Source organism: Lactiplantibacillus garii (genome assembly GCF_003885105.1).
GTDB classification, from domain to species: domain Bacteria; phylum Bacillota; class Bacilli; order Lactobacillales; family Lactobacillaceae; genus Lactiplantibacillus; species Lactiplantibacillus garii.
In genome coordinates, this window is record NZ_QWZQ01000003.1 from 1 (window position 1) to 98637 (window position 98637).

89 protein-coding genes and 1 other annotated feature are annotated in these 98637 nt (G+C 49.6%); of the genes, 75 read left to right on the forward strand and 14 right to left on the reverse strand.

The features are described 5' to 3' along the window. Positions 1 to 18 precede the first annotated feature (18 nt). From spxA to pepF, 4 genes are all read left to right on the forward strand, one after another. The gene (gene spxA / locus D1831_RS01385) at positions 19 to 417 is read left to right on the forward strand and encodes a transcriptional regulator SpxA (RefSeq protein WP_125070915.1); all 399 of its coding nucleotides are present in this window, start codon (positions 19 to 21) and stop codon (positions 415 to 417) included. Positions 418 to 554: 137 nt separating this feature from the next. Further along, positions 555 to 1286, forward strand: a complete 732-nt coding sequence (locus tag D1831_RS01390; protein ID WP_125070917.1) for an adaptor protein MecA — start codon at positions 555 to 557, stop codon at positions 1284 to 1286. Between the two features lie 92 nt (positions 1287 to 1378). Next, positions 1379 to 2464, forward strand: coding sequence for a competence protein CoiA (locus tag D1831_RS01395; RefSeq protein WP_125070919.1), 1086 nt, complete (start codon positions 1379 to 1381; stop codon positions 2462 to 2464). Positions 2465 to 2539: 75 nt separating this feature from the next. Further along, positions 2540 to 4351, forward strand: a complete 1812-nt coding sequence (gene pepF, locus D1831_RS01400) for an oligoendopeptidase F (RefSeq protein WP_125070921.1) — start codon at positions 2540 to 2542, stop codon at positions 4349 to 4351. Positions 4352 to 4420: 69 nt separating this feature from the next. Here pepF and D1831_RS01405 read toward each other — a convergent pair whose 3' ends face one another. Continuing rightward, entirely contained in the window at positions 4421 to 5053 is a 633-nt protein-coding gene (locus tag D1831_RS01405) for a DsbA family protein (protein WP_125070923.1), read from the reverse strand. A 298-nt stretch (positions 5054 to 5351) separates the two neighbouring features. Between D1831_RS01405 and D1831_RS01410 the strand changes: the two genes are divergently transcribed. From D1831_RS01410 to D1831_RS01420, 3 genes are read left to right on the forward strand one after another with little or no spacing between them, the layout of a single operon-like run. Next, positions 5352 to 6014 carry a GTP pyrophosphokinase gene (locus tag D1831_RS01410; protein ID WP_125070925.1) on the forward strand — a complete coding sequence of 221 codons (663 nt, stop codon included), beginning with the start codon at positions 5352 to 5354 and terminating at the stop codon, positions 6012 to 6014. Next, positions 6011 to 6817 carry an NAD kinase gene (locus D1831_RS01415; RefSeq protein ID WP_125070926.1) on the forward strand — a complete coding sequence of 269 codons (807 nt, stop codon included), beginning with the start codon at positions 6011 to 6013 and terminating at the stop codon, positions 6815 to 6817. The genes D1831_RS01410 and D1831_RS01415 overlap by 4 nt, the downstream gene beginning before the upstream one ends. Continuing rightward, positions 6814 to 7716: an RluA family pseudouridine synthase gene (locus tag D1831_RS01420; protein WP_125070928.1), complete on the forward strand. Its 903-nt coding sequence runs from the start codon at positions 6814 to 6816 to the stop codon at positions 7714 to 7716. Before D1831_RS01415 ends, D1831_RS01420 begins: the two co-directional genes overlap by 4 nt. Before the next feature lie 126 nt (positions 7717 to 7842). On the opposite strand, the gene D1831_RS01425 is transcribed toward D1831_RS01420, so the two are convergent. Together D1831_RS01425 and D1831_RS01430 are read right to left on the reverse strand one after the other, a co-directional pair. After that, positions 7843 to 8481 (reverse strand): copper homeostasis protein CutC, encoded by a 639-nt coding sequence (locus D1831_RS01425; RefSeq protein WP_125070930.1) that lies wholly within the window; start codon positions 8479 to 8481, stop codon positions 7843 to 7845. Between the two features lie 19 nt (positions 8482 to 8500). Next, positions 8501 to 9520 carry a lactonase family protein gene (locus D1831_RS01430; RefSeq protein WP_125070932.1) on the reverse strand — a complete coding sequence of 340 codons (1020 nt, stop codon included), beginning with the start codon at positions 9518 to 9520 and terminating at the stop codon, positions 8501 to 8503. Positions 9521 to 9652: 132 nt separating this feature from the next. Here D1831_RS01430 and D1831_RS01435 point away from each other — a divergent pair, with 132 nt between their 5' ends. Next, positions 9653 to 10012, forward strand: a complete 360-nt coding sequence (locus D1831_RS01435) for a PTS glucitol/sorbitol transporter subunit IIA (protein WP_125070934.1) — start codon at positions 9653 to 9655, stop codon at positions 10010 to 10012. A 38-nt stretch (positions 10013 to 10050) separates the two neighbouring features. Further along, entirely contained in the window at positions 10051 to 11172 is a 1122-nt protein-coding gene (locus D1831_RS01440; RefSeq protein WP_404819876.1) for an AI-2E family transporter, read from the forward strand. Positions 11173 to 11287: 115 nt separating this feature from the next. Here the strand turns inward: D1831_RS01440 and rpsN are convergent, their stop codons facing one another. Next, positions 11288 to 11557, reverse strand: coding sequence for a 30S ribosomal protein S14 (gene rpsN, locus D1831_RS01445; RefSeq protein WP_125070938.1), 270 nt, complete (start codon positions 11555 to 11557; stop codon positions 11288 to 11290). Between the two features lie 175 nt (positions 11558 to 11732). Here rpsN and D1831_RS01450 point away from each other — a divergent pair, with 175 nt between their 5' ends. Then, positions 11733 to 12587: a methyltransferase domain-containing protein gene (locus tag D1831_RS01450; protein WP_125070940.1), complete on the forward strand. Its 855-nt coding sequence runs from the start codon at positions 11733 to 11735 to the stop codon at positions 12585 to 12587. A gap of 374 nt (positions 12588 to 12961) precedes the next feature. Here D1831_RS01450 and D1831_RS01460 read toward each other — a convergent pair whose 3' ends face one another. Then, positions 12962 to 14320: an FAD-dependent oxidoreductase gene (locus tag D1831_RS01460; protein WP_125070942.1), complete on the reverse strand. Its 1359-nt coding sequence runs from the start codon at positions 14318 to 14320 to the stop codon at positions 12962 to 12964. Positions 14321 to 14468: 148 nt separating this feature from the next. Between D1831_RS01460 and D1831_RS01465 the strand changes: the two genes are divergently transcribed. Continuing rightward, the gene (locus D1831_RS01465) at positions 14469 to 15170 is read left to right on the forward strand and encodes an EAL domain-containing protein (RefSeq protein WP_125070944.1); all 702 of its coding nucleotides are present in this window, start codon (positions 14469 to 14471) and stop codon (positions 15168 to 15170) included. A 98-nt stretch (positions 15171 to 15268) separates the two neighbouring features. On the opposite strand, the gene brnQ is transcribed toward D1831_RS01465, so the two are convergent. Together brnQ and D1831_RS01475 are read right to left on the reverse strand one after the other, a co-directional pair. After that, complete coding sequence (gene brnQ / locus D1831_RS01470) at positions 15269 to 16612, reverse strand: branched-chain amino acid transport system II carrier protein (RefSeq protein WP_125070946.1); 1344 nt, start codon at positions 16610 to 16612, stop codon at positions 15269 to 15271. A 212-nt stretch (positions 16613 to 16824) separates the two neighbouring features. Beyond that, entirely contained in the window at positions 16825 to 17472 is a 648-nt protein-coding gene (locus D1831_RS01475; protein ID WP_125070948.1) for an NAD(P)-dependent oxidoreductase, read from the reverse strand. A gap of 152 nt (positions 17473 to 17624) precedes the next feature. Here D1831_RS01475 and D1831_RS01480 point away from each other — a divergent pair, with 152 nt between their 5' ends. Together D1831_RS01480 and D1831_RS01485 are read left to right on the forward strand one after the other, a co-directional pair. Continuing rightward, entirely contained in the window at positions 17625 to 18137 is a 513-nt protein-coding gene (locus D1831_RS01480; RefSeq protein WP_125070950.1) for a tRNA (cytidine(34)-2'-O)-methyltransferase, read from the forward strand. A gap of 137 nt (positions 18138 to 18274) precedes the next feature. Beyond that, the gene (locus D1831_RS01485; RefSeq protein ID WP_125070952.1) at positions 18275 to 20632 is read left to right on the forward strand and encodes a DNA translocase FtsK; all 2358 of its coding nucleotides are present in this window, start codon (positions 18275 to 18277) and stop codon (positions 20630 to 20632) included. Positions 20633 to 20763: 131 nt separating this feature from the next. On the opposite strand, the gene D1831_RS01490 is transcribed toward D1831_RS01485, so the two are convergent. Further along, positions 20764 to 20883 (reverse strand): DUF4044 domain-containing protein, encoded by a 120-nt coding sequence (locus D1831_RS01490; protein ID WP_125070954.1) that lies wholly within the window; start codon positions 20881 to 20883, stop codon positions 20764 to 20766. Between the two features lie 75 nt (positions 20884 to 20958). Continuing rightward, on the reverse strand, positions 20959 to 21915 hold the full coding sequence (locus D1831_RS01495) for a magnesium transporter CorA family protein (protein WP_125070956.1): 957 nt from the start codon (positions 21913 to 21915) through the stop codon (positions 20959 to 20961). A 107-nt stretch (positions 21916 to 22022) separates the two neighbouring features. Between D1831_RS01495 and D1831_RS01500 the strand changes: the two genes are divergently transcribed. The 33 genes from D1831_RS01500 to D1831_RS01660 all read left to right on the forward strand — a co-directional run bounded on the left by D1831_RS01500 (position 22023) and on the right by D1831_RS01660 (position 61334). After that, entirely contained in the window at positions 22023 to 22388 is a 366-nt protein-coding gene (locus D1831_RS01500; protein ID WP_125070958.1) for a DUF3397 domain-containing protein, read from the forward strand. 182 nt (positions 22389 to 22570) lie between these two features. After that, positions 22571 to 22996, forward strand: coding sequence for a division/cell wall cluster transcriptional repressor MraZ (gene mraZ, locus D1831_RS01505; RefSeq protein ID WP_125071083.1), 426 nt, complete (start codon positions 22571 to 22573; stop codon positions 22994 to 22996). A gap of 33 nt (positions 22997 to 23029) precedes the next feature. Continuing rightward, complete coding sequence (rsmH, locus tag D1831_RS01510; protein ID WP_125070959.1) at positions 23030 to 23986, forward strand: 16S rRNA (cytosine(1402)-N(4))-methyltransferase RsmH; 957 nt, start codon at positions 23030 to 23032, stop codon at positions 23984 to 23986. Between the two features lie 32 nt (positions 23987 to 24018). After that, positions 24019 to 24402, forward strand: a complete 384-nt coding sequence (gene ftsL, locus D1831_RS01515; RefSeq protein WP_125070961.1) for a cell division protein FtsL — start codon at positions 24019 to 24021, stop codon at positions 24400 to 24402. Next, a complete protein-coding gene (locus D1831_RS01520) occupies positions 24399 to 26540 on the forward strand; it encodes a penicillin-binding transpeptidase domain-containing protein (protein WP_125070963.1) in 2142 nt (713 codons plus the stop codon). Before ftsL ends, D1831_RS01520 begins: the two co-directional genes overlap by 4 nt. 29 nt (positions 26541 to 26569) lie before the next feature. Beyond that, the gene (gene mraY, locus D1831_RS01525) at positions 26570 to 27535 is read left to right on the forward strand and encodes a phospho-N-acetylmuramoyl-pentapeptide-transferase (protein ID WP_125070965.1); all 966 of its coding nucleotides are present in this window, start codon (positions 26570 to 26572) and stop codon (positions 27533 to 27535) included. Between the two features lie 126 nt (positions 27536 to 27661). Beyond that, on the forward strand, positions 27662 to 29041 hold the full coding sequence (gene murD / locus D1831_RS01530) for a UDP-N-acetylmuramoyl-L-alanine--D-glutamate ligase (RefSeq protein WP_125070967.1): 1380 nt from the start codon (positions 27662 to 27664) through the stop codon (positions 29039 to 29041). Continuing rightward, positions 29041 to 30132, forward strand: a complete 1092-nt coding sequence (gene murG, locus D1831_RS01535; RefSeq protein WP_125070969.1) for an undecaprenyldiphospho-muramoylpentapeptide beta-N-acetylglucosaminyltransferase — start codon at positions 29041 to 29043, stop codon at positions 30130 to 30132. The genes murD and murG overlap by 1 nt, the downstream gene beginning before the upstream one ends. Before the next feature lie 33 nt (positions 30133 to 30165). Then, on the forward strand, positions 30166 to 31032 hold the full coding sequence (locus tag D1831_RS01540; protein WP_125070971.1) for a cell division protein FtsQ/DivIB: 867 nt from the start codon (positions 30166 to 30168) through the stop codon (positions 31030 to 31032). A 132-nt stretch (positions 31033 to 31164) separates the two neighbouring features. Further along, entirely contained in the window at positions 31165 to 32511 is a 1347-nt protein-coding gene (gene ftsA / locus D1831_RS01545) for a cell division protein FtsA (protein ID WP_125070973.1), read from the forward strand. Positions 32512 to 32539: 28 nt separating this feature from the next. Continuing rightward, positions 32540 to 33841, forward strand: coding sequence for a cell division protein FtsZ (gene ftsZ / locus D1831_RS01550; RefSeq protein ID WP_125070974.1), 1302 nt, complete (start codon positions 32540 to 32542; stop codon positions 33839 to 33841). A 24-nt stretch (positions 33842 to 33865) separates the two neighbouring features. Then, positions 33866 to 34297, forward strand: coding sequence for a cell division protein SepF (locus D1831_RS01555; RefSeq protein WP_125070976.1), 432 nt, complete (start codon positions 33866 to 33868; stop codon positions 34295 to 34297). Between the two features lie 12 nt (positions 34298 to 34309). Beyond that, positions 34310 to 34573, forward strand: a complete 264-nt coding sequence (locus D1831_RS01560; RefSeq protein ID WP_125071085.1) for a YggT family protein — start codon at positions 34310 to 34312, stop codon at positions 34571 to 34573. A gap of 22 nt (positions 34574 to 34595) precedes the next feature. Continuing rightward, on the forward strand, positions 34596 to 35381 hold the full coding sequence (locus D1831_RS01565) for a YlmH family RNA-binding protein (RefSeq protein ID WP_125070978.1): 786 nt from the start codon (positions 34596 to 34598) through the stop codon (positions 35379 to 35381). Positions 35382 to 35400: 19 nt separating this feature from the next. After that, entirely contained in the window at positions 35401 to 36102 is a 702-nt protein-coding gene (locus D1831_RS01570; protein WP_125070980.1) for a DivIVA domain-containing protein, read from the forward strand. Positions 36103 to 36117: 15 nt separating this feature from the next. After that, positions 36118 to 36330 (forward strand) — a binding site (T-box leader). 67 nt (positions 36331 to 36397) lie between these two features. Then, complete coding sequence (ileS, locus tag D1831_RS01575; RefSeq protein ID WP_125070982.1) at positions 36398 to 39196, forward strand: isoleucine--tRNA ligase; 2799 nt, start codon at positions 36398 to 36400, stop codon at positions 39194 to 39196. A gap of 244 nt (positions 39197 to 39440) precedes the next feature. After that, positions 39441 to 40442: a diaminopimelate epimerase gene (gene dapF / locus D1831_RS01580; protein ID WP_125070984.1), complete on the forward strand. Its 1002-nt coding sequence runs from the start codon at positions 39441 to 39443 to the stop codon at positions 40440 to 40442. A 159-nt stretch (positions 40443 to 40601) separates the two neighbouring features. Continuing rightward, positions 40602 to 41156: an NUDIX hydrolase gene (locus D1831_RS01585; RefSeq protein WP_125070986.1), complete on the forward strand. Its 555-nt coding sequence runs from the start codon at positions 40602 to 40604 to the stop codon at positions 41154 to 41156. Beyond that, entirely contained in the window at positions 41156 to 41395 is a 240-nt protein-coding gene (locus tag D1831_RS01590; RefSeq protein ID WP_125070987.1) for a hypothetical protein, read from the forward strand. The genes D1831_RS01585 and D1831_RS01590 overlap by 1 nt, the downstream gene beginning before the upstream one ends. A 17-nt stretch (positions 41396 to 41412) precedes the next feature. Next, positions 41413 to 42108 (forward strand): 5'-methylthioadenosine/adenosylhomocysteine nucleosidase, encoded by a 696-nt coding sequence (locus D1831_RS01595; protein ID WP_125070989.1) that lies wholly within the window; start codon positions 41413 to 41415, stop codon positions 42106 to 42108. Positions 42109 to 42282: 174 nt separating this feature from the next. Continuing rightward, positions 42283 to 43434, forward strand: a complete 1152-nt coding sequence (locus tag D1831_RS01600; protein ID WP_125070991.1) for a cysteine desulfurase family protein — start codon at positions 42283 to 42285, stop codon at positions 43432 to 43434. A gap of 19 nt (positions 43435 to 43453) precedes the next feature. After that, the gene (locus D1831_RS01605; protein ID WP_125070993.1) at positions 43454 to 43795 is read left to right on the forward strand and encodes a DUF1831 domain-containing protein; all 342 of its coding nucleotides are present in this window, start codon (positions 43454 to 43456) and stop codon (positions 43793 to 43795) included. Between the two features lie 3 nt (positions 43796 to 43798). Continuing rightward, positions 43799 to 45037 carry a tRNA 2-thiouridine(34) synthase MnmA gene (gene mnmA / locus D1831_RS01610; RefSeq protein WP_318531877.1) on the forward strand — a complete coding sequence of 413 codons (1239 nt, stop codon included), beginning with the start codon at positions 43799 to 43801 and terminating at the stop codon, positions 45035 to 45037. A gap of 153 nt (positions 45038 to 45190) precedes the next feature. After that, entirely contained in the window at positions 45191 to 46543 is a 1353-nt protein-coding gene (locus tag D1831_RS01615; RefSeq protein ID WP_179950278.1) for a TrkH family potassium uptake protein, read from the forward strand. A gap of 12 nt (positions 46544 to 46555) precedes the next feature. After that, the gene (locus D1831_RS01620; RefSeq protein WP_125070999.1) at positions 46556 to 47218 is read left to right on the forward strand and encodes a potassium channel family protein; all 663 of its coding nucleotides are present in this window, start codon (positions 46556 to 46558) and stop codon (positions 47216 to 47218) included. 329 nt (positions 47219 to 47547) lie between these two features. After that, positions 47548 to 50556 (forward strand): mucin-binding protein, encoded by a 3009-nt coding sequence (locus tag D1831_RS01625; protein ID WP_125071001.1) that lies wholly within the window; start codon positions 47548 to 47550, stop codon positions 50554 to 50556. A gap of 298 nt (positions 50557 to 50854) precedes the next feature. Continuing rightward, a complete protein-coding gene (locus D1831_RS01630) occupies positions 50855 to 53998 on the forward strand; it encodes a mucin-binding protein (RefSeq protein WP_125071004.1) in 3144 nt (1047 codons plus the stop codon). Between the two features lie 186 nt (positions 53999 to 54184). Beyond that, on the forward strand, positions 54185 to 54850 hold the full coding sequence (locus tag D1831_RS01635; protein WP_125071006.1) for a histidine phosphatase family protein: 666 nt from the start codon (positions 54185 to 54187) through the stop codon (positions 54848 to 54850). Between the two features lie 16 nt (positions 54851 to 54866). Continuing rightward, positions 54867 to 55562, forward strand: coding sequence for a tetratricopeptide repeat protein (locus D1831_RS01640; protein WP_125071008.1), 696 nt, complete (start codon positions 54867 to 54869; stop codon positions 55560 to 55562). Between the two features lie 12 nt (positions 55563 to 55574). Beyond that, the gene (recD2, locus tag D1831_RS01645) at positions 55575 to 58088 is read left to right on the forward strand and encodes an SF1B family DNA helicase RecD2 (RefSeq protein ID WP_125071010.1); all 2514 of its coding nucleotides are present in this window, start codon (positions 55575 to 55577) and stop codon (positions 58086 to 58088) included. Between the two features lie 136 nt (positions 58089 to 58224). Beyond that, positions 58225 to 59190 carry a ribose-phosphate diphosphokinase gene (locus D1831_RS01650; RefSeq protein WP_125071013.1) on the forward strand — a complete coding sequence of 322 codons (966 nt, stop codon included), beginning with the start codon at positions 58225 to 58227 and terminating at the stop codon, positions 59188 to 59190. A gap of 366 nt (positions 59191 to 59556) precedes the next feature. Beyond that, positions 59557 to 60963, forward strand: coding sequence for a C40 family peptidase (locus D1831_RS01655; RefSeq protein WP_125071015.1), 1407 nt, complete (start codon positions 59557 to 59559; stop codon positions 60961 to 60963). 167 nt (positions 60964 to 61130) lie between these two features. Further along, positions 61131 to 61334 carry a hypothetical protein gene (locus D1831_RS01660; protein ID WP_125071017.1) on the forward strand — a complete coding sequence of 68 codons (204 nt, stop codon included), beginning with the start codon at positions 61131 to 61133 and terminating at the stop codon, positions 61332 to 61334. A gap of 262 nt (positions 61335 to 61596) precedes the next feature. Here the strand turns inward: D1831_RS01660 and D1831_RS01665 are convergent, their stop codons facing one another. The 3 genes from D1831_RS01665 to D1831_RS01675 form a co-directional block, all read right to left on the reverse strand. After that, positions 61597 to 62556: a diacylglycerol/lipid kinase family protein gene (locus D1831_RS01665; protein ID WP_125071019.1), complete on the reverse strand. Its 960-nt coding sequence runs from the start codon at positions 62554 to 62556 to the stop codon at positions 61597 to 61599. Between the two features lie 83 nt (positions 62557 to 62639). Continuing rightward, positions 62640 to 64316, reverse strand: coding sequence for a ribonuclease J1 (gene rnjA / locus D1831_RS01670; RefSeq protein ID WP_125071021.1), 1677 nt, complete (start codon positions 64314 to 64316; stop codon positions 62640 to 62642). Continuing rightward, complete coding sequence (locus tag D1831_RS01675; protein WP_125071023.1) at positions 64313 to 64531, reverse strand: DNA-directed RNA polymerase subunit epsilon; 219 nt, start codon at positions 64529 to 64531, stop codon at positions 64313 to 64315. The genes rnjA and D1831_RS01675 overlap by 4 nt, the downstream gene beginning before the upstream one ends. Before the next feature lie 287 nt (positions 64532 to 64818). On the opposite strand from D1831_RS01675, the gene D1831_RS01680 reads away from it, so the two are divergent. After that, on the forward strand, positions 64819 to 65319 hold the full coding sequence (locus tag D1831_RS01680) for a hypothetical protein (protein WP_125071025.1): 501 nt from the start codon (positions 64819 to 64821) through the stop codon (positions 65317 to 65319). A 52-nt stretch (positions 65320 to 65371) separates the two neighbouring features. Here the strand turns inward: D1831_RS01680 and def are convergent, their stop codons facing one another. Then, a complete protein-coding gene (gene def, locus D1831_RS01685; RefSeq protein WP_125071026.1) occupies positions 65372 to 65932 on the reverse strand; it encodes a peptide deformylase in 561 nt (186 codons plus the stop codon). 303 nt (positions 65933 to 66235) lie between these two features. On the opposite strand from def, the gene pdhA reads away from it, so the two are divergent. From pdhA to holA, 18 genes are all read left to right on the forward strand, one after another. Beyond that, positions 66236 to 67348, forward strand: coding sequence for a pyruvate dehydrogenase (acetyl-transferring) E1 component subunit alpha (gene pdhA, locus D1831_RS01690; protein ID WP_125071028.1), 1113 nt, complete (start codon positions 66236 to 66238; stop codon positions 67346 to 67348). 1 nt (position 67349) lies between these two features. Further along, positions 67350 to 68327 carry an alpha-ketoacid dehydrogenase subunit beta gene (locus D1831_RS01695; protein ID WP_125071030.1) on the forward strand — a complete coding sequence of 326 codons (978 nt, stop codon included), beginning with the start codon at positions 67350 to 67352 and terminating at the stop codon, positions 68325 to 68327. Between the two features lie 63 nt (positions 68328 to 68390). Then, a complete protein-coding gene (locus D1831_RS01700; protein ID WP_125071086.1) occupies positions 68391 to 69707 on the forward strand; it encodes a 2-oxo acid dehydrogenase subunit E2 in 1317 nt (438 codons plus the stop codon). A 7-nt stretch (positions 69708 to 69714) separates the two neighbouring features. After that, complete coding sequence (gene lpdA / locus D1831_RS01705) at positions 69715 to 71127, forward strand: dihydrolipoyl dehydrogenase (RefSeq protein WP_125071031.1); 1413 nt, start codon at positions 69715 to 69717, stop codon at positions 71125 to 71127. A 247-nt stretch (positions 71128 to 71374) separates the two neighbouring features. Next, positions 71375 to 72313, forward strand: coding sequence for a Rossmann-fold NAD(P)-binding domain-containing protein (locus D1831_RS01710; protein ID WP_125071033.1), 939 nt, complete (start codon positions 71375 to 71377; stop codon positions 72311 to 72313). Continuing rightward, positions 72297 to 72584 carry a UPF0223 family protein gene (locus D1831_RS01715; protein WP_125071035.1) on the forward strand — a complete coding sequence of 96 codons (288 nt, stop codon included), beginning with the start codon at positions 72297 to 72299 and terminating at the stop codon, positions 72582 to 72584. The genes D1831_RS01710 and D1831_RS01715 overlap by 17 nt, the downstream gene beginning before the upstream one ends. Before the next feature lie 45 nt (positions 72585 to 72629). Continuing rightward, complete coding sequence (locus D1831_RS01720) at positions 72630 to 73370, forward strand: inositol monophosphatase family protein (protein ID WP_404819877.1); 741 nt, start codon at positions 72630 to 72632, stop codon at positions 73368 to 73370. A gap of 188 nt (positions 73371 to 73558) precedes the next feature. After that, positions 73559 to 75397, forward strand: a complete 1839-nt coding sequence (gene typA / locus D1831_RS01725; RefSeq protein WP_125071039.1) for a translational GTPase TypA — start codon at positions 73559 to 73561, stop codon at positions 75395 to 75397. A 279-nt stretch (positions 75398 to 75676) separates the two neighbouring features. Further along, complete coding sequence (locus D1831_RS01730) at positions 75677 to 76843, forward strand: FtsW/RodA/SpoVE family cell cycle protein (protein ID WP_125071041.1); 1167 nt, start codon at positions 75677 to 75679, stop codon at positions 76841 to 76843. Between the two features lie 31 nt (positions 76844 to 76874). After that, complete coding sequence (locus D1831_RS01735; protein ID WP_125071042.1) at positions 76875 to 80306, forward strand: pyruvate carboxylase; 3432 nt, start codon at positions 76875 to 76877, stop codon at positions 80304 to 80306. A gap of 157 nt (positions 80307 to 80463) precedes the next feature. Further along, a complete protein-coding gene (locus tag D1831_RS01740; protein ID WP_125071044.1) occupies positions 80464 to 80763 on the forward strand; it encodes a YlbG family protein in 300 nt (99 codons plus the stop codon). A 15-nt stretch (positions 80764 to 80778) separates the two neighbouring features. Continuing rightward, positions 80779 to 81348 (forward strand): 16S rRNA (guanine(966)-N(2))-methyltransferase RsmD, encoded by a 570-nt coding sequence (gene rsmD, locus D1831_RS01745; RefSeq protein ID WP_125071046.1) that lies wholly within the window; start codon positions 80779 to 80781, stop codon positions 81346 to 81348. Beyond that, positions 81345 to 81836, forward strand: coding sequence for a pantetheine-phosphate adenylyltransferase (gene coaD / locus D1831_RS01750; RefSeq protein WP_125071049.1), 492 nt, complete (start codon positions 81345 to 81347; stop codon positions 81834 to 81836). The genes rsmD and coaD overlap by 4 nt, the downstream gene beginning before the upstream one ends. Continuing rightward, positions 81829 to 82863: a SepM family pheromone-processing serine protease gene (locus tag D1831_RS01755; protein ID WP_125071052.1), complete on the forward strand. Its 1035-nt coding sequence runs from the start codon at positions 81829 to 81831 to the stop codon at positions 82861 to 82863. The genes coaD and D1831_RS01755 overlap by 8 nt, the downstream gene beginning before the upstream one ends. Before the next feature lie 129 nt (positions 82864 to 82992). Beyond that, positions 82993 to 83691, forward strand: coding sequence for a ComEA family DNA-binding protein (locus tag D1831_RS01760; RefSeq protein ID WP_125071054.1), 699 nt, complete (start codon positions 82993 to 82995; stop codon positions 83689 to 83691). 53 nt (positions 83692 to 83744) lie between these two features. Further along, positions 83745 to 84230: a ComE operon protein 2 gene (locus D1831_RS01765; RefSeq protein ID WP_125071056.1), complete on the forward strand. Its 486-nt coding sequence runs from the start codon at positions 83745 to 83747 to the stop codon at positions 84228 to 84230. A 5-nt stretch (positions 84231 to 84235) separates the two neighbouring features. Continuing rightward, entirely contained in the window at positions 84236 to 86530 is a 2295-nt protein-coding gene (locus D1831_RS01770; RefSeq protein ID WP_125071058.1) for a DNA internalization-related competence protein ComEC/Rec2, read from the forward strand. Next, on the forward strand, positions 86490 to 87533 hold the full coding sequence (gene holA, locus D1831_RS01775) for a DNA polymerase III subunit delta (protein WP_179950280.1): 1044 nt from the start codon (positions 86490 to 86492) through the stop codon (positions 87531 to 87533). Before D1831_RS01770 ends, holA begins: the two co-directional genes overlap by 41 nt. Positions 87534 to 87630: 97 nt before the next feature. On the opposite strand, the gene rpsT is transcribed toward holA, so the two are convergent. Then, positions 87631 to 87885: a 30S ribosomal protein S20 gene (gene rpsT, locus D1831_RS01780; RefSeq protein WP_125071062.1), complete on the reverse strand. Its 255-nt coding sequence runs from the start codon at positions 87883 to 87885 to the stop codon at positions 87631 to 87633. Between the two features lie 227 nt (positions 87886 to 88112). Here rpsT and rpsO point away from each other — a divergent pair, with 227 nt between their 5' ends. The 10 genes from rpsO (at position 88113) to D1831_RS01830 (ending at position 98273) form a co-directional block, all read left to right on the forward strand. Next, on the forward strand, positions 88113 to 88382 hold the full coding sequence (gene rpsO / locus D1831_RS01785) for a 30S ribosomal protein S15 (RefSeq protein WP_003639022.1): 270 nt from the start codon (positions 88113 to 88115) through the stop codon (positions 88380 to 88382). Positions 88383 to 88584: 202 nt separating this feature from the next. Further along, on the forward strand, positions 88585 to 89457 hold the full coding sequence (gene dapA / locus D1831_RS01790) for a 4-hydroxy-tetrahydrodipicolinate synthase (protein ID WP_125071064.1): 873 nt from the start codon (positions 88585 to 88587) through the stop codon (positions 89455 to 89457). A gap of 18 nt (positions 89458 to 89475) precedes the next feature. Then, entirely contained in the window at positions 89476 to 91197 is a 1722-nt protein-coding gene (locus tag D1831_RS01795; protein WP_125071067.1) for a ribonuclease J, read from the forward strand. A 62-nt stretch (positions 91198 to 91259) separates the two neighbouring features. Next, positions 91260 to 92171: a hypothetical protein gene (locus D1831_RS01800; protein ID WP_125071069.1), complete on the forward strand. Its 912-nt coding sequence runs from the start codon at positions 91260 to 91262 to the stop codon at positions 92169 to 92171. 214 nt (positions 92172 to 92385) lie between these two features. Continuing rightward, entirely contained in the window at positions 92386 to 93573 is a 1188-nt protein-coding gene (tuf, locus tag D1831_RS01805) for an elongation factor Tu (protein ID WP_125071071.1), read from the forward strand. Positions 93574 to 93776: 203 nt separating this feature from the next. Continuing rightward, positions 93777 to 95093: a trigger factor gene (tig, locus tag D1831_RS01810; RefSeq protein ID WP_125071073.1), complete on the forward strand. Its 1317-nt coding sequence runs from the start codon at positions 93777 to 93779 to the stop codon at positions 95091 to 95093. 221 nt (positions 95094 to 95314) lie between these two features. Further along, complete coding sequence (gene clpX, locus D1831_RS01815; protein ID WP_125071075.1) at positions 95315 to 96580, forward strand: ATP-dependent Clp protease ATP-binding subunit ClpX; 1266 nt, start codon at positions 95315 to 95317, stop codon at positions 96578 to 96580. Between the two features lie 181 nt (positions 96581 to 96761). Next, a complete protein-coding gene (gene yihA / locus D1831_RS01820; RefSeq protein WP_125071077.1) occupies positions 96762 to 97355 on the forward strand; it encodes a ribosome biogenesis GTP-binding protein YihA/YsxC in 594 nt (197 codons plus the stop codon). A 1-nt stretch (position 97356) separates the two neighbouring features. Continuing rightward, positions 97357 to 97653, forward strand: a complete 297-nt coding sequence (locus D1831_RS01825; RefSeq protein ID WP_125071079.1) for a nucleoside triphosphate pyrophosphohydrolase family protein — start codon at positions 97357 to 97359, stop codon at positions 97651 to 97653. A 212-nt stretch (positions 97654 to 97865) separates the two neighbouring features. Next, positions 97866 to 98273, forward strand: coding sequence for an iron-sulfur cluster biosynthesis family protein (locus D1831_RS01830; protein ID WP_125071081.1), 408 nt, complete (start codon positions 97866 to 97868; stop codon positions 98271 to 98273). Positions 98274 to 98637: the final 364 nt, after the last annotated feature.

The window sequence follows — 98637 nt, forward strand, 5'->3', positions numbered from 1 at the left end:
GCTCAAGGAGGAACCCGTATGGTTATTTTATATACCGCACCAAGTTGTACCTCATGTCGCAAAGCCAAGGTTTGGTTACAAACCCACGACATTGATTTCCGTGAACGGAATTTGTTCACCGAACCACTTTCCATTAACGAAATTAAGAGTATTTTACAATTGACTGAAGCTGGCACCGAAGAAATTATTTCGACCCGTTCGAAAGCTTTTCAGCAACTAGACGTTGATATCGATGATTTATCATTAACGCAACTCTATGACTTGATCAGTCGGGACCCAAGTTTGTTGCGACGCCCAATCATGTTAGATGAAAAACGGTTGCAGGTTGGTTATAACGAAGATGAGATTCGCCGCTTTTTACCCCGCAAAATTCGAACAATCGAGTTACTGCGTGCCCAGCAATTAGCAAACAGTTAATGTCGGTATTGGCTAGTTAGGTTAACTAATTAGCCAATTTTTTTATTTTCAGATAGATTACTTTACAATGCGCTGAAATAAGTTAGAATTGTGATAGTGATTATGGCCCTTGACACTTAGAAAGGGGTGGATCTGCAATGGAGATGGAACGAATCAATGAAGATACGATTCGTGTTTTAATCGGCAACGATGATCTCAATGAACGCGGTATTCGCGTGTTAGATTTACTAGGGAATCATAAGCAAATTGAAAGTTTCTTTTATAGCATCTTGGAGGAAGTTGATGTTGATCACCAATTTCAAGATAACGATGCCGTAACTTTCCAAGTATTACCGAACCGCAACGGATTAGAGTTATTTATTAGTAAAAATAGTGAAAACTTGCAGGACACGATTGCCAAGGCGACCCAGTCACCTAACCAATCGGACGAGCAAAGTGCACCGGACGACGTTTCGGATTATTTGAAACGGAAATTGATGCAAACTGATACGAACAATGGTGATCAAGCACAGGGTGTACAACATAATCCGACTAAGGATACCAATGATTTGGATCCGTATATCGATGATCCTGATACACCAACTAAGGAATACGTCTTACAATTTGATAGTTTTGAAGACGTGATCGCTTTAGCACAAATGTTCCGGCCGGAGGGCTTAGCTTCTAACTTGTTTAAGTACCGTGACAAGTACTATTTGGAGCTGGTATTCTTCGTGGACCAGTCATCGACTGGGACGATTAAGGACGACGTCGCTGTCGCGTTAGAATACGCGCACCTTTCCAAGGTGACCGCGGACGTACTTTTAGAACACGGCGAAAAAGTGATGTCGAACGCCGCGCTTGAAACGGTACGGCACTATTTTAAATAAACCAAAAAAACCGCAATCGCAGAGGATTGCGGTTTTTTTGACGGCTTTTACCACCGTTTCCGCAAATATGTAGTAGGAGGGAGGTGGCAAAAGTGTTGATTGCAGTGGATCAGCATCAAACTTTGGTTCCGGCGGCCCAAGCATCCCGGCACGGGCAGTATTTTTGCCCGGGTTGTACGGCACCGGTGATTTTAAAACGGGGAGCCGTGATGGTCCCACACTTTGCACATCAGCCTGGTAGTGATTGCCAGGCGTTTTCGGAGGGGGAAACGTCCGAACACCTCCGTGGTAAGGCCCAACTTGCAGGGTGGTTTGAGCGGAGCGGCTATCAGGTTCGACTTGAGGCGCCGTTACCGCAATTAAAGCAACGACCAGACGTTTTAGTTCACCGGGCTGGGACCGCCCCCCTCGCAATTGAATTTCAATGTTCACCCTTATCAACACAACGTCTATGGGAACGAACGGTCGGCTACCGGCAACACGGGTACCGGGTTTTATGGTTGTTAGGCCGACCGTATTCTCACGGCATTCGGGTTCACGGAAAAGCCCTCAAATTCCTGCAAAATAGTCCGGCTTGGGGGTATTTTGTTCCGCTGTGGGACGTTCAAACGGCCAGCCTGACGCTGCATTATCAGTTGTTAAGCTTGGATTGTGAGCCTTTGATCCAGCAGTCGGTGACTTTTAAAGCAAGTGAAATGACGGTTGAGCAGGTATTGACGACGCACCCCCAATTACATGCGGTACCAGTGGTTGCGCGGCACCTGTGCCACTACCAGCAAACCGTGGTCCTAGCCCGTTTACACCAGTCCGGCGTGTGGCGCGACTTACAAACTTTTTGTTATCAACACGGCGGGACGCTGCAACAGTTACCCACCTGGGTCGTACCGCTAACGGCTAAGCCACCGTTATTAACGGTCCCGTACTTAGTTTGGTCCGTCCACTTAATGGTGGCATTACGGTCCCAACCCGCGCAGTTGGCTGATCAACGCTTGCGGCAACTATGTTGGCAAACGCTGCAACCGTTATTGGCCCGTAACGCCTGTGTGCGGCACCGCGGTCTGATTCGTACCCGGCTCATTACGCAACGGGTGGCCGAATTAAAGTGTGCGCGGGTCCTTGACCAGGGCGGGGCGGGCTGGATTTTAAACCGTACCCAACTCGAATGGAAAAAGCGGTAAACGGAACAACGGGACGGAGCAAGTCGTGATAATGTGGTAATCTTATCTATATCAACTTAAATTGGAGGGAATTACATGGTAGCAACAAAACAACTCCCAACACGTGCAGCCGTGCCCGAAGCATTAACTTGGGATTTAACTAAAATCTATGCGGATCAAGCGGCGTACGTCGCCGACGTGGACCGAATCAAAACCGACTTGCCAACCGTTGCCGCGTTAAAACATGATTTTACGACTTCGGCGGATCACGTTTTAGCGGGGATTCAGGGGGTCTTAGGGCTTTATCGGCGGTTGGAAAAAGTGGCCGTTTACGCAAGTTTAAAAAGTGACCAGGATACGGGGAATAGCACTAACGCGGCCCTTGATGATCAAGCGGGCAGTTTAACTGCTAAAGTTTCCGCCGCCACTGCTTGGTTTGAACCGGCGCTACTGACGTTAAGCCCGGCCCAGTTGGACAGTTATTTAGATGAGAACGTCGCGCTCCGCGATTACCGCCACTTGCTAGATACGGTGCGGTTACAAAAGGGCCACGTTTTATCCGAAGCTGAAGAGGCCCTATTGGCGGGCGCAGGGGACATTTTTGACGCCTCTGCCAAAACGTTTGGGGTTTTAAATAACGCTGACTTTGACTTTCCCACGGTTCAAGATGAAAATGGCAACGCGGTTAAACTGTCCCAGGGTCTCTACGGGGTATTATTGGAGTCCGTTCAACCCGCAGTACGCCGTCAAGCGTTTGAAGCTCTGTATAAGGTGTACGGCCAGTTTCGCCGGACGTTAGCTTCGACACTGGCCAGCCAAGTTAAAGTGCATAACTTTGTTGCTCAGTCGCACCACTATCCGGATGCCAGAACGGCGGCCCTAGCAGCCAATCAAATTCCGACCACGGTTTACGACGCGCTCGTCAGCTCGGTCGACGATCATTTGGATTTATTACACCGTTACGTGGCGCTGCGCAAACAAATTCTCGGAGTCGACGAACTGCACATGTATGATTTGTATACGCCCCTGGCACCAAAACCCGCCGTTAACTACACTTACGAACGGGCTCAGGGGACCGCGTTGAAGGCGTTAAAGGTGTTGGGACCCGACTACTTGAAGCACGTTAAAACGGCCTTTAATTCCCGCTGGATCGACGTGGTTGAAAACCAGGGTAAGCGCAGTGGGGCGTATTCATCAGGGATGTATGATACCGCACCGTATATTTTGCTGAACTGGCAAGATAACATTGATAATCTGTACACGTTAGTTCACGAGATGGGGCACAGTATGCACTCCTACTTTACGACTCATAATCAGCCGTACCAGTACGGGGATTACTCGATTTTCGTGGCCGAAATCGCTTCGACGACGAACGAAAACCTATTGACCAACTATTTTCTCGATCACGAGACGGATCCGCAAATGCGGGCCTACGTTTTAAATTACTACCTCGACGGGTTTAAGGGGACGGTTTTCCGGCAGACCCAGTTTGCTGAATTTGAACAGTGGTTGCATGAACAGGATGCCGCCGGCCAAGCGTTGACTGCTGACCGGTTATCTAAGCACTACTTGCAACTCAATCAGCGGTATTATGGTGACGCGGTCGTTAGTGACCCGCAGATTGCTGACGAGTGGGCCCGTATCCCGCACTTTTACTATAATTACTACGTTTATCAGTACGCGACGGGCTTTGCCGCGGCCGCGACGCTAGCTGACCGGATCTCAACGCACCAACCAGACGCGGTCAAGGACTATTTAGGGTATTTAAAGGCCGGCTCATCGGCTTTCCCAATCGACGTGATGCACGCGGCCGGGGTCGACATGACTAAGACGGCGTACCTTGATAACGCCTTTAAGGTGTTTGAACAGCGGTTAGATGAATTTGAACAGTTGGTGACCAAGGCGTAGCCTAACGCAAAAGGACCTGACGATAATTTCGTCAGGTCCTTTTAAAATGGAATAATTGCAATACCTAATTTATAAAACGTGCAGTTGCCCGCCGGCTAAGCTGGCACAATTGGAAGTGTGGTGCGCCAGATTCTGAAAAGGATCCAAGCGTCCGTTAACTAGGTCGGCAAGCGTGTCATAGTTGAAGTGTTCCAGTAAAACACCGTAATCATACTGGTCACAATCAAAAACAACTGCGGAGGAGGCTTCGGTGATGTTCATTTCAGAGGCTAAGCGCTGATCGGCTTTAAAGGCCTGCTTGGCCAGGTGGCCGTTACGATCTTCCATGAACATGTCCAGGTCAATTTTACAATCACGGGCGACCTGCCGGACCAAGTCTTCCGAGTAGTGCTGCTTCGCCTTGAGCATGGCCGACTGTAACGCAATTAAAAAGTTGCGACCACGTTTCTTACCTTGAAATAGGGCGGCCTTGTAGTCCAGGATAACGCGGTATAACGTCTGGGATTGCTGATTTTGTGCTTGCCAATCTGCAGTTGCGATTCCCTGACTCTTAAGCGCCCGTTGAATGACATTGATATTTAACAACGGTACGAATTGAAATTGAATTTGCTTGTCTGAATCGTTGGCTAACCGTAAAACGTTTTGTTCATCACGGACACACTGGGTAGCCAACGGATTCACAAATAAATACACTTCTAACACGTCATGATTCCTCCACTTTCTCTATTCGCATCATAGTGCAGAATACCAAATGACCTTGGGTATTTGCAAGTTTTTAATTTCATAAATTTACTAATTCTAACCAGGACTTAATCGTTACTTGAATTAAACCTTCGAGTGTCATGATGCACCGATTTAGCTTATTCGTAAAGTAATTTGTTCCTAGGCCCCGTTTTGGCCCGGTTGTTAATGTAAATTGTTAAACCGAGTAACGTTCGTTTTGTATTCCGCCAAATTATGGTAAAATTTTAGAAGTATGGATTGAAACGGAGGTGCCCCGATGGAAGATTGGAACCATTTTTTATTACCTTATCAACAAGCTGTTGACGAGCTGAAGGTTAAGCTACGGGGGATGCGTAAGCAATTTCGTGATTTAAATCAACACGAACCAATTGAATTTGTCACCGGTCGGGTCAAACCGGTCGATAGTATTAAAGAAAAAATGGTTCGACGCAAGGTTCAAGAGGACCGCTTAGAACAAGATATGCAAGACATTGCGGGATTACGAATCATGTGTCAATTTGTCGAGGACATTTACCAGGTCGTGGATCTCTTACGGAAACGTACGGACATGACGATTCTGGAAGAACGGGATTACATTAGTAACGAAAAACCATCTGGTTACCGTTCGTACCACATTGTGATTGAATATCCGGTCCAAATGGTCGGCGGTGAAAAGAAAATTTTGGCCGAAATTCAGGTGCGCACGTTGGCGATGAATTTTTGGGCAACGATTGAACACTCTTTAAATTATAAGTATCAGGGGGATTTCCCCGAGAATTTAAGCCAACGGTTGCAACGTGCGGCCGAGGCGGCGTTCAGCTTAGATAAAGAGATGTCGGAAATTCGTGAGGAGATTCAAGAAGCTCAGAGCCTGTTCTCGTATGGCAAGGGCTCGCAAAGTGATGATTCCACGTCAACAAAGGAAGATAATAATCAATGAAAGTCACAATTTTTGCCAATTCAAGCCCGAAAACCAAAAAAGTGGCCGCTGAATTACACCAAAAATTAGTTCGGGCCGGGTTTGAAATTGACGACCAGCAACCGGACGTCGTCTTATCGGTCGGGGGTGACGGGACGCTTTTAGCCGCCTTTCACCACTACAGTCACATGGTTGATCAAGTGCGCTTTGTCGGGGTGCATACGGGTCACTTGGGCTTTTATACTGACTGGCGGGACTACGAGATCGACCAGTTAGTCGAAGGACTTAAACAGGATAATGGTCAGAGTGTCACGTACCCGCTGTTGTCGGTTAAGATCACGTACGCGGATACCGATGAAACGAACCACTACTTAGCACTGAATGAATCGACCCTCAAAAAATTAGGAAGCACGATGGTCGCCGACGTTTACATTCAAGACGAACTGTTCGAACGTTTTCGGGGTGACGGGTTATGTATCTCCACGCCAACTGGTTCTACGGCGTATAACAAGTCGGTTGGTGGGGCGGTGATCCATCCCCGCTTAGACGCGTTACAGATGGCGGAAATTGCGTCAATCAATAACCGGGTCTTCCGAACACTGGGTTCGCCCGTAATCGTGGCCCCCTACGAAACGATTACGATCAAGCCCCAACAGCAGTCACAGTCACACTTTATTTTTACGGCGGATCAGACTGACACCCAGCCCCGACCGATTGAAAAAATCTGTTACTCAATCGCTAACCGGCGGATCGCCTTTGCGCAGCACCGGCACAACCGTTTTTGGAAACGGGTCGGCACGTCCTTCATTGGGTTAGACGAATGAAGTTTAGTTGGGTGAACCACAGCACGACGCCGATGAAAGTCCGGACCTTACTGAGTGAACACGGGGTGACCCGGACCCTGCTCAAAAAAGTTAAGTTTCACGGTGGGGCCATTTTAGTTAACGATCAACCAGTGCTTGCAATCCACATGTTATACGGTGGGGAACGGGTCACCATGGTCACGCCCGCGGAAGTGGCGAACGAACACTTGGCCGTTTCGCCGCTCCCGATTCATATTTTGTATGAAGACCGCGACTTCTTAATCCTGAATAAACCGGCGGGGGTCGCGTCAGTTCCCGCCCACGCGCTACCCGATAACACGTTGGCTAACCGCGTTAAGGGCTACTACCGTGAACGGGGGTACGCTAACGAAGTCGTCCACATTGCGACCCGTCTGGACAAGGATACGAGTGGAATTGTGTTATTTGCCAAGCACCGCTTTGCCCACGGAATCATTGATCACCAGTTGAAAGCCCACACCATGCGTAAAATGTACTTAGCAGTCGTTGACGGCGTTTTAACCACCGACCACGGGTGGTTTGACCAGCCAATTGGTCGGGCGGCGGATTCGTTCGTTAAACGGGCCGTTACGCCCGATGGTAAACCGTCACTGACTGAATATTGGGTGGTTAAACGTCTGGGCAACAAAACGGTTGTCCGGGTTCGTCTGCACAGTGGCCGCACCCACCAGATTCGGGTCCACTTTGCGGCGGCGGGGCACCCGTTGCTTGGTGACGATCTATACGGGGGCCCGCTGGACCAAGGGATTCAGCGACAGGCGCTACACTGCATGCAACTACAGTTTGACGACCCGTTTTTATCCCGGACGTTAACAATTTTCGCACCGTTACCGGCGGACATCGCGCACTTAATTGAAACGACCGGTTCGAAAGTGGATTGAGGTGCGTTGGCGCCAGTGCGGTTTGCGTCATTGTAAAGTTGTTGCGACCGGTTTTTATTGAAAATCACTAAAAAACAGTTCTCCCACCGATTGGCGGGGGAACTGTTTTCATTTGAGGTGCAATGTTTAATAGTTAATGATCTTAGTGCCGTGAGCCTGGGGAACGCCCAGCGTGGTGGTGATGGCGTCAACGTTGTCGGCAGTGACCCCGCCACCGGGTAAGATTTGGATGCGCCCCGCTGCTAGCTTGATCGTTGCTTGGAGTTGGGGAAGACAATCCGTGATGGGTTGGCTGAGGGGACCACCATGGGTCAAAATCCGATCCACGTCGTGTTCAACCAACCAATCAATTGCCGGGGCCTGTTGATCGGGTGCCAACGCATCAAACGCCATGTGGAAGGTAACGCTCATTCCGCCGGCAGCGCCTACTAGCAGGGCCATGGCCTCGGTATCGAGTTGACCATCCTGCGTTAAAGCACCGAGGGCGACCCCGTCAACCCCAAGGGACTGAGCTTGTAAGAGGTCGGCTTCCATGATCTTTAGTTCGGTATCGTTATAAACAAAGTTACCACTGCGGGGGCGAATCATGGTGACGAGCGTTACCCCGTGTTCCTGAGTGTACTTAGCCGCTTCAGCCATGACACCGCGGCTAACGGTCGTCCCGCCAACTGCCAAATTATCGTTAAGTTCGATTCGGTTGGCACCGGCCGCGATGGCAGCCGGAATGTTGGTGAAGTTTTCAAGGGCTACTTCTTTTAATAACATGCCATTCATCCTTTACGTTTTAGAATCGGACACAAACGCCTTCGGGCACGTTAATGTCTTTTTGTAACAAGCTTAGTTTACCACTGGTTACGTTGCGGGCGTATAAAGTAGCGTTATCGGTATTTTGGTTAACGGCCACGACGAATTCTTCCGTGGGATCCAGGTCGAAGTCTCTAGGAAAGTCGCCCTCAGTACTAATCTGTTGGATCAGTGTTAGGGTCGCATCTGCGGCCACGGCGAAGACGGCCAAACTGTTGTAGCCCCGGTTTGAAACGTAGAGGAAGTGGTCATCGTGACTCAAGCGGATCGCCGCCGCGCCGTTATGTTGATCGTAATCAGCGGGGATGGTCTTCACGATACCGCGTTGTTGGAAGCTTCCCGTCTTCGCGTCGTAGCTGAGACTAGCAACCTGACTTGAAAGTTCCCCGGCTAAGAAAGCAAACTTGCCGTCGGGGCTGAAAACGAGGTGCCGGGGACCGAACCCGGCTGGCATGGTTAAAACGGACTGTTGTGATAGCTTGCCGGCGGCACTGACGTTGTAAACGTAGACTTTGTCGGCACCGAGATCCACAACGGCTAGCCGGTTGTCCGGGGTAAGGTCGGTATAGTGAATGTGGGATTCGGTTTGTTCCGGCCGGGGACCACTACCGGTGTGCTGAACTTGATCAACGAGTTCGAGCTCACCGTTCGCGGTAATTTTCATTACTTCGGCCGTTCCCTTATGGTAGTTGGCACTGTAAACGAGTTGGCGCGCTTCGTCGACTGCCACGTAAGCTGGTGGTGTTCCGGGAGCAATCACGGCGTTAAGCTTGTTGGCGGTCTTACCGTCGAGTTGCCAAGCAGCAATCCCACCATCATCGGCTTCCTTGTCCACACTGTAGAGGCGGTCCTTAGCGGAAAGGGCGAGGTAGGTCGGGTTTTGAGTGGCGGCTAATAAACCGTCGTTCGTTAAAGTTTTGGCCGTAGTATCCAGGGTTCCTTGGTAGATTCCCTGACTGGTCTTTTTTGTATAAGTTCCAAATAAAACGCGTTCTTGCATAGCAAAAAGCCTCCTTGATAGATAATTTCAGTATAGCATAATTCTTAAAGCTGTAAGCGATGACAAATTAGCACGAAAGTTTCCGGCTATGCTACAATTAAAGCAATAAAAAAGAATGGGAGTCCGATAATTATGGCAACAACGGCAACTGTTTCGGCGATCGGTGCAAACGCCATCGACCCGAAGGAACCAATTTTAGTTTTCTTTGACGAAACCGCAACGGAATCAATTCAACAGATTGCGGTCATCCAAAAGTTTGACGCCCCCGTCAAGGGGTTTTCCCTAGAAAAGGGGAGCAAGGTCAAGATTGACGACCAAACGTACACCGTTGCTTTTGCGGGCGGTTTAGTGGCGGCCAACCTGACGTCCATCGGTCACGCGACGCTCTACTTTAGCGCGGTTCCCGCAAAACCGATGGAAAACGGGGTTTATTTGACCCCGACGACGATGCCGACCATTCACGTCGGTAGCGTGATAACGTACTTACCATAGGAGTTGATCGATTGAAATCAAACGTGACCAAGTCCCGCATGAGTAGTGGGCGGGTGATTCGCGGTTTGTTAATTATTCTGCTCGTCCTAGCAATCCTGTTTTTGGGCCAGCAGGTCGACTGGATCTGGACACCGATCCGTCAGTTTTTTAGCATCGTCGGTTTTCCCTTGATCTTAGCCGGCGTGTTGTACTACTTAATGAACCCGCTGGTGGACCGGCTGGAACGCAAGTACCACGTACGCCGGACTTGGACGATTATCGGACTGTTTGTCGTAATTACCGCTTTGATCGTGTTAGGACTGGTAGCCATCATTCCGACCATTCGCAACCAGACGTTGACGATCATTAACGATTGGCCCACTTACTGGCAAAATGCCAGTAACGAGCTTAATAAGTGGATTAACGATCCTCAACTCAGCGGGTTGCGGAACCAGTTGGAACAGTGGAACACCGATGCCAGTCAACTTTTAAGCAGCCGCTTTTCGAAATACCTGACCGGCACGGTCTCCTCGTTGACGAGTGTGTTTAGTACCGTGACCACGATTATCATTGGGTTGATTACGGCTCCGTTTATTTTGTTTTACTTACTTAAGGACGGGCACCAGTTACCCGGTTACTTGGCAAAGTTCGTGCCCACCCGCGTACGCCAAAGCTTTTTGACCATGTTAACGGAAATTAATACTCAAGTTAGTAATTACATCCGCGGACAGTTAACGGTCGCGTTTTTTGTGGCCGTGATGTTCGCCATCGGCTACAGCCTGATTGGGTTGAAGTTTGCGTTGACGTTGGGGATTGCGGCAGGGATTTTAAACCTGATTCCGTACTTGGGGTCGTTTTTAGCCATGGTACCGTCGGTCGTGATCGCGTTGGTGACGTCACCGTGGATGCTCGTGCAAGTTTTAATTGTATTTGTGATTGAGCAGACGATTGAAGGGCGAATTATTTCACCGTTAGTGCTTGGCAGCAGTTTAGCCATCCATCCGGTGACCATTCTGATCGTGCTGCTGGCAGCCGGCAAGATCTTCGGGCTGATGGGTGTCATTTTTGGGATTCCGGGGTACGCCATCGTTAAGGTGCTGTGGAGTCACCTCTTTGGCTGGTACCGTGCCAATTCGCCACTGTACGCTCCCACCGACACTGGAACTAAGAAAAATCAATAGAAATTGAACCAACGCCACCAGTTGTGCGGTCCCGTTGGCTAGCCTAAAAAAACGAGTCGCTTACTCAATTTTGAGTAAACGACTCGTTTTGTGACTTCAACTGGTCGTCACGGTATTACCAACTTGCTTTTTTGACGCCCGGAATCTGCCCGGCGTGGGCAAGCCGCCGAAAGTTGAGTCGGGACATCCCGAACTTACGTAGGTAAGCGTGCGGACGACCATCCAACGTATCACGGCGGTGAATCCGGACTGGGGACGCGTTGCGCGGCAACTTCGCTAAACCGGCATAGTCTCCCGCGGCCTTTAACGCGGCCCGCCGCTCAGCGTAACGGGCCACGGTTGCTTCAATTTTACGCTCTTTGGCAATTTTTGATTTTTTAGCCATCTGAATCGTGCTCCTTTATGATTGGTGTGTGCAATCCGGTAACAAATTCATTTGGACAAATTAAGTCAGTTTTTAGAACGTTGTTTAGAATACCACGCTTAAATCGTAATCGCTACTATTTTGTTCGTAACGGTGTGGTATCATTAAGAAAATTAATCGAGGTAGGGTGGATAACGTGAAAAAAATTGAACGCGGGATGCAGTTCGTTCAAGCGAACCTGAGCCGCTTTCGCTGTTTAGTCTGTGACCAGGCGTATGTTGAAATTAAAGATCACAGCTTGTGGTGTCCCAACGGTCATCAAGTTGATTTTTCAAAGAAGGGGAGCCTGTACTTTTTAACCCATCAGGTTCAAAGCGAGTATGACGCTGCCATGTTAGCGGCCCGCCGGCGGGTTTTAGAAGCCGGGTTCTTCATGCCAATCGTGACGACAATCAACCAGCAGCTTTCCGCCGCCCCCCAACGTATTTTGGACGTTGGGAGTGGTGAGGGGACGCCGTTAGCCGACTTACTTAAACAACACGCCCAGCCACAAGACGTTGGTATTGGGTTTGATATTAGTAAAGCCGGCATCAACTTGGCGACACAATTAGCAACGCCCGCGTACTACTGCGTAGCGGACCTTGCGCAGTTACCGTTTACTGATGGGGCCTTTACGGCAATTATGGACGTTTTTTCACCGTCGGCTTACGCGGAGTTTGAACGGGTTCTGGCACCCGGTGGTCAGTTGCTAAAGATCATTCCTAATCCGGAATACCTGATTGAACTACGTCACTTACTCTTTAAGCCGACTGACCGGCAGTACCAGTACGATAATCAACGGGTCTTGGACTTGTTTAAGCAGCACTACCCGGACGCAACCGTTCAGCGGATTCGTTACGAGTTTGATCTGAGCGCCGTTGCGTTTGAAGATTTACTCGTGATGACGCCGTTACACTGGGGTGCCGACGCGGCAAGTTTAGCCGCTGCCAAGGCGCAGGGATTAACGACGATTACCGTGGATGTTAGTTTATTGACTACCCGAAAAAGCTAACTGACGGGGCTTGCATCATTAATTTGTGGGTGTTAAGATAACCTTTGAGAAATCGTTTGGTAGTTAACATCGATCAACGTCGTTGGTGACTACCGAGTTGTACTTCATTAACGTAGCGTTTCGCCGTGCCCACACCGAAATACTACGTTTTTTTGTGGCTAAAATCCAAAAAGCAGAGTGTGCCAAAAGTCGGTTAGCTGGTGAGCATTAATGGCGGATAGCGAATAATTCTGAACTTGGATTGTTCGCCGTACGGGTCTAAGCGGGTTATGCTGACTTTTGACGCACGTTTTGATAGTAATTATTCGGAGATACAAAAGAGGCTGTGACTTTTGTCACAGCCTCTTTGAAAAAACGCACGGGTAAGTCCGCAACTAGTTGGTACGCCAATAACCGTTCTCTTGTTCAACCGCCGTTTGGGCAACGAGGTTGAGATAATTGAAGGGTTCGTCAAAGTTTGGTGAGAATAACATGTCAATAAATGCCAGCTCATCAATCGTATTACCGTTTTGAATAATGACCGATAACGTGTTGGCCGACTGTGCGATTTCGTGTGCGCTCATTAGTTGGGCCCCGAGTACTTTGCGACTGTTCCGGTCATAAACCAGCTCAATTTGGATCTCCGTCGTGGTAGGCATGAATTCCGGACGGTAGTTGCCCCGGTAGTAAGCACTACCAGCGTCAAAATGGGCTGCTTTGGCTCGAGCCAGGGTCATCCCGGTACAGGCAATCGTTTGACCAAAGAGTAACATCCCGGTAGTTGCCTGGGTGCCGATGGATTTGAGCCGGCGGTCCAAGACGTTGATCCCCGCTAAGGTTCCCTGTCGGATCGCGTGCGAAGCTAGGGGAATGTACGTGGTGCTCAGTGTTGGGTTGTAGTGGACTTCGGTCACATCACCAGCCGCAAAGATGTCCGGGTCCGACGTACCCATGTACGGGTCGGTGATGATGGCCCCGTTTTTGGCTAAGGTCACTTGACCGGCCAGTAAGTCGGACTGGGGAATGACCCCGGGACAAATGGCGACCATATCGACGACGTAGTCTGCATCGCGGGTCGTTACTTTCAGCTGGCCGGTACTGGTGTCGCTAAAGCGTTCCACGGTCGTGCCGGTAATGACGTGAACCCCGTTAGTGGTGAGGAGTTGTTCGACTCGTTTGGCCATCACGGGATCGGTATATTCGTCCAGTAACTGTTGGTTGCGTTGAAAGAGGGTCACGGTGTGGCCGGACTTGACGTAGCCCTCCGCCAGTTCGACGCCGGCGTATCCGCCACCAACGATGGCAACGTTGTGGCAATTTTGAGCCGCCTGGTAAAGCTCGTGGGCTTGATCACAGGTCTTACATAGCATGACTTTCGGGTTCTCAATCCCCGTAATGGCGGGAATGGCCGTCATTGAACCGGTTGCCATGATCAGCTTGTCATAGTGGTCGTGGACCATTTCCTTTGTTTGCAGGTCCTGGGCCATGATCGTATGGGCGTGCGCGTCAATACGGATCACGTCGAATTGCATGCGCATGTGGACGCCCTGCTTAGCGAAATCGTCCGGGTCAGCGTAAAAGACGTCGTTTAGATTCTTGACCGCGCCACCAAGGTGCAGGTAAGTGCCACAAGAGAGGTAAGAAATGTCCGCGTGCCGTTCGTAAACGGTGATTTCGGTCGTGGGGTAGTATTTTAAAATTTGTTTGATGGCTGCGATGCCCGCGTGGGTACAGCCAATAATGGCTACTTTCATTTATTTACCACAGCTTTCGAAAACCAAATAATTAATTTTATGTTCGTAATATCGCTATCCTTCCGGTTTGAAGTATACTATGAGTATACAGCGACCGTGGTAAATGTAAAACAATATACAAATATATTCATAAAAGGTGATGGGTTACATGCAACCAATTTATCGGTATTTTGTTCAGCCGCAATTAGACGTTCGGCGACGAACAGTTTTTGGCTATGAACTACTGATCAAACAATTAACGCCGGAAGGGTGGCGCTTACCGGCGTCGTTTGCGAGCATCGACACGCAAGTTATGTCGAAGCTGCTCGTTGCAACCACTAAAATATTGGGACTTAAGGTTCAGTATTGTTCCGTTAACGTTAGTCGGGAACAGTTGATGGACACCACCGTGGAGAACGCCATTATTCAAAGTCAGACCCAGTTGTATCCTGCTAAGTTAGTCGTGGAACTGACCGAGGAGAAGGGGCCCCAGCGATACGTCGATACTGATTTTATTCCCTACCTGCGCCACTTTATCGAACACGGAATGCAGATTTCGTTAGATGACGTTGGTACCGGCATCAACGATTTTAAGAGTATCCAGGAGCTTTTACCGTTGGCGTCCGAATTAAAGTTTGCGTTACAAAATTTTCGCACCGGGATCAAGGATCCTAAAATTCAGCAGAAACTGCATTTTTGGCACGCTATTAGTCACGAGTATGGATTGCGCCTGATTTTAGAGGGAATTGAAGACCAGGAAGACGCGGAACTAAGCAGTAGCTTTGACATCTTTCGGCGACAGGGTTATTACTACGGTAAGCCACAATTGCTGCGGTTACCTGGTGATCCGGTCGATTTTGACCGTTCATAAGGGTTACTGCGTTTGTAAATGAAGACTTAAAGCCACCAATTATTTCGTAATTTTTCGAAATAATTGGTGGCTTTAAGTTTGATAACGTTCGGGTGCGCTTAGGCCTCATTTGCGGGGTGGCGCCGGTGTCCGATTAAACCGCACCCGAGCCCAATCACAGCGGGAACGGTCCAGCCTAAACCAATGTTGGCAAGCGGCAGCCACTGGTTAAGTGTGACTAGGGCGTGTCCCCAACCATGAGCCGTAAAACCAGCTGGTAACGCGGTGACGCCGGCTAAAATGGCTGGGATCAATGTCCACGCGGTGGTCATGCCGAAGAGCCAGCGGGAGGTCCCCAACCAGGGCGCAAGTACGGCCAGGAGGATCAAGACAATGGCGAGTGGGTATAGAAACATCAGTAACGGGGTCGAATACGCAATTAACTGGGTCAGTCCCGCGTTGGCCAGGATTGCTGGAATACCGCACGCTAACGTGATCAGCCAGCGGTAAGACAGCTTAGGAAATAGACCGTGCAGGGTGTCCCCGAACGCGCTGGTCAAACCAATTGAAGTTTTGAGGCAGGCGATAATGACGATTAGCGCGAGCAAACCGTTACCTAGCGGACCAAAGTAGTAGGAAGCGATTTGGGCCAGGGTCACCCCGCCGTTAGCAGCGGGCGCAAAGTGTCCTAAACTCATCGTTCCAATGATTGCCAATAGGGCGTAAATCAATCCCATGAGCGTCATGCTGATTAGTCCCGCTTTAATGGTACCGGTCGCGATTTGCCGCGGGCTAGTGATTCCGAGGTCGCGAATGGCGTCAATGACGACAATTCCAAATGCCAGGGAGGCTAACGCGTCCATGGTATTGTAGCCTTCGGTAAAACCCGTCAGTAAAGGCTGAGTTGCGTAAGCACCGCGCGCGACTTCGTTAAAGCTACCCATGGGTTTTAACAGGGCCACGAGCATCAGGGCGCCTAATAAAATCAGGAAAAGGGGGGTCAGCCACTTACCGACGACGACCATGATCCGGCCGGGATTAAGTGCGAGTAACCAGGTGAGGCCAAAAAATAAAATTGAAAAGATCAGCAGGACGACTGATTGGTGGTTTGGGGCCACAAACGGGACCAACCCAATTTGAAAAGCAGTCGTGGCTAAGCGGGGCATCGCGAAGAGGGGCCCCAGAGTAAAGTATAGCAAGATGGTAAAGGTATAGGCGTAGGGCCGGCTGACCCGACTTGCTAAGTCAAACACCCCGCGACTGCGGGTCAGTCCCATCCCGATGACGCCGAGGAGTGGTAAGCCAATCCCGGTAATCAATAAACCAACGATTGCGCTTCCCACGTGCCGGCCCGCCTGTTGGCCTAAATAAATCGGAAATATTAAGTTACCGGCTCCAAAGAACAGGCCGAACAACATGGTCCCAATAAAACCTAAGTTGCGTCCTGATAAACGGTTGTGCATCCAATCCCTACTTTCATCCACTTTAAAGTGGTAAGTCATAATAAATTAGCCTAGCATATTTTGCTAAGGAATGAATGAGAGGGCGTTAAAAAATGCACGGTGTAGCGCCTTTCTTTTTAACGCGGCGGGGTCCTACAAAAAACAAGCCCGGGTTTCTAAAATGATTTTTTAGAAACTTGAGCTTGATCAATGTTGGTTAAATTCAGACCGCGTTACTGATTGGCCACGGTAAAACGGGTCTGGTGATGTTGTGGTTGTTCAATTTCATCCAGAACGGCTTCGGCCATGGTACCGCTGGTTGTGACGGAAGCCCCACTGGCGTTGACAAGTAGTTGGTCGTGCCCCAACAGTGCGGGCGCCGCTGCCCCGGCGTGAAAATCGGCCGCGGGTGAAATACCAACCCAGTCAACGTTTTTAACGGTTCGTAAAAAAATCAATTCTGCCAGCTGGTTTTGGGGAATGGCCACGAACGCGGCGTTGGCCGGATCACGCTCAATGTCTTTAACGAAGAGGTGCTCGTCTTCACCGGTGGTTAGGCTACCGGCACCGAGAATGAAAACTAAGCGCGGGTGGTCCTGGTTACGAAGAGCGGCTACGAGCTTGGTAGCGAGATCCACGTGCAAGTAGGCTTGGTCTGGCCGACTTGCCATGGCGTCCACCACTACGTCAACGGCTTGTAAGTCCGCGCTGGTTAAGTTAAACGCGTCGACGGCTTGGGTCGTCAAGTTGGGATGAGCCGGTAGTTGGGCCAATTTTTCAGCTGAGCGGCCAATGGCAAGTACGGTGTGCCCCCGTTTGAGGGCGGCCGTGGTGACGGCAGAACCGGCCATTCCGGTAGCGCCAATAATCATTAGTTTCACGTTTGATCGTCTCCTTACTTTTTGTTCATGGATCAGTATAGGAAAGTTAGCGAATAAACGCCACCAATAAGACTTGCTTGAAAGGGTAGGCGGAGTAGGGCGCAACATGGTATGATAGCAAGGAACATTACACTTATAAAAGGAAGATCACTTTGACAAATCACATTGCACTTTTTGAACCACTAATGCCGGCCAACACCGGTAACATCGCCCGGACGTGTGCGGGAACCGATACCGCCCTGCACTTGATCGAACCGCTGGGTTTTAAAATTGATGACAAACATTTAAAGCGGGCGGGGCTGGATTATTGGGATAGCGTGAACATTACGATGCACGCTGACCTGCAAGAATTTTTAGCCAGCATTCCCGACTTAAACCAGTTATACTTGGTTTCCAAGTTTGCCAATCATGATTATAGCGACGTGGATTACAGTGACACGAGCAAGGACCACTACTTCTTATTTGGAAAAGAAACGACCGGTTTACCAGAGCCGTTTATGCGTAAATACCCGGAGAAGGCCATTCGGATCCCTCAGGACGATTCGCACATTCGCGCGCTGAACTTATCCAATTCAGCCGCAATCGTAATTTACGAAGCGCTCCGGCAACAGAATTTTCCCGGCCTCGAACGGTCCCATCGTTACCAAAATGATAAATTAAAGTAAATGGATGTTAAACGGACGTGCGCTAACTGCGGGGTTAGGGCGCGTTTTTTGACGGAAGCGGCCATTCCGAACGTAGGTTTGGTATAATAAAAACTAACGAGTTTCAGCGTAATTAACAAAGAAAGGATGAAGCGAGCGTGGCGCGCAAACAAGCAGCAACAAAAAAACGGCGGACGACTAGCCGCAAGAAGTCGACCACGGCGGTCAAACATCAGATGACCGGTAACGTGATTGGACTAATTGGGGTGCTAGTTACGGTCCTTGCCTTTCTACAAGTGGGATTAATTGGTAACTTTTTTGCGGAAGGTTTTCGGGCCATTGCCGGTAACGCCTACCAACTCTTAGCTGGCCTAACCTTGTTAGTGGCTGGTTATTTAATGATTTTTGGCAAGTGGCCACGCTTAACGTGGCGGTGGTGGACTGGTGGTAACCTGGTTTTCTTCAGTTATTTGCTTTTACTAGAAATACCAACCTTTAACCACTTAAACCGGCACACTCAGTTCTGGGCCATCACCCGTGATTTAATAAAAAATGATTTTGCCAAGGGCGGGATGTCCAGCGACCTTGGTGGTGGGTTAGTCGGTGCGGCTGGTTACAGTGTTACTTACCCGTTATTGGCCAACGTCGGAACGGTTTTAATTGCCATTATTTTAATTATCACCGGTATCTTCATTGCCTTTAACTTACCGTTTCACGAGACGATGCAGGTTATCCGGACCGTGCTGGTTACCGGCGCGCAAAAGTTACAGACGGGTTACCAGTGGTTGGCCCGCAAATTCCGGGTGCAACTTGCCCGTTGGCGGGCCCGGCAGCAGGTCAAAACGAATCAGCGGGCGTCCGCGCCCCAAGAACCGGCCCCAACCAGTGCGGCACCGGTCACGAGTGCCGCGCCCGAATCGGCGGTTGCTAGTGCGGTGCCAGCCAGTAGTGCGCCGGCCGACGTGCAGATCACCGTGGCAAGTGAACGCCAACCAGCACCAGCCAGTGCAGCCCCAACGCAGGATGACGGCTTGGTGGGAACGGAAGTGGCCGATGATAGCGACTATGAAATGCCATCATCGGAACTGCTGACGAAGATTCCGAAGACCGATCAGAGTGCCGAGTACGCGACGATTGAAAGTAATTCCAAAAAACTGACAACGACCCTGGCCAGCTTTGGGGTCCAAGTGGAAGTTAAAAATGTTAGTTTGGGGCCGTCGGTGACTAAGTACGAATTACACCCAGCGGTCGGGGTTAAGGTCAGTAAAGTGGTTAATTTAGCGGATGATCTGGCACTGGCCCTCGCCGCTAAGGACTTGCGAATTGAAGCCCCGATTCCGGGTAAGTCACTAATTGGGATCGAAGTACCAAATAAGCAGGTTTCAACGGTTTCATTCCGCGACATCGTGGAAGCACAGCCGGCGCACCCGACGAAACCGTTGGCGGTACCGTTAGGCCGGGACGTTTCCGGAAACTTAGTCGTTGCCGACTTAGCTAAGATGCCCCACCTGCTGATTGCCGGGTCAACCGGTAGTGGGAAGTCGGTCGCAATTAACGTCATGATCACCGGCTTATTAATGAATACTAAGCCGAGTCAGGTCAAATTTATGTTGATTGACCCGAAAAAAGTTGAATTGGGAATTTATAACGGAATTCCCCACTTATTGACACCGGTTGTGACCGAGCCCAAGAAAGCGGCCCGGGCTCTGCATAAAGTGGTTGCTGAAATGGAGCGGCGTTACGAGTTGTTTGCCGATTCTAAGCAGCGTAATATGCAGGGGTACAACCAGTACGTTCGGCAACAAAACGCGGCTGACGGTCAAAACCGGCCCGTTTTACCGTACATCGTGGTGGTGGTCGATGAATTAGCCGACTTGATGATGGTGACGTCGAGTGAAGTGGAAGACGCGATCATTCGCTTGGGACAAATGGCCCGGGCGGCCGGCATCCACATGATTTTAGCCACGCAACGGCCGTCCGTCGACGTCATTACCGGGTTGATCAAGGCAAACGTTCCATCCAGAATGGCGTTTGCGGTTTCAAGTGGGACCGATTCACGAACCATTATTGACAGTAACGGTGCTGAAAAACTCCTTGGCCGCGGGGATATGCTCTACCAGCCGATGGGGATGAATAAACCGTTGCGGGTTCAAGGGGCTTACATTTCTGATCACGACGTCGAGGAAGTGGTCAACTTCATTAAGAATCAACAAACTGCCGAGTACGACGATAGTATGATCGTTAAGGATGACGAACCGGAAGGCGGGGAAGACCCGCGTGACGGTGAGGATGAGTACTACGCCGAAGCGGTGGAACTAGTGACGGACCAACAGTCGGCCAGTGTTTCGATGCTCCAACGGCGCTTCCGGATTGGTTATAACCGGGCGGCCCGGATTGTTGACGAGATGGAGGAACGGGGAGTCGTGGGTCCCTCCGAGGGGAGTAAACCGCGGAAAGTCTACCGGCAAAAGTCGGCCGATGATCAAGCCGGCACTTCGGACCAACCACCGGTATAGAGTATCGAACTAACGCCGGTTACAGCGCGTTACTAGGGACGGGTGGTTCCACGTCTACGCTGGTTAAAAGTCAAAATAAAAAGTCGCTTACCCAATTTAACGCGGGTAAGCGACTTTTGGTGTTTAAATGGTTAAAACGTGAGTAATCCGAGTCCGGACAACGCGGTTAAAACTAGTGAGCCAACGGTGGAAATGATCATTAACCACACGATGACCATCGTGATTTTTTGGAAGGTTGATTTTTTCTTCATTGTTTTCGTTTGCACCACACTTTTTGAGTAATTCTTTCATAGTTTAACGTGTAATCAACTATTTTTCAAATACTATTAAAAATAGTCGTGGTTTCGTAAATACTCAATACTGATAATACACAGAATAATCGTTGCCAACATGATCCAGGTGAAGGCGTGAACGACGCTGGCACCGGGCAATTTAACGTTCATACCGTAAATGCCGCCAATGATGGTTGGAATTGTCAGGATCATTGTTAGGGAAGTTAAAAACTTCATGACGTCGTTTAAATTATTAGAGATCACCGCACTGACCATTTGGCTATACTGTTGCAGGATCTGATTGTTGGTACGCGTCATGTCGACGGCTTGCTTGGTCTCTACCAGAATGTCAGTCGTTAAGGCGGCGTGGTGGGGCGCGTTAAAGTGGGTGGCCGATGATTCAACCGCGGTTAAGACCGGCGCGTTTTGGGTGAGGGCCGCGTCAAAGCGAATTAACGATTTTTGGTACGCCATGATCCGGAAGAGTTCTTCGTTGTGGGTGGCCTGGTTTAAGTGCCGTTCTAATAAGTTGGTGCGGCGGTTGATCAGTTCCAGGGCACTGACGTATGCGTGTTCGATGTACCACATAATGGCTAAAACGAAGTCTTCGTGGCTATCCAGACTTAACTTGGAAGACGCCGGATCCATCACAAAGTCCTGAATAAAGCTCGTCGGGTAATTGCTGATGGTCAAAACGACTTGATCCGTTAAAATTAGGGCGAACGGGTAGACTTGGTATTCCAGGTAACCGAGGTCGCTGGTGGTCAGTTTAGGGTACTGCATGACGATCAGTACCGGTTGTTGTGCGGTCGGCTGGTCGAGTTGTTCGGTCCGGGAAACTTCGGCATCGTCTAAAACGGCGGTTAGGTAGTCCCGGGGGAAATTAAACTGTTGCGTCAACTGGTTGATTTCGTTAATACTTGGACGTTCAACGTTGATCCAGTATGGTTGGTGGGGATTCTTGGCAGCCGTTAATAGGCCGTGGGGCCCGCTGGAAAAGTATTGCAGCACACAAAACACCTCCGTAAGTTTACCTACCATTATAGGGCTGGCGGTACCGATTGCAAAGCGGCGCCAGAATCCCTATAATAAAACCGACACTAATTGGAGGAAAGACGATGCAGCAGTTGTGGACTATCTGGCCGGGCCAGCTTAGCTTTTTGGCGGCCGTTTCAGTAATTATTTTAGCCGTGCGCCGGGTCACCCGTCGATTTTGGCCCCGGGGTTTAATGCTAATTGATTTTTGGCCCCCGTTTTTAATCATTTTCACCCATTTTTTAACCCTGCAAGCAACGGAAAGTTCGTTGGTTCCCTACGAAGTCATTTCAATGATGATTTTAGGGATCGGGTTAACCATTATGGAGGTTATTCAACGGGGTGAAATCATCTACCAACGCTTTTTTAAACTGTATTGGCGTTTAATAGACCTACTGGCGATCTGCGTTTATTTGGTTGCCTTAATAACCCACCTATTACTAAAATAACGGGTCCAATGAGTAATTGGCCCCCACTAAGCCCCACCTAGTAAATCAACGCTAGGTGGGGCTTTTTTTGACATTTTGTTAACAATTTGGAAAAGTAACAAAACGGTGTGGTAGGAAGTGGGGGGGTGTGGTAGACTTGAATTATGTTTAATGAAAGGGGTTGACTGACCGTGCCGTCCAAGATGTTTTTTGGTGAATTTAAACACGCCTTGGACGCTAAGGGGCGGTTAATCATCCCCGCCAAGTTTCGGGAACTGCTCGGGGAGCGTTTTGTGATCACGCGCGGGATGGACGGCTGTATTTTTGGCTATCCGGAGGCGCGCTGGTCAACCTTGCAGGACCAACTTGACGACTTGCCGTTGACGAAGAAGGATGCCCGGGCGTTTGTCCGCTTCTTCTACGCGGCGGCGGCCGAATGTGAACTGGATAAGCAGGGTCGGGTCATGATTCCCGCCACCCTGCGGAATTACGCAAAGTTAGAAAAACAATGTGTGATTGTCGGGGTGTCGGACCGGTTTGAAATCTGGAGTGCCGATCAGTGGCAAACCTTTGAAACCGAAACCGCCGAAAACTTTGACGATTTAGCTGAAAATTTGATTGATTTTTGATTCATAAGGATTTAATGGGAAGGGGGCGCAACAGTGGCAGAATTTGAACATACTACCGTCTTACTGCACGAAGCGGTCGCGGCGTTGAAGATTGACCCCGCTGGTATTTACGTGGATTGTACGTTAGGTGGGGGTGGGCATTCCCGCGAGATCTTAAAGCAATTAGGACCAAACGGACACTTGTTTAGTTTTGATCAGGACCAAACGGCCATTGATTATAACCAAACGAACTTGGCAGAGTACCTCGCAAGCGGACAATTAACGTTTGTTAAAAGTAACTTTGCAAACTTAAAAAGCGAATTAGCCGCGCGGGGAATTACTCGCGTTGACGGGGTGGTTTATGACTTAGGGGTGTCATCCCCGCAATTTGATAACGCCGCACGGGGCTTTTCGTATCAACACGATGCACCGCTGGATATGCGCATGGATCAGAGCCAAGTGCTGACCGCCAAAACGGTGGTCAATACTTGGCCGTACGCCGACCTTGTTCGGATCTTCTACCGTTACGGTGAAGAAAAGTTTTCGAAACAAGTCGCACGGGCCATTGAACGGGAACGTGACCGGCAGCCCATCGAAACGACGGGTGAATTAGTTGACCTAATTAAGGAAGCCATTCCGGCCCGCGCACGGCGGACTGGCGGCCACCCGGCTAAGCGGGTTTTTCAGGCCATCCGGATTGCGGTCAATAACGAATTGGGTGTGTTGGAAACGTCACTGGAACAAGCGGTGGATTTGATAAAAATCCACGGCCGGGTCAGCGTAATCACGTTCCAGTCCTTGGAAGACCGGTTAGTTAAAACGATTTTCAAAGAACACAGCGACTTACCCGAATTACCACCGGGTCTGCCCGTAATTCCCGCGGAAATGCAGCCGGATTACCGGTTGGTGAACCGTAAACCGATCGTTCCAAGTGACGCGGAGGTTGCAGCCAACCGCCGTGCCCGCAGCGCTAAATTGCGTGCTATTGAGCGGTTGCGCATTGAAAATTAATAAAATTAATGATTTATAAGGAGTGATTCAAAATGGCCCAGAATGGATTGGCCCGGGAGCTGCCCAAGCAGCATCCTGGTGCAACAACAACCCCGGTACATAAAACCGTCGTAACCCCCAATCCGGCAATCAAAACGCAGCGGGTACCATTTTCTGCGTTTGAAAAATGCCTGTGCGTGACGTTTAGTTTGGTGGTTTTCAGTTTGGCAATTATTCTAGTTTCGACCAACATTGCCATTGGTAATTCGCAGAGTCGCTTACAGACGGTGCAAGCGAAGGTGACCAAGGTGCAGGCTAGCAACACGTCGCACTCGCAAGAGATCAGTGAACTTTCGAGTCGCAGTCGCTTGAACAAGGTCGCCAAGAAGTACGGCTTATCGCTCAACAACGGTAACATAAGGAATGTTTACAAATGAATAATAAGAAACAACGAATGACTTCGAAACGGTCACCGAAACAAAATCGTAGAATCTTTGGCCAATGGCTATTTTTTGGAGCGATCCTCGTATTTGGTGTTTTGAGCATTCGTTTTTCGTATATCGCGATAACCCACCGGGCAAACGGGGTCAACTTAGTCAGTGCCACCAAAAAGCTCTACACGACTGACCAGACGATCACCGCCAAGCGGGGGACGATTTATACGGCCAACGGTGACCCAATCGCCGAAGATACGAGTACGTACACCATCTACGCCATCATGGCGAAAAATCAAAAGGACGCCAACGGTAAAGCCCTGTACGTTAAAAATAACCTGGCGGTGGCCAAGGTCCTGTCTAAATATTTACCAATCAGCTATAAAAAGGCGTTGGCGACCCTTCAAAAGGGAACCGGTAAGTTCCAAATTGAATTTGGGACGGCCGGTAAAAATATTTCACTGACGACTAAGGAGAAAATTCAGGCTCAAAAGGTTTCCGGCCTGCACTTCATTGAATCGGAAGCCCGGCTGTACCCCAACGGAACGTTTGCTTCCCATTTAATCGGGTTAACGAGTTCCAAGGCAGTCAAGGATTCCGAGGCCACCCGCTTAACGGGTTCAATGGGGATCGAATTAGCGTTTAATAAGCAACTGTCCGGGACGGATGGTCGTAAAACGGTGACCAAGAGTGGCTACCAAGGCAGCGTGACTAGCGGTAAAAAGGTCAAAGACGGCGACAACGTCTATACGACTATTGACAGTAAGTTACAAACGCTGTTAGAAACGAAGATGGCGGCGGTCGCGGACAAGGTCAATCCCAAGACGATGACGGCCACCCTGATGAATGCCAAAACTGGGGCCATTTTAGCAACGACGCAACGGCCGACGTTTAACGCGCAGACTAAGAGTGGTTTGAGTAAAATGTGGCGCAACTTACTGGTAGAGGACACTTACGAACCCGGGTCAACGATGAAAGTCTTTACAATGGCGGCGGCAATCAACAGCGGTAATTACAATGCTAACGTTACCGTTCCAACCGGGACTTACAAAATTGATAATAAAGTCGTGCCGGATTGGAACACCAGTGGTTGGGGTAACATCACTTATGCCAAGGGGTTTGCGTTGTCTAGTAACGTTGCCATGGCCCACTTGGAACAAACCATGGGTGCCAAAACCTGGTTAAAGTATATTAAACGGTTCGGCCTCCGTTCGAGTACGAATAGCGGTTTAGCGAATGAACAAACCGGTTCAATCCAGTTTACTTATCCGATTGAACAGGCTGATACTTCATTTGGGCAGGGAATTCAAATCACCGCGATGCAAATGTTACGGGGCTTCACTGCCATCGCCAATCACGGCAAGATGTTGCAACCGTACTTTGTGTCGAAGGTGACGAATCCGAATACCCATAAAACCGTTTATCGGGCTAAACCCAAAGTGGTCGGGCAACCGATTTCGTCTAAAACGGCCTCGCAGGTCCTTAGTCACATGCAGGACGTCGTGTACAAGTCGTACGGGACCGGGACCGCGTATAAGATCAGTGGTTACCGGATTGCGGCTAAGACCGGGACGGCCCAAGTTAGTAACGGGAGTACCTACGAGACTGGGGATGATTCGTACCTCTATTCCGTTGTTGGGATGGCACCAGCTAAGAATCCGAAGTATATTATGTACATTACGATGAAACAGCCCACCTTAAACGGCACTTCCGCGTCCGATGACATGGCAGAGATTTTCAAGACCGTGATGCAACGGGCCTTGGAAGAACAAAAGGCCAGTGAATCGAAGACGGCGACCGTTAAAATGCAAGACCTGACGGGTAAAAGTACCACCGCCGCCGAAAAGGCTGCTAAACAAAGCGGGGTCAAACCGGTCGTGGTCGGTAAAGGGAGTCGCATCGTTAAACAGTCGATTTCCTCCGGCACCGTTCTCTCAAGCGGTCAACGGGTCGTCTTAGTTACCAACGGTCAAATGTACATGCCGAACCTGACCGGCTGGTCGGCCAGTGAAGTCGCGGATTTTGCTGATCTGACCGGATTAAAGCTGGCGACAAACGGTACCGGGTACGTCAAAGCGCAAAGCGTTTCGGCTGGGAACCCAATTGATGCTAAGGAAAGTTTAAGTGTGACACTGAAGTAGTTAACTAAGTTTTAGAATGGAGAATTGTTGTGAGTTTATTATCTTGGGTAGCGACCCTAATTAGCGGGTTTATCATCGTGTTTGCGTTAATGCCGTCTTTAATTCGTTATTTCCGCGCACGTAAAGAGGGTCAAATGATTCGCGAAGAGGGTCCGAAGTGGCACGAAAAAAAGTCGGGGACGCCAACGATGGGGGGGCTATTATTCATTATTGCCATCCTCGTTACCACGTTGTGGGTTGGTTTTTGGCAAGGCCTGATGCAACCAACCACGTGGATCTTAATGTTTATCCTGGTGCTCTACGGGGCGCTTGGCTTTTGGGACGACAGCATTAAATTATGGCGGAAACAAAATGAAGGCTTAAAGGCCTGGCAAAAACTCCTGGGCCAGATTGTAGGGGCGGTTGTTTTCACCCTGGTTTATCAAAATGAACACTTACCGATGGGCCTCCGAATTCCGGGCCTCGGTGACTGGTCACTTGGAATTTGGTACATGGTTTTTGTGATTATTTGGCTAGTTGGGTTTTCCAACGCCGTCAATTTAACCGACGGTTTGGACGGCTTGGTTGCTGGTCAAGCGACGATTGCCTTTGGCGCCTACGCCATCATTGCGTGGTATCAACACCAGTTTAACGTGGCGTTATTCTGTATCGCCGTCGTGGGTTCGCTGTTAGGGTTCTTTGTCTATAACCACAAACCCGCTAAAATCTTCATGGGTGATATGGGGTCGTTAGCCCTCGGGGGTGCCTTAGCGGCGGTTTCGATCCTGGTGCACCACGAATTATCACTACTGATTATTGGAATCATCTTTGTCATTGAAACGGCCTCCGTGATGTTACAAGTGGCGTCGTTCAAACTAACCGGCAAACGGATCTTCTTAATGAGTCCGATTCACCACCACTTCGAAATGAAGGGCTGGAGTGAATGGAAGATTGACATCGTGTTCTGGTCAATCGGATTAGTTGCCGCGATTATCAGTGTCGCAACGATTATTTAATGGTTAATTTTTAGGCGTATCTATGGCGGACTTACAAACCGGTGATACGCCTATTGGCATTTAGTGCATCGCATATTAAAATAACTATATTGTATATTTATCAATAAATTAGGGAGATCTTGGTATATGAAGTCGGTTGAACAGTATCGGAACCAAAAAGTATTGGTCTTAGGACTCGCAAAAAGTGGGGTCAATGCCGCGCGCTTGCTGCATAAGTTGGGCGCGTTCGTCACTGTGAATGACAAGAAGGACTTTGACAATAATCCGGACGCACAGGAATTATTGAGTGAAGGTATCAAGGTAATTACGGGGGGGCACCCGCTCTCCTTGCTCGATGAAGATTTTAAGGTCGTCGTTAAGAACCCGGGAATTCCGTATTCTAACCCAATCGTCAGCGGTGCCATTAAGAAACACATTCCGGTCATCACCGAAGTGGAATTGGCTTCACAGATCCTCGAAGGCGAGCTAATTGGCGTCACCGGGACCAACGGCAAAACGACCACCACAACTTTGATTACCATGATGTTGAACCAGCGTGCAGACGCGGGCAAGGCCTACGTTGCTGGAAACATTGGGGTACCGGCATCCGCCGTTGCCCAAAAGGCCCAGAAGCGCGATACGATGGTGACAGAGCTTTCCAGCTTCATGCTATGCGGAATCGACCAGTTGCACCCGCACATTGCCGTGATCACTAACATTTACTCGACCCACTTGGACTGGCACGGTAACCGGGCCAATTACGTTAAGGCCAAAATGCGGATCACGATGAATCAAACCGCGGACGACTACTTCGTCATTAACTGGGATAGTCAGGAATGGCGGGAACTCAGTCAGCAATCCAAGGCGCAAGTGGTGCCGTTCTCCCGGCAAGGTAATAGCAAGGCCGGTGCCTACGAAGAAGCGGGTAAACTCTACTTCAAGGACGAATACATTATGGATGCTAAGGACATTAAGATCCCCGGCGACCACAACGTTGAAAACGCCCTGGCAGCCATCGTTGTTGCCAAATTACAGGGCGTATCCACTAAGGGCATCGTCCAAGTTCTAAAGACCTTCTCCGGGGTTCGCCACCGGACACAGTACGTGGAAACTTACGAGGGACGCCAATTCTACAACGATTCCAAGGCCACCAACCTCGTCTCAACCGAAATGGCTTTGAAGGGTTTTGATCAACCGGTCGTTTTGTTAGCCGGGGGCTTGGACCGTGGGAACACCTTTGAAAAGATGGCTCCGGCCTTAAAGGACCACGTGAAGACGCTGATCGTCTTTGGTGAAACGGCACAAAAAGTGGCCGATGCCGGTAAACTTGCGGGCATTCAAGACATTGAATTTACCGAAAATTGTGAGACGGCGGTTCCAATCGCTTGGAAACGCAGTGATCCGGGTGACATTATCATTTTGTCACCGGCCTGTGCGAGCTGGGATCAGTACCCGAACTTTGAAGTCCGGGGTGACCGCTACATTAAGGCGATTGAAAAATTAACTGGAAAGGCGGAAGAAAACTAATGCGACTAATGATTTCTGGTGGCGGTACCGGGGGCCATATTTACCCGGCACTTGCCCTGATTGACGCTTTGAAGGCTCACGATAAGCACGCCGAAGTCCTCTACGTTGGGACCCACCGTGGTCTTGAAAGCCGCATCGTTCCCGAACGGGGAATCGATTTTAAGACCATCAAGATCCAGGGCTTCAAGCGTTCGCTGTCGCTACAAAATTTCAAGACGGTTTACCTGTTCTTGAAGAGTGTGGTGACTGCGCGTAAGTACATTAAGGCCTTTAAACCGGACGTCGTGGTTGGGACCGGGGGGTACGTCAGTGGTGCGGTCGTGTTTGCGGCCAGCCAAATGCACATCCCAACGGTGATCCACGAACAAAACTCGGTGGTCGGGGTGACCAACAAGTTTTTGAGTCACTTCGTGGATAAAATTGCAATTTCGTTTGAAAGTGCCCGTTCACAGTTTCCGGAAAAGAAAGTGGTGATGACGGGGAATCCCCGTGCACAACAGGTGGCTAATATTCAAAAGACCGGCGCGTTAAAGGCGTTTGGGTTAAAAGACGACGTGCCCACCGTCTTGATCTTTGGTGGTAGTCGGGGGGCGGCCCGGATCAACGCCGCAACGGCTTCCGCGGTCCCCGAGTTAAATAAGCGGGCGTACCAGACGCTCTTCGTGACCGGTCAGGTGCACTACGACAAAATTATGGATAGTCTTAAAACGACAGCCTTAGCGCCCAATGTTAAGATTGAACCGTACATTAAAAATATGCCGGCCATTTTACCTGAGATTGCCGTTATTTTAGGGCGGGCCGGTGCCACGAGTATTGCCGAAATCACCGCACTGGGAATCCCGTCGATCCTAGTACCAAGTCCGTACGTGACGAACGATCATCAAACTAAGAACGCGCAGAGCCTAGTGAACGCCGGTGCGGCGGAACTAGTTAAGGAAGCGGATCTAACGGCGACGAGTCTACTCAAGGCAGTTGACGGGTTAATGTTAAGTGCTAGTCGGCGTGACGACATGGCGAAAAACGCGAAAAAACTTGGTATGCCAGACGCCGCGGACCAACTGCTCAACGTGTTAGAAACCGTGATTAAGTAGGGCGGTGGACGTCTAAATGAAAGGGTGAGTGCGATGGCCTTCTTTAAAAAATCGCCCCAGGACGGTAAACGGCCGGAACAACTAACCCCTTGGGAGCGCTATCAGCGCCGTGCCGAGGCCAATGATGCGGAATCTAAGCGCCGGCACTTCAGCTGGTTGGGTAAACGGATTCGCATCGGTGACAAGTTGCCCAAGCTAAAGACGCAACGGCGGCGGTTAGTCGCTAAACGAGCGACATTGTTGATCAGTATGTTTCTGATTGGAATCTTGATTGCAGGCTACTTCATTTCCCCGCTGAGTCACGTTCAAAAAGTGACCATTACCGGTACGGACCGTTTGACCCGGAAACAGGTGACCCGGGCCACGCGGATTCAACCGGGGGTCTCGGTTTGGGCCGTTGTTGGTCATGATCAGCGCATTAGTCGCGCGGCCAAGCGGCAAAATCCCCAAATTGGGCGGGTCACGACTAAGTTGGTCGGTTTAAACGCGGTCCATATCAAAGTTCACGAGATTCGCATTGCCGGCTACTTGGTTAACGGTAACCATTACCAGCGGGTACTCGAAAACGGGTTGATCTTAAAAGCCAGTTATTCGCAACCCGGTGGGGGCTCACCAATCTACGCGAACTTTAAAAGTGGTCAGCGGTTGGAAAAAATGATTGCCCAGTACGCCAAGCTACCGTCGGCGGTCAAACACGCCATCTCAGAAATCAAATTTTCACCGACGAAGGGCAACCCTGAACGCGTGCACTTATACATGAACGACGGTAACGAAGTGTACGCAACCATCACCACGTTTGCCAGCAAGATGACGTATTATCCGGGGATCGTGGCGAAGATGAAAACCAAGGGAATTATTAACTTGGAGGTCGGGGCGTATTCAACGCCGTTTAAGAACTAGAAGATTCTCTAAGAATGGCGAATGTGCCCTTTTTAAAAGCGCTTAGGATATGGTAAACTAGGGGTTAACTGGGTATGTAGTTAAAACCTTAAATATTTATATTTATGTAAAGTACTAGGAGGTTCCTCTATTATGGATAATTCAGGAATTTATGTCGGACTTGATATAGGAACCACCTCAATAAAAGTCATTGTTGCTGAACGTGTAAAGGGACAAATGAACGTTATTGGTGTGGGTAGCGAACGTTCTAATGGTTTAAGTCGTGGCGTGATTGTTGATATTGACAAGGCCGCCAGTGCGATTCAATCCGCAGTACGCCAAGCTGAAGAAAAAGCAAGTATCGAAATAAAAAAGGTGATTGCGGGGGTTCCCGCTAACCTGGTAAAAATTGAACGTTGCCGCGGCATGATCGCGGTAGCTGACGAGTCCAAAGAAATTAATAACGAAGATGTTCAAAACGTCGCGGCGGCGGCATTAGTTCAAAGCTTGCCACCGGAGCGTGAGGTGTTGGACGTGATTCCGGACGAATTCGTCGTTGACGGCTTTGACGGGATCAAAGATCCCCGTGGGATGGTCGGCGTGCGCTTGGAAATGCACGGGACCCTCTTCACGGGCCCTAAGACCATCATTCATAACACCCGCAAGGCAATTGAAAAAGCCGGGTTGCAGATCGAACAGATCGTCATTGCACCGTTGGCTTTAAGTTCACTGGTGTTGAACGATGGTGAACAGGACTTTGGTTCCATTATTATTGACATGGGTGGCGGCCAAACAACCGCGGCGGTCATCCACGATCACCAGTTAAAGTATACTTATGTTGATCAAGAGGGCGGCCAGTATATCACTAAGGATATCTCGGTCGTACTGAATACTTCGATTGAAAACGCGGAAAAACTTAAACGGGATTACGGTAATGCCGATGCTCAGCAAGCCGCCGATGATGAAGCCTTTCCAGTCGACGTGGTGGGTCAAAGTACCCCCACCCAGATTAGCGAGCAATACTTAGCAGAAATCATTGAGGCCCGCCTCGACCAGATTTTTGGCAAGGTAAAGCAGCACTTGGACGAGATCCGGGCGCTGGAGTTACCGGGCGGCATTGTTTTAACTGGTGGTGTTGCGGCTATTCCGGGGATCACGGAACTAGCCAGCAAACTGTTTGGAACGCGCGTGCGGGTCTTTACGCCAAACCAGATGGGCTTAAGACATCCGTCGTTTGATGAAGCGTTAGCAGTCATCAAATATCAAGCGGCCTTAAGTGAAGTGGCGTTACTCGTTAAGAGCGCGTTAACTGGTGATACCCGTGCTAGCGTGGCACTCGACTTTTCAGAAACGGTCGATCCAGTTGCCAGTGCACCCCGGACGAGTGCACCTAAAGCGACCCCAACAACCAAACAACAGCCTGAACAAAAACAGGACGATCCAGATCGAAAGGGCGCCTTTGAACGGGTTAAGGGTTTCTTCAACCACTTTTTCGATTAATTAGGATAGGAATGACGGAGGAAAAATTATGGAATTTTCTTTAGATTCAACCCAAAATTCAGGGGCAAATATTAAAGTCATCGGTGTGGGTGGCGGTGGTGGTAACGCCGTTAACCGGATGATTGCCGAAGACGTGAAAGGTGTCGAATTCATCGTCGCCAATACCGACGTTCAAGCCTTACAAACTTCAAACGCCGAAACTAAGATTCAATTAGGACCAAAATTGACCCGGGGCCTCGGTGCCGGGTCCAATCCGGACGTTGGCTCAAAGGCCGCCCAGGAAAGTGAAGAAGCCTTAACGGAAGCTTTACAAGGGGCCGACATGGTCTTTGTCACCGCCGGAATGGGCGGTGGGACCGGTAACGGTGCTGCTCCGGTCGTCGCAAAAATTGCTAAGGATTCTGGCGCATTAACGGTGGGTGTTGTGACCCGGCCGTTTACGTTTGAAGGACCGAAGCGGGCGCGGAACGCAGCGGAAGGCATTGCGCAAATGAAGGACAACGTTGATACGTTGATCGTCATTGCCAATAACCGGTTGCTAGAAATTGTTGATAAGAAGACGCCAATGATGGAGGCTTTCCAAGAAGCCGACAACGTGTTACGTCAAGGGGTCCAAGGGATCTCGGACTTAATTACGTCACCTGGTTACGTTAACTTGGACTTTGCCGACGTTAAAACCGTCATGCAAAACCAAGGTTCCGCGCTGATGGGAATTGGTTCCGCTAGTGGTGAAAACCGGACGGCCGACGCCACTAAGCAGGCCATCTCCTCACCATTACTGGAAGTTTCCATTGACGGTGCCGAACAAGTCTTGCTCAACATTACCGGTGGTCCCGACATGTCGCTTTACGAAGCCCAAGCCGCTTCCGACATTGTTTCGCAAGCCGCGACGACCGACGTTAACATTATCTTTGGGACTTCGATTGACGAAAGCCTGGGTGACGAAGTTCGGGTTACCGTGATTGCAACCGGGATCGACCAGAAGCAAAAAGAATTACAGATGGGCACGACCACGAGTCGGAGTGAAGCCAGCCAACAACGTGGTGGCATGTTTGCCAATAATAACGACCAACAACCCGCCAGTGACGCTGTGAATATGAATCAGAGCCAAGCTTCCGCCAACAATAACGATCCGTTTGGCAACTGGGATATCCGGCGCGAACCAAGCAGCTCACGGCCCGTTAATAATAACAATTCTGAATTTCAAAACGTTGAAAAAACCGACTTTGACGTGTTTAACGACAATGGTCAGGCCGATGACAGCAATAATAGTGACGACAACGGCGATTCATTAGACACGCCACCGTTCTTTAAACGGCGGCGCAAGTAAGGACACTGAAGGGAGCGATTGCAGATGGCCGGAAGATTTAGTTTTAGTAATTTCTTTGGCGTCGGTGACGATCAGTTTGACGATCAGCCGGTTCAGCCTACGCAGGCGGCACCCCAGACGTCAAACCATCAAGCAGCCAACACCCGGACCGCGCCAAAAGTCGTACCCATGCAAGGTGGCAAGTCGGTGAACAGTAAAATTGCGTTGTTTGAACCGAAGATTTATTCGGATGTGAAGGAAATTGCGAGTCAACTATTAAAAAACCAAGCGGTAATCGTGAACTTTGACCACGTTGATGATCAAATGGCACGGCGCATCGTTGATTTTCTAACCGGAACGGTTTTTGCCATTAACGGAGAGATCGAACGAATCGGGGACGAAATTTTTCTATGCATTCCGGAAAACTATGAAGTTTCTGGAAGTACCACTAGTCAATTTAACCCCAACAGTTTATAAGGAGTGAGCGTACTGTTAATCAACATCATTAGCAGGTTGTTTCAGCTTTACCAACTAGCAATCGTGGTCTTTATCCTGATGTCGTGGTTCCCTGGAGCCTATAACACGGGAATCGGGCGCTTCTTGGGCCGAATCTGTGAACCGTTTTTGAGTATTTTTCGGCGGTTCATTCCCGCCATTGCGGGGTTGGACTTTTCACCAATTATTGCGTTATTAGTCCTACAGCTTGCTGAAACTGGCTTGTTTTACCTGTTACAAATGCTCGGATTATATTAAATGAAGTAACGAGGATAGTATCGTGAATGAAAATCTAAAGCAGCATTTTCGCGATAGTGAGGCCCCATTTATTGAACAAGTGACTAGTTGGCTGCGACAAGCGGCTGATCAGTACCGACCAATTTTGACTGCGTTTTTAAATCCACGTCAGGTGTACATTGCTCAGACGATGGTCAACCAGTTAGACGATGTCCGGATGCGGGCGTTTGGTGGATACCCGGGTGCGGAATTGCAACGGCTCTTATTTTACCCCAGCTATTACCAACCCGAAGAAAGTGACTTTCAAATTACGTTGTTCAACGTGGTTTACCCGGTGAAGTTTGCGACTTTGAAACACGGTCAAATTCTGGGTACCTTGGCAAACTCCGGGGTGGAACGTGACGTGTTTGGCGACATCGTTTCGGACGGCAACGAGTGGCAATTCTTCTGCGAAAATGAGATGGCCCAGTATTTTAATGACCAAATTGACCATTTTGGCAAAACGAAGGTCCACCTGACGGCCGTGCCGCTAACCAGTGCCTTGATTCCTGAGGATGATTGGGAATCGGTCACCACGACCGTGAGTTCTTTACGAGCGGATAGTGTGATCAAGGCCGCCTTTAACCTTTCACGGCACCACGCTAAGGAACTGATTGAAGGGGCCAAGGTGCGCTTAAACTGGGCGGATTTACCGAAAGCCGATTACGAGTTAGCGTTGCTGGACATGCTCAGTGTGACCCACTACGGGCGGGTTCGGTTAGCAGAAATCGGTGGCGAAACCAAGAAGGCGCGGTTGCGAATAACGTTAAATATTATTCATAGTAAATAGATATTGGAGGAAATTTAGCATGGTGTTAAGTCCTGATGACATTCATAACAAAGAGTTTTCCACGAAGCTTCGTGGTTACAATATTGACGAGGTAAATGATTTTCTTGAGCAGATCATTAAAGATTACCAAATTACCTTAAAACAGAATAAGGACCTCCAGGAACGTTTAGACGCTAGTGAAGGTAAGCTGAAATACTTCAACGAATTGAAGGATTCTTTGAACCAGTCGATCTTAGTTGCACAGGAAGCTGCGGACAAGGTTAAGACGAATTCAAAGAAGGAAGCCGACATCATTACCCGTGAAGCCCAAAAGCAAGCTTCAGACATTGTAAGTGAAGCAACGGATAAATCGAACCAGATGATCGACGAAGCCTCCCAAAAGGCTAAGCGCTTATCCGTTGAAACTGACGATTTGAAGAAGCAAACCAGGGTCTTCCGGCAACGCCTCCAAGTCATGCTAGAGTCGCAGTTAGAAGTGGTTAAGAGCAAGGATTGGGATCAATTATTAAGCGAAACCAATACGGCGGATTATACCGAAATTCAACACGTTTTAAAGGAAGATAACCTTGACAACGGGAGCAATGCGAGTGTAAACTCAGAAGCAACCGTTGAAATTACCGAAGCAGACAGTGGTGAAACACCGGTTGCCGACGGGGGCGATCAAGCCCAACAACAAACGGTGGTTATTTTCCCAGACGATGATGACAATAATCAAGCCTAATCGTTTGGTAGATTAATTAAATTTTTGAAGAGAACAGCAAACAACTTCGTGATACGTGCAGAGAGTTGCCGGTAATGGAAAGGCGACCGTCCCCCGCTTAGTTGCAGATCATCTCTGAATGTCACCCTGAAACTAGTAGGGGTGGCCGGTTCATGACCGTTAACCATGCTAAGAGAGAATCTAAACAATTCTAAAATTGGGTGGTACCACGATAACTTCGTCCCTTGCCGGACGAAGTTTTTTTGTGTCCTAATTGCTAAAATTGATTGGGTAAAAATATTTAAGGAGTGATCAAATGCGCGTTAAAGATACGCTGAACCTCGGTAAAACCAAGTTTAAGATGCGTGGTAATTTACCAGTTAAAGAAGTCGAACGTCAAGCCGTTTGGGCCGAAAACAAGGTCTACGAACAACGGCAAAAATTGAATGAAGGTAAGCCGAGCTTTATTTTACACGATGGCCCTCCTTACGCAAACGGTGATATTCACATGGGCCACGCCCTGAATAAGATCACCAAGGACTTTATCGTTCGTTACAAGTCCATGAATGGTTTTCGGGCACCGTACGTTCCCGGTTGGGATACGCACGGTTTACCAATTGAACAAAAATTAAAGCAGGCCGGGTACGACCGTAAGAAAATGTCGACCAACGAATTCCGCGAACTTTGCCGCGAATACGCCTTAAAGCAAGTGGACCGTCAACGTGACGAATTCAAACGTTTAGGGGTCGCTGGTGAATGGGATAACCCGTACTTGACTTTAAAACCAGAATTTGAAGCTGCCCAGATCCGGGTCTTTGGTGCCTTTGCCAAACGTCACCTGATCTACCGTGGTAAAAAACCGGTTTACTGGTCATGGTCATCTGAATCCGCTCTGGCCGAAGCCGAAGTTGAATACCACGACGTAACGTCACCTTCCGCTTTTTACGGTGAAAAGGTTATCGACGGTAAGGGCGTCTTAGACGATGATACTTACATGGTTGTTTGGACCACCACGCCGTGGACGATTCCCGCTTCCGAAGGGATCACCGTCGACGCCGGGTTCGACTACGCCGTGGTTCAACCCGCTGGCGACGCGAAGAAGTACGTTCTGGCCGCTGAATTAGTTGATGAGAATGCTGAACGGTTCGGTTGGCAAGACGTTAAGGTCTTGAAGACCGTTAAAGGGGCCGATTTAGACCGCGTCATTTGCCAACACCCGTTCGACGCGGACCGTAAGTTAGTCACGATGCTCGGTGATTTCGTCACCTTGGACTCCGGGACCGGGTTAGTGCATACTGCGCCTGGTTACGGGGAAGATGACTACCGCATCGGGATGAAATACGACTTGCCCGTTTTTGCACCGGTTGATAATAAGGGGTATTTGACGAAAGAAGCCGGCGCTGACTTTGCCGGGGTCTTCTACGATGACGCCAATAAGATTGCCTTAGATAAATTAAAGGCGGCGGGTCTGCTCTTAGACTACATGCCGTACGAACATAGTTATCCGTTTGATTGGCGGACCAAGAAGCCAATCATCTTCCGGGCAACGCCGCAGTGGTTTGCTTCGGTTGGTGACATGCGTGACGAGATCTTGAAGTCCATGGACGACGTGCAGTTCTTCCCGGAATGGGGTAAGAAGCGTCTGTACAACATGATTCGTGACCGGGGTGACTGGGTCATTTCACGGCAACGGGTCTGGGGTGTGCCGCTACCGATCTTCTACGCGGAGGACGGAACGGCCATTATGGATCAGGACACCATCAACCACGTGGCTGAACTGATCGGTAAGTACGGTTCCAACGTTTGGTTTGAACGTGAAGCCAAGGACTTATTGCCCGACGGTTACACCAATGAACATTCGCCTCACGGTAAGTTCACCAAGGAAGAAGACATCATGGACGTTTGGTTTGACTCCGGTTCGTCCCACCAAGGGGTCTTAGCTGAACGGCCGTACCTGGACTATCCGGCCGACCTGTACTTGGAAGGTTCTGACCAGTACCGGGGTTGGTTTAACTCCAGTTTGATCACCAGCGTAGCCGTTTCGGGGCACGCGCCTTACAAACAGGTGCTGTCACAAGGCTTTACCTTGGATAACCAGGGACGTAAGATGAGTAAATCACTCGGCAACACAATTGCCCCAATCGACGTAATCAAACAAATGGGGGCCGAAATCGTTCGCTTATGGGTCGCTTCCGTTGATACCAGCTCCGACGTGCGGGTCTCCATGGAAAGCTTTAAGCAAGTTGCCGACTCCTACAAGAAGTTCCGCAACACCGTGCGCTTTATGTTAGGTAACGTGGCCGACTTTGATCCTAAGGAAAACCGGGTCGCTTACGCTGACTTAGCCGCGGTTGACCAGTACATGGAAGTTCGTTTAAACCAGTTCGTGGCGGAAACGAAGGATCATTACGACCACTACGACTTCTTGGACATCTACAAGAAGTTGATCAACTTCTTAACGGTCGATTTATCCAACTTCTACTTGGACATTGCCAAGGACATTATGTACATTGATGCCGAAGACAGTCATTCCCGGCGTTCGATGCAAACGGTCTTCTACGACGTCTTAGTGGCGTTGACAAAACTGTTTACACCGATGTTGCCACATACGACTGAAGAAATTTGGCCGTTCTTGAAGGAACCGGAAGAATTCGTTCAATTGACCGACATGCCAACCGTTCAAAACTACGCGAACGCCGATGAATTAACCACCCAGTGGACCAAATTCATGGACTTGCGGAGTGACGTTTTGAAGGCGTTGGAAGAAGCCCGGGACGCTAAGTTGATCGGTAAATCCTTGGAAGCTCATTTAGACTTATACGTTGACGATGAAACCCAAGCCTTCCTGGATAGTTTGAACACCAACGTCCGTCAAATGTTAATGGTTTCGGCTTTAGACCTGCACGCGTTAAGCGATGCGCCGAGCGACGCCGAAACGTTTAGCGACAGTGTGGCCATCAAGGTCAGTCACGCGGACGGGGAAGTTTGTGCCCGTTGCCGGATGATCAAGACCGACGTTGGCAGCGACAACGCGTACCCACAACTGTGTGCGCGCTGTGCCCAAATTGTTCGCGATAACTACCCTGAATCAGTGGAAACTGGTTTGGAAGCTTAAAACTACGTATGGGCGGCAAACGTGCTGCGGGTCCGTACTCGCAAATGAATTTTTAGCAGCCGTTGTCATACTGTGACGCAAGTTAAGCGCGTAAATTGCTCTGAAATTTTGGGAGTGATTTACGCGTTTTTGCGTTTGGACCCAATCCTTTTGGGGTTTGGGTTCTTGGTAATTGAATTTTCATGAAAAAATAAGTATGATAATGGAGTAGTAAAATTAGTGAATATATAAAGATAGGATGCTGATGGCAGTGAAAATGATCAAGGTCCACGGTTCCGGTAATGATTTTTATTTATTGGATCAAACTCAATTTCCAGAACCGTTATCTGATGCGGATTTAAAGCAGCTTGCAATTAACATTTGTAAACGGGACGGTGCCGGGTTATACGACGGTGCCGATGGCGTGTTAGTCGTTGACAAATCCGAACATCCCCAAGTACTTGGTCGGATGCGGGTCATCAACGCCGATGGTACCGAAGCGAGCATGTGCGGTAACGGGTTGCGAACGGTCGCCCGTTACCTGGGTACCCAGAATAGTCAGGACGCGTTCAAAGTTCAAACGATGTACGCCGACTTGAAAGTCCAAGCCGTTGACGACTTTGCTAAGCACGTGCCAGCGTTTAGCGTTGAAATTTCGCCGGTATCGTTTGACGCCCAAACGATTGGTATGCACGCCAATAACGAAGCGGCAACGATTATTAACGAAAAAATTCCAGCGCTGTCTGCCGACTTGAAGTTTTCCGCAGTCGCCGTACCGAATCCGCACCTCATTGCGTTTGTTGACCACGAAACGCTAGTGGGTCCCGAGCTTGGGCGAATTGGAAAGTGGATGAACGACGGCAAGAATGCCATTTTCCCAGACGGGGTGAACGTTAGTTTTGTCGAAGTTTTAGAAAAAAATTCGATTTTTGTCCGCACCTTTGAACGGGGCGTAGGCTTTACTAACGCCTGTGGGACGGCCATGTCCGCTTCTTCTTTGATGTACGTGTTGTTACACCAAGAAAGTACCGACTTCAACCAAGAAATTCACGTTACGAACCCCGGTGGGATGGTTAAAACCGTTGTCCACCAAGGAGCCGACGAAGAATACTGGATGGAATTAATTGGCAATGCCACCTTTGTTCGCATCGTGACGCTGCCCGTTGAATCCGCCTTAACGGCTGATTACAGCGCGGCCACCGCGACGGAAACCGGTGAACAGACGGCTTATGAAAATTTTGTAAAGTCCTTAACAACCGCTAAATAGTTTTGAACTGAGGGATGGGGCGTGAGTTCCATCCCTTTTTTGCGGACTTGTTCGTTAAAATTGCCATAATTTGTCCTGGTAACCGGACTGAAAATTGCAATCGGTGGAAAAAATCGGTATCCTTATTGAGAAAGCACACTTCGGAAAGGGGTTCTGGGCATGAATTTTGAAGAACGGGTCCAAAGTCGCCAAACGGTTTTTCAGGGAGGCTTAGTCCAGGTCGAAAAGCAGGAAGTCACGTTACCGGACCAAACCACGGCCACGCGTGAAATCGTGCGCCATCAGCCGGCCATTGCGGTGCTGATGGTGACGGCTGATCAACAAATGATCCTTGAAAAACAGTGGCGGACGGCGACAAACGGGCTGACGCTGGAGATTCCGGCGGGAAAAGTCGAAGCTGGTGAAACCATGGACGCCGCCGCGGTGCGTGAATTAAACGAGGAGACCCGGCTACAAGCAACCAAGCTGACTAGCGTGGCCCAGTTTTACACGTCACCCGGTTTTACCGATGAATTCATGAAACTTTACGTTGCGACGGGGTTAAGTGCCGTCCAAACGGCCCTGCCCCAGGACGCCGATGAGCAGATTCAACTAGAATATCTAGACTTGCCAACGGCGTTACGGCGGGTGACGGCCGGAACGATTCAGGACGCTAAAACGGTCATGGCAATTTGGTACTGGCAAAGTCATCCCGAGTTAGGAGTTGAAGCTTAGTGGCAGATGAAGATCGAATGACCCGCCAACAATATCATCAACGCCGGGCAGCGACTGATCCGGACGTGGATGAACAACCGGGTGATTCGGCGGCGTCGCGCCAAGCGTACGCGGCCGAAAATAACCGGGCACTGGAAGAAGCGAAGACCAAACGTCTAGCTCGGAAACTGAACTGGGTTATTTTAGGTTTGGTGCTGGCCATCATCGTGGTCTTTTTAATATTATTTTTTACCCCATAGGAAAGTAGGATGTAGACATGAAATTTGGCATTATTTGTGCAATGGAAGAAGAACTGAAAACGTTACGGGAGGCCTTACAAGGTGAAAAGGTCGTCGCGATTAAAGACATCACCTTTTACGATGGGACCATCGACGATCAGGAAGTCGTGCTGGTTCAATCCGGGATTGGTAAGGTCCAGGCGGGGATGACGACCGCGTTAATGATCACCAACTTTGACGTCGACGTCGTGATCAACTCCGGTTCCGCTGGTGGGATTGGGGCCGGCTTATCGGTTGGCGACGTGGTCGTTGCCACGAAAACGGCCTACCACGACGTTGACGCCACCGCGTTTGATTACGAATATGGCCAGTTACCACAGCAACCGTTGTACTATGATACCGACGCCCACTGGGTCAAGGAAATCATGGCAGCGGCCCGAGCCACTGGTCTAAATGCCAAAACCGGCTTGATTGTTTCCGGTGACCAGTTCATCGCCGGTAAGGCCGCCACGGACAAAATTTTGGCCCACTTCCCGGACGCACTTTCGAGTGAAATGGAAGGGGCCGGCATCGGCCAAGCCGCGCACCAATTCAATACGCCGTACGTGGTGATTCGGGCGATGTCCGACGTTGGTGACGAAGACGCTGGGGTAACCTTTGACGAATTCATTCTTCAAGCGGGAAAACAATCCGCCGCCATGTTATTAGCACTGTTTAAGGCCCAAAATAAATAGTAGTGAATTTTACAGCCGTTTATGCTACTGACGTTGATGAATAATACTGAGGGTTTACTACCATTGAAGTGGTGGTAGTCCTTGCAAATTAATTAGCGGATAAGGCTTTTTGATGTTATTTGTGAGTTAAATGTAAAATAAGTAAAGTTTATTTTTTTAGAAGGAAGTATTGTAATGAAGCGAGTGTACCTGGATAACGCCGCAACGACTCCGATGGCGGCGTCCGTCATTCAGACGATGACCGATCAGATGACCAATAACTTTGGGAACGCGTCGAGTACCCACGCGTTCGGGCGCGCAGCCCGGGAAGTGTTGGACGATAGTCGGCACGTGATTGCGCAAAGCATTAATGCGCCGGATGACGATATTATTTTCACCAGTGGTGGGACCGAGAGTGATAACACCGCCGTCATGCAGACGGCCCTAGCGCGTCAAAGCCTGGGTAAACACATTATCACCACCGCCATTGAACACCAAGCAATTCTAAAATCAACCGCCTTTTTGGCAAAGCAGGGCTTTGAAATCACCTACTTGCCGGTTGATCAAAACGGGTTGATCAGTATGGCGGACCTAAAAGCCGCACTGCGGCCCGATACCATTTTAGTTTCCGTTATGACTGGTAATAATGAAGTTGGCTCCCACATGCCGATTCACGAAATCGGAGAACTGTTGAAAGACCACCAGGCGTGGTTCCATACCGACGCCGTTCAGGCTTACGGTTTGCTCGACATTGACGTGGAACGGGACCACATCGACATGTTGTCGACTTCCGCGCACAAAATCAACGGCCCAAAATTCCTAGGCTTTTTATACAAGCGTAACGGGATCAACTTCCCAAGTTTTGTTAAGGGCGGCGAACAGGAAGATAAGCGGCGCGCCGGGACCGAAAATATTCCGGCCATCGCCGGTTTTGCGCAAGCAGTTTCGGAACTGACGACCGAAGAAAAGGCGCACCGCCAAGCAAAGTACCACCAGTTTAAACAGTACGTGGTGGATCAGTTGACCAAAAACGGTGTGGACTTTGAAGTTAACGGCTCACTTAGTGAAGATAACTTACAACACGTGCTCAACCTTTGGATCAAGGGAATTTCGACCTACACGTTGCAAACTAATTTGGACTTAGGTGGTGTGGCCGTTTCCGGTGGGTCGGCATGTACCGCGGGAAGCCTGGAACCGTCCCACGTGTTGATTGCGATGTTCGGTAAGGACTCGCCCCGAATTGGGGAGTCGATTCGACTGAGCTTTGGGCGCTACACGACCCAGGAAGATTTGGACCAGTTCGTTGCCGTTTTGACTAAGACGGTCAACCGACTATTGAAGAAATAAGTTAAGGGAGGTGCGGGGTATGGCATACACCGCAACAGTTAAACTTGACGGGGATACGAAAACGTATGAATTGAGTAAAGCCGTTAAAAAATACACTTTAATGGACTTAGGGTTTGTGAAGGGCCGCTCGGGGGCGTTCAGTTTTGAACGGTCACTCGATCCTAACTCACCTTATCAGGCCGCTTTTAAACTAAAAGTGGCGGTCAACGCGGATCTAACGGGTTTTAAAATGAGTACCGTGACCGGTAACGGGATGCAGCGGGCCAATATCTTTAAAAATGACGCCCACCCGGAAACGGTCGAACAGTTACGGTTTACCTTGCAGAACTTTATTGACCGCGACGTCCTAGTTGAAAAGTAACCAATGAAACGCCTGGCTTGCAGCCGGCGTTTTCTTTGTTATAATGGGAAGTACTGGATTTGTACGACCTTCAAATCGTGGATTCTCCAGAATCTTTTGGAAATGATGGTGAAAAGTATGACTGATCACAGTAACACCCGTGTCGTTGTCGGCATGAGTGGTGGTGTTGATTCATCCGTCGTGGCACTGCTTTTAAAGCAGCAGGGTTACGACGTGGTGGGCGTCTTTATGAAGAACTGGGACGATACCGATGAAAACGGTGTTTGTACCGCAACCGAAGATTACAAAGACGTCGCCAAAGTGGCGGACAAGATTGGGATTCCGTACTACTCAATTAACTTTGAGAAGGAGTATTGGGACCGGGTCTTCACGTATTTCTTAGACGAATACAAGAAGGGCCGAACCCCGAACCCCGACGTAATCTGCAATAAAGAAATTAAGTTTAAGGCGTTCTTAGACTACGCCATGGACCTCGGGGCCGATTACATTGCAACCGGGCACTACGCGCGGCTCTCACACGATGAGGACGGCACGATGCACCTGCTTCGCGGTGTCGACAGCAACAAGGACCAAACTTATTTCCTGAGTCAGTTGGATTCCAAGACCTTGGAAAAGGTCATGTTCCCACTGGGTGAGATGGTTAAGCCCGATGTGCGTAAGTTAGCGTTGAACGCCGGGTTAGCCACGGCTAAGAAGAAGGATTCCGTGGGGATCTGCTTCATCGGCGAAAAGAACTTCAAAGAATTCTTAGGTCACTACCTACCCGCAACACCGGGTAAAATGATGACCTTTGACGGCCAAGTTAAAGGTGAGCACGCTGGATTGATGTACTACACGATCGGTCAGCGGCGCGGCCTTGGTATTGGAGGCGACGGTGAGGATAACGAGCCGTGGTTCGTGGTCGGCAAAGATTTGAAGAAGAACATCCTCTACGTCGGTAAGGGGTACCATAACCCGCACCTGTACGCGACTTACCTGGAAGCTTCCGACTTGCACTTTGTGACGAACGAAGACCTTGGCAACGATTTCCACGTCACTGCTAAGTTCCGTTACCGCCAGAAGGACTCCGGGGTAACGGTCCACTTTAACGAGGACCACACCGCCGTTAAAGTAACTTTTGATGATCCGGTGCGGGCGATTACGCCCGGGCAGGCGGTTGTCTTCTACCGTGGTGAAGAGTGCCTCGGTTCCGGGATGATCGACGCGGCGTACAATGACGAGCGCGTGTTACAGTACGTTTAATAACTTAATTTGAAAATGCGGAGTTGTAATCGGGACGTTGGTGCCGGTTACAACTCCTTTTTGATGACGCCGCGACGGTTCGGTGATTTCAACCTTGATTTTCCACGCGGAGTTGCTTAAGCTAGGGGAAGTATAGCAATAGGATGGATAAAAATGAACCGATTAAGACACATTAAATTTTTTGATACGTTGTCCAAAAAGATGGTTGCCGGCTTTCTAGCGTTAATTACGGTGGGAAGTTTGTTACTGAGCCTGCCGTGGGCGACCGCGTCTGGTCATGCGACCAGCTTGATCAACGTTTTATTTACCGCCACGTCAGCCACCTGCATTACGGGACTGACAGTCGTCAACACCGCGGCTCACTGGACCCCGTTTGGTCAGCTGGTCATTTTAGGCTTGTCCGAAATTGGGGCGTTGGGTTACATGACGTTTGCGGTGCTGCTGTTTAACATCATGCGTCGGCAAATTGGGCTTTCAACGCAGTTAATGGTCAAAGCCTCCCTAAATTTAGAAAATCTGAGTGATACGAAGAGTGTCATGAAGTACGTGATCGGTTTGTCGCTCTTATTTCAAGTTGGCGGGATGGGCCTATTAGCGTTGGACTTCATTCCACGCTACGGCTGGATTCGCGGACTGTACACCGCGATGTACCACGCCGTGATGTCGTTTTGTAACGCGGGGTTTGACGTTTTTGGTGATAGTTTGCTCGGTTTCCGAAACGACAGCTACGTGCTAATTGTGACCATGATTTTAATCGTCGCGGGGGGACTGGGCTTTCTCGTTTGGCGGGACTTGCTGTTGTACCACGAACGCAAACGGCTGACACTCAACTCTAAACTGACCCTTTTGACGACCCTCAGTTTATTTGTGATTGGCTTCTTCTTACTGCTAGTCACGGAACGGGACTTAAAACTGTTGCCGACGAACACGTCGTGGTTTACCCGGACGATCAATACCCTGTTTTTGAGCGTGACGCCCCGGACCGCCGGACTAATTACCATGCCGACGGGAGAGCTACAAGCTGGGAGTTTGTTCGTGATCATGATTCTCATGTTCGTTGGGGGGACTCCCGGTTCAACCGCTGGTGGGATCAAGACGACCACTTTTGGTATCCTGATGTTTCAAAGCATTGCGCAGTTACGGGGACGGCAAGACGTTGAGTTTAGTCACCGGCGCTTTAGTCAGGAAAATATCAGCCGGGCACTGTTACTGATCTTTTTGGCCAGTATCGTTATTACCATCGCCACGCTGATTTTGACCCAGACTGAAAAGATTCCGCACGGCTTTGGGTTGGAATACGTCCTGTTTGAAGTGTTGTCGGCCTTTGGAACCGTGGGGTTGAGCCTCGGGTTAACGCCTCACCTGACCGTGATTGGGAAATTGGTCATCATGTTGTTGATGTTTATTGGCCGGGTTGGGATCTTTACTTCACTGTACGCACTAACGAAGCGCCAGGCGAAGGTCAACCAGATTCGGTATCCGGTTGAAAATATTTTGATAGGTTAGGAGAATTTTATCATGAAAAAGAGTTTTGCCGTTTTTGGCCTGGGACGGTTTGGTGAAAGCGTGGTCCGGACCTTAGTTGCTTCCCACCAGGACGTTTTGGCCGTTGACATTAACGAGGGGCCGGTCAACGAACTGATGGACGTGGCTACGCAAACGCTAATTGCCGATACCCGGGACGAAGAAGTTTTGCGTGACTTAAACGTTGATTCTTTTGACTACGTGATCATTGGAATTGGAAACAACATGGAAGCCAGTATCCTAACCACCATGCTGAGTAAGGAGCAGGGGGCCAAAAAAGTGATTGCTAAGGCGGAAACTAGTGACCAGGGGCGGGTGCTGGAACGGGTCGGTGCCGACCAAGTGGTTTTCCCCGAACGGGACATGGGTCACAGTATCGTCCGCAAACTACTTTCAAACCACATCTTAAACTTCATCGACCTGAGTGACGAGTACACGTTGGCAGCAATTGAAATTACCGACCCGAACTTTGTTAACCAGAATTTAATTGATTTAAATTTACGGGAACGGTTTGGGTTGACCGTGATTGCCATTAAACATGGTAAGGCAATCAACGTGGCACCGCAACCTACGGACATGATGGAGACCCACGACATTGTAACCGTGGTGGGCCCCATTAAAGGCGTTAACGCGCTCGATGAAGCCCTTAAAAAATAGGATAAGGAGGCTGTGACAAAAGTCACAGCCTCTTCTTTTATCTTTGAACAATTATTGTCGAAACGGGTTTCAAAAGTCAGTTGGTGAGCATTAACCGACTTTTGGTACACTCTGCTTCTTTTGCGGCCGGACCGATGGCAATGGAAGATTTACGAACGTTTTGTAAGTGGCAAAGGGAAACTAACCGGGGGATTCTGGGATTCAAAATTGAGGTGGGTCGAAAAGCATGGTATACCCGGTTTGGAAGTTGAGATCAGCGTCGTTTGGGCAATACCGTAACGTGGACTTTTGAGTGGCGCTGATTCGGCTTCGGAAAGGTCACTTCACACATGCGATTAACAAAATTACAAAAAATTCAAACCATTACACAACAAAACCGGCACCAACAGTTCAAACGAACCTGGGTAACCACGCTAGTTTTATTGGGCTGCAGCATCGGAATCGGGACGGGATTGTGGACGTTACCAGCCACCGCTGCAACGGTTAATCCCCCGACGACCACACTGCAAACTGCCGCCGCGACTAGTACGGGGGCGTCGGGCCCCCGTTCACCGGTTAGTGGGACGCCGCGCAGCGTCAGTGTGGCCAGTGCACCGGCGTCGTTAGCTGACAGCGTTACCCCAACTAGTACGGTATCCAGTGCCGCGGCCGCGCCAACGAGTAGCAGTTCGGCAACGAGTAGGGCTTCGGTGGGGTTTACTGCGCCGACCATCGTTGTCACGGCCCCGGGGAGTTCGTTTGGCACCACCCCGGTGAGTGCCGCTCCGGATTCGCAGACTAGTTCCGTGGCTTCAACGGCCAGTGCTACGAGTACTACGAGTGCGGCGACAAGCACCGCTAGCCAAGTTCAAGCCGCCGCTAGTATCGCGGCGTTGCCGGATAGTACCGTCGTAACGTTTGGCGATGCCGGTATTCAGGCCGCGGTGGCCGGTGATTTGGGCGTTACCGGTCCGGTTACCCTGGGTGCCATTCGGAATTTTAGTGGCCCGTTTTTAAACATTGGTACTACCAAACCGCTAGCGGTTACGGGAACCTTGGCTGGGATGCAGTATCTACAAGCATTGCCGGCATCCGCCACCATTCAATTTTGGACAACTTATGCTAAACCGAACGTGGACTTAACACCGTTGGAAAATGACGAGTTTAGTCAGTTGTCACTGCAAATGTACGACATGGCGCAGGCGAACTTACAGCCGTTGACGTTGATCGACCCGTCAGCCATTACGTCGTTACAACTAGTTGGGTCCATCACTGGTGATATGCGGGACTATCAAAATAATGCGGACGGTATGACCAACGCACAGCTGGCCGAACTGGGGCCGTGGCTGACCAACATTGATAACACGTCGATTGGGGCTAACCTGAACTTTAACCTATCGAATAACTCGCTGACCGACTTTTCACCGTTGAGCGGGTTTGCCAACGACGCTTTATTTGTCGCGTTAGGCCAGCGGGTGAATGACGCCGCTAAACCCGTTAACTTGGTGGTCGGCCAGCCGGCGGTCTTCACCGCGTTACCCCTAGTCGGGATGAACGGGGAATCGTTAACGAGTCATTATCAGGCGACCCTGAGCGGTAGTCCCACTCAGAGCAGTTTAGCAGTGCACCCCGCCGAACCGGACCTAACGAGTCTGGGCAACGGTCGTTTTCAAATTGCAACGGCTTACCCCACGATTCCCAATGCAAACTGGTTTGCCTACGGTTTACGCGGGTACTATGATTTTACGAGTGCTGACCAGTTTGCCACGAACTTTATTCAGCTGACCTATCCGAGTGGGGTCAATTTCCAATACGACGTCATGGTTTATCAACCGGCGAACTGGTTACCGGCGCCGGAATTAAACGTCCGGTACGTAGACGCGACCACGCAACAAGCCATTCAGCCCGCTAACCTGATTCGGGGTACGACTATCGGGTCAACGTACGACCTAGCGCCACAAACCAAAATTGCCGGGTACGTGTTTGACCCTCAACAGAGTAGTCCGACGACCGGGACCTATACCCAGGATCCGCAAGCGTTGACGTTAACGTTTAGTCGGCAGCCCGCCGGCGGGATTACGGTAAGTTACGAAACGACGGCTGGGCAAAAGTTAGCACCGGACACGGTCCTTAGTGGGACGGTTGGTCAGCCGTATCAAAGTCAACCGTTAACCATTACGGGCTACACTTACCAACGGGTGGCGACCACTAGTTTACCCGCCAGCGGGACGTTACCGTTGGCGGCCGGGACGGTCACGTACCTTTATACGGCCAATCAATTGACACGGATCGTCCGTTACGTTGACGTCACGACAAATCAAGTTTTGACGGTCGACCAAGTGACGGGACCGTACATGGGCACAACGACCCTGGACGTTACACCGACAATTACGAAGTATACGGCCGCGGGTTACCGGGTAGTAACGAACGGGGTTCCCGCAGCTGCGGCCTTTGATGATCCGGCGCCAACCGTCACTTATCAGGTGGCGCTTGCGCACCAGCTAAAAACGCTAACGGCCACCACACCTAACTTACCTGCCAACGTTGTGTTGACGGCACAGGCCACCCGGACGATTCGGTATCAAAGTACCGATGGGACAGCCCTCGTTGCACCAACCGTGCAAACCGTCGCCTTCACGCGGCAAGCGGTGCGGGACCAAGTGACGGGTAACGTGACGTACGGTTCCTGGGTTGTCGGATCTCCAAGCAACTTTATGGCAGTCACCAGTCCTGATATTAGGGGTTACCGTGCTGACCGGGCCGTCGTGCCGGCCAGCGAACCTCTGAATATGCCGACCGTGATGCCGGACGTGACGGTAACGTACACGGTGGTTGTACCAGCGACGTCGGCTGGCAGTGCGGTGGCACCGGAAACGTCAGCCGCAATGTCAGCCGTAAATCCGGCAACGTCGTCTGCGGGGAGTGCGGCACCAGTTTCGACTAGTGCCATATCGACTGCACCGTCCACCGCAGCGACGGGGGTGCCTTCTCCGAACATGAGCACCACGTCCACGTTGAGCGGGACCACACCGCAATCAGTTGCCGCGTCTGCGGGACAAGCGGCAACTAGTGAATCGCAGTCTCAGCGTCAGGTGCAGGCGACCGTGCCCATTAACTACCAGCGGGGCGCTGTCCGGCCGGCGGTTTCACAACACACGAACCAGACTAAGTCCAACACGACCGCGCCCCTTCAACGACGCCCTAAAGTTGGCAAACCAGCCCGGAGAGCACTAACCCGTGCAACCGGGTTGCCCCAAACGGGGGAGCACCCGACCGTAACGGCGCTCATCGGGGTGCTGATGCTCGCACTGATTACGGTGCTTGCGCACGTCAAGCGGTCCTGGAAACGGATATTTTAGTCGTAGTGGGTGTCGTGTTAATTAAAGACTAATGACGGGCTCTCGCGGAAATTGAGCTTCTGCGGGCGCCCGTTTTTTAACGGTAAATCCCGATTATAGGAAAATTTACTAACTACTACGCTTTAAAATATCGGGTGAACGGGCTCCTGTACAAGCCGGTAAATTGTGATGTGTGGCTGATGATGGTATACCGGACGTGAAAGTTGAGGTTGGGTTATTCCGCCGACGTAACGGAGGCGTGGTCACAAGATGACGTCCTGGTAAACCTGACTTAAGTTTCAGAAAGGTCGTTCAGATAATGCGTTTAACAAAGTTACAAGAAATTCAAAAAATTACCAAACAAAACCGTCGGCAACAGTTCAAACGTACTTGGAAAACGACGCTGGTCTTGTTGGGGAGTAGTGTTGGTTTAGGTACGGCACTGTGGACGTTACCCGCGGCTGCCGCGACAACTCCTCCAGCAACAACGCCACAGTCGGCGACGAGTACGGTGACGACCAGTGCGGCTACCAGTGGTGGTTCAATGGCCATGTCGGCCACTAATTCCACTAGCAGCACGGCCAGTGCCGCGACGTCGACGGCGGTCATGTCGGCTACGACCAGTTCTACGTCGGCAACGACGAGTACGGCTAGCACCGCGACTTCCATGCCGGCAACGTCGGCTGCTAATAGTATGACGAGCAGTGCGACAACGTCGACCGCTAGCAACGCCACGTCTACAAGCACGTCGGCCGGTGCTGGTTTTACGTTGCCGCCTTTACCAACTAGCGTTTCGACTAGTTTAGCAACGAGTAGTGCCGCGATGACGTCGACGGCAAGCCAAACGAGCAGTTCGGCAAGTCAGGCAACCACGAGTGTTGCTAGTCCGGCGACCAGTGCCGCGTTACCAGATTCAACCATCGTAACTTTTGCTGATCCTGGGATTGAGGCAAACGTCTTAAGCGACATGAACATCGTTGGACCGATCACGTTGGGCAACATTCGTAACTACAGCGGGACTAGGCTTGATATCGGAACAACGGGCGTGCCGTTGGAAATTACGAGTACCTTAGCCGGGATGCAATACTTGCAATATTTACCAGCGAAAACGTTAATTAACTTTTACACTAGTTATCCCGATGCCAACGTTGACTTAACTCCGCTTGAAAATGACCGCTTTGATCAGTTGTCAATTATGGACCACGACTTAGGAGCGGTGAACTTAGCTCCCCTGACTAAGATTGACCCGACAACGATCTCCACGGTTCAATTAGTGGGTTCGGTTGAACCCGGTATGACCGATTATCAACAAAACGCGTTCGGGATGAATAACGCCCAATTAGCAGAATTAGGGTCATGGTTAACGGCAATCGACAACACGTCGACCGCTCCGGACGGCTTTTTGGACTTTAACTTCTCCGATAACTCGTTAACGGACTTTTCACCCGTGAGCGGTTTTACTAAGGCGGCGTTATTTACTGCCTTGGGCCAACGGGTCAACTACGGTGCAACACCCGTCAACATGGTTATCGGGCAACCCGCAACCTTTACCGCCTTGCCACTGACCGGGATGAACGGGGAGTCGTTGACCAGTCACTACCAAGTCACGTTGAGTGGAAGTCCAACGGTTAGCGCAGCAACGGCCGATACGACTCACCCAGCCGAACCATTCTTGACCAATTTGGGGAATGGTCAGTTTGAAATTGCGACGGCTTACCCGACGATTACGGGTGCCACTTGGTTTGCCTACGGGTTACAAGGGTATTATCAACTCACGCAAGCCTCACAAATGGATACCAACTTTATTCACATAGATTATCCGAACGGTGTTACCTTTGAATACGACGTCATGGTTTATCAACCCGCAAACTGGTTGCCAGCGCCGGAGTTGAACGTTAACTTTGTTGATGGAACCACTAAACAGCCGATTGAACCCGCGGAATTGGTCAAGGGGACCACCATTGGTTCAAGTTATGACCTGACGCCCCAAACGGAAATTACGGGTTATATTTTCCAGCCGGAACAGAGTAGTTCAACAAGCGGAACTTATACCCAAGACCCCCAAGCGTTGACCTTCACGTTTGTTCGGCAGCCATCCGGTGGGATCGTTGTGAACTACGTTGATGAAAATAACGAGCCGATTGCGTCCGGGGTGGCCATTAACGGGTACGTTGGTGATGCTTATCAAACGGCACCCGTTACGGTTCCTGGTTACACGCTCACAACGGAGACGATTCCAGGGAGTGCGCCAACTAGTGGAACGTTACCGGTTGCTGCCGGTACCGTGAACTACGTCTATGCGCCTAACCAGTTAACGAGAACCATTCATTACGTTGACGTCACTACCGGCAAGGATTTACTTGATACGGAACTGGTCAGTCCTTATCAGAGCGACAATAACTATGATCCAACGACGACGATCGATAATTATGAGCATCAGGGGTACCAATTAGTTAGTGATAATTATCCAACGTGGGGTTCCATGCTATTTGACGACCCAACGCCGAGTGCGACTTACGAAATTGAATTGGCTCATCAGATGGTCACCCTGACGCCCGCTTCGTCGGCCTTACCCGCTGACGTTGATTTAACGCAACAAACGTCGCGGACGATTGAGTATCAAAGCACGACGGGGACGACGCTTGCGGCGCCGACCATTCAAACGTTGCACTATACCCGGACGGCAGCTAAAGACATGGTTACTGGTGAGATTACTTACGGGCCGTGGGTTGGAGACGATGCCGATACCTTTAGCGCGGTCATCGTGCCAACGGTTCGGAGCTATCAGCCAGACATGGCTACGGTACCCGCAGTGACGGACGTGGCTGCGGGGACGCCAAACCAAGTGGTAACGGTCACCTACGATGCGGTGGCGCCAGCGACGAGTGCGGCCACTGGCAGTTCATCGCAACCCGCTTCATCGGTACCAGCGAGTGCGACCGCAGCAAGCTCAGCTACGACTAAGCCGACCGCGACGCCTGCTGCGCCAACCAATACGGTGGCGGTAACACCAACGGTAACGTTGTCTAAAACAACGTCGTCAGCTGCAACGCCAGTGACGACACCAACGGTCATGGCAACCATGACTCCCGTCAAGCCAACGACTGAAAAGTCACCGGCACCGACGACGCCAACGGTTGTAACGACAAACACCGTTAGTGGTGTGCGGCCAATCATGACCGGTGTGACGACGGCTAAGTCGTTACGCAATGCGTTAACGACTACAACGTCGGCTCAACCGATTGTAGCGGGAGCGGCCCACGTCGCGATGACGCCACTTACAACCAAAGCCGTTAGTGCAACACCAACTGAATCAGCAACGCCGTTACCAAGTCGCTCAGCGGCTCGCGGGTTACCTCAAACTAGTGAGCGGACTTCGGCAGCTTCGTTACTTGGTTTGTTATTGTTAGGATTAGTTGCTGGTTTCGCACGGATTAAGCGGTTCTTCAAACGCATTTTCTGAGGGCCAGCGATAAAAAACGGTTGGGATCAAGTTCCCAACCGTTTTTTTTATTCACTGGGTGGCAAACTAGTTGACATAATTTTAATTTAACCTAGAAAGGGTCCTTTTGAAAACTGACTTGAAAACTGGCATAATAGTAATTAATACTGAGTGGTCGAGACGGACCAAGATGAGGAAGTAATTGTTGTGACAAAACTACTATTTATTCGCCATGGTAAAACTGAGTGGAACTTGGAAGGCCGCTACCAGGGGTCACAAGGCGACTCACCGTTGTTACCAGCGAGTTACCAAGAAATTCATGAATTGGCGGCCGCATTACAGGACATTCACTTTAGTCACATTTATGTCAGTCCATTAAAACGGGCCCGCAGTACCGCGATGACCCTTAAACACGATTTGACGCAGCCCGACTTACCCGTAACGGTGTTAAGCCGCCTACGAGAATTTAACCTCGGTAAAATGGAGGGGATGGCGTTTACCGACGTGCAGGCGAAGTACCCGGCAGAGTTTGAAGCGTTTCGTAATCATCCCGACCAGTACGATCCGACCGCGATTCAGGGTGAAAGTTTCCAGCAATTGCTAAAGCGGATGCAACCAGCCGTTCAGCAAATTGTGGCGGCCAATCCGAAACGCAGTGACAACGTCCTAATCGTGAGTCACGGCGCCGCGTTAAACGCCCTGGTCAACACCCTTTTAGGGGCGTCGTTAGCGACGTTGCGTCAACGGGGTGGGTTATCCAATACGTCAACGACTATTTTAGAAACTCGTGACCGGGGCAAGCACTATAAACTGCTGGACTGGAACGACACGTCCTACTTGTCCCGCAAACCCGATCCAACGGACACGATTTAGAGGAGGGAACGCATTCATGACAAATAAGGCTGAAGCATCGCGACCAAGTGAGGCGAAACAACGGGCACTGGTTCATCAGCTGGTCCAAACAATCGATGCCCATCCGGACGATTATCACGCTTATTATGATTTGACCGTTCTTTTGACGGCGGGTCAGGATTTTGAACAGGCGGAGGCCCTTGCCATGAAGGCCCTCGGAAAGTTTGAAACTGATCGCCAAGCGGCCGACTTATTCCGTTATGCACTCGGCAACGTTTATTATCAGGCCCAGGAATACGATAAGGCCTTACCGTATTATCAAAAAATTCAGGACACTAAGTTAAAAAATGACGCTTACGTCATGATGGGTCAATCCTTGATGGCTAAACGGGATTACCAACACGCATTGGTGTGGGCACTTACCGCACAAGAGGCGCAACCAACCGCATTAGATACCAATTTGTTAGTAGCAGATATTTTACTTGCATTAGGCAATAACCAGCAGGCGTACACTTATTACCAGTTAGCACGGCAAGTAGATCCTCGTTCGGGCAAGGCGGCCTTTAACGCGGGTTTAACGGCGATGGTGCTTGGGAAACCGTACGCGGCCCTGTTTGAAAGTGCCGAAAAACTTGACCCGGAGTACTTTCAAAAACATCAACAACAGTTAACGGATATTGAAAAAACGTTGGCCGCACAAAAATCAGGTGACGACCAGGCAACTAAATCGTAAGGAGGGTTTTTAGTGGCGGGAGATCAAGTCAATTTATTTCCAAATAATCCGGACGCTGCAACGGTCACACACTTTGTTGTTGGCAAGGTCGCGGCCGTTTTTTTCAGCAGTGCCGATAGTTTTTACAAAGTTTTATTAGTTAAAGTTAGTGAACAAAATATTGATTGGCACGAAGACGAGATCGTCGTTACCGGAAACTTTGCCGATATCCAGGAAGAAACGACTTACCGCTTTACCGGTCGAACGGTCAAGCACCCCAAGTACGGGGTGCAATTTCAGGCGGATAATTACCAGAATCAAACCCCGACGTCTCGTAGCGGCTTAATTGCTTACTTATCCGGGAGTGATTTTGAAGGTTTGGGACGGCGGACGGCCGAACGAATCGTGGATACCCTGGGTGAAGACGCGATTGACAAAATTTTGGCGGACCCGGGAGTCTTGAAACCAATTGGGATGCGGGCGAGTGTTGAGCGGACCCTCCTAGACACACTGAGAGTCAATAACGGTCTGGAACAGACTATCATTGGTTTAAACGCGTACGGATTTGGGAGTCGCCTAGCTGCAGCCATTTACGGTAAGTATCAGGGCGATACCTTAAACGTTATTCAAGAAAATCCGTACCGACTCGTGGAGGATATTAAGGGAGTCGGGTTTAAAAAAGCGGACCAGATTGCCGCACAGTTAAAAATTGATCCCCAGGCCGATAGCCGTTTAAAAGCGGCTTTGTTAACGGAAATCAACGAGGTTTGTGCGCAGAACGGGGACACTTATACAACTGCCAAGCCGTTGCTTAACGCGACGATGCAGTTACTAGAGTCGGCCCGTCACGTCCCAATCGACCCGCAAAAGCTGGCGGATCAGTTGGTCGCGCTGGCCCAGGAAAATAAAATCGTGGGTGACGAAAACCGAATCTATTTGAGCGATTTATACGAATCCGAGTGGAAAATTGCGGAACACTTGAAACGATTAGTGGCAGCGGATAATGACGGTAATCTGACGGATCAGGCGGTTGAACGGGCCATTAAGCACGTGGCGAAAGCGAGCAACTTAACCTACGACGACTCCCAGACCCAGGCGTTAAAGTCGGCGATTACCGCGCACGTCTTCTTACTAACTGGTGGTCCCGGGACCGGGAAAACGACCATTATTCGGGGGTTAGTTGCCCTGTTTGCCGAATTACACGACGTTTCGTTGGACGTTAATCAGTACAAGGATAAGTCGTTTCCAATTCTGTTGGCCGCACCGACCGGCCGGGCTGCCAAGCGGATGGCGGAAACGACCGGGTTACCGGCCAGCACGATTCACCGGCTATTAGGTTTGACGGGGCGTGAAGACGGTCCCGAGGAACCCACCAAAGACCTGGACGGGGGCTTACTGATCATTGACGAAATGTCGATGGTTGATACGAGCCTGTTTCAAACCTTATTACAGGCCGTTCCGAGTCATATGCAAGTTATCCTGGTGGGCGATAAAGATCAGCTGCCTTCGGTGGGGGCCGGTCAGGTTTTTCATGACTTGTTGCAAAGCCCCGATTTACCACAAATTGAATTAACGACCATTTATCGCCAGGACGACGATTCTAGTATTATTCCACTGGCCCACGCCATTAAAAACGGGCAGTTGCCCGCTGATTTTACGGTGAATCAAAAGGACCGTTCGTTTATTAGTTGTAACGCGTTTCAGGTTAATCACATCGTGGAACAAGTGGTGGCTCGCGCGCAGGCGAAGGGGTTCACGGCGGAACAAGTTCAGGTCTTGGCACCGATGTACCGGGGGGCGGCGGGTATTGATCAACTGAATACTACCGTTCAAAAAATCTTTAACCCGCTAAAATCCGCCCGCCAAAAACATTTGGAATATAACGGGCAGGATTTCCGAGTCGGTGACAAGGTGCTGCACCTCGTCAATTCACCCGAAGACAACGTTTTTAACGGGGACATTGGAAAAATTGTTGGTATTGATCTCGCCAACGACCCGCACAATAAATCGAAAAAAGATCAGATCACCATTGCGTTTGACCAAAACGAGGTGACTTACCAACGGGCCGACTGGAACCGACTGACCTTGGCCTACAGTATGTCGATCCATAAATCCCAAGGTAGTCAGTTCAAGATGGTTATTTTACCGTTAGTCCCTCAGTTTTCCCGGATGTTACAGCGGAATCTTTTGTATACGGCGGTGACCCGTGCCGAGCAGATGTTGATTTTACTCGGCGATCAGCAAGCGTTTGAACGGAGTGTGACGAACGAATCCGTTAACCGCCAGACGACCCTCACCAAACGGCTGCAGCAGGTCTTTAACGGCCAGCACACGGCGGCACCCACAACGGCGTCAACAACGGAAACTTCTACGAGTACGCCGGCTGAAAAAACGTCCCGGACAACTACGCCGAGTGCTGACACTCCGGTTGAATCAGCCATCACGGAGCCGCACCAGTTGACCCCGGCGTTAGTCGCAGCCGGTCAAATTGATCCGATGATTGGGATGAACGGCATTACGCCGGCCGATTTCATGCCGCAAGCCTAGGGCACATAATACTTGTAATCACCAATTATTAATCGTGAACTTAATTATCATAAAAAAACGGTGGCGAACAGCTATTTAAACGGAGATACTGTTATAATCAAGTTATATGACATGAAAATATTTTATGGAGGTCGTTATGTCAACAGATGAATCGTATGCCAAGCTGAAATTGTTTGCGTTAAATTCTAACCTGCCGTTAGCAAAGAAGATTTCTGAGCGGGTCGGTATTCCGCTGGGAAAGAGTTCCGTTAAGCGTTTTAGTGACGGGGAAATTCAAATTAATATTGAAGAGAGTATTCGTGGTGCCGAAGTTTTTGTCATTCAATCCATTTCGGAGCCGGTTAACGATACGATCCTAGAATTATTGATCATGATCGATGCTTTGCGCCGGGCCAGTGCGAGTGAAATTAACGTGGTCATTCCGTACTATGGTTATTCACGGCAAGATCGCAAGGCCCGTTCACGGGAACCCATCACTGCAAAGTTGATTGCCACGTTACTAGAAAAGGACCGGGCGACCCGGATTCTAACGATTGACTTGCACGCTGCTCAGATTCAAGGGTTCTTCGATATTCCCGTGGATCACTTGATGGCGGCGCCAATCTTGGCCAGTTACTTCAAGGACCGGGGAATCACTGAAAACTTGGTGGTGGTTTCACCGGACCACGCGGGTGTTTCGCGGGCACGTAAAATGGCGGAGTTGCTCGGGGCCCCCATTGCAATCATTGATAACCGGCATCCGGATGACGACGACGTGGTTCCCGACAGTATTATTGGGGACGTTGCGGGGCGGGTTGCCATTGTGATCGATGATATGATCGATACGGGGACGCGTTTCGACGTGTCGGCCAAGACTTTGCAAAAAGCCGGGGCGGCTAAGATCTACGGTTGTGCAACCCACGCCATCTTTTCACAAGACGCAACCACTAAGTTGGAAGCTTCACCACTGGAAAAAGTGATTGTAACGGACACTATTCAGATTCCAGCAAACAAGCAATTTGATAAATTGGTTCAGTTATCCGTCGGTCCTTTGTTGGGTGATGCAATTAAATTGGTGCACGCGCAACAGCCGGTGGACGGTTTGTTTGATCCCAAAATTTAAGAAAAGCTAAACGGGTACCCGGTCGTAAAACACTGGGTATTTTTTTATTTATATTCCGGCGTTATTAGGTGAAACGTATGGAATCGGACGGACAACGCTTTCATACTGCTAATTAAACTTGGCTTATCGCACCGTTAGTTATTCGTTCATGCTAATAAACGTTGATGTGCCGGGAATTTGTATTGACCGGCAAATATTAATTAATTTTCGTAATAAACGCACCGTTTCACAAAAAAATAAGTAATTCTAGTTTGTATTTTCCTAAATTGTGCTACAATAAAATTATGATTTGTAAAAGACGTTAAGCTTTTCTTAAGATAATAACTTGATTGCCTCGATTTGAATTTCCTAAAAGGAGTGAATTTAATGTCACAAGCACACACAACGGGCAAGGTCCTAGCCGGTACGGTTGGTGCCGTTGGTTTATTGCTTGCTACAGGACAAGCTGCCAATGCGGCTTCAGTCACGGTTAAAGCTAATGATACCGTCTGGAGCCTCGCTCAAGAACACGGTGTTTCCGTCCAAAGTATTGAAAAATTAAACAAGATTCAAGCACTTGATGATAGTACCGATTTGATTTTCGTTGGACAAAAAATTCAGGTTAACGGTTCACAAAAGGCCGCTAAAAAAACAACGACGAAAAAGGCTAAATCGGTATCCGCAAAGGGTACATATGCCGTCAAAGCCGGTGATACGCTCTGGGCGCTTGCAGATCAGTACCACACTTCCGTTCACGCATTACAAACGTTAAACGGTCTATCTGGTGACGTAATCGTCGTTGGTCAGTCCCTTCAAATTCCGGGCGCTACGACGAAGCAGGCGACCCCAACATCGGCGACTGCCCAGACCGCTACTAAGGCTGCTAGTACTAGTAGTGCTGAAAGCACCAGTGCCGCTTCGGTAAGCAGTATGCGGGTTGCTAGCCAGGCCTCAACGACGCACGCAGCAACGACGACTAGCAGTAGTACGGAAAGTTCCGCAACCAGTGCCACGTCCAGCAGCACTAGTTCCGTAGCTAGTGCTAGTTCAACCAGTCAAGCAACTAGTTCGGTTAGCGCGACGACGTCGTCCACGACCAGTGCTAGTTCGACGGCACCGGTTAAAGCGACGGCTTACAAGGCCACGGTCACGAGTAGCAGTTCAACGAAGCCTGCGAGCCAAGCAAGTTCACAGGCGGCGTCCACGGCCAGCTCGCAGGCAGTGTCATCCGCTACTCAGAGTAGTTCAACGGCGACGTCCACGGCCAGCCAGAGTTCCAGTTCGGCTGCAGCTTCATCAACGACTAGCCAAGCGAGCCAAAGTTCCAGCTCAACCGCAACTTCATCAGCAACTAGTCAAGCTAGTCAAAGCACGAGCACCGCTGCTGCTACTAGTAGCAGCAGTACGGCCACGACGAGCAACGCTGACTTAGCTACCGGTTCCGTAACCGGATTAGCATTGAAGTTGGCCAGCGCTAACATTCCGTACGTTTGGGGTGGCGCGAGCCTTTCTGGGATGGATTGTTCCGGGTTAGTTTCGTACGTTTACCAGCACGCTGCGGGAATCTCATTACCACACAGCACGATTGCTCAGGAAGGTTACGTCACGACCCACTCAGTTGCCGACGCACAGCCGGGAGACATCTTGTTCTGGGGTTCACGGGGTGCAACTTACCATGACGCGATTTACTTAGGCAATAACCAGTTCGTAGCCGCACCAACCACTGGTCAAAATGTGAAGGTTCAGACAATTAGTTCTTACTTCATGCCTAGTTTTGCCGGTACGGTTAAATAAGATTAATTATTCAACGGCCAGTTGTCCGTCTTTGCGGACGGTCTGGCTGTTTTTATGTTTAAAAAAAGTTACTTTTTAGGATTTAAAGTTTGTTAGGATTGTGGTATATTAAGTTTGCTGTTTTTCTAACGGAAAAACTAGGACTATTGTTTTAAGGGAGTGTTAAAGTGAGTAACAGATTTGAGATCCTGGAAGAATACCAAGAAGCTAATACGGAGTTGGACCGTTTAAAGGGGTTGGCAGCGCGTCAACAGGATCGCTCACGGGTCGTGACCATTTACCCGCATTTAAAGGAGCGGGTCAGTCACTTATCCCAAAAATGTGAACAGCTTGATATGCTTCTGGAAGCAATTAACGCTTCAGAGGACTAATACAAAGCAAATTAACTTTAGGCCCACGTTGTTTAAGCACCGTGGTCAGAAAGGTAAAGCGCGTAAATGACTCAATTTGTTTTGAGTTATTTACGCGCTTTATTGTTTTTGTTCTTTTTTACGTTGACGGGTTGAGTACCGTCCTCGCGTTACGCTGCGAGCGCAATTACCAGTTTAATATTACGGTAACTGACGACTAGGCTTTGGGAGTTAACTCCTAACCGGTTATCCCGAGGGTCACACGCCCAGAGACTCGTAAGTATTAGTGGTGATCATGGATGCTTGTGTCAATCCAAAACGGGTAGGGCTTAGTCGTCAGATACAGGTCGTAGTTGCGGTTCCCGATGATCTGGCCGTCCATTTGCCCAATTTCGACCGATTTAACTAATAGGTGCAGGTTTTTACTGCGGTAGTGGTGGACAAACCGTGAGTTGAGGTGACGTCCGCCCATCAGAAGTAGGGCAAACAGCCACAGTACGGTCCACCAGTGTGGTTCTTGGACGACAATCAGTTCTAATTGGTTGTCGTGCAGGCTCGCACCCGGCAAAATTTTGACACCCCCGCCAAAGTAGGGGTGGTTAGAAGTCGTACATAAAAACGCGTGCCGGTAATAGTCGCGTTTGCGGCCCACGTGAACGGTCAGGGAAAAGCCTTCCTGTTGGGAATACGCTTTTAACGCGTTACTCAGATAGGCCCACTGTCCCAAACGGCCCTTCTGTTTGCTGCGGTTCGTATCGTCAACGATCTGGGCATCAAAACCTAAGCCGACGTTGTTGACAAAGTAGCGGTGTTCGTTTTTTAACGTTTCGTGGTAGTAACCGACGTTCAGTTCGCGGGCGCGCATATTATTTAAAACTTGGGCGAGGGCGATCTCCGGATCAGTTGCCATCCCGAGTGCCCGGGCGAAGTCATTTCCCGACCCACCGGGAATGTAACCCAGGGGGATCGGATCGGTGCGGGGAACTTGCATCAAGCCGTTTAAGGCCTCGTTAAGTGTGCCATCACCACCGATAACTAAGAGCACCGGTGTGACTTCGGGGCGGTAGCGGGCCGTTTCCGCAAACCTGGCAGCCAGTTTAGTCGTGTGACCGGCGTATTCGGAAACGTGGTAGTCAAACTTAATTTGACGTTGTTCAAGCAGCGGCCTGACCGTTTCCCAAACCGTTTTACCACGGCCGGAGCCGGCTAATTCGTTAATGATAATGTCGTATTCAGCAATCAAATTTACACCTCACAAAGATCGGGGTGGTCGTGACCAACCCCTTACACCACAAAAAGCCGGAACGGGATCGTTCCGGCAAGTGGTTAATTCATGATGAGCATCGGTAAAATCATTGGGTGCCGTTCAGTCTTATCAAATAAGAAACTTTGAAGGTCATCAATGATGGCGTTGCGGATAGTGGCCTCACTAGCTTTATCCGACTTCATCTTACGACGGATCGTGCGGAAGACGTGTCGGCGAGCTTCGTTGATGAGGTCACCAGATTCACGCATGTAGACAAAACCGCGGGAGAGAATGTCTGGACCGGCCTGAATTTCTTTCTTCTTCAAGTTGATCGTCGCAACGACTACGACTAACCCTTCTTCAGAAAGAATTTGGCGATCGCGGAGAACCACGTTACCAATGTCGCCAATTCCGGAGCCGTCAACGTAAACGTCACCAGCGCCGAAGTGACCCGCCACCCGGGCAGAGTCCTTGGTGAAGGCGAGGACGTCACCATTTTCCAGAATAAAGCTGTGGTCAAGTGGAACCCCACACTGTTCGGCTAGTTCGGTATGAATCTTAAGCATCCGGTATTCACCGTGAATCGGCATGAAGAATTTCGGCTTCATCAACCGTAACATTAACTTTTGTTCTTCTTGGCCACCGTGACCGGAAGTGTGAATGTTATTCACCTTGCCATGGATCACGTGGGCACCGGCTTCTTCAAGTTCGTTGATAACGTGGTTGACACTGAGTGTGTTTCCCGGAATCGGTGAACTTGAGAAAATGACGGTGTCGCCCGGCTCAATTGAGATCTGGCGGTGGGTTCCGTTGGCAATCCGCGAAAGGGCTGCCATGGGTTCACCTTGCGACCCGGTACATAAAATCATCACCTTGTTGGCGGGTAACGACTTAATGTCATTAGCGTCAACGATGGCTTCATCTGGGATGTCTAAATATCCGAGTTCGCGACCGTTGACGATGGCGGCTTCCATACTCCGACCAAAGACGGCAATTTTGCGATGGTGTTCCAAGGCAACCTGTGCCGCTTCTTGAATTCGGGAAATGTTGGAGGCAAAGGTCGCAAAGATGATTCGACCCGCCACCCCTTCAAAAATATGCCGAATGGAGTGGGCAACCCAGCGTTCCGATTTAGTCCAAATGGGCCGTTCGGCGTTGGTGCTGTCAGATAGCAACGCCAGCACACCGTGTTCGCCAAGGTGCGCCATTTTTTGGAGATTCGGCGGCTGGTTAGTAATTGGTGTTAGGTCGAACTTATAATCCCCGGTTTCCACAATGGTACCCGGTGGTGTTTGAACGGCGATTCCGAGTGTGTCCGGAATCGAGTGGGTGGTTCTAAAGAACGAGACCCGGGTTTTACGGAATTTTAAGACGGTGTCTTCATTAATTTCGTGTAACTCGGTGGTCTTTAACAACCCGTGTTCCTCGAGCTTACCCTTAATTAAGGCCAGGGCGAGGGGGCCGGCGTAAATTGGTACGTTGATCTGTTTAAGCAGGAAGGGAATCCCACCGATGTGATCTTCGTGACCGTGCGTAATCACCAGTGCTTTTATTTTTTGCTGATTTGCAACTAGATAAGAATAGTCCGGAATGACGTAATCAATTCCCAAAAGTTCGTCTTCTGGGAACTTGATGCCGGCATCAATTAGAATAATCTCATCTTGAAATTGGACACCGTAAGTGTTTTTCCCAATTTCGCCCAAACCGCCGACTGCAAAAACAGCGGTTTCGTTGTTCTTAACGTTTAACCGTTTCATTTATTAAACTCCGTTAGTTGAAACTCTGGATTTTTTTGTTCGTAATCCAAGAAGTTACCTTCTAACGGTTCGATAAATTCAATGTTGTACTTGGTATTATCTTCCACTAACACACGAGCTGCGACTTCGGTGTCCGCTTCTAAGTAGAGGGACTTAGTCGTTTCGCGTTGTGGGTTCCGTTTTTTGGTTTCTTGGTAATATACTTTGTAAATCATTAACAAAACTCCCTATGACAAGATTTATTTAGAAACTAACGTTCTAAATAGTAGCAAAAATAAAAGTTTGATCCGTACACCAGGTTGTGTAAACACAACAATTATCTTTCATTTTAGCATAATTTGGAGGAGGTGTATACAATGTTAACTTTCTTCAAAATCACCGTGATTAAACAATAATTTTTTTGTAAAACATGCTATGCTGAAAAGGAATAAAAAGCTGATAAAAAGCTGATAAAAAAGTAAAATTGTGAATGAGTGTACAATTGAATTGTGGGGGACCGACCATGTGGACAATCGTTACGATCATCATTGGGTTAATCTTTGCCATCATTATCTATGAAATTTTGCGCCGCCAAGTTTTAAAACGGACCGCCTTAAAAATTCGGCATGCTGGTCAGCGAACCGCGGATGGAGCGATGCAAACGGCCTTGACCCATTTAGCGAGTGCGGTTGAAGTCCAGGAAGTTCACGGCAGCTTGCATTCCGTCCCCGTTGCGGATGTTTGGGGGCGGGGCGTCATGGCCTTCGAATACGTATTAGAGACACCGGGAATGGTCAAGGCGGATCTGCCGGAAGTCCGGCGCCTGTTCAACAACCAGTTTCAGCGTTACGCGGATGACCAGCACATTACGGCGTTTCAAAACGCGGGCCCGGCGTTGCGGGTAACCGATGCCTGGCTACGGGCGGGGCAGCTGCACGTTGACGTGGCTTATTTAATGAACGAAGCAACGCTGGAGTATTTAGACGATCTACGGCGGTTGAATCAAAGTGACAGCGGCCAATAAAAAAGCGCTTGGATAAATTTATCCAAGCGCTTTTTTATTGATTTAAAGCCGATTAGGAAATTAAAACCAAATCGTCATCAGCGGCAAACGGGTTCGACGCGTTAATGTGGTCGTAGAATAAAATCCCATGCAAATGGTCAATTTCGTGTTGGCACACAATGGCGGGGTAGTTCTTTAAACGAATCTTTTTCTGTTCGCCGGCCATGTTGTAGTAGCGCAAGGTGATCCGGTCATGACGAATCACGTAACCGTCAATGTCGCGGTCGACGGATAGGCAACCTTCACCTTCCGTTAACGCACCGGGTTGAACGGAGTGGCTAATGATGACCGGGTTAATGATGACATCTTTAAAAATGGGGTCGTCACCTTCGTTGTCGCCGGGTACCAGGACAGCTGCCATTGATTCTGACACGTCGACTTGCGGGGCGGCCAGACCAACGCCGGCACGTAAACCGTACTTTTTAGCCAGTTCAGGATCCTGGCTGTTCTCTAAGTATTCCATCATATCATTAGCTAATTTTTGATCAGCCGCACTAAGTGGAAACTGAACCTGTTTAGCTTCCGCACGTAGGGTGTCGTTACCTTCGCGGATGATATCTCGCATTTTAATCAATCCAAATTACCTCCAAAAACTTTGCTGTGATCTGAACAGACCGCGCTGTTTACACTTACAAACTAGTTTAGCATAAGCCGGCCATAAAATGTAGAAGCACTCCCGAAATTTCATGAAAGTCAAGTGAATGATCAAATTAAATAATTCACAATTGAAGGGGCCTTAAAGACTGGTATTTCGGACTTTGGAAGGGCTTGCAAAAGATGAAAAGCAATGGTAAGTTAGACTTGTAATTATGAAAACGATTACGGACGACGGTTGTTAAAAACTAGTCCGTACGTTCATGAAAGGGATGTGTCATTTATGGACAACGAAAAACCAATTGTTGATTTTAGTGCGATCCGTGATACGTTGGGAAAAAATTATGAACCCGTGCAAGTAATTGACGGACAAGCTAAAGTGCTCAAGCCTGAAATTGTCTCTAAATATTCAAATGATCAGTTAGTTGACTTCTTGAAGTTAATGATTTGGGAACGAACGTTACACCAACGTTCTAACGCATTGACACGGCAGGGGCGCCTTGGTTTCTACGCACCAACCGAAGGACAGGAAGCCAGCGAAATGGGGAGCAACTCCGCAATGAAACGGACCGACGTTTTGATGCCGGCTTACCGGGACATTCCACAGTTGATTCAACACGGACTGCCAGTATATAAGGCGTTTCTCTGGTCACGCGGACACGTATTAGGTAATGAATATCCGGAAGACTTACACGCAATGCCACCACAAATTATTATTGGCGCACAGTACGTGCAGGCGGCCGGAGTAGCGTTAGGAATTAAGAAGAACGGTACCGAAGATAAAGTTGCTTACAGCTATACCGGTGATGGCGGGACGTCGCAAGGGGACTTCTATGAAGGCATGAACTTTGCTGGGGCCTTCCAAGCACCCGCAGTCTTCATCGTTCAAAATAACGGTTACGCCATTTCCGTTCCGCGGCGCAAACAAACGGCTGCCCGGACGCTGGCACAAAAGGCCGTAGCAGCTGGCATTCCAAGTGTTCAAGTTGATGGGATGGACTTCTTAGCCGTTCACGAAGTTACCAAGGCTGCCAGAGAATACGCCGCAGCGGGTAACGGTCCGGTCATGATTGAAACCTTGACTTACCGGTTCGGTCCGCACACCAACGCCGGGGATGACCCGAAGCGTTACCGGACCAAGGAAGAAGAACAACCATGGTTCGACAACGATCCGTTGATTCGTTACCGCAAGTACTTAACGGATCAAGGTGCTTGGTCGGAAGATCAAGAAAACGAGTACGTTGAACAAGTTAAAGCCGATATTAAAGATGCCGTTAAACAAGCGGATGATGCACCAAAGCAAAAAATGACCGAGTTTTTGGAGAACGTTTTTGAAGAACAACCACAAAACATTCAACAACAAATTACGGAATTCCAAGCAAAGGAGTCGAAGTAACATGTCAAAGAAAACGTATATTCAAGCGATTACCGATGCACTTCGATTAGAACTCGGGTCCGACGAAAAGACCTTAGTTTTTGGTGAAGACGTTGGTAAAAACGGTGGGGTTTTCCGCGCCACCGACGGGCTTCAAGCCGAATTCGGCGAAGACCGGGTTTTCGATACTCCTTTAGCAGAATCCGGAATTGGTGGTTTATCCATTGGGTTAGCCCTCGAAGGCTTCCGTCCGATCCCTGAAATTCAATTCTTAGGTTTTATTTTTGAAACGTTGGATTCCATTGCGGGTCAAATGTCGCGGGAACGTTTCCGGACAGGGGGCACGCGCCACATGCCAATCACCATCCGTTCACCATACGGTGGTGGGACCCACACGCCGGAAATGCACGCCGATTCGTTGGAAGGTTACTTGGCACAGATCCCTGGTTTGCGGGTTGTGACCCCGTCTAACCCATACGACGCGAAGGGCTTGCTGATTTCCTCCATTCGCAACAATGATCCGGTCTTCTTCCTAGAAAACTTAAAGTTATACCGTTCGATGAAAGCGGATATTCCGGACGAAGCTTACACGGTACCGTTAGATAAAGCGGCCGTTGTGCGTGAAGGCACGGATATTTCGTTGATCGCGTACAGCGCGCAAGTTAACCAATCCTTGAAGGTTGCGGAAAAGCTTGAAAAGGAAGGTATTTCCGTTGAAGTCGTGGATTTACGGACGCTGTCTCCATTAGATGAAGAAACCATTTTGAAGTCGGTTCAAAAGACCGGGCGCGCCGTTGCTATTCAAGAAGCCCAACGCCAAGCCGGCATCGCAGCCAACGTTGCTTCCTTGATTGCCGAAAAGGGTGCGCTTTACCTAAGTGCACCGGTTGGTCGCGTTTCAGCACCAGACACGGTTTACCCGTTTGGCTTAGCCGAAGACGACTGGTTACCAGCCGAAGATGAAATTGAAGCAAAGACCCGTGAAATTTTAAACTATTAAATTTGAGGGTCACGTGATACTGATAAACAGTCGGGGACGACTGTCATGAAAGGAAGTTATCCAATGGCTTACGAGTTTAAATTACCAGAGCTTGGTGAAGGTCTTGAAGAAGGCGAAATTGCATCATGGCTCGTAAAACCTGGCGATGAAGTCAAGGAAGACGATTCTCTTGTTGAAATTCAAAACGATAAATCAGTTGAAGAATTACCATCACCAGTAAGTGGTAAAATTATCAATATTTTAGTTCCAGAAGGTGAAACGGCTAAGATTGGTGACGTGATTGTGACCATTGATGATGGTTCGGGCGACAACGCCGAACCAGCCGCCGCACCGGCAGAAAATGCAACCGCTGACAAACCGGCTGACGCAACCCCAGCGCCGGCAGCTGCACAACCAGCACCTGCAGCTAACGCATCGGTTGTTCCGAGTGATCCTAATAAGCCGATTCTGGCAATGCCGTCGGTACGGCAATATGCGCGTGATAAGGACGTTGACATCAGCTTAGTTACCCCAAGCGGAGCCCACGGTCAAATTACTAAGCAGGATATTGACAATTACACGGGCGCACCAGCCGCAACGGGTAAGGCGGCTCCAGAAGCCACCAGTGCCCCAGCAGCCAAGAGCGAAGCGGCACCGGCGCCAACGCCGGTCAAGCCGTACGTTTCCGATACGCCAGAACTGGAAACCCGTGAAAAGATGACGCCGATCCGTAAGGCGATTTCTAAAGCGATGGTTAACAGCAAGCACACCGCACCACACGTTACGTTATTTGACGAAGTGGAAGTCAGTGCGTTGATGGCTCACCGGAAGAAGTACAAGGCCGTGGCCGCGGATCGGGATATCCACCTGACCTTCTTGCCATACATTGTGAAGGCCTTAGTGGCGGTCTTGCAACAATTTCCAGAATTTAACGCGTCCATCGACGGGTCAACTAACGAAATTGTGTACAAACATTACTTTAACGTTGGGGTCGCAACTGACACCGACCGGGGATTGTTAGTACCAGTCATTAAGCATGCCGAAGCCAAGGGCTTGTTTGCCATTGCCAAGGAAATTACGGACAATACGCAAAAAGCTTACGATGGCAAGTTGAAGGCCAACGAAATGAGTGGGGCTTCTATGACCATTAGTAACATCGGCTCCATTGGTGGCGGCTGGTTTACACCGGTGATCAATCAACCCGAAGTTGCCATTCTCGGGGTTGGCCGTATCGGTAAAGAACCGTACGTCAACGAAAATGATGAAATTGTCGTTGGTAAGATGCAGAAACTCTCACTCAGTTTTGACCACCGTTTGATTGACGGTGCAACGGCCCAAAAGGCAATGAACTTAATGAAAGAGTTGCTGCACGATCCAGAATTACTTTTGATGGAAGGATGATGTCGGAATGGTTGTAGGAGATTTTGCTGAAGAACGCGACACAATGGTCATTGGTGCGGGTCCCGGCGGCTACGTCGCAGCCATCCGCGCGGCGGAACTCGGTCAAAAAGTAACAATCGTTGAAAAAGAATACATCGGCGGGGTATGCTTAAACGTCGGTTGTATTCCATCCAAGGCCTTGATCAGTGCCGGCCACCGGTTACAAGAAGCTAAGGATAGTAAGATTTTTGGGATTAAAAACATTCAAGACCCGGTTCTGGACTTTAAAGTAACCCAGAATTGGAAAGATCACCAAGTAGTTGACCGCCTAACCGGCGGGGTTGAGATGTTGCTTAAAAAACACAAGGTTGAAATTGTTCGTGGTGAAGCTTATATGCACGATAACCACACGTTGCGGGTCATGAACGGTGACCATACGGGCCAAACTTACAAGTTTAAGCACCTGATCATTGCGACCGGTTCACGGCCAGTTGAAATCCCGGGCTTCAAGTTTAAGGGCCGCGTGGTGGATTCAACGGGTGGCTTGAACTTACCGGAAGTACCGAAGGAATTAGTTGTCATTGGTGGGGGCTACATTGGCTCCGAATTAGCCGGTGCATACGCTAACTTAGGCGCGCACGTGACAATTCTGGAAGGAACCCCGTCAATTTTGCCAAACTTCGAAAAAGACATGGTCAAGCTCGTCTTGAATAACTTTAAGAAGAAGGGCGTCACGGTAATCACCAACGCCATGGCTAAAAATTCGGAACAAGACGACGGTGGCGTAACCGTCACTTACGCGGTAGATGGTAAGGAAACGTCAATCCACGCCGACTACTGCATGGTCACCGTTGGTCGGCGACCAAATACCGACGACATGGGGATGGAATATACCGACGTGAAGTTGACCGACCGCGGCTTAATCGAAGTTGATCAGCAGGGGCGGACGGCCGCCGAAGACATCTTTGCCATTGGTGACATCGTTGCCGGCCCGGCGTTAGCGCACAAAGCGTTTGCGGAAGGTAAGGTTGCCGCCGGTGCCATTAGCGGTAAGAAGACGGCTAACGACTACGTTTCGGTTCCGGCCGTGTGCTTCACGGATCCGGAACTGGCCACGGTCGGCATGACCAAGGCCGAAGCGGAAAAAGCGGGCTTGACAGTTATCGCTTCGAAGTTCCCGTTTGCTGGGAATGGACGGGCGATCTCCTTGAACTCGATGGACGGCTTTTTCCGGCTAGTCACGACTAAGGATGAAGGAACCATCGTCGGTGCCCAAATTGCGGGGCCCGGTGCGAGTGACCTGATTTCTGAGTTGAGTGTTGCCGTTAACGGTGGGATGAACGCTGAAGATCTAGCGTTAACGATCCACCCCCACCCAACCCTGGGTGAAGTGGTGCAAGAAGCCGCTGACGAAGCGATGGGCTTCCCGACCCACATTTAATAACACCAATTTTTAGTTGCGAGAGTTTGGGACGAATAGCGTCTCGAACTCTCGTTTTACATAGTCAAACTTGCCAGCGGTACCCAACGAATACTGGGCTTAGTTCCTAAAAAAACGTTAAACTGGGTGGCTAACGATTAGTCCGGTTTGACGCCGAATGTTACAAAAGAGTAAACTTTTTATTAACGTTTACTTGTATTCGTTGACAGCTTAGGTACAATTATTAGCGAAGGTTGGGAGGATTAACATGAACAATACCGTTATTATTCGTGGATTATTCGAATTCGTACAGCAATTAATATTGATCGCAATGGCCAAAGACTTGCCATTAAAACTAGTGGTCGCTACTGACAGTGATGAAGCCCCCCGTTATCAGGGGCTCGTTACGGCTAGCTTGACGTGCCGGCAATTTACGCTGGCTGCGCAAACCAAGCCAGACTACTCACAGGCGGACTGCCTGATTATCGGAAACTTAGTGCCCTTAGCCACTGACCGGGACACGGAGGGGGACTTAAAAGCCACCTTACCACTGTTTCGGTCGTTCGTGAACGCGGCGATGGGTGCCGGCTTCAATGGAAAGATTATTTTGACCGGGTCTAACGATGCCGTTTTGAGCGTCTTAGCGGCCCGCTTTAGTGGTGTTGACCATCAACGAGTCCTGGGACTCGGAACCTTGGCGCAGAGCCGGCTACTAGAGCAGGGCTTGCGTCGACAGCTCAGTGTCGGTGCTAACGACGTGCACGCGTTTGTCGTGGGGACCGCACAGTCCCACTTGATTTCGTGGAGTCGCTCGTACATTGGTCCGGCACCGGTTATGACCTACTTGGCAAACCAGGACACCAGCTTTGGGATGGAAGAGATGACCGCCGCCGCTGAGCAAATCGACGACCCGGCAATCGTTACCAATCCCACGTTGAGTGTGTTAGCATTAGTACAGGTCTTGAATGCTTTTTACAACCAGGCCCCGTTTATTGGGACCGTGACGAATGTTCAAACGAGTGCTGATGATCAGCTAGTGGGGTTGTCCTCGCCAGTCTTGATTGGTGCTAACGGAATTAAGCGGTTAGCCAACTTGGTACTATCGGATGAAGAACAAAAAGAATACGCTGAGATTGCCAGTCAGGTTCGTGACGAACTTGACCGGGTCGAAGCGGGGGAGTTTGAACAAGATGACGACCAAAAATGAGAATTACCAGTATCCGCTAAACGACGCGTGGTCAACCGCTGAAATCATTACGGTAACGACTTTTTATCAGCAAATTGAAGCGGCTAATGAAGGGGGCTTGCCCACCGCGGACCTCTTAACGGCCTACCGAGCTTTTAAGACCGTCGTACCGGCGAAGTCGGAAGAAAAACAATTAGGACGGGCATTTGAAGCCGCCTCTGGTTACAGCATCTACCGGACGATCCAGGCGGCGCTGGCGACGAACAAACAACGATTTTTATACCGGGGTTAGGTGAGCAACGTGGAAACGGCACAACTCGAAAAACTGAATCAAGCCATGCAGGTAGTGATGCAAACGGCCAGAGCGCAGGTTTTAACTAAAATGGGAACTAAGCTGACGGTGGCCGAAAAAACCAGTCGGCGTGACCTAGTCACTAACGTGGATCATAGCAACGAGGATTTCCTCGTTCAGCGGATCCGTCAACTGGACCCACGCGCCCACGTTCTGGCTGAAGAGGGGCGTGGAGACCAGGTGACGTCCATGGCCGGGCACGTCTGGATCGTTGACCCCATCGACGGCACCATGAACTTTGTGCACCAGCGCAACCACTTTGCTATCATGGTCGGTTACTACGTTGACGGTCAGCCAACGTTGGGCTACATTTATGACGTGATGGCTAATAAACTGTACGCCGGCGGTCCCGCCGTGGGAGTGACTTTAAATGGCCAACCACTGGCGGCGCCGGTCGACCTCGACTTGGCAGACGGTTTGTTTGGTGCCAGCGCACCGTTGCTGATTCACGATCGGTTTAACATGCAACGGGTGATTGCGGCGAGTTTAGGGGCCCGAATTTTAGGGAGTGCTGGGGTCCAAATCAGTCAAGTGCTGGCCGGCGAACTGGTGGGCTACTTGTCTTACCTGCGTCCGTGGGACTTTGCGGCTGGACGGGTCCTTGCGGAAACCTTAGGCTTAGTCGTGTCGCAAGTTGACGGCACGCCCGTAAATATGTTATCATCTGGTGCTGTACTAGTAGCGACGAGGCGCACGCAACGCGCCGTCTTGGCGATCGTCAAGTAAATGATGGGACTGTGACCCATACGTCACAGTTTTTTTATGCCACCGGGTGAAAACCAGTGAAAACGTCGTTACGAGCTCATTAAGCCAACCCTTGTAACTTGATAGTAACGACGGATTGTATTAATATATGTAAGATTTCTGCTGTCGGAGGATAGTAAGAATTTTGAAGGATGAAAGGAAGATCAATTTTGAAATTTAGAGATGATATCCGCAACATTGCCATTATTGCCCACGTTGACCACGGTAAAACAACGTTAGTTAACGAAATGCTTAAACAATCGGATACCCTTGACGAACACACGACGATTGGTGATCGGGCCATGGACACTAATGCCATTGAAAAGGAACGCGGTATCACGATCCTTTCAAAGAACACGGCCGTACGCTACGGCGACAAACAAATCAACATTTTGGATACCCCAGGACATGCCGACTTCGGTGGTGAAGTTGAACGAATCATGCGCATGGTTGACGGTGTTTTGTTAGTTGTTGATGCTTTTGAAGGAACGATGCCCCAAACCCGTTTCGTTTTGAAGAAGGCCTTGGAACAACACTTGACCCCAATCGTCGTTATCAACAAGATCGACCGTCCGGGTGCCCGTCCTGAAGAAGTTGTGGACGAAGTCTTAGACCTCTTCATCGAATTAGGTGCCGACGAATCACAACTGGACTTCCCAGTGGTTTACGTTTCAGCGCTGAACGGAACTTCAAGTTACGAATCCGACCCAGCTAAACAAGAACACACGATGAAACCAATTTTTGATACGATTATCAAAACGATTCCAGCACCAATTGATAACTCCGACGAACCGTTACAATTCCAAGTTGCCTTATTGGATTACAACGACTACGTTGGTCGTGTTGGGATTGGTCGGGTCTTCCGAGGAACCATCAAAGTCGGTGACAGTGTTACCGTTATGAAGCTTGATGGGAGTAAGAAGAACTTCCGGGTCACTAAGTTATTCGGGTTCTTTGGTTTACAACGTTTGGAAATCAACGAAGCCCACGCTGGTGACTTAGTTGCCGTTTCCGGGATGGAAGACATCAACGTTGGTGAAACGGTTGCGGATTCCGCAACTCCCGAAGCTTTGCCAATTTTACGGATCGACGAACCAACTTTACAAATGACCTTTGGGACCAACTCATCACCATTTGCTGGTCAAGACGGGAAGTTCGTGACGGCGCGTCAATTGGAAATGCGGTTAAAGGCTGAACTTGAAACCGACGTTTCACTGCGGGTCGATGACACTGACGAACCCGGTTCATGGGTCGTTTCTGGTCGTGGGGAATTGCATTTGTCAATTTTAATCGAAACGTTACGGCGTGAAGGTTACGAATTACAAGCATCCCGTCCAGAAGTTATTTACCGTGACGTGGATGGTCAACGTTGCGAACCGTTCGAATCTGTTCAAATCGATACACCAGAAGAATACACCGGTGCGATTATTGATACGTTATCGAAGCGTAAGGCTGAAATGAAGAACATGGAAAGTACTGGGAACAACCAATCACGGTTGACGTTCTTAGCACCTTCCCGTGGGTTGATCGGTTACTCAACCGAATTCTTATCATTGACCCGTGGTTACGGGATCATGAACCACACCTTCTCGAAGTACTTGCCAGTTATCAAGAACTGGAACCCTGGCCGTCGTAACGGGGCCTTGGTTTCAATTAACCAGGGTAAGACGACGACGTACGCTACGATGGGAATTGAAGACCGTGGGACGATCTTCGTTGACCCAGGTACCGACGTTTATGAAGGGATGATTGTCGGCCAAAATAGTCGTGAAAACGACATTTCGGTTAACATCACCAAGGGTAAGAACATGACCAACGTCCGTTCTTCAAACAAGGACTTGACCGCTACGATCAAGACACCGACCCACTTAACGTTGGAAGAATCATTGGAATTCTTGAACAGTGACGAATACTGTGAAATCACGCCGGATCACGTTCGTTTACGGAAACGTATCTTGAACACGAGCGCCCGTGAAAAGGAATCTAAGAAACGTAAAATGAATAAATAAGCTTAATTAGTTGGCTTAACAACGTCCAGTCGGTTGACTGGGCGTTTTTTTGTGGTCAAAATTGTGCTTAGCGGTCGGTAAATCCCCCGGCACCGTTGAAAATCTGGTGATGAGCGTCGTTGGGAGCGTGTTCAAATAATCCCTAAAAAAATGACAAATTACGCGTTGCACATGCTGTGATAAAACGGACTATGCTATAATTACTGCAAGTGAACTGTGGGTGTCGACTTGACGAATCGACACCTAATTTAACAATTTAGTGGGGTGGGATTTTAGCTCATGATGAAGAAGCTACACTATCTGGACTATGGCTTGTTTATCCCGTATCTGATTTTGTGTGGAATCGGGATCGTCATGGTTTACTCGTCAAGCTCGTTCGTGGCGACTCAAAATGGGAGTACCCCCACGGGTTATTTGATCAAGCAACTCATGTGGGTTGTGATTGGGCTAGCGGTCACCTTTTTCTGTATGAACTTGAAGATCGAGTACTTTAAGCGAACCAGACTGCTCGGGTGGCTGGGCTTTGCGATGCTCGGGGTTTTGATCGTTTTGCGGATGGTCGGAAAGTCGATCAACGGGGCGGCCGGCTGGATCACGTTGGGACCCGTCTCAATTCAACCAGCCGAGTTCTGTAAATTTTACCTGATCGTCTACTTAGCTGCCATCATTGCTCAGCGGGAAGCCCACTTTGGGGTTGCGCGGATTCGGGAATTGGGTTCTCAGTTTATGATGCTGTTTGCCATGATCCTGTTGATCTTTATTCAACCCGATCTCGGTGGGGCCACCATTAACCTGGCCATTGCTGCGGTTATTTTATTTGCGAGTGGGATCTCGTTTTACGTTGGTGTCGGCATATTTGCCGGGGCCGTCGCGGGTTTTGAGTGGGTGCTGGTACCGCTAGTTAGTAAGTTGCCGCAGAGTGCGTTTGCGAATTCTTACCAACTACGCCGTTTTCTTGGCTTCTTGAATCCGTTCAAAACCGCTTCCGGGGCCGGGACGCAGTTGGTCAATTCCTATTACGCCATTTCCAACGGCGGGTTACTCGGGGTCGGAATCGGTAATAGTATTCAGAAGCGGGGCTATTTACCCGAACCTAACACCGATTTTATTATGTCGATCACGGCGGAAGAACTAGGTTTGTTAGGGATTCTTTTTATCATGTTGTTGTTGGCCGTGATCGTGGGGCGGACGATCTTTGTTGGGGTTCGTTCCAACAATACGTTTAATTCCTTAGTATGTTACGGGGTGGCTGCGTACATGACCATCCAAGCATTTATCAACGTTGGTGGGATCATCGGACTGATTCCGATTACCGGGGTCACGTTCCCGTTCATCAGTTACGGTGGTTCCAGTATGGTGGTGCTGACCCTTTCACTTGGCCTGGTGTTGAACATCAGTGCGCTTGAGAAAATGGAACGGGCCAACGCCGTTCGGCAAGCTGGCTAGGACGATTTAATTTGGAAATGAGGGGATTTTGGTGAAGAAAGTATTAATTGCTAACCGTGGTGAAATTGCGACCCGGGTTATTCGGGCATGCCATGAACTTGGCTTGCAGACCGTCGCGATTTACGCCAAAGAAGATGAATTTTCGGTTCACCGTTTTAAAGCTGACGAGGCTTACCTGGTTGGGGAAGGCGACGCACCAATTGCCGCCTACCTTGACATTGAAGACATTATCCGGATTGCTAAGGAGAATCACGTGGACGCGATCCATCCCGGGTACGGTTTCTTATCCGAAAACGCGACCTTTGCACGCCGGGTCGCGGAAGAGGGCATGATCTTCATTGGCCCGACACCCGAACAATTAGAAATGTTTGGCGATAAAATCACCGCAAAGCAGGTTGCGCAGGACGCCGGGGTCCAAACGATTCCCAGCACGTTACACCCGGTCACCAGCTTAAACGAAGCCCTACAATTTACTCAAAAGTACGGTTTTCCAATTATGATCAAAGCCGCTATGGGTGGTGGGGGCCGCGGGATGCGGATCGTTCACGAGGCTTCTGAACTCCAAGAAGCTTTTGACCGTGCCCGCTCCGAAGCCCAACAATCCTTTGGCGATGACGAAATTTACTTAGAAAAATTCATTGCGCACCCGAAGCACATTGAAGTCCAAATTTTAGGGGACTCCCACGGGAACGTAATGCACTTATTTGAACGGGACTGCTCCGTTCAACGGCGGAACCAAAAGGTGATCGAATTTGCCCCGGCGGTTTCGTTGCCAATTGAACTGCGGCAAAAGATTTGCGACGCCGCGGTCGATTTAATGAAGAGCGTGCACTACTTAAACGCCGCGACGGTCGAATTCTTAGTAGAGGGTGACCAGTTCTACTTCATGGAAGTTAACCCGCGGGTCCAAGTTGAGCACACCGTGACCGAAATGATCACTGAAATTGACATCGTACACGCCCAAATCAAAATTGCCCAGGGTGGGGACTTGTTTGAAGACTTGCACTTACCACACCAAGACGCGTTAACGTACAAGGGTGCGGCCATTCAATGCCGGGTCACGACCGAAGATCCCGCTAACGACTTCATGCCGGATACCGGCCGGATCGAAACTTACCGTTCACCGGGTGGTAACGGGGTGCGTTTGGATGCCGGCAATACCTATTCCGGGGCGGTGGTGACGCCGTACTTCGATTCGTTGCTGGTCAAGGCCTGCGTCGTTGCCCGCAACTTTAAAGCGGCCGTGCACAAAATGCACCGAGTCCTCGTGGAATTTGATATTCGCGGGGTTAAGACCAACATTCCGTTCATGTTAAACGTGATCGATAACCCGACCTTCCAAGCCGGTGAAGCCAATACTCGTTTTATCGACAACACGCCGTCGCTCTTTAAGTTCCCCGATGATACCCAGCAGGAAGACAAGATGTTGAAGTACATCGGAAACGTGACGGTCAACGGCTTTGCGGACGTGGCGCAACATTCTAAGAAGTATTACCCGGACGTGGAGTTTGAAGATAACTTTAAGCCGATGGCCAAGGACATTGTGACCGCTAAGGACGTTCTGGATAGTAAGGGTGTCCGCGGCTTGCAAAGCTGGTTATTAGCCCAAAAGCAGGTCTTATTGACCGATACGACCATGCGGGATGCGCACCAGAGTTTATTTGCGACCCGGATGCGGACAAAGGACATGTTGGCCGTGGCCCAGGCATCACAAAAGGCCCTACCACAACTGTTCTCATACGAAATGTGGGGCGGAGCGACCTTTGACGTGGCCTACCGCTTCCTAAACGAAAACCCGTGGGACCGGTTGAAAAAGCTGCGGACCGCCATGCCGCGCACGTTGTTCCAGATGTTATTCCGGGGCAGCAACGCGGTCGGTTACCAGAATTATCCCGATAACGTGATCCGGGAGTTCATTTTAGAAGCTGCGAAGAGTGGGATCGACGTCTTCCGGATCTTTGATAGTTTGAACTGGATTCCGCAAATGGAAAAGAGTATCCAAGCCGTCAAGGAAACGGGTAAAGTGGCGGAAGCCACGATCTGTTACACCGGCGACATCATGGATCCTAACCGGCAGAAGTACAATTTGGCTTACTACCGTCAATTAGCCTTGGACTTACAGTCGACCGGTGCTGACATTATTGCTATCAAGGATATGGCCGGGGTCTTGAAACCGGAAGCGGCGTACGAACTCGTTTCAACTTTAAAGGACGCCCTTGATATTCCGGTGCACCTTCACACCCACGATACGACTGGCAACGGAATCTTCACGTACGCACGGGCCGTTGAAGCCGGCGTGGACGTGGTTGACGTTGCGGCCAGTGCTCTGTCCGGGACGACCAGCCAACCGTCAATGAGTTCGCTGTACTACGCGTTAGCGCATAATGATCGCCAACCCAACGTGAACATTGATAACGTTGAGGCCATCAATCGTTACTGGCAAGGTATTCGGCCTTACTACCAAGACTTCTCTAACGGGATGACCGGTCCGCAGACCGATATTTACCAAACCCAGATGCCGGGTGGTCAGTATTCGAACCTGCAACAACAGGCTAAGGCCATGGGGCTGGGCGACCGTTGGGAAGAAGTTAAGGATATGTACGCCACCGTTAACGACATGTTTGGTGACATTATCAAGGTCACGCCAAGTTCAAAGGTCGTTGGTGACATGGCGCTCTTCATGATGGAGAACCACTTAACGCCGGACGACGTCTATGACCATGGCGATAAGCTGGATTTCCCAGACTCCGTGATCAACTTCTTTGCGGGTAACATTGGTCAACCCGTTGGCGGGTTCCCGAAGAAGCTACAAAAGATCATCTTAAAGAAGCGCAAGCCGTTAACGGTTCGGCCGGGGAGTTTGGCTAAACCGGCTGACTTCGAAGCGGTCAAGCAGGAACTAGCGCCGTTAATTGGCCACGAACCGAACCACCAAGAAGTCCTTAGTTACATTTTGTACCCGAAGGTCTTCCTGGACTATATTAAGCAGCATAAACAGTACGGTCACGTTTCACTCTTAGATACGCCAACCTTCTTCCAGGGGATGCGTTTAGGTGAAACGGTCAACATTGAACTGGCACGTGGTAAGGTGATGATCCTAAAGCTTAACCAGATCAGTGATCCCGACGTTGACGGGATTCGGACACTGTACTTTAGCATTAATGGTCAAAATCAAGAAATTACCGTTAAGGATAACGCCATCCACCAGACGGCTTCCAGCACCCGTAAAGCTGAACCAACTAACGAAAATGAAGTTGGGGCAACGATGAGCGGTTCCGTTCTGAAACTCTTAGTTAAGAAGGGCGACACTGTTAAGAAGGGACAACCGTTACTGGTTACTGAGGCGATGAAGATGGAAACGACCATCCAAGCACCGGAAAGTGGGGTTATCGAACACACCTACGTCAGTGCCGGGGACGTTATTCAAACTGACGACTTGTTACTGGAAATTACACCAAAATAGGTTGAACTAGGTAAGAACCGCCACCTGATCGTGGCGGTTCTTTTAGTGGGCGGTGGTTGCCATTTGATTAAATAAATCACCGGACTCTTAGTTGACGAAAGGGCCAATCTAGCCTAACATTTAAACAGCAACTCAAAGTAAAAGGGGTGACCGTTCGATGGAATTTACCATCAATCCGCGCCGCGCGCTGATTATTTATATGCATTCAATGAAGCAGGTGCGGCAATTAAAACGCTTTGGTATCATTCAATACCAATCGCGTAAACAACGTTACGTCGTGCTGTACCTTGATGAAAGTCAAGTGTCCGCCGCGACGGCCAAAATTAATAAATTAAACTTTGTCCGCAAGGTCGAACCGTCATACCGACCAGACGTGGCAATGAACTTTGGTGAACGGGTCGATAAGGGCTTCTTTAAGCCGGAAAATAACGCCGTTCCCGCAGATGATGAAGATTAAGTTGGTGAAGAAAACATGCGAATTGTAGCAGGAGATTTTGGTGGTCGGCGACTGAAGGCGGTGCCGGGAATGCAAACCCGACCAACCACCGATAAAGTCAAAGAAGCCGTTTTTAACATTATTGGGCCGTACTTTGACGGTGGCCGGTCGCTCGATATGTTTGCCGGTAGCGGCGGCCTAAGCATTGAGGCCGTTTCCCGGGGCATTGACCACGCGGTCCTGATTGATCGGCAGTACCAGGCAATCAAAACGATCAAGGACAACGTGACCGTTACGAAGGCGGTGGACCGCTTTGAAATTATAAAGGGGGACGCCCCCCGGGTCTTAGAACGTTTGGCGGCACAAAAGGAACGCTTTGATCTCGTCTTTTTAGACCCGCCGTACGCCAAACAGCAAATTGTTAAGGACGTTTTACGGTGTGACGAACTCGGCCTCCTAAATCCAGCGTGCCGAATCGTCTGTGAGACCGACACCAACGCCATGCTACCCGCCGAGTTACCGGGGTTCAAATTACTCCGGCGTCAGGACTACGGGATTACGGTTATTACGATTTATCAAAAAGAAGAAACGGGGGCACGAGCATGATTACGGCAGTTTTTCCGGGAAGCTTTGATCCGGTAACGCGTGGACACTTGGACCTCATTCAGCGGGCCAGTCGGTTAGTTGACCACCTGATTGTGGCGGTCATGGTCAACACGAGTAAACAACCGTTATTTACCATGGACGAAAAGGTTGCCATGATCCAACAAGAAGTCCAAGACTTACCGAACGTGACGGTGCAGGCTGCCACCGGGCTGACGGTTGATTTCATGACGACGGTCAACGCGACCGTTTTAATTCGGGGCCTGCGTAACGAGCAGGACTTTGGTTACGAGCGGGATATTGCGTGGATGAACAAGTCGTTAAACGACCGGATCGAAACGGTCTGTTTGATTGCCCGGCCGCCGTACGCCTACTTCTCGTCGAGCTTGATCAAAGAAGTGGCGAAGATGGGGGCGGATATTTCCGAGTACGTCCCAACGGCGGTGGCTCAAAAGTTACACCAACGTTTCCAGGAACGGCGTCATGGTTAAGTGGTTAAAGCGGTACCGGGTCTTAATTATTGCGGTCGCGTTGGTTCTGGCCCTGTGCTTGATTCCTCTGCCGTACTACGTTGAGGGCCCCGGAAGTGCTGATAATTTAAGGGCGTTTGTCACCGTGAAAAAACATCCGGATAAGCGTGCGGGAAAGTTTATGCTGACGTCAGTCGCCCTAGCACCGGCTCGGCCGGTGACCTGGCTGTACGCGCAACTTAACCCGCACTACGACGTTGTGAGTGAATCGGAAGTTAACGACGGTCAGGATGATCAAACTTATAATAAGGTCCAGACGTTTTATATGCGGAGCGCCATTAACGAAGCCATTGCGACCGCGTACGCCGCGGCCCACCAGACCTATCAAAAAACTTACCAGGGAATTTACGTTTTAGCCGTTCAGTCTAATTCGAAATTCAAAGGACGAGTTAAGGTGGGCGATACTATCACCAAGGTTGACGGACACCATTTCAGTAACGCCCAGGGTTATCAAAAATACATTGCGAGTCGCGGGACCGGAAAAACGGTTCAAATTACTTACCGTCATAACGGGCGTATTAAGCACGCCACGGCGCCACTTATTAAACTCAGCACGCACCGGGCGGGAATCGGGATTCAGTTGACCGATAACGTGAAAGTGACGACTAAGATTCCGGTCAAAGTTGACCCGGGTGAAATCGGCGGGCCGTCCGCGGGATTGATGTTTAGTCTGCAAATTTACCAGCAATTAACGAACCGGGATTTACGCCATGGTCAGAAAATTGCGGGGACCGGAACAATTAATCCCGACGGCTCGGTTGGCGAAATCGGTGGAATTGATAAAAAGATTATTGCCGCTAAAAACGCCGGCGCAACGGTTTTTTTCGCACCGTACGTCAAACCGACCAAGGCCGTGTTAGCGCTAGAGGAAAATCATCAGACCAACTATCAAACGGCTAAGGCGACGGCTAAGAAGTACGCCCCCAACATGCGGGTCGTACCGGTCACGTCGTTTAAGCAAGCCGTGCACTACTTAAAAACCCATTAATTACTTAATGATTGGATAACGTTCAAGTTCCCACTTCACGGGCAGCTTGAGCGTTTTTTAGTGATTAGAAAAAATTTTTGACGGAATCTTGGCCCGCTTACCGTAACTGGTTAGTAACGGGAGGTGACGATGACCTTGGAAGAAGTTTGGCAATGGGTTCAAGCACATCGGCGTTTAACAATTATTTTGGTAGTGAGCGTGGGCGTATTAATTGGGGGTTGGTGGGGCGTGCAGCAATTACAGCCGGCACCCCCGGCCGCACCGGTAGCGTTAACGATGAGTGGTTCGAGGATGTCCCAACCCGTTAATACGTCGCGGGGCAGTCGTTCAGTTAGTCGTCGGCAATCGGCTACGGGAGCCCTGTACGTCGACGTCAAGGGAGCGGTGCGCCGGCCGGGACTTTATCAAGTGCGGGCCAGTATGCGGGTCGCCGACGTCATTGCGTTGGCACAGGGCCTGCAGCCCGAGGCGGATCAGCGTCAGGTGAACTTAGCGGCGAAGGTGAGTGATCAACAAGTCATTTACGTGCCCACTAAGGGGGAATCCCACCCGGTATTACCCCCGCCAACGGCACCGAGCAGTACACCAATAACCAGCGCTAAAGCTGCGCGTTCGGGCGGGACAGTGGCTAATCACGGACCGGTTAATATTAATTCGGCGGACGTCGCGACGTTTCAGCAAATCAAAGGAATTGGTCAGAAAAAGGCGCAAAAAATTATCGATTACCGTCAACAACACGGTCCGTTCAAACGGGTCGAGGATTTAAAAGCGGTATCGGGGTTCGGTGAAAAAACGATTGCAAAGTTTAAGGACCAACTCACCGTCTAGTCCTGAACCGGACAATTTGGTATACTACTGTCATTGAAAGCGAGGCAATCATAATGAAAGATCAACGAATTCCATGGGATCAATATTTCATGATGCAGGCCGTACTGTTATCGACCCGGAGTACTTGTGAACGGCTCTCGGTCGGTGCGACGATCGTCCGTGATAAGCGGATCATTGCTGGCGGTTATAACGGGTCGGTTTCCGGCGACGTTCACTGTATTGATGAAGGTTGTTACTTAGTAGACGGCCACTGTGTGCGTACGATTCACGCGGAAATGAACGCCATTTTACAGTGCGCTAAGTTCGGGGCTGCAACCGACGGGGCCGAAATTTACGTGACCGATTTTCCGTGCCTGCAGTGCACGAAGATGTTATTACAAGCCGGAATTCAAAAGATTCACTACTTACGGAACTACCATAACGACGACTACGCGATGTCACTGATCAAGCGCAAAAACGTTGCCCTGCAACAGGTGAAATTTGATCAAGCCGACCTCGACAAACTTGGGCTGGACCATATTTTGCTAAGTAATCAGTAGCGGGCGTGCGGGCGCCGTTTTTTGCCGCAATTGCGTGCGGCCTACTAAGCAGCTGGTTAGTTGGTCGACAAAGCGTGGCGGCGATCCTACTATTACTCTGGTTACTGCGAGTCGGTTTATTAAGGGACCGACGCTGCCTGACCCTAACGGTGGTTATCAGCGCCGTGGTCGGGGGCTGGTTAACTTGGCAAAACGCGCGCTTTGAACGGGTAACGCGTTCCGCCCCGCGGGTAGTTAACCTGACTTTGGCCGTGCAACCCGACGCCGTTAGTACGCGGGGTGGCCAGTATCAACTGGTCGCAACGACTAGCGGGGTTGGACGGGTGATCGTTTACGGCAAGTTAGCTACCGCGGCTGACAAACGACGGTTGAATGCGTTGACCACCCGGACAAGGTGGCAAACGAGTGGAACGTTATCACCGGTAGCGCCCCCAACCAATCCGGGGCAATTTGACGCGCCGGCTTATTACCGCAGTCAGGGAATTGATTACCAGTATACCGTGACGCGGGTTGCCGGTGTTCATCCGGCCGTCCGTCGGGGAGGTGCGGGCATCCTGGATCAGTTGCACCAGTGGCGGGCGGGGTTTTACCGGGCGTGCCGGCGACTCCCGGCAACTTTGCAGGTTTACGCCACTAGTTTACTGATTGGGCTCCGTCCGGCTAGTTTCCATAGCACGATGGCGGGGGTCCAGCAACTGGGACTACTGTATTTATTTAGCCTGTCCGGGATGCACGTAATTTTATTTTTAGGGATGTTGCGCTGGCTTTTAATCCGGCTACACGTTAGTTTACCGACGATAGATTGGTGGCTGCTAGGGTGCTTGCCCGTCTATTTAGTGATGGGTGGCGGGGCGGACAGCTTGCAGCGCGCCGTTATAACGGCTGGTCTACCACTGATCTGGCAACACTTTTCCCACCAACAACGGGGTGCACTGACTGGTTGGAGCTGGGCGCTGATCATCGGAATCGTGCATAATCCGCTCGTCTTGTGTCAACTGGGTGGTCAATTAAGCTACGGTTTGGCGTTGTTACTAATGGTTAAGCCGCTCCGTTCGCCGTGGCGGTTAGCGTGGTGGGTCCAGCTGATCAGCATGCCGGTACTCTTAATTGCTACCGCCCAGTGGCACCTGTTAACGGTCTTCGTGAATTTACTCGTCGCACCGTTATTTAGCTGGGTTTTATTACCCGTAACGCTGATTGGGGCCAGTCTCGGCCAGTGGCTGCCCGGTGTGGCGGGCTGGTGTGATGGGATTTTGGCGGCCTTTCAGCGGGTGATTGCCACGTTGGCGACTTGGCCGGGATTACTAATCATTGGCCAACCGTCCGCCACCTGGGCGTGGGCCCTGGGACTACTTAGCTTGTGGTGCTTGCGGTCGCCAACTAAGCGCTGGTTTAGTTGGTTAGCGGTGGCTTACGGTTGTTGTCTGGTTAGCATCCGGTTCCCGTGGCGGGGGGCGGTCCAGTTCATTGACGTGGGTCAGGGCGATTCAATCCTGATTCGTCAGCCGTTTAATCGGACGGTCAGCCTGATCGATACCGGGGGGCGGCTAAAATTTCCGGTCCCACGGTGGCAGAATGATGGGACGACGGTCCGACCACGGGTGGAGACGGTAACCGTCAACTATTTGCACCGGCTCGGTATTACCCACATCGACACGGTTTACTTATCCCATAAGGACGTCGACCACATTGGTGACCTCGGCGCGTTGCTACGTTTAATGCCGGTTAAAAGAGTCGTTGTGCCGGCCGGAATGGCGGCGTTGCCTAAATTTCAACGGCTGTTAAGGCCCGCACAGCGCCCACCCCAAGTGGTGGAAGCGTTAGCGGGGATGCAATTTTCCGACGGCCTGACCGCGGTCCACCCGTTTAAACCGGGAAAAGCCGAGAATGGTGATTCGTTAGTCTTGACGGGGAACTTTGGTCAACAACGATTTATGTTTACAGGCGACCTTGACCGGGCCGGGGAGCGGGCAATTATGACACGTTACCCGCAACTGCGGGTGGACGTGTTAAAATTAGGACACCACGGCAGTAAAACGGCCTCGGATCCTCAGGTGTTAAAACAATTGGGGGTCCAACGGGGAATCTTATCCGTTGGTCGCCACAACCGGTACGGCCATCCTAATCAGGAAACGTTGACCACGCTTCGCCAGCAGCACATCGTGACTTATTCCACGGCACTGCAGGGGATGGTCACGTACCGGTTTACCCCCGGTCACTGGGGGGTGTGGCAGACATTCTTGAAAGAAGGTAATTTATATCAACGCACAACAAGCCCTCAAAGCAATCCGCAAGGGTGATTTAGCGTCCATTTACGTGGTTTTAGGGACCGTAGATTACCTTGCTGATCAATTAAAAAACGCATTGTTACAACTGGTGCCGACGGAAGAACGGACAATGAACGTTGGTAGTTATGACATGGAAAGTACGCCGGTGGCGGTTGCTTTAGACGATGCCATGTCGGCGCCGTTTTTTGGGGAACGCCGGTTGGTGTTTGTCAACCACCCGTATTTTTTGACGGGGGAAAACAAAAAAACGAAGGTTGAGCACGACTTAGACTCTTTACAGCGGTATTTTGAACACCCTGAGCCGAGCACCATCTTAGTTTTGATGGCGCCTTACGAGAAATTAGATGCTCGTAAAAAGTTAGTCAAGACACTCAAGAAGCAGGCCACCATCGTAGAAATTAACCAGGTGTCCGAACGCGAAACTCAGGGCTACGTTCAGGCGGCCTTAGATGCGAAGCAAATTTCGATTGACGCCGACGCGTTACAGGAACTTTTTAACCGTACGGACGGTCAACTCGGGTTAGTGATGGGCCAACTCCCTAAACTAATGATTTACGCGGCCCAGTCCCAGCGCATCGACTTAGCAGCTGTACAGGCACTGGTTACCAAATCATTAACGCAAAACGTCTTTGACCTAGTTAATAACGTTTTACGCTATCAGACGCAGGCGGCGGTGGAGCTTTACCACGAACTGGTGGCGGCCCAGGAAGCACCGCTGAAAATCAACGCAATTTTACTGGGCCAGTTTCGGCTGTTGTTGCAGGTGAAAATTTTAGCCCGGGCCGGTTATAGTCAGGGAAGCTTGGCCAGTACGCTGAAGGTGCACCCGTACCGGGTCAAACTCGCAATGCAAACGGTGCGCCACTTTGACCAAGTGGCGTTACGCGCGGCCTACTTAGGCTTGTTGCAGACGGAAGTTCAGATGAAAACGACGCAACGCGACCCCGAGCTCCTCTTTGAGTTATTCATGGTCCAGTTCGTTAACGAGCGGCGGGGAGCCGTGACGGCGCGTTAGTAGTACGACCAAAATAAAAACGGCGACCTTCACGTGGAAGATCGCCGTTTTTAGGGTATAAAAAAACTCCGTCGCGATGCTCAGGAGTTAAAAACCATTACTTTGCGTAACGGGCGGCCATCCGTGACTTGTCACGGGCAGCTTTGTTGCGTTTGATAAGACCCTTAGTAGCAGCCTTGTCAACGGCACTTACAGCGGCGATGTATAAATCATCGACGTTGTCGGCACCAGCAGTTTTAGCATTTTCGAATTTTTTAACAGCAGTCCGCATAGCACTCATTTGAGCAGTGTTACGGGCATTTGCTTTATTGTTTGTTTTCACGCGTTCAATAGCGGATTTGATAATTGGCATCAGATTCACCTCCATCATTTTTTCAACAAATGCTATTATACATAAGCCCCGGCTTGAATGCAACAGTTATGTGTAAAGTAATTTATCTTGATATGCATTTCAACTTGATTTTTACGGCTTAGTTTGCTAGACTATTTTAAGTGTTCAGCAACCCTTTACTTAGTTTACCGTGCACCACCAACGGCTTACTCAGTTTAGGGCAATTATTTGAAAGGTGGTTGATACACATGGCAATTTCACGCGAAAAGAAGACGGAACTTATTAATAAGTATGCCCGTCACGAAGGCGACACTGGTTCAGTTGAAGTTCAAGTTGCAGTTTTAACTGAAGACATCAACGAATTAAACGAACATTTACGTGTTCACAAGAAAGACTTCCACTCACAACGTGGGTTGATGAAGAAGATTGGTCATCGTCGTAACTTGTTAGCATACCTTCGTAAAGAAGACGTTAACCGTTACCGTGACTTGATCCAAAGTCTTGGTCTTCGTCGTTAATATTGAAATTCAAGGAACTGCCCGCGGGTGGTTCTTTTTTTTTACACTTTTTTGACATTGCTCCTTAGTCGGGTTACGGTCAGGGACGGTTCAGCTATTGCTTTATTTTAAAATGTGGTAAACTGAAGGGAGTTACTTAATCGGCACAGGTACGCAGGTACTTGTAAAACTTAAACTAAATATATAGAGGAGTTTTTAATTCATGAACTTTGAAAACGTTGACTTAATGACTGCCATGGTGACCCCGTTTAATGATCAGCAACAGTTGGACGATGACCGCTTAAAGAGCTTAATTGAACACTTGCTGGCTCACGGAACGCAGGGCCTGATCGTGGGTGGTACGACTGGGGAAGCCCCAACGCTGTCCGAAGACGAAAAGTTGGACCTATTAACGAAGACGGCTAAAATTGTTGCGGGCCGGGTGCCCATTGTCGCCGGAACTGGTTCGAACAGTACCGCGGCTACGATTGCGTTTACACAAAAGGTGAGTCAGATCAAGGGGATCGACGCGGCCCTGGTAGTCGTCCCTTATTATAACAAGCCGGATCAAGCCGGTATGATTGCCCACTTTACCGCCGTTGCGGATCAGGGGGGCTTACCGGTTATTATTTATAACATTCCGGGACGGGTAATCGTTAAGATGGCAGTTAAAACCGTCTTAACATTGGCCCAAAACCCTAACATTATTGGAATCAAGCAGTGTGCGACGATGGAAGAATTTGGCGCCATTGTTGAAAACGCACCGGCGGACTTTTTAGTTTACACCGGGGAAGACGCTCAAAGTTTGGCTGCCAAGGAAATTGGCGGCGCGGGCGTGATTTCCGTGGCTAGTCACTTGTACGGGGATGAAATGACGGCGATGTTCCAAGCGGTTGCTAAGGGTGACGTCGCGACGGCGGCACGTTACCAACGTGACTTGACCCCTAAGATGGCGGCCCTATTTAGTGCACCGTCACCATCACCCGTCAAAGCGGCTTTGAACCACCTTGGCCAACCGGTTGGCGATCCCCGCTTACCAATTTTGCCAATGAACGCTGAACAAAGTAAACAGTTATACACAACTTTAAATATTTAATGGATCAAGGTGAAATAATTGAGCTCTAAAATTCAAATTATCCCCTTTGGTGGGGTTCGTGAAAACGGTAAAAACATGTACGCCGTTGAAGTCAACGAGGATATTTACATCCTGGACTGCGGCTTAAAGTACCCGGAAAATGAACTGTTGGGCATCGACATTGTGATTCCCGATTTCAGTTATTTACGGGAAAATGCGGACCGCATCGTCGGGGTCTTTTTAACGCACGGACACGCGGACGCAATTGGTGCGTTACCATACTTTTTAAACGAGTTTAACGTTCCGGTCTTCGGTTCGGAACTGACGATCGAATTGGCTAAGATCCAGTTACAAAAGGATCCCAAGGCCAAGAAGTTTAACGATTTTCACGTGGTCAACGAAAAAACCGAAATTGATTTTGGCAACGTGACGGTCTCCTTCTTCCGGACGACCCATTCAATCCCCGATTCAATGGGCATCGTACTACAAACCGATGCTGGTCCGGTGGTTTATACCGGTGACTTTAAGTTCGACCCGACCGCGGAGGGTGCTTATCAGACCGACTTTGCGCGTTTGGCTGAAATCGGGTCTAAACACGTCTTGGCGCTGTTAAGTGATTCCGCTAACGCCGAGAACTTTGAACAACCCGTTAGTGAGCGGGAAATTGCCGCGTACGTACTGGAAACTTTTAAGTACCATCCCGGGCGCATCATTGTAGCGTCGGTGGCGTCAAATATCCTGCGTATTCAGCAGGTCCTCGACGCGGCGGCCCAATCTGACCGGAAAGTTGCATTGATGCCGGGTGACGTTGAAAGCATCGTTAAAACGGCCCTTAAGTTAGGTAAGCTACGGATGCCGGCTGACGTGGTCGTTCCGCTCAAAGCTATCGATAAGTTAGATCCTGCTAAAGTGGTCATTCTCCAAACCGGGCGGATGGGGGAACCCATCAAGGCCCTACAACGGATGTCGAACAAGCAGGAGGGTAAGGTCAACATCGAAAAGGGCGACCTCGTCTTCATTACGACCACGCCGTCACATTCGATGGAAACGGTGGTTGCCAAGACCCGGGATATGATTTACCGGGCGGGTGCCGACGTTAAGGCGATTGCCGATGAAATGAATTCGTCGGGCCACGCGACCAAGCGCGACTTACAATTGATGATGAACTTGATGAAGCCGAAGTACTTTATTCCGATTCAGGGTGAGTACCGCTTGTTAGATGCGCACGCTGGTTTTGCGAAGGAAGTTGGCATTCCGGCCGACCACATCTTCATCGCCGCTAAGGGTGATGAGCTCCGCTATGACGGTGATGACATGCACCTTGCGGGTTCAATTGAAGTGGGCGATACCATGATTGACGGAATTGGGGTCGGTGACATTGGAAACATCGTGCTACGCGACCGTAAGATTCTGTCAGAAGACGGGATCTTCGTCGCGGTGGTAACCATTGACCGTAAGAAGAAAAAAATCATTTCGACGCCTAAGATTACATCCCGTGGCTTTGTCTACGTTAAAACTAGCAAGGACCTGATGCAGGAAAGTGCCGAGTTAGTCAAGGAAACTGTGCAATCCAACTTGGATAACAAGGAGTTTGATTGGGGACACTTGAAACAGGCGGTTCGTGAGAAATTGAATCATTACCTGTGGGACCAAACTAAACGCCACCCGGTTATTTTACCCGTTATTATGGAAGTAAATCAGCATCACCGGCGGCATAAAAAAGCAAAAACAACGGAAACTGAAACCGAGAAGCAAGCTTAATTTAAAGCCGGGTTAGTTCCCGGCTTTTTTGCTAGCGTGGTTTTTCAAAGGAGGACCTCAGCGTGACACCAGCAGAAACGTTGACCGCCGCACAGCGTGCTACGGCGGCCAAGGAATGGTCACAAGCGGCAAGTCTGTGGGAGGCCGTTTACCAAACGGCACAGACCGCGTCTAATAATTATCAGCTCGTTAACGCGTTGGTTGCTGATGAGCAGTATTCGGCAGCCAGCAGCGTTGCCACGGAGTTTGAAACGACTTATTTGCAAACGGACGGGGCGGCCGATTTGTATTTAACGGCTTTACTCAAAAGTCGTCAGTTTATTCCGGCCCGCATCCTCGTGACGGCGCGGTCGGCCGGTGAGTGGCAACTGGCGGCTTTACAGCGAGTCCAGGAAGCAGAAGCGGACGCCGAGACCACGCTTGCAACCACCTTAACAACGACGATGCGGCAGTTTTATCATCTGTCGGATCAACCAGTCGAGGCCCAAGCAGAGCGCATTCAGGCCGCACAACACTTGACGTACGCTAAGTACCTGACCGCGGCTAAATTTTTATTAGTTGATCCGTTTTTACATCAACTTTCACGGGTGGAAGTTTTATATACCCTCCGTGCGATTGGGGTGGCGGAACCGGTGGATCTGCAGACGTTTGATGATCAGCGGGTGACCCTAATTCCCGCCCAGTTGCCCGTGATGGGTCAGGATACCACTAGTTTGGCTGCTCAGCGGGTTTTAAGCACCAGTGTTGGTCAGCAAGATCCTACGCTTTATGCGGGCTTAGAAGCCTTATTATCCCTGCAACTGATGTACTTGTATCCGCAAGCAGAGCGGGTCGTTTTAGACCCGGAAGTGTGGGTCAGGGTATTTGTTGGTTTACAGACTGGTCAGCTTTCTGAAAGTGACCGGCGGGCCGCGTCCCGAATCGTTGCGGTGCAACAAAAAATTCAGCAAATGACCCTTGATTTGCAAAAATGAGTGTAAGCAATAAGCTTTTGCTTACAAAAATTCAATTTTTTGAATAATATCTGTTTACAAATCTGGGTCGGCTATATATAATGTTTAAGGATTCCTAGGTGATGGGTGCGTGATTTGGCCTTTTGACTGGGATGTAGTATAATATTAACTAAAGAATTGACGGGACGCTTTTGTCTTGGCATAATTCTTGCGAAAATCACAGGAGGTTTCATTAATGGCAAAAGAACATTATGAAAGAACAAAACCCCATGTAAACATTGGTACTATTGGCCACGTTGACCATGGGAAAACTACTTTGACTGCTGCAATCACTAAGGTTTTAGCTTCTAAAGGTTTAGCAAAGGAACAAGACTTTGCTGCTATCGATGCTGCGCCTGAAGAACGTGAACGTGGTATTACTATCAACACTGCCCACGTTGAATACGAAACTGAAAAGCGTCACTACGCTCATATCGATGCCCCAGGACATGCTGACTACGTTAAGAACATGATCACTGGTGCCGCTCAAATGGACGGTGCGATTTTAGTTGTTGCCGCAACCGATGGTCCTATGCCACAAACGCGTGAACACATCCTCTTGGCTCGCCAAGTTGGTGTTGACTACATCGTTGTCTTTTTAAACAAGACTGACCTTGTTGATGATGACGAATTAGTTGACTTGGTTGAAATGGAAGTTCGTGAATTACTTTCAGAATACGATTTCCCTGGTGACGATATTCCTGTTGTCCGTGGTTCAGCTCTTAAAGCACTTGAAGGCGACCCAGAACAAGAAAAGGTTATCATGCACTTAATGGACGTTGTTGATGAATACATCCCAACTCCAGTTCGTGACACTGAAAAGCCATTCTTGATGCCAGTTGAAGATGTCTTCTCAATCACTGGTCGTGGTACCGTTGCTTCTGGTCGTATCGACCGTGGGACTGTTAAAGTCGGTGACGAAGTTGAAATCGTTGGTTTACACGAAGACGTTTTGAAGTCAACTGTTACTGGTCTTGAAATGTTCCGTAAGACGCTTGATTTAGGTGAAGCCGGGGATAACGTTGGTGCGTTATTACGTGGTGTTAACCGTGAACAAGTTGTTCGTGGTCAAGTTTTGGCTAAGCCAGGTTCGATCCAAACCCACAAGAAGTTCAAGGGTGAAGTTTATATCTTGAGCAAAGAAGAAGGTGGCCGTCATACGCCATTCTTCTCAAACTACCGTCCACAATTCTACTTCCACACCACTGATATCACTGGTGTTATCGAATTGCCAGATGGCGTTGAAATGGTTATGCCTGGTGATAACGTAACGTTCACTGTTGAATTAATCCAACCAGCCGCTATCGAAAAGGGAACTAAGTTCACTGTTCGTGAAGGTGGCCATACTGTTGGTGCCGGTGTCGTTTCAGAAATTGATGACTAATCTCTAACTGATTTTCATTGATTCACCTAAGAGACTTGGAAGCTTGCTTCCGGGTCTCTTTTTTTAAGAAAGTTCACAATAAAACGCCACTGCATCCGGTTTTTTAACTGATTTGGTTTACTTTATGGAATTGATAGGTTAAAATTGACAAGTATGCAATTGACATGAATTGTTGAAAATATTAATGTTTCGGAGGGAATACAATGGCTGCAAAGTGGGAAAAGAAAGAAGGCAACCAAGGCGAATTAACGTTCGAAATTGGTGCCGATAAGATCAACGAAGGTATTGACAAAGCCTTCCAACGGACTAAGAAGAACTTAAACGTTCCTGGTTTCCGTAAGGGTAAGGTTCCGCGTCAAATCTTTAATCAAATGTACGGTGAAGAAGCACTTTACCAAGATGCTTTAAACATCGTGCTCCCAGAAGCATACGAAGAAGCAATCAAAGAAACTGATATCGAACCAGTTGATCAACCTAAGATCGACGTTGATAGCATGGAAAAGGGCAAGCCGTGGGTTTTAAAAGCCGTTGTAACGGTTAAGCCTGAAGTTAAACTGGGCGACTACAAGGGCCTTAGTGTAACGCGTCAAAACACGCGGGTTTACGCTAAGGACGTTGACGCTGAATTAGAATCACGCCGTGAAAAGCAAGCTGAATTGGTACTTAAAGAAGACCAACCAGCCGAATCTGGTGACACGGTCGTTATTGACTTCAAAGGTTTCGTTGATGGCAAACCGTTTGAAGGCGGCGAATCAGAAAACTACTCCTTAGAATTAGGTTCAAACTCATTCATCCCCGGCTTTGAAGACCAATTAGTTGGTGTTAAAGCGGGTGAAGACAAAGAAGTTAAGGTAACCTTCCCTAAAGATTACCAAGCTAAGGACTTACAAGATAAGGAAGCTACTTTTGAAGTAACGGTCCACGAAGTTAAGACTAAGGAACTCCCTGAATTAGACGATGAATTTGCCAAGGACGTTGACGAAGACGTTGACACCCTTGAAGAATTGAAGGCTAAGATCAAGGATGAACTTAAGGATCAAAAAGAAAAGGCTGCTCACGATGCCATTGAAGACGAAGCTTTAAACCAAGCCGTTGACAATGCTGAAATCCAAGCAATTCCTGACGCAATGAAGGAAGACGACATTCACCGTCAAATGGATCAATACTTGGCTAACATGCAACAACAAGGCATCGATCCTAAGACTTATTACAAGTTGACTGGGACTAGCGAAGACGACTTACACAAGCAATTCGCTGCCGATGCAGAACGGCGTGTTAAGACGAACTTGGTCTTAGAAGCCGTTGTTGAAGCTGAAAACATCAAACCTTCTAAGGAAGAACTTGATGCCGAAGTTAAGGACTTAGCTAGCCAATACAACATGGAAGAAAGTGCCGTTCGTGGTGCTTTAACTGATGACATGTTGTCACACGACATTGCGATTCGCCAAGCCGTTGACTTGATCACCGACTCCGCTAAGCAAAATGCTAAAGCTGACGATAAAAAAGACGATAAGGACTAATCTTTAACGGTTAGTTTGGCGCGTCAAGACCCCGGAAATTCGTTTCCGAGGTCTTTTTTTAGGGACCTAATGAAAACCGTTCACCCGAGTAGACAAATAATTTCGGCTTTTGGAACCGCCATGTTATAGTAGTGGACGTAGAACACAGCGCCTAAGCTGGTTTTAGGTGGGTTTTTCTGTTATGATTAATCCATGGAAAGACATCGATGAGGTGAGAATGAATGTTTGAAAATACCGAAACAAACGGCCCCGTTAACTGCTCGTTTTGTGGCAAATCACAAGACCAGGTTAAGAAAATCGTGGCCGGCCCCGGCGTCTATATTTGTAATGAGTGTATCGATTTATGTAAAGAAATTATCGACGAAGAGTTCAGTGAAGAACGCTCACACGAATTAACGGATATCCCAACGCCAAAACAAATTGTTGATGAATTAGACCAATACGTCATTGGTCAGGATGAAGCGAAGCGGACGTTATCCGTTGCGGTTTATAACCACTACAAGCGGGTTAAAGCCATGACCGATGACGAAGGTCAGGATGATGACGGTCCTGAATTACAAAAGAGTAACATTAGTTTAGTCGGGCCAACTGGTTCCGGGAAAACTTTCCTGGCTCAAAGTTTAGCCCGAATCTTGGACGTGCCGTTTGCGATTGCGGACGCCACGACCTTGACCGAAGCTGGTTATGTTGGTGAAGACGTTGAAAATATCCTGTTGAAGCTGCTCCAAAATGCCGATTACGACGTTGAACGGGCCGAAAAAGGGATTATTTATATTGATGAGATTGACAAGATTGCCAAGAAGAGCGAAAACGTTTCGATTACGCGTGACGTTTCCGGTGAAGGGGTTCAACAAGCCCTCTTGAAGATCTTGGAAGGTACGATTGCGAACGTGCCGCCGCAGGGTGGTCGTAAGCACCCGCAACAAGAATTTATCCAAATTGATACGACCAACATCCTCTTTATTGTGGGTGGTGCGTTTGACGGTATCGAAGACATTGTTAAACGGCGCTTGGGTGACAAGACGATTGGGTTCGGAACCGATACGGACGGTAAGAACGCCGTTTTAGACGATTCTAAGAGCTTGATGCAGCAAGTGGTTCCCGAAGATCTCTTACAATTTGGGTTGATTCCTGAATTTATTGGCCGGTTACCAATTTTAACCGCCTTGGAACGGTTAACGGAAGACGATTTAGTCCGAATCTTGACCGAACCAAAGAACGCCCTGGTCAAACAGTACCAGCGTTTGATTGCCTTAGACGGTGCGGAACTGGACTTCAAGGATGACGCGTTACGCGCAATTGCCCAGGAAGCCTTAGCACGCAACACCGGTGCCCGGGGCTTACGTTCGATTATTGAAGATACGATGCGCGACATTATGTTTGATATTCCGAGTCGTAAGGACGTCAAGAAAGTGATCATTACCCAGGATACGGTCAAGGATCATGCCGAACCAGAATTAGTTTTGGAAGATCAAAAGGCGTCATAAAATAATTACTTTTTTAAAATGAATTTAATGATTATTCAGGACCGCAATGCGATAGCATACGCGGTCCTGAACGCCGTTTAACGGTGTTTTTGGCTGGTCGCTAATCTGAGTTGGTCACCAGCGCCGTTGACTAGAAGTATGTTAGAATAAGACCAGATTATTTAATAAGGGAGTTATTTTGATGGAAGTGCATAACGTTGAACTTGTTATGAGCGCGGTCGCGCCAAGTCAGTACCCGACAACGGGTTACCCCGAAGTTGCGCTCGCCGGACGCTCTAACGTGGGTAAATCATCACTGATCAACGTGTTGATCAACCGCAATAGCTATGCGCGGACGTCGAGTCAGCCTGGTAAGACTCAGACCTTAAACTTTTATAAGGTTGAAGAACAGCTGTACTTTGTCGACGTACCGGGCTACGGCTATGCGAAGGTTTCTAAGAAGGACCGCGAAAAGTGGGGCCAAATGATTGAAACCTACTTAACCAGCCGGGAGACACTCCGCGGGGTCATTATTTTGGTGGATGCGCGCCACGCACCGACTAAGGATGACGTCGCAATGTACGAATGGATGCGGTATTACCAGATGCCCCTGTTAGTTGTGGCTACTAAGAGTGATAAAATTCCGCGTGGTAAGTGGAATAAACAAGAGAGTTTGATCAAAAAAACGCTGAACTTTCAACCCACGGACGACTTTATTGCCTTTTCGGCGAAGACTAAGGTCGGTAAGGACGCCGTTTGGGATTGGATTGAAGCACATACCGTAGGGGGGCACTAGTTTGGAATTTAATGAATATCAATCGTTGGCAAATCGGACGTTGTACGGCAATGAACAGGTGTTGACGAACCTCTCGTTAGGGTTAGCCTCCGAAACGGGACAGGTCGTGGACTTGGTTAAGAAATACACCTTTCACGGTGACCGCTTGAACAAGGACCAGTTGACTAAGCAAATGGGGGACGTGCTCTGGTACCTCTCACAGGTGGCAGAGTGGGCGGACATTCCGTTTGACGAAGTCGCACAGGAAAACATTACGAAACTAAACCATAAGTACCCAAACGGGAAACCTGTTAAGTAGATTCACCGTAACGCGTCAACTAACCGTTGGCGCGTTTTTTTGCGCTTAACGTTTGGCCGTGAGTGGTGCGGCGACAGAAACGGGAGTCTTTGGTTTAAAAAAATTAGCATTAGTGAGCTGTTTGGTTGCAATTCTTAAGCGAATGATGTAAATTAGTAAGTGTAGAAAAGTTGTACACAACTTAATTGCTGTCATGGAAAGGGTGCTTAAATATGAAAATTAATATCAAGGACGACGCACAGGCTTACTTAGCAGACAAGATTCCGGCGGGTAGTCGGGTCATTTTAACGACTGACGATGGGTCTAATAAATATTCTAGCCTGGGTGGGAGCTGTGCCATTGGTAATAAATTCCAATTGGTCATTTTAAAGGCCGCCGATCCCGATTACACGACACCGTTAGAAAATAACGCCGGTTACGAAATGAGTACCGCGCCGGCCGATGAAGCTTACCTCGGTAACGGGCTCAACATTTCGCGGTGGCACAACGCGTTAGCCTTAAAGGACGACAGCGGTATGCTTGACGGGGCTCTGTCAGTCGTTGATTGGCGGAACGTTTCACCAGAAACGGAAGCCGAACGGCGTGAAAAGATGCAAACGATCGGCACTAAGATTTGCTAAATTTAAAGTAGTTTCGAAAAAGTCGCGGGCTAGTTTCGCGACTTTTTTTGTGCTAAACAGCAAAACAGAGTGTGCCAAAAGTCGGTTAATGCTCACCCGCTGATTTTTGGCGCACGTTTCGACAATAATTATTCGGAGATAAAACATACTAAGATTAGCTCTGTAAAACCAAAACGGTTTTACAGAGCTTTTTGAATTACAGTGGAATATGTGGAGCTAAAGATCACACATAGCCCCTTGGACTTCGAGTCCGTAACCATAAACTGATCACCGCCATTATTCCCAGTAATTCAGGTTTAAGTATGTTGGTCCTTGAGACCGTGTTTAGGAAATTAGAATCGCCGAGGATGACTCCGGAATGGCT

Coding starts and splice junctions, on each gene's coding strand:
- D1831_RS01435 (WP_125070934.1), top strand. CDS start 9,653: ATGGCAACAACGGCAACTGTTTCGGCGATCGGTGCAAACGCCATCGAC.
- D1831_RS01595 (WP_125070989.1), top strand. CDS start 41,413: ATGAAATTTGGCATTATTTGTGCAATGGAAGAAGAACTGAAAACGTTA.
- pepF (WP_125070921.1), top strand. CDS start 2,540: ATGGTAGCAACAAAACAACTCCCAACACGTGCAGCCGTGCCCGAAGCA.
- ftsA (WP_125070973.1), top strand. CDS start 31,165: ATGGATAATTCAGGAATTTATGTCGGACTTGATATAGGAACCACCTCA.
- ileS (WP_125070982.1), top strand. CDS start 36,398: ATGCGCGTTAAAGATACGCTGAACCTCGGTAAAACCAAGTTTAAGATG.
- D1831_RS01700 (WP_125071086.1), top strand. CDS start 68,391: ATGGCTTACGAGTTTAAATTACCAGAGCTTGGTGAAGGTCTTGAAGAA.
- D1831_RS01520 (WP_125070963.1), top strand. CDS start 24,399: ATGAATAATAAGAAACAACGAATGACTTCGAAACGGTCACCGAAACAA.
- coaD (WP_125071049.1), top strand. CDS start 81,345: ATGATTACGGCAGTTTTTCCGGGAAGCTTTGATCCGGTAACGCGTGGA.
- D1831_RS01600 (WP_125070991.1), top strand. CDS start 42,283: ATGAAGCGAGTGTACCTGGATAACGCCGCAACGACTCCGATGGCGGCG.
- ftsZ (WP_125070974.1), top strand. CDS start 32,540: ATGGAATTTTCTTTAGATTCAACCCAAAATTCAGGGGCAAATATTAAA.
- D1831_RS01730 (WP_125071041.1), top strand. CDS start 75,677: ATGATGAAGAAGCTACACTATCTGGACTATGGCTTGTTTATCCCGTAT.
- brnQ (WP_125070946.1), bottom strand. CDS start 16,612: ATGCACAACCGTTTATCAGGACGCAACTTAGGTTTTATTGGGACCATG.
- D1831_RS01605 (WP_125070993.1), top strand. CDS start 43,454: ATGGCATACACCGCAACAGTTAAACTTGACGGGGATACGAAAACGTAT.
- D1831_RS01625 (WP_125071001.1), top strand. CDS start 47,548: ATGCGATTAACAAAATTACAAAAAATTCAAACCATTACACAACAAAAC.
- D1831_RS01675 (WP_125071023.1), bottom strand. CDS start 64,531: ATGATTTACAAAGTATATTACCAAGAAACCAAAAAACGGAACCCACAA.
- D1831_RS01585 (WP_125070986.1), top strand. CDS start 40,602: ATGAATTTTGAAGAACGGGTCCAAAGTCGCCAAACGGTTTTTCAGGGA.
- D1831_RS01760 (WP_125071054.1), top strand. CDS start 82,993: ATGACCTTGGAAGAAGTTTGGCAATGGGTTCAAGCACATCGGCGTTTA.
- D1831_RS01695 (WP_125071030.1), top strand. CDS start 67,350: ATGTCAAAGAAAACGTATATTCAAGCGATTACCGATGCACTTCGATTA.
- D1831_RS01715 (WP_125071035.1), top strand. CDS start 72,297: ATGACGACCAAAAATGAGAATTACCAGTATCCGCTAAACGACGCGTGG.
- tig (WP_125071073.1), top strand. CDS start 93,777: ATGGCTGCAAAGTGGGAAAAGAAAGAAGGCAACCAAGGCGAATTAACG.
- D1831_RS01755 (WP_125071052.1), top strand. CDS start 81,829: ATGGTTAAGTGGTTAAAGCGGTACCGGGTCTTAATTATTGCGGTCGCG.
- lpdA (WP_125071031.1), top strand. CDS start 69,715: ATGGTTGTAGGAGATTTTGCTGAAGAACGCGACACAATGGTCATTGGT.
- D1831_RS01720 (WP_404819877.1), top strand. CDS start 72,630: ATGCAGGTAGTGATGCAAACGGCCAGAGCGCAGGTTTTAACTAAAATG.
- rpsT (WP_125071062.1), bottom strand. CDS start 87,885: ATGCCAATTATCAAATCCGCTATTGAACGCGTGAAAACAAACAATAAA.
- D1831_RS01490 (WP_125070954.1), bottom strand. CDS start 20,883: ATGAAGAAAAAATCAACCTTCCAAAAAATCACGATGGTCATCGTGTGG.
- D1831_RS01410 (WP_125070925.1), top strand. CDS start 5,352: ATGGAAGATTGGAACCATTTTTTATTACCTTATCAACAAGCTGTTGAC.
- D1831_RS01710 (WP_125071033.1), top strand. CDS start 71,375: ATGAACAATACCGTTATTATTCGTGGATTATTCGAATTCGTACAGCAA.
- D1831_RS01420 (WP_125070928.1), top strand. CDS start 6,814: ATGAAGTTTAGTTGGGTGAACCACAGCACGACGCCGATGAAAGTCCGG.
- D1831_RS01425 (WP_125070930.1), bottom strand. CDS start 8,481: ATGTTATTAAAAGAAGTAGCCCTTGAAAACTTCACCAACATTCCGGCT.
- D1831_RS01415 (WP_125070926.1), top strand. CDS start 6,011: ATGAAAGTCACAATTTTTGCCAATTCAAGCCCGAAAACCAAAAAAGTG.
- tuf (WP_125071071.1), top strand. CDS start 92,386: ATGGCAAAAGAACATTATGAAAGAACAAAACCCCATGTAAACATTGGT.
- D1831_RS01630 (WP_125071004.1), top strand. CDS start 50,855: ATGCGTTTAACAAAGTTACAAGAAATTCAAAAAATTACCAAACAAAAC.
- D1831_RS01680 (WP_125071025.1), top strand. CDS start 64,819: ATGTGGACAATCGTTACGATCATCATTGGGTTAATCTTTGCCATCATT.
- D1831_RS01740 (WP_125071044.1), top strand. CDS start 80,464: ATGGAATTTACCATCAATCCGCGCCGCGCGCTGATTATTTATATGCAT.
- D1831_RS01555 (WP_125070976.1), top strand. CDS start 33,866: ATGGCCGGAAGATTTAGTTTTAGTAATTTCTTTGGCGTCGGTGACGAT.
- D1831_RS01765 (WP_125071056.1), top strand. CDS start 83,745: ATGAAAGATCAACGAATTCCATGGGATCAATATTTCATGATGCAGGCC.
- D1831_RS01465 (WP_125070944.1), top strand. CDS start 14,469: ATGCAACCAATTTATCGGTATTTTGTTCAGCCGCAATTAGACGTTCGG.
- mraZ (WP_125071083.1), top strand. CDS start 22,571: ATGTTTTTTGGTGAATTTAAACACGCCTTGGACGCTAAGGGGCGGTTA.
- yihA (WP_125071077.1), top strand. CDS start 96,762: ATGGAAGTGCATAACGTTGAACTTGTTATGAGCGCGGTCGCGCCAAGT.
- rsmD (WP_125071046.1), top strand. CDS start 80,779: ATGCGAATTGTAGCAGGAGATTTTGGTGGTCGGCGACTGAAGGCGGTG.
- D1831_RS01640 (WP_125071008.1), top strand. CDS start 54,867: ATGACAAATAAGGCTGAAGCATCGCGACCAAGTGAGGCGAAACAACGG.
- D1831_RS01615 (WP_179950278.1), top strand. CDS start 45,191: ATGAACCGATTAAGACACATTAAATTTTTTGATACGTTGTCCAAAAAG.
- spxA (WP_125070915.1), top strand. CDS start 19: ATGGTTATTTTATATACCGCACCAAGTTGTACCTCATGTCGCAAAGCC.
- ftsL (WP_125070961.1), top strand. CDS start 24,019: ATGGCCCAGAATGGATTGGCCCGGGAGCTGCCCAAGCAGCATCCTGGT.
- D1831_RS01650 (WP_125071013.1), top strand. CDS start 58,225: ATGTCAACAGATGAATCGTATGCCAAGCTGAAATTGTTTGCGTTAAAT.
- rpsN (WP_125070938.1), bottom strand. CDS start 11,557: ATGGCTAAAAAATCAAAAATTGCCAAAGAGCGTAAAATTGAAGCAACC.
- D1831_RS01540 (WP_125070971.1), top strand. CDS start 30,166: ATGGCCTTCTTTAAAAAATCGCCCCAGGACGGTAAACGGCCGGAACAA.
- D1831_RS01430 (WP_125070932.1), bottom strand. CDS start 9,520: ATGCAAGAACGCGTTTTATTTGGAACTTATACAAAAAAGACCAGTCAG.
- dapF (WP_125070984.1), top strand. CDS start 39,441: ATGGCAGTGAAAATGATCAAGGTCCACGGTTCCGGTAATGATTTTTAT.
- D1831_RS01460 (WP_125070942.1), bottom strand. CDS start 14,320: ATGAAAGTAGCCATTATTGGCTGTACCCACGCGGGCATCGCAGCCATC.
- murG (WP_125070969.1), top strand. CDS start 29,041: ATGCGACTAATGATTTCTGGTGGCGGTACCGGGGGCCATATTTACCCG.
- D1831_RS01655 (WP_125071015.1), top strand. CDS start 59,557: ATGTCACAAGCACACACAACGGGCAAGGTCCTAGCCGGTACGGTTGGT.
- dapA (WP_125071064.1), top strand. CDS start 88,585: ATGAACTTTGAAAACGTTGACTTAATGACTGCCATGGTGACCCCGTTT.
- D1831_RS01500 (WP_125070958.1), top strand. CDS start 22,023: ATGCAGCAGTTGTGGACTATCTGGCCGGGCCAGCTTAGCTTTTTGGCG.
- D1831_RS01620 (WP_125070999.1), top strand. CDS start 46,556: ATGAAAAAGAGTTTTGCCGTTTTTGGCCTGGGACGGTTTGGTGAAAGC.
- D1831_RS01390 (WP_125070917.1), top strand. CDS start 555: ATGGAGATGGAACGAATCAATGAAGATACGATTCGTGTTTTAATCGGC.
- D1831_RS01570 (WP_125070980.1), top strand. CDS start 35,401: ATGGTGTTAAGTCCTGATGACATTCATAACAAAGAGTTTTCCACGAAG.
- mnmA (WP_318531877.1), top strand. CDS start 43,799: ATGAAACGCCTGGCTTGCAGCCGGCGTTTTCTTTGTTATAATGGGAAG.
- rnjA (WP_125071021.1), bottom strand. CDS start 64,316: ATGAAACGGTTAAACGTTAAGAACAACGAAACCGCTGTTTTTGCAGTC.
- D1831_RS01440 (WP_404819876.1), top strand. CDS start 10,051: ATGAGTAGTGGGCGGGTGATTCGCGGTTTGTTAATTATTCTGCTCGTC.
- murD (WP_125070967.1), top strand. CDS start 27,662: ATGAAGTCGGTTGAACAGTATCGGAACCAAAAAGTATTGGTCTTAGGA.
- D1831_RS01830 (WP_125071081.1), top strand. CDS start 97,866: ATGAAAATTAATATCAAGGACGACGCACAGGCTTACTTAGCAGACAAG.
- rpsO (WP_003639022.1), top strand. CDS start 88,113: ATGGCAATTTCACGCGAAAAGAAGACGGAACTTATTAATAAGTATGCC.
- pdhA (WP_125071028.1), top strand. CDS start 66,236: ATGGACAACGAAAAACCAATTGTTGATTTTAGTGCGATCCGTGATACG.
- clpX (WP_125071075.1), top strand. CDS start 95,315: ATGTTTGAAAATACCGAAACAAACGGCCCCGTTAACTGCTCGTTTTGT.